The sequence below is a fragment of the Marinomonas sp. ATLA20 genome, from assembly GCF_057180105.1.
Genome location: NZ_JBXUKU010000001.1, coordinates 173,014 through 288,356 on the forward strand (window position 1 = coordinate 173,014; position 115,343 = coordinate 288,356).

General features: G+C 44.3%; 100 protein-coding genes and 1 pseudogene (2 of these 101 only partly in view). 53 read left to right on the forward strand and 48 right to left on the reverse strand.

Features of this window, described 5'->3' with window-relative positions; genetic code table 11:
• The 4 genes in view from AC2A4J_RS00750 to AC2A4J_RS00765 are tightly spaced (at most 44 nt apart) and all read left to right on the forward strand, a layout consistent with a single transcriptional unit that may run on beyond the window.
• Window positions 1-595 carry the 3' portion of a sensor histidine kinase gene (locus AC2A4J_RS00750; protein WP_484174515.1) on the forward strand. The gene continues 476 nt to the left of window position 1, outside the view, so only the last 595 of its 1,071 coding nucleotides appear in the window; the start codon falls outside the window, past its left edge; its stop codon occupies window positions 593-595.
• Window positions 592-1,281, forward strand: coding sequence for a response regulator (locus AC2A4J_RS00755; protein ID WP_255827295.1), 690 nt, complete (start codon window positions 592-594; stop codon window positions 1,279-1,281). Before AC2A4J_RS00750 ends, AC2A4J_RS00755 begins: the two co-directional genes overlap by 4 nt.
• A 44-nt stretch (window positions 1,282-1,325) precedes the next feature.
• Window positions 1,326-1,979: a potassium channel family protein gene (locus AC2A4J_RS00760; protein ID WP_205116598.1), complete on the forward strand. Its 654-nt coding sequence runs from the start codon at window positions 1,326-1,328 to the stop codon at window positions 1,977-1,979.
• A 1-nt stretch (window position 1,980) separates the two neighbouring features.
• Window positions 1,981-3,348, forward strand: a complete 1,368-nt coding sequence (locus tag AC2A4J_RS00765) for a TrkH family potassium uptake protein (protein WP_255827296.1) — start codon at window positions 1,981-1,983, stop codon at window positions 3,346-3,348.
• 73 nt (window positions 3,349-3,421) lie between these two features.
• On the opposite strand, the gene AC2A4J_RS00770 is transcribed toward AC2A4J_RS00765, so the two are convergent.
• Window positions 3,422-4,156, reverse strand: coding sequence for an SDR family oxidoreductase (locus AC2A4J_RS00770; protein WP_484174516.1), 735 nt, complete (start codon window positions 4,154-4,156; stop codon window positions 3,422-3,424).
• A 140-nt stretch (window positions 4,157-4,296) separates the two neighbouring features.
• Between AC2A4J_RS00770 and AC2A4J_RS00775 the strand changes: the two genes are divergently transcribed.
• On the forward strand, window positions 4,297-5,235 hold the full coding sequence (locus AC2A4J_RS00775) for an AraC family transcriptional regulator (protein ID WP_484174517.1): 939 nt from the start codon (window positions 4,297-4,299) through the stop codon (window positions 5,233-5,235).
• A gap of 8 nt (window positions 5,236-5,243) precedes the next feature.
• On the opposite strand, the gene mnmE is transcribed toward AC2A4J_RS00775, so the two are convergent.
• The 4 genes from mnmE to rpmH form a co-directional block, all read right to left on the reverse strand.
• Window positions 5,244-6,623: a tRNA uridine-5-carboxymethylaminomethyl(34) synthesis GTPase MnmE gene (gene mnmE, locus AC2A4J_RS00780; RefSeq protein ID WP_484174518.1), complete on the reverse strand. Its 1,380-nt coding sequence runs from the start codon at window positions 6,621-6,623 to the stop codon at window positions 5,244-5,246.
• 153 nt (window positions 6,624-6,776) lie between these two features.
• Window positions 6,777-8,432: a membrane protein insertase YidC gene (yidC, locus tag AC2A4J_RS00785; RefSeq protein WP_255827299.1), complete on the reverse strand. Its 1,656-nt coding sequence runs from the start codon at window positions 8,430-8,432 to the stop codon at window positions 6,777-6,779.
• A gap of 94 nt (window positions 8,433-8,526) precedes the next feature.
• Window positions 8,527-8,925, reverse strand: a complete 399-nt coding sequence (gene rnpA / locus AC2A4J_RS00790) for a ribonuclease P protein component (protein ID WP_255827300.1) — start codon at window positions 8,923-8,925, stop codon at window positions 8,527-8,529.
• 8 nt (window positions 8,926-8,933) lie between these two features.
• On the reverse strand, window positions 8,934-9,068 hold the full coding sequence (gene rpmH / locus AC2A4J_RS00795) for a 50S ribosomal protein L34 (RefSeq protein WP_084035504.1): 135 nt from the start codon (window positions 9,066-9,068) through the stop codon (window positions 8,934-8,936).
• A gap of 512 nt (window positions 9,069-9,580) precedes the next feature.
• Here rpmH and dnaA point away from each other — a divergent pair.
• The 4 genes from dnaA (at window position 9,581) to gyrB (ending at window position 15,890) form a co-directional block, all read left to right on the forward strand.
• Window positions 9,581-11,131, forward strand: a complete 1,551-nt coding sequence (dnaA, locus tag AC2A4J_RS00800; RefSeq protein WP_255827301.1) for a chromosomal replication initiator protein DnaA — start codon at window positions 9,581-9,583, stop codon at window positions 11,129-11,131.
• Between the two features lie 32 nt (window positions 11,132-11,163).
• A complete protein-coding gene (gene dnaN, locus AC2A4J_RS00805; RefSeq protein WP_114410490.1) occupies window positions 11,164-12,261 on the forward strand; it encodes a DNA polymerase III subunit beta in 1,098 nt (365 codons plus the stop codon).
• 98 nt (window positions 12,262-12,359) lie between these two features.
• Entirely contained in the window at window positions 12,360-13,466 is a 1,107-nt protein-coding gene (gene recF / locus AC2A4J_RS00810) for a DNA replication/repair protein RecF (protein WP_255827302.1), read from the forward strand.
• Entirely contained in the window at window positions 13,467-15,890 is a 2,424-nt protein-coding gene (gene gyrB, locus AC2A4J_RS00815) for a DNA topoisomerase (ATP-hydrolyzing) subunit B (RefSeq protein ID WP_255827303.1), read from the forward strand. It begins immediately after the preceding gene.
• Between the two features lie 82 nt (window positions 15,891-15,972).
• Here gyrB and AC2A4J_RS00820 read toward each other — a convergent pair whose 3' ends face one another.
• Entirely contained in the window at window positions 15,973-16,818 is an 846-nt protein-coding gene (locus AC2A4J_RS00820; RefSeq protein ID WP_484174519.1) for an SDR family oxidoreductase, read from the reverse strand.
• Between the two features lie 83 nt (window positions 16,819-16,901).
• Here AC2A4J_RS00820 and AC2A4J_RS00825 point away from each other — a divergent pair, with 83 nt between their 5' ends.
• Window positions 16,902-17,315: a winged helix-turn-helix transcriptional regulator gene (locus AC2A4J_RS00825; protein WP_484174520.1), complete on the forward strand. Its 414-nt coding sequence runs from the start codon at window positions 16,902-16,904 to the stop codon at window positions 17,313-17,315.
• A 154-nt stretch (window positions 17,316-17,469) separates the two neighbouring features.
• Here AC2A4J_RS00825 and AC2A4J_RS00830 read toward each other — a convergent pair whose 3' ends face one another.
• Window positions 17,470-18,753 carry an NAD(P)/FAD-dependent oxidoreductase gene (locus AC2A4J_RS00830; protein ID WP_484174521.1) on the reverse strand — a complete coding sequence of 428 codons (1,284 nt, stop codon included), beginning with the start codon at window positions 18,751-18,753 and terminating at the stop codon, window positions 17,470-17,472.
• A gap of 115 nt (window positions 18,754-18,868) precedes the next feature.
• On the reverse strand, window positions 18,869-20,359 hold the full coding sequence (locus tag AC2A4J_RS00835) for an aldehyde dehydrogenase (RefSeq protein ID WP_484174522.1): 1,491 nt from the start codon (window positions 20,357-20,359) through the stop codon (window positions 18,869-18,871).
• Window positions 20,360-20,537: 178 nt separating this feature from the next.
• Between AC2A4J_RS00835 and AC2A4J_RS00840 the strand changes: the two genes are divergently transcribed.
• The 4 genes from AC2A4J_RS00840 to AC2A4J_RS00855 all read left to right on the forward strand — a co-directional run bounded on the left by AC2A4J_RS00840 (window position 20,538) and on the right by AC2A4J_RS00855 (window position 25,279).
• A complete protein-coding gene (locus tag AC2A4J_RS00840; protein ID WP_484174523.1) occupies window positions 20,538-21,815 on the forward strand; it encodes an NAD(P)/FAD-dependent oxidoreductase in 1,278 nt (425 codons plus the stop codon).
• Between the two features lie 103 nt (window positions 21,816-21,918).
• A complete protein-coding gene (locus tag AC2A4J_RS00845) occupies window positions 21,919-22,575 on the forward strand; it encodes a TetR/AcrR family transcriptional regulator (protein WP_255827309.1) in 657 nt (218 codons plus the stop codon).
• A gap of 470 nt (window positions 22,576-23,045) precedes the next feature.
• Window positions 23,046-24,380, forward strand: a complete 1,335-nt coding sequence (locus AC2A4J_RS00850) for a glutamine synthetase family protein (RefSeq protein WP_484174524.1) — start codon at window positions 23,046-23,048, stop codon at window positions 24,378-24,380.
• A 194-nt stretch (window positions 24,381-24,574) separates the two neighbouring features.
• On the forward strand, window positions 24,575-25,279 hold the full coding sequence (locus AC2A4J_RS00855; RefSeq protein WP_255827311.1) for a glutamine amidotransferase-related protein: 705 nt from the start codon (window positions 24,575-24,577) through the stop codon (window positions 25,277-25,279).
• A 51-nt stretch (window positions 25,280-25,330) separates the two neighbouring features.
• Here AC2A4J_RS00855 and AC2A4J_RS00860 read toward each other — a convergent pair whose 3' ends face one another.
• The 3 genes from AC2A4J_RS00860 to AC2A4J_RS00870 all read right to left on the reverse strand — a co-directional run bounded on the left by AC2A4J_RS00860 (window position 25,331) and on the right by AC2A4J_RS00870 (window position 29,299).
• Entirely contained in the window at window positions 25,331-26,062 is a 732-nt protein-coding gene (locus AC2A4J_RS00860; protein WP_484174525.1) for a siderophore ferric iron reductase, read from the reverse strand.
• A gap of 33 nt (window positions 26,063-26,095) precedes the next feature.
• Complete coding sequence (locus AC2A4J_RS00865; RefSeq protein ID WP_484174526.1) at window positions 26,096-28,234, reverse strand: TonB-dependent siderophore receptor; 2,139 nt, start codon at window positions 28,232-28,234, stop codon at window positions 26,096-26,098.
• Window positions 28,235-28,381: 147 nt separating this feature from the next.
• The gene (locus tag AC2A4J_RS00870) at window positions 28,382-29,299 is read right to left on the reverse strand and encodes a GyrI-like domain-containing protein (protein WP_484174527.1); all 918 of its coding nucleotides are present in this window, start codon (window positions 29,297-29,299) and stop codon (window positions 28,382-28,384) included.
• Between the two features lie 171 nt (window positions 29,300-29,470).
• Here AC2A4J_RS00870 and AC2A4J_RS00875 point away from each other — a divergent pair, with 171 nt between their 5' ends.
• Window positions 29,471-30,604, forward strand: a complete 1,134-nt coding sequence (locus tag AC2A4J_RS00875; RefSeq protein WP_484174528.1) for an MFS transporter — start codon at window positions 29,471-29,473, stop codon at window positions 30,602-30,604.
• A 73-nt stretch (window positions 30,605-30,677) separates the two neighbouring features.
• Here AC2A4J_RS00875 and gmhB read toward each other — a convergent pair whose 3' ends face one another.
• From gmhB to def, 7 genes are all read right to left on the reverse strand, one after another.
• Complete coding sequence (gene gmhB / locus AC2A4J_RS00880; RefSeq protein ID WP_484174529.1) at window positions 30,678-31,235, reverse strand: D-glycero-beta-D-manno-heptose 1,7-bisphosphate 7-phosphatase; 558 nt, start codon at window positions 31,233-31,235, stop codon at window positions 30,678-30,680.
• 55 nt (window positions 31,236-31,290) lie between these two features.
• Window positions 31,291-31,764, reverse strand: coding sequence for a Cys-tRNA(Pro) deacylase (gene ybaK / locus AC2A4J_RS00885; RefSeq protein WP_255827317.1), 474 nt, complete (start codon window positions 31,762-31,764; stop codon window positions 31,291-31,293).
• A gap of 30 nt (window positions 31,765-31,794) precedes the next feature.
• Complete coding sequence (locus AC2A4J_RS00890) at window positions 31,795-33,243, reverse strand: TrkH family potassium uptake protein (protein WP_255827318.1); 1,449 nt, start codon at window positions 33,241-33,243, stop codon at window positions 31,795-31,797.
• 101 nt (window positions 33,244-33,344) lie between these two features.
• Complete coding sequence (gene trkA, locus AC2A4J_RS00895) at window positions 33,345-34,718, reverse strand: Trk system potassium transporter TrkA (protein WP_255827319.1); 1,374 nt, start codon at window positions 34,716-34,718, stop codon at window positions 33,345-33,347.
• 404 nt (window positions 34,719-35,122) lie between these two features.
• Window positions 35,123-36,514: a 16S rRNA (cytosine(967)-C(5))-methyltransferase RsmB gene (rsmB, locus tag AC2A4J_RS00900; protein ID WP_484174530.1), complete on the reverse strand. Its 1,392-nt coding sequence runs from the start codon at window positions 36,512-36,514 to the stop codon at window positions 35,123-35,125.
• Complete coding sequence (fmt, locus tag AC2A4J_RS00905; RefSeq protein ID WP_484174531.1) at window positions 36,511-37,512, reverse strand: methionyl-tRNA formyltransferase; 1,002 nt, start codon at window positions 37,510-37,512, stop codon at window positions 36,511-36,513. The genes rsmB and fmt overlap by 4 nt, the downstream gene beginning before the upstream one ends.
• A gap of 83 nt (window positions 37,513-37,595) precedes the next feature.
• Window positions 37,596-38,111: a peptide deformylase gene (gene def, locus AC2A4J_RS00910; RefSeq protein WP_255827322.1), complete on the reverse strand. Its 516-nt coding sequence runs from the start codon at window positions 38,109-38,111 to the stop codon at window positions 37,596-37,598.
• A gap of 255 nt (window positions 38,112-38,366) precedes the next feature.
• On the opposite strand from def, the gene dprA reads away from it, so the two are divergent.
• Window positions 38,367-39,647: a DNA-processing protein DprA gene (gene dprA / locus AC2A4J_RS00915; RefSeq protein WP_484174532.1), complete on the forward strand. Its 1,281-nt coding sequence runs from the start codon at window positions 38,367-38,369 to the stop codon at window positions 39,645-39,647.
• A 39-nt stretch (window positions 39,648-39,686) separates the two neighbouring features.
• Here the strand turns inward: dprA and AC2A4J_RS00920 are convergent, their stop codons facing one another.
• On the reverse strand, window positions 39,687-40,103 hold the full coding sequence (locus AC2A4J_RS00920; protein WP_484174533.1) for an RNA-binding S4 domain-containing protein: 417 nt from the start codon (window positions 40,101-40,103) through the stop codon (window positions 39,687-39,689).
• Window positions 40,104-40,147: 44 nt separating this feature from the next.
• Here AC2A4J_RS00920 and cysQ point away from each other — a divergent pair, with 44 nt between their 5' ends.
• Window positions 40,148-40,996, forward strand: coding sequence for a 3'(2'),5'-bisphosphate nucleotidase CysQ (gene cysQ, locus AC2A4J_RS00925; protein WP_484174534.1), 849 nt, complete (start codon window positions 40,148-40,150; stop codon window positions 40,994-40,996).
• A gap of 95 nt (window positions 40,997-41,091) precedes the next feature.
• Here the strand turns inward: cysQ and AC2A4J_RS00930 are convergent, their stop codons facing one another.
• The 3 genes from AC2A4J_RS00930 to AC2A4J_RS00940 are packed head-to-tail and all read right to left on the reverse strand — an operon-like array spanning window position 41,092 to window position 42,461.
• Window positions 41,092-41,673: a DUF4865 family protein gene (locus AC2A4J_RS00930; protein WP_484174535.1), complete on the reverse strand. Its 582-nt coding sequence runs from the start codon at window positions 41,671-41,673 to the stop codon at window positions 41,092-41,094.
• A gap of 18 nt (window positions 41,674-41,691) precedes the next feature.
• Entirely contained in the window at window positions 41,692-42,084 is a 393-nt protein-coding gene (locus tag AC2A4J_RS00935) for a tautomerase family protein (protein WP_484174536.1), read from the reverse strand.
• Window positions 42,084-42,461, reverse strand: a complete 378-nt coding sequence (locus AC2A4J_RS00940; protein WP_484174537.1) for a carboxymuconolactone decarboxylase family protein — start codon at window positions 42,459-42,461, stop codon at window positions 42,084-42,086. The genes AC2A4J_RS00935 and AC2A4J_RS00940 overlap by 1 nt, the downstream gene beginning before the upstream one ends.
• 132 nt (window positions 42,462-42,593) lie before the next feature.
• Here AC2A4J_RS00940 and AC2A4J_RS00945 point away from each other — a divergent pair, with 132 nt between their 5' ends.
• Window positions 42,594-43,472, forward strand: a complete 879-nt coding sequence (locus AC2A4J_RS00945) for a LysR substrate-binding domain-containing protein (protein ID WP_484174538.1) — start codon at window positions 42,594-42,596, stop codon at window positions 43,470-43,472.
• A gap of 3 nt (window positions 43,473-43,475) precedes the next feature.
• On the opposite strand, the gene AC2A4J_RS00950 is transcribed toward AC2A4J_RS00945, so the two are convergent.
• Window positions 43,476-44,051: a TetR/AcrR family transcriptional regulator gene (locus AC2A4J_RS00950; RefSeq protein WP_484174539.1), complete on the reverse strand. Its 576-nt coding sequence runs from the start codon at window positions 44,049-44,051 to the stop codon at window positions 43,476-43,478.
• Window positions 44,052-44,183: 132 nt separating this feature from the next.
• Between AC2A4J_RS00950 and fabF the strand changes: the two genes are divergently transcribed.
• Window positions 44,184-45,452 (forward strand): beta-ketoacyl-ACP synthase II, encoded by a 1,269-nt coding sequence (gene fabF / locus AC2A4J_RS00955; protein WP_484174540.1) that lies wholly within the window; start codon window positions 44,184-44,186, stop codon window positions 45,450-45,452.
• A gap of 94 nt (window positions 45,453-45,546) precedes the next feature.
• On the opposite strand, the gene AC2A4J_RS00960 is transcribed toward fabF, so the two are convergent.
• From AC2A4J_RS00960 to AC2A4J_RS00975, 4 genes are all read right to left on the reverse strand, one after another.
• On the reverse strand, window positions 45,547-46,869 hold the full coding sequence (locus tag AC2A4J_RS00960; RefSeq protein WP_484174541.1) for a TRAP transporter large permease: 1,323 nt from the start codon (window positions 46,867-46,869) through the stop codon (window positions 45,547-45,549).
• On the reverse strand, window positions 46,866-47,372 hold the full coding sequence (locus AC2A4J_RS00965; protein ID WP_484174542.1) for a TRAP transporter small permease subunit: 507 nt from the start codon (window positions 47,370-47,372) through the stop codon (window positions 46,866-46,868). Before AC2A4J_RS00965 ends, AC2A4J_RS00960 begins: the two co-directional genes overlap by 4 nt.
• A 127-nt stretch (window positions 47,373-47,499) precedes the next feature.
• Window positions 47,500-48,525 (reverse strand): TRAP transporter substrate-binding protein, encoded by a 1,026-nt coding sequence (locus AC2A4J_RS00970; RefSeq protein WP_484174543.1) that lies wholly within the window; start codon window positions 48,523-48,525, stop codon window positions 47,500-47,502.
• Between the two features lie 395 nt (window positions 48,526-48,920).
• Window positions 48,921-50,810 carry a methyl-accepting chemotaxis protein gene (locus AC2A4J_RS00975; protein ID WP_484174544.1) on the reverse strand — a complete coding sequence of 630 codons (1,890 nt, stop codon included), beginning with the start codon at window positions 50,808-50,810 and terminating at the stop codon, window positions 48,921-48,923.
• Window positions 50,811-51,158: 348 nt separating this feature from the next.
• Between AC2A4J_RS00975 and AC2A4J_RS00980 the strand changes: the two genes are divergently transcribed.
• Window positions 51,159-52,097 (forward strand): LysR family transcriptional regulator, encoded by a 939-nt coding sequence (locus AC2A4J_RS00980; protein ID WP_484174545.1) that lies wholly within the window; start codon window positions 51,159-51,161, stop codon window positions 52,095-52,097.
• A gap of 3 nt (window positions 52,098-52,100) precedes the next feature.
• Here the strand turns inward: AC2A4J_RS00980 and AC2A4J_RS00985 are convergent, their stop codons facing one another.
• Window positions 52,101-52,826: an FCD domain-containing protein gene (locus tag AC2A4J_RS00985; protein ID WP_255827333.1), complete on the reverse strand. Its 726-nt coding sequence runs from the start codon at window positions 52,824-52,826 to the stop codon at window positions 52,101-52,103.
• A gap of 217 nt (window positions 52,827-53,043) precedes the next feature.
• Between AC2A4J_RS00985 and manD the strand changes: the two genes are divergently transcribed.
• The 5 genes from manD to AC2A4J_RS01010 all read left to right on the forward strand — a co-directional run bounded on the left by manD (window position 53,044) and on the right by AC2A4J_RS01010 (window position 58,197).
• Window positions 53,044-54,255, forward strand: a complete 1,212-nt coding sequence (gene manD, locus AC2A4J_RS00990; protein ID WP_484174546.1) for a D-mannonate dehydratase ManD — start codon at window positions 53,044-53,046, stop codon at window positions 54,253-54,255.
• A gap of 6 nt (window positions 54,256-54,261) precedes the next feature.
• Window positions 54,262-55,284, forward strand: coding sequence for a Zn-dependent oxidoreductase (locus AC2A4J_RS00995; protein WP_484174547.1), 1,023 nt, complete (start codon window positions 54,262-54,264; stop codon window positions 55,282-55,284).
• A 46-nt stretch (window positions 55,285-55,330) separates the two neighbouring features.
• Window positions 55,331-56,287, forward strand: coding sequence for a TRAP transporter substrate-binding protein (locus AC2A4J_RS01000; RefSeq protein WP_484174548.1), 957 nt, complete (start codon window positions 55,331-55,333; stop codon window positions 56,285-56,287).
• Window positions 56,288-56,377: 90 nt separating this feature from the next.
• Window positions 56,378-56,923, forward strand: coding sequence for a TRAP transporter small permease (locus AC2A4J_RS01005; RefSeq protein ID WP_484174549.1), 546 nt, complete (start codon window positions 56,378-56,380; stop codon window positions 56,921-56,923).
• Window positions 56,923-58,197, forward strand: coding sequence for a TRAP transporter large permease (locus tag AC2A4J_RS01010; RefSeq protein ID WP_255827338.1), 1,275 nt, complete (start codon window positions 56,923-56,925; stop codon window positions 58,195-58,197). The genes AC2A4J_RS01005 and AC2A4J_RS01010 overlap by 1 nt, the downstream gene beginning before the upstream one ends.
• Before the next feature lie 45 nt (window positions 58,198-58,242).
• On the opposite strand, the gene AC2A4J_RS01015 is transcribed toward AC2A4J_RS01010, so the two are convergent.
• The 3 genes from AC2A4J_RS01015 to AC2A4J_RS01025 form a co-directional block, all read right to left on the reverse strand.
• A complete protein-coding gene (locus AC2A4J_RS01015; protein WP_484174550.1) occupies window positions 58,243-59,193 on the reverse strand; it encodes a LysR substrate-binding domain-containing protein in 951 nt (316 codons plus the stop codon).
• A 475-nt stretch (window positions 59,194-59,668) separates the two neighbouring features.
• Complete coding sequence (gene gabT, locus AC2A4J_RS01020; protein ID WP_484174551.1) at window positions 59,669-60,946, reverse strand: 4-aminobutyrate--2-oxoglutarate transaminase; 1,278 nt, start codon at window positions 60,944-60,946, stop codon at window positions 59,669-59,671.
• Window positions 60,947-61,044: 98 nt separating this feature from the next.
• Window positions 61,045-62,511: an NAD-dependent succinate-semialdehyde dehydrogenase gene (locus tag AC2A4J_RS01025; RefSeq protein WP_484174552.1), complete on the reverse strand. Its 1,467-nt coding sequence runs from the start codon at window positions 62,509-62,511 to the stop codon at window positions 61,045-61,047.
• A 282-nt stretch (window positions 62,512-62,793) separates the two neighbouring features.
• On the opposite strand from AC2A4J_RS01025, the gene AC2A4J_RS01030 reads away from it, so the two are divergent.
• The 4 genes from AC2A4J_RS01030 to AC2A4J_RS01045 all read left to right on the forward strand — a co-directional run bounded on the left by AC2A4J_RS01030 (window position 62,794) and on the right by AC2A4J_RS01045 (window position 68,916).
• The gene (locus AC2A4J_RS01030) at window positions 62,794-63,690 is read left to right on the forward strand and encodes a Fe(3+) dicitrate ABC transporter substrate-binding protein (protein WP_484174553.1); all 897 of its coding nucleotides are present in this window, start codon (window positions 62,794-62,796) and stop codon (window positions 63,688-63,690) included.
• Window positions 63,691-63,909: 219 nt separating this feature from the next.
• Window positions 63,910-65,952: a TonB-dependent receptor gene (locus tag AC2A4J_RS01035; RefSeq protein ID WP_484174554.1), complete on the forward strand. Its 2,043-nt coding sequence runs from the start codon at window positions 63,910-63,912 to the stop codon at window positions 65,950-65,952.
• A gap of 43 nt (window positions 65,953-65,995) precedes the next feature.
• Window positions 65,996-68,104: a TonB-dependent receptor family protein gene (locus AC2A4J_RS01040; protein ID WP_484174555.1), complete on the forward strand. Its 2,109-nt coding sequence runs from the start codon at window positions 65,996-65,998 to the stop codon at window positions 68,102-68,104.
• Window positions 68,105-68,244: 140 nt separating this feature from the next.
• Window positions 68,245-68,916: a GntR family transcriptional regulator gene (locus tag AC2A4J_RS01045; RefSeq protein WP_255827345.1), complete on the forward strand. Its 672-nt coding sequence runs from the start codon at window positions 68,245-68,247 to the stop codon at window positions 68,914-68,916.
• 21 nt (window positions 68,917-68,937) lie between these two features.
• Here the strand turns inward: AC2A4J_RS01045 and AC2A4J_RS01050 are convergent, their stop codons facing one another.
• The 5 genes from AC2A4J_RS01050 to AC2A4J_RS01070 all read right to left on the reverse strand — a co-directional run bounded on the left by AC2A4J_RS01050 (window position 68,938) and on the right by AC2A4J_RS01070 (window position 74,828).
• Window positions 68,938-69,957 (reverse strand): Ldh family oxidoreductase, encoded by a 1,020-nt coding sequence (locus AC2A4J_RS01050; protein WP_484174556.1) that lies wholly within the window; start codon window positions 69,955-69,957, stop codon window positions 68,938-68,940.
• A 35-nt stretch (window positions 69,958-69,992) separates the two neighbouring features.
• Window positions 69,993-71,240, reverse strand: a complete 1,248-nt coding sequence (locus tag AC2A4J_RS01055) for an NAD(P)/FAD-dependent oxidoreductase (RefSeq protein ID WP_484174557.1) — start codon at window positions 71,238-71,240, stop codon at window positions 69,993-69,995.
• Entirely contained in the window at window positions 71,237-72,187 is a 951-nt protein-coding gene (locus AC2A4J_RS01060; RefSeq protein WP_484174558.1) for a 4-hydroxyproline epimerase, read from the reverse strand. Before AC2A4J_RS01060 ends, AC2A4J_RS01055 begins: the two co-directional genes overlap by 4 nt.
• A gap of 4 nt (window positions 72,188-72,191) precedes the next feature.
• Window positions 72,192-73,166, reverse strand: coding sequence for a dihydrodipicolinate synthase family protein (locus AC2A4J_RS01065; protein ID WP_484174559.1), 975 nt, complete (start codon window positions 73,164-73,166; stop codon window positions 72,192-72,194).
• 165 nt (window positions 73,167-73,331) lie between these two features.
• Window positions 73,332-74,828: a KAP family P-loop NTPase fold protein gene (locus tag AC2A4J_RS01070; RefSeq protein WP_484174560.1), complete on the reverse strand. Its 1,497-nt coding sequence runs from the start codon at window positions 74,826-74,828 to the stop codon at window positions 73,332-73,334.
• 75 nt (window positions 74,829-74,903) lie between these two features.
• Between AC2A4J_RS01070 and AC2A4J_RS01075 the strand changes: the two genes are divergently transcribed.
• The gene (locus AC2A4J_RS01075) at window positions 74,904-75,281 is read left to right on the forward strand and encodes a hypothetical protein (RefSeq protein ID WP_484174561.1); all 378 of its coding nucleotides are present in this window, start codon (window positions 74,904-74,906) and stop codon (window positions 75,279-75,281) included.
• A gap of 94 nt (window positions 75,282-75,375) precedes the next feature.
• Here AC2A4J_RS01075 and lpdA read toward each other — a convergent pair whose 3' ends face one another.
• A complete protein-coding gene (gene lpdA / locus AC2A4J_RS01080) occupies window positions 75,376-76,779 on the reverse strand; it encodes a dihydrolipoyl dehydrogenase (RefSeq protein ID WP_484174562.1) in 1,404 nt (467 codons plus the stop codon).
• 138 nt (window positions 76,780-76,917) lie between these two features.
• On the opposite strand from lpdA, the gene AC2A4J_RS01085 reads away from it, so the two are divergent.
• The 16 genes and pseudogenes from AC2A4J_RS01085 (at window position 76,918) to AC2A4J_RS01160 (ending at window position 94,911) form a co-directional block, all read left to right on the forward strand.
• Window positions 76,918-77,469, forward strand: a complete 552-nt coding sequence (locus tag AC2A4J_RS01085) for a TetR/AcrR family transcriptional regulator (RefSeq protein WP_484174563.1) — start codon at window positions 76,918-76,920, stop codon at window positions 77,467-77,469.
• Window positions 77,470-77,957: 488 nt separating this feature from the next.
• On the forward strand, window positions 77,958-78,395 hold the full coding sequence (locus AC2A4J_RS01090) for a hypothetical protein (RefSeq protein ID WP_484174564.1): 438 nt from the start codon (window positions 77,958-77,960) through the stop codon (window positions 78,393-78,395).
• 11 nt (window positions 78,396-78,406) lie between these two features.
• The gene (locus AC2A4J_RS01095; protein ID WP_484174565.1) at window positions 78,407-78,847 is read left to right on the forward strand and encodes a toxin-activating lysine-acyltransferase; all 441 of its coding nucleotides are present in this window, start codon (window positions 78,407-78,409) and stop codon (window positions 78,845-78,847) included.
• A gap of 135 nt (window positions 78,848-78,982) precedes the next feature.
• Entirely contained in the window at window positions 78,983-79,270 is a 288-nt protein-coding gene (locus tag AC2A4J_RS01100) for a hypothetical protein (protein ID WP_484174566.1), read from the forward strand.
• Between the two features lie 876 nt (window positions 79,271-80,146).
• Complete coding sequence (locus AC2A4J_RS01105) at window positions 80,147-82,402, forward strand: peptidase domain-containing ABC transporter (protein WP_484174567.1); 2,256 nt, start codon at window positions 80,147-80,149, stop codon at window positions 82,400-82,402.
• Complete coding sequence (locus tag AC2A4J_RS01110; protein WP_484174568.1) at window positions 82,392-83,747, forward strand: HlyD family secretion protein; 1,356 nt, start codon at window positions 82,392-82,394, stop codon at window positions 83,745-83,747. Before AC2A4J_RS01105 ends, AC2A4J_RS01110 begins: the two co-directional genes overlap by 11 nt.
• Complete coding sequence (locus AC2A4J_RS01115; RefSeq protein WP_484174569.1) at window positions 83,744-85,156, forward strand: TolC family protein; 1,413 nt, start codon at window positions 83,744-83,746, stop codon at window positions 85,154-85,156. The genes AC2A4J_RS01110 and AC2A4J_RS01115 overlap by 4 nt, the downstream gene beginning before the upstream one ends.
• Before the next feature lie 29 nt (window positions 85,157-85,185).
• Window positions 85,186-86,346, forward strand: coding sequence for a cupin-like domain-containing protein (locus AC2A4J_RS01120; protein WP_484174570.1), 1,161 nt, complete (start codon window positions 85,186-85,188; stop codon window positions 86,344-86,346).
• Complete coding sequence (locus tag AC2A4J_RS01125) at window positions 86,330-87,640, forward strand: M3 family metallopeptidase (protein WP_484174571.1); 1,311 nt, start codon at window positions 86,330-86,332, stop codon at window positions 87,638-87,640. The genes AC2A4J_RS01120 and AC2A4J_RS01125 overlap by 17 nt, the downstream gene beginning before the upstream one ends.
• A 75-nt stretch (window positions 87,641-87,715) precedes the next feature.
• Window positions 87,716-88,789: pseudogene (locus AC2A4J_RS01130) on the forward strand (IS3 family transposase).
• Window positions 88,790-89,043: 254 nt separating this feature from the next.
• Window positions 89,044-89,529 (forward strand): hypothetical protein, encoded by a 486-nt coding sequence (locus tag AC2A4J_RS01135; RefSeq protein ID WP_484174572.1) that lies wholly within the window; start codon window positions 89,044-89,046, stop codon window positions 89,527-89,529.
• 320 nt (window positions 89,530-89,849) lie between these two features.
• Window positions 89,850-90,206 carry a hypothetical protein gene (locus tag AC2A4J_RS01140; RefSeq protein ID WP_484174573.1) on the forward strand — a complete coding sequence of 119 codons (357 nt, stop codon included), beginning with the start codon at window positions 89,850-89,852 and terminating at the stop codon, window positions 90,204-90,206.
• A gap of 676 nt (window positions 90,207-90,882) precedes the next feature.
• Window positions 90,883-91,821 (forward strand): lauroyl-Kdo(2)-lipid IV(A) myristoyltransferase, encoded by a 939-nt coding sequence (gene lpxM, locus AC2A4J_RS01145; RefSeq protein ID WP_484174574.1) that lies wholly within the window; start codon window positions 90,883-90,885, stop codon window positions 91,819-91,821.
• A gap of 106 nt (window positions 91,822-91,927) precedes the next feature.
• Complete coding sequence (gene hemF, locus AC2A4J_RS01150; RefSeq protein ID WP_484174575.1) at window positions 91,928-92,866, forward strand: oxygen-dependent coproporphyrinogen oxidase; 939 nt, start codon at window positions 91,928-91,930, stop codon at window positions 92,864-92,866.
• 43 nt (window positions 92,867-92,909) lie between these two features.
• On the forward strand, window positions 92,910-93,710 hold the full coding sequence (aroE, locus tag AC2A4J_RS01155) for a shikimate dehydrogenase (RefSeq protein WP_484174576.1): 801 nt from the start codon (window positions 92,910-92,912) through the stop codon (window positions 93,708-93,710).
• A 40-nt stretch (window positions 93,711-93,750) separates the two neighbouring features.
• On the forward strand, window positions 93,751-94,911 hold the full coding sequence (locus tag AC2A4J_RS01160) for a GNAT family N-acetyltransferase (RefSeq protein ID WP_484174577.1): 1,161 nt from the start codon (window positions 93,751-93,753) through the stop codon (window positions 94,909-94,911).
• A 30-nt stretch (window positions 94,912-94,941) separates the two neighbouring features.
• On the opposite strand, the gene AC2A4J_RS01165 is transcribed toward AC2A4J_RS01160, so the two are convergent.
• A complete protein-coding gene (locus AC2A4J_RS01165) occupies window positions 94,942-95,919 on the reverse strand; it encodes a helix-turn-helix transcriptional regulator (protein WP_484174578.1) in 978 nt (325 codons plus the stop codon).
• A 178-nt stretch (window positions 95,920-96,097) separates the two neighbouring features.
• Here AC2A4J_RS01165 and AC2A4J_RS01170 point away from each other — a divergent pair, with 178 nt between their 5' ends.
• The gene (locus tag AC2A4J_RS01170) at window positions 96,098-96,757 is read left to right on the forward strand and encodes a glutathione S-transferase family protein (protein ID WP_484174579.1); all 660 of its coding nucleotides are present in this window, start codon (window positions 96,098-96,100) and stop codon (window positions 96,755-96,757) included.
• Window positions 96,758-96,859: 102 nt separating this feature from the next.
• Here the strand turns inward: AC2A4J_RS01170 and hmpA are convergent, their stop codons facing one another.
• Entirely contained in the window at window positions 96,860-98,050 is a 1,191-nt protein-coding gene (hmpA, locus tag AC2A4J_RS01175; RefSeq protein ID WP_484174580.1) for an NO-inducible flavohemoprotein, read from the reverse strand.
• Between the two features lie 206 nt (window positions 98,051-98,256).
• Between hmpA and norR the strand changes: the two genes are divergently transcribed.
• On the forward strand, window positions 98,257-99,852 hold the full coding sequence (norR, locus tag AC2A4J_RS01180; RefSeq protein ID WP_484174581.1) for a nitric oxide reductase transcriptional regulator NorR: 1,596 nt from the start codon (window positions 98,257-98,259) through the stop codon (window positions 99,850-99,852).
• Window positions 99,853-99,931: 79 nt separating this feature from the next.
• Here the strand turns inward: norR and AC2A4J_RS01185 are convergent, their stop codons facing one another.
• Window positions 99,932-100,366 carry a group II truncated hemoglobin gene (locus AC2A4J_RS01185; RefSeq protein ID WP_484174582.1) on the reverse strand — a complete coding sequence of 145 codons (435 nt, stop codon included), beginning with the start codon at window positions 100,364-100,366 and terminating at the stop codon, window positions 99,932-99,934.
• Window positions 100,367-100,582, reverse strand: coding sequence for a hypothetical protein (locus AC2A4J_RS01190; protein WP_255827362.1), 216 nt, complete (start codon window positions 100,580-100,582; stop codon window positions 100,367-100,369).
• Between the two features lie 388 nt (window positions 100,583-100,970).
• Here AC2A4J_RS01190 and AC2A4J_RS01195 point away from each other — a divergent pair, with 388 nt between their 5' ends.
• Window positions 100,971-102,260 (forward strand): MATE family efflux transporter, encoded by a 1,290-nt coding sequence (locus AC2A4J_RS01195; RefSeq protein ID WP_255829334.1) that lies wholly within the window; start codon window positions 100,971-100,973, stop codon window positions 102,258-102,260.
• A gap of 113 nt (window positions 102,261-102,373) precedes the next feature.
• Window positions 102,374-103,234: a shikimate dehydrogenase gene (gene aroE, locus AC2A4J_RS01200; protein ID WP_255827363.1), complete on the forward strand. Its 861-nt coding sequence runs from the start codon at window positions 102,374-102,376 to the stop codon at window positions 103,232-103,234.
• Between the two features lie 26 nt (window positions 103,235-103,260).
• Here aroE (AC2A4J_RS01200) and AC2A4J_RS01205 read toward each other — a convergent pair whose 3' ends face one another.
• On the reverse strand, window positions 103,261-104,037 hold the full coding sequence (locus AC2A4J_RS01205; protein ID WP_255827364.1) for an FCD domain-containing protein: 777 nt from the start codon (window positions 104,035-104,037) through the stop codon (window positions 103,261-103,263).
• Window positions 104,038-104,284: 247 nt separating this feature from the next.
• On the opposite strand from AC2A4J_RS01205, the gene AC2A4J_RS01210 reads away from it, so the two are divergent.
• A complete protein-coding gene (locus AC2A4J_RS01210; protein WP_484174583.1) occupies window positions 104,285-107,191 on the forward strand; it encodes an FAD-binding and (Fe-S)-binding domain-containing protein in 2,907 nt (968 codons plus the stop codon).
• A gap of 149 nt (window positions 107,192-107,340) precedes the next feature.
• On the opposite strand, the gene AC2A4J_RS01215 is transcribed toward AC2A4J_RS01210, so the two are convergent.
• From AC2A4J_RS01215 to AC2A4J_RS01225, 3 genes are all read right to left on the reverse strand, one after another.
• Window positions 107,341-108,786, reverse strand: a complete 1,446-nt coding sequence (locus AC2A4J_RS01215) for a KAP family P-loop NTPase fold protein (RefSeq protein ID WP_484174584.1) — start codon at window positions 108,784-108,786, stop codon at window positions 107,341-107,343.
• Window positions 108,787-108,926: 140 nt separating this feature from the next.
• Window positions 108,927-109,733, reverse strand: a complete 807-nt coding sequence (locus AC2A4J_RS01220) for a TSUP family transporter (RefSeq protein WP_484174585.1) — start codon at window positions 109,731-109,733, stop codon at window positions 108,927-108,929.
• A gap of 83 nt (window positions 109,734-109,816) precedes the next feature.
• The gene (locus AC2A4J_RS01225) at window positions 109,817-110,707 is read right to left on the reverse strand and encodes a LysR family transcriptional regulator (RefSeq protein ID WP_255827367.1); all 891 of its coding nucleotides are present in this window, start codon (window positions 110,705-110,707) and stop codon (window positions 109,817-109,819) included.
• A 149-nt stretch (window positions 110,708-110,856) separates the two neighbouring features.
• On the opposite strand from AC2A4J_RS01225, the gene AC2A4J_RS01230 reads away from it, so the two are divergent.
• The gene (locus AC2A4J_RS01230) at window positions 110,857-111,072 is read left to right on the forward strand and encodes a DUF2798 domain-containing protein (protein ID WP_484174586.1); all 216 of its coding nucleotides are present in this window, start codon (window positions 110,857-110,859) and stop codon (window positions 111,070-111,072) included.
• Between the two features lie 109 nt (window positions 111,073-111,181).
• Here AC2A4J_RS01230 and AC2A4J_RS01235 read toward each other — a convergent pair whose 3' ends face one another.
• The 3 genes from AC2A4J_RS01235 to AC2A4J_RS01245 form a co-directional block, all read right to left on the reverse strand.
• Entirely contained in the window at window positions 111,182-112,588 is a 1,407-nt protein-coding gene (locus AC2A4J_RS01235; RefSeq protein ID WP_255827368.1) for an alanine/glycine:cation symporter family protein, read from the reverse strand.
• A gap of 223 nt (window positions 112,589-112,811) precedes the next feature.
• Window positions 112,812-113,933 (reverse strand): PheS-related mystery ligase SrmL, encoded by a 1,122-nt coding sequence (gene srmL / locus AC2A4J_RS01240; protein ID WP_484174587.1) that lies wholly within the window; start codon window positions 113,931-113,933, stop codon window positions 112,812-112,814.
• Between the two features lie 245 nt (window positions 113,934-114,178).
• The gene (locus AC2A4J_RS01245) at window positions 114,179-114,829 is read right to left on the reverse strand and encodes a pyridoxamine 5'-phosphate oxidase family protein (protein ID WP_484174588.1); all 651 of its coding nucleotides are present in this window, start codon (window positions 114,827-114,829) and stop codon (window positions 114,179-114,181) included.
• A gap of 105 nt (window positions 114,830-114,934) precedes the next feature.
• Between AC2A4J_RS01245 and pdxR the strand changes: the two genes are divergently transcribed.
• Window positions 114,935-115,343, forward strand: the 5' end (the start) of a protein-coding gene (pdxR, locus tag AC2A4J_RS01250) for a MocR-like pyridoxine biosynthesis transcription factor PdxR (protein ID WP_484174589.1). Its footprint extends 1,088 nt past the window's final position; the window shows 409 of its 1,497 coding nt (coding positions 1-409); its start codon is at window positions 114,935-114,937; its stop codon lies off the right edge, out of view.

A 115,343-nucleotide genomic window follows, 5' to 3' on the forward strand; every position in this document is an offset into this window, starting at 1 on the left:
AGAGCTATTAGACAGCGCTACCATCGAAAGCCATCGACTTCATCAATACATTGAAAATCTGCTACAAGCGACAAAACTGCACCATGGCGTTGTGGTTCCACGAATGTCTGAGCAATCTGCTGTTGCCATTATTCATCTTGTTATGGATCGTTTTAGTGAGCAAAAATCTCGTTTAATTCTGCAGTTAGACGATAAGCTGCCGCTGGTTTTTGTGAGTACTTCGCTTATTCAGCAGGCAGTTTTTAACGTTATCGATAATGCATTGCGATATTCACCAATAGATAAAACTGTCATCATTTCTATAAAAACATTAGTTACAGATAACAGACGTTCTCTGGTTGTTATTGATGTACGAGACCAAGGGGTTGGCATTAGTTCAGCCCAGTCTGAGACTGTCTTTGAGTTGTTTTACTCGGTCGACTCTTTCAAGCGAAATGACAGCGGCACAGGCTTAGGTTTGGCGGTATCAAAAGGCATTATTGCGGCTCATCATGGTTCAATTCAATCCGTTCCCGTCGAGCAAGGCTGTTTAATTCGTATCGGCTTGCCTGCGTGCGCTGAGCCGTCGATTAACGAAAAAGGTAGTGCATCATGACCTCTTATAAAATCTTGGTGGTTGATGATGAGTCCCAAATCCATACTTTTATTCGGATTTCATTAGCGGCTGAAGGCTTTGAGTATTTCGGTGCTGAATCCATTAGCGCAGCGAAACAGTCCATTGAGCATAATCCACCGCATTTATTGATATTAGATCTAGGCTTGCCAGACGGCGACGGTATGGATTTGGTCAACTATGTTCGAGCCACCAGCAGTACACCTATTCTCATTTTGACGGCCCGAGATGAAGAAGATGAAAAGATTCGGCTGCTTGAAGCGGGCGCAAATGATTACCTAAGCAAACCCTTCGGCATTCGCGAATTAATTGTCCGAGTGAAAGTTTTATTACGAGATTTAGTGAATACCCACTCACCGGCTGATGTCCTAGAAACAGGTAATATTAAGTTAGAAATCAGCACCAATCAGGCTTGGTTACAGGGTTCTCCTTTAGCGTTAACCAAGAAGGAATTCGCCTTTTTACGCATGTTAATGACCACGCCTGACAAACTGGTTATGCAAGAAGAGTTACTGGCAACAATTTGGGGGGTAACCCATACCCGAGACTCGCACTATTTACGGATTTTAGTCAGTCAGTTGCGTAAAAAACTCAATGATAATGCCAATGATCAGCGTGTTATCAAAACGGAACCAGGTCTAGGTTATCGATTGTTATTCGATCGTTAACTCAGCAAAAAACTCTTAAAAGGCATAAATAAAAGGTAATCAATATGGCGCATTTCACGGTGATTGGTTTAGGGCGTTTTGGTATTGCAGCAAGCATGGAGCTTATTTATTTAGGCCATACGGTTACAGGTGTAGATCGAGATTCGAAAATTGCTGAAAAGTATGTCGATGATTTCACCCAAGTGATGATTTGTGACTCCACCGACGAAAACGCGTTAAAAGAGCTCGACCTAATTAACAGCGACGCTGTGCTGGTGGCCATTGGTGAGGACATGGAATCCAGCCTGTTGTGCATCTTGGCGCTGAAAAAGATTGGTGTGAAAGAAATCTGGGTCAAAGCCAGTAGCCGCGCCCATCATACTATTGTCTCTAAACTTGGCGTGTCACGAATTATTCATCCTGAAGAAGAAATGGGTGTGCGTGTTGCACAGGCACTGAATTACCCAATGGTGAACGATTATTTGTCTATTGGGCATGGTTTATACGTGGTGGAGATTCATATCAAACCACAGCTAAACGGACGTCCTCTTGGGGATGTTTTAGACCCAACAAAAGGCAAAGTCGATGCTGTGATGATTAAACGTGAGCAAGAGACGTTTTTGCACTTAGATAAAGCCTTTGTTCTAAAAGAGAAAGACATCTTGTTGCTGTGTGGCCCTCGCAGTGAACTAAAACATATCGCGCCAAGGTTGGCTTAAGATGGTGAATTGGGACCCAGCGGTTGCCGCCATAGAGCGACATCCAAAAGCGGCGAAAAAAATCATGGCGGCACCACCTTTGATTTTATGTGGTGGTTTTTTATTACTGATTATCATCGGTACCTTGTTGCTTAAATTACCGATTGCCACCACACAACCGATTTCTTGGTTACACAGTGTCTTTACTGCCACGTCTGCAGTTACAGTGACAGGTTTAGTTGTCGAAGACACAGGCACTGCTTTTACTTCGTTTGGGCAAGTCGTGATTGCGCTTTTGATCCAATGCGGCGGTCTCGGCTTAATGACTTTCGCTATTGTCACTCTCGTCGCGCTGGGCGGTCGTATTGGTTTTTTACAGCGCACGGTAGCCATAGAAGCATTTAATCAAACAGACGCCTCTAGCATCGTCTCTACGGCCAAGTCGGTATTGCTGTTTTCCTTGATTGTCGAAGTCATCGGTATGCTAATTCTCGCGCTGCACTGGAGTGATACCTTAGGTTGGAAAACCAGTTTATTCCATGGTTTCTTCTACACCATTAGCGCCTTTAATAATGCTGGTTTTGCGCTCTCCTCAGCGAGTTTAATGCCCTATGTGGCCGATCCTATTGTGAATTTTACCATCAGCGGTTTGTTTATCATTGGGGGGTTGGGCTTTTCCGTATGGATTGATTTGATGAAAAATCGCCGCTGGGCGAGACTTTCGCCCTACAGCAAAATGATGATTACTGGCACCATTGTTATTAACCTTGTGGCCTTGCTGACCATCTATTTTATTGAATACAGCAATCCGAATACTCTGGGTCCATTAAGTGAAACGGGCAAGTGGCTGGCGTCTTGGTTTCAAGCAGTGACACCGCGTACGGCTGGGTTTAATACTCTCGCTATTGAAGAACTAAGAGACGCGACGACGTCACTGATGTTGGTGCTGATGTTCATTGGTGGTGGGTCCTTGAGTACCGCCAGCGGCATCAAGGTCGTAACCTTTATGTTGCTGGTCTTAGCAACCTACGCTTACCTGCGCCGTGATGACGAAGTAAATGTGTTTAAGCGCGAAATTCCTAAGGAAGTGATCAGCAAAGCCCTGGCCTTGAGCATGATTTCTATCGGTGTCACTTGGTTGGCTATATTTGTATTGTTGGTGAGTGAAAAACACGCGCAAATGATCGATGTGGTGTTCGAAGCCGTGTCGGCATTGGGCACTGTTGGCCTTTCTCGTGGCTTGACCGGATCATTGAGTAACACTGGAGAAGGCATCATTATCTTCTTGATGTTCATCGGCCGTCTTGGGCCACTGACGCTCGCTTACTTCCTCGCCAGCCCAAGAAGCAAAAAAGTCCGCTACCCAAAAGTCAAAATGACCGTGGGTTAAAAGGCATTTCCACGCTCTAAGTCCAATAACTTGGAGCGTGGAATACGCTATTTTTTCTATTTACGAAATTCTTTTAGCCCTCGAAACTTCCACCGTATTCTTTTGGAACGAGATCCGTCTCTTCATCGCCCGTCTCTATTAGATTGATGATCATTTGTGCGGACAATGATGGTGGTTGAGCGATCGTTACGGCTCCTGCTTCTTGTTCTCTTGAGGCGCTTAGGCCGGATTTTACTGAGCCATAAAATTCGGTCGCTGTCATGAAGGGATGTATCAAGGATACGGTGATTCCAGCATCCGCTAGTTCAAGCCGGGCCACTTTTGAGATCATGTTAAGGGCTGACTTTGAACTCGTATAAGCCGCCGAACCTGGGTACGTTGCTAAGGTCGCGCCTGAACTCACATTGATGATGCATCCAGCGCTTTGTTTGCGCATCAGGGGGATGACCGCTTGCATCATAATTAGTGGTGCGATCGTGTTTAGATTGAGCTGTTGCTTAAAATCGTCAATGCCGATGTCTTCAATTGCGCCATATAGACCTTGTCCTGCATTGTTGATTAAGACATCGATTCGGCCATATTTCTTTTGTGCTATTTGGACTGCCTTTTGAGCCTCGGCAGAGTTAGTGACGTCGCAGGGTAAGGCTAGAACATCCTCGCCCAGCTCTCTTGCTAAATCGTCGAGCCGATCTTGGCGTCTTGCTAACAATACAGCACGACCGCCAGCTTGAACGACGGCGCGTGCTGTCGCTTCACCAATACCGGATGACGCCCCTGTAATGAGCACGACTGAATTTTTAATTTGCATAGCGTATTTCCTATCTGAAAGACGTGAAGTGGTATTTATAACTGCGTGGTGAAACTGTCGCGTGTCTATTCCAATCTATAAAATGTACATTCCTGCTTAATTTATTGATGCGCCATGTAAGCCATGCTAGAAAGAGTGGTATGAATCATTCCCTTGAAAAACTAAAATCGCTTGTAGAAAAGCGTGCGACATCCTTGCTTACCCAAACTCAGATACCTCGTTTGGACATTCTCAAGGTTTGCCAACCGACCGAGCTTTTTCCTGAAATATATCAACCCCTGATTAGCCTAATCCTGCAAGGTAGCAAAAGAATTGTTATCGGAGATCAAGTCGTCGACTATCGTGCAGGGCAAAGTTTTATTACCTCGGTCGAACTGCCGGTGATTGCAGAAGTGGTCGAATCGAGCCCGGCCGCACCCTATTTGGCTTTGCGCTTATCTCTTGACCGAGCTTTAGTCACGGAGCTTTTGTGCGAGATGGATAGCCCTTTGAGCCTGTCAGAGACGAGAGGTTTTTGCATTGATCAAGTGAGTGAGGATCTTGCTGATGCATGGTTCAGGATGGTCCGCCTTAGCGATCATCCACAAGATATTGACTTAATTGCACCTCTGATCGAACGCGAGATCCTGTATCGAATGTTGCGCGGCCCGCAAGGTGCGGTATTACGACAAATAGCCGGTATCGATGATCGTTTTTTCCAAATTAGGAATGCTATTACATGGATTCGCAAACACTATGCTACGGCATTTCGGGTGGAAGAACTTGCGGCGACAGTGAATATGAGCCCGTCGGCTTTTCATCGACGCTTCAAGGCGACGGTTGGCTTGTCACCTCTTCAGTATCAAAAGCAGATTAGATTATATGAAGCTCGCAGAATGCTCTTCACTGAGCTGGGTGGTGTCACCGCTGTCGCTTTATTGGTTGGTTATGAGAGCCTGTCACAATTTAGCCGAGAGTATTCTCGGCTGTTTGGCGCGCCCCCTGCGCGCGACATCAGAACACTGCGCCAAGATGCACAAGGGGGACTACCACTACCAAGAGAGCTCTATGATCCTGACACCATCACGGGCGAGGTGTGACCATGGTTTTACTTACCAATACAAAACGAGCCAAAGATACGTCCTAGCAGGTCATCGCTGGTAAAAGCACCGGTTATTTCGCTTAATGCTTGCTGGGCTTCTTTGAGATCTTCTGCGAGTAACTCCCCTGCGCCGTAGCCGTGCAGTTGCTCGTAGCCTGCGTCTAAAAAGCGGTTGGCTTTGTTGAGGGCTTCTATGTGACGACGACGAGCGATAAAGCCTCCTTCAGTCGTGCTGTCGAAGCCCATGACGGCTTTTAGGTGTTCAGTTAAGTCGTTAACGCCCTCACCTGTTTTTGCCGATAGAGAGACCACAGAGACGCCTGAGATCATCTCTATGCCAGTACTTTCTTTGGTTAAGTCGACTTTGTTACGCACTAAAGTTAGATGTTTGGTATCACCAAGTTTTTCCATAAATTCTGGCCATATTTCGCTTGGGTCTTTTGAATCAATCGATTGGCTATCGACCATCATAAGAATGCGATCGGCTTTGCTGATTTCGTCCCAGGCGCGCTGAATACCAATGCGCTCTACTTCGTCTGGACTGTCGCGTAAGCCTGCTGTATCGATAATGTGCAGCGGCATGCCATCTAGGTGAATATGTTCACGCAAGACATCACGAGTGGTGCCTTCGATGTTGGTGACAATGGCGGATTCTTTGCCAGATAAGGCGTTTAGCAAGCTGGATTTCCCCGCATTTGGGCGTCCTGCAATCACTACGCTCATGCCCTCGCGGATTAAGGCACCTTGGTTAGCCTCTTTGAGTACTTCGAGTAGCTTGCTTTTGATACCTGCTAGCTCTGTGGCGACTTTGCCGTCACCGATGAAGTCGATTTCTTCTTCTGGAAAATCAATCGCTGCTTCCACGTAAATACGCAGATGAATTAAGGCTTCGACCAGTTCGTCTACGCGTTTTGAAAAAGCACCTTGTAAGGAACGTAGTGCGCATTTTGCGGCTTGTTCTGAGGTGCTGTCGATCAAATCAGCAATGGCTTCCGCTTGGGTTAAGTCCATCTTATCGTTCATGAAAGCGCGTTCGGAAAATTCGCCTGGACGAGCTAAACGTGCCCCAAGAGCGACACAATGGCTTAGCAACATGTCCATAATGACCGGACCACCGTGACCTTGTAGTTCAAAGACGTCTTCGCCAGTAAAGGAGTTTGGCCCTGGGAAATATAAGGCGATACCTTCATCAAGTTGTTCTTGATTCGCTGTTCTGAAGGGGACGTAATGGGCGTAACGTGGTTTAGGCTCAAAGCCCACGATTTGTTGGGCGATAGCAAGGCTTTTCGGGCCAGATAAACGAATGATCCCTACGCCACCTCGGCCAGGCGCAGTGGCTTGTGCGGCAATCGTGTCTTGGTCTGTGGCGTATTGGAAATCGGTCATAATCAAACTCTGTGCGGTAAAAGGAAATAAATTGAGGTTATTACTTTTGTTTGTTAGCCATTGTCCGTTAGCCAGACAAGCATGGCAATCTAAACGTAAAAAAGGCCTCCCAATGGGAAGCCTTTTTTGATCGAAACATGGGCCTTTTTAGTATCAGGCTTCTTTTTCGATGCGTTTTGTAATCACATACTGTTGTAATATGGATAAGGTGTTGTTTGTTACCCAGTATAGAACCAAACCTGCTGGGAACCACAAGAAGAAGATGGAGAATGCCACTGGCATGATCTTCATGATTCGCGCTTGCATTGGATCTGGAGGCGTTGGGTTCAATGATTGCTGAACAAACATACTGATACCCATCAAAATTGGCAGTATGAAGTACGGGTCCATCACGGATAGATCATGAATCCATAGGAAGAATGGCGCGTGGCGCAATTCAACGGATTCCATTAATACCCAGTACAACGAAAGGAAAACTGGCATCTGAACCAAGATAGGCAAACAACCACCCAGAGGGTTAATTTTTTCTTTCTTGTAAAGCGCCATCATTTCTTGCGACATCTTCTGACGGTCATCACCATACTTTTCTTTCAGTTTGGCAATTTCTGGTCCGAATTTACGCATTTTCGCCATTGAACGGTAGCTTGTCGCTGATAACTTGAAGAAAACTGCTTTTACACAGACTACGACCAAGATAATCGCGATCCCCCAGTTAATAACGAAAGATTGGATCAAAGTCAGCAACCAGAATAGCGGCTTAGCCAACCACCACAACCAACCATAATCTACGGTTAGGTCAAGGTTTTCTGCTGTACTTTCAAGGTGGTCTTGAAGTTTTGGACCAACATAAAAAGTCGAGCTCAATGTACCTTGTTTACCCGGTGCAATCTCTACTGGCGTGCCAGTGAATCCAATGATGTTAAAGTCACCATTAGTACGAGCTTGTAAGGTGACTTTTTGACCTTGCTCTGGAATCCAAGCAGATACGAAGTAATGCTGAAGTACAGCAACCCAACCTTTGGTTGTGGTTGTTTTAATTGGCTCTTCTTCCATGTCAGAGAAAGAAACCTTGCTGTATTTGGTTTGCTCATCAGAAATAGCACCACCTAGATAAGGCTGTAGGCCCATGCTAGTTGCTTTGCTTGGATCTGGCGTATTGTCACGCTTGATCTGGGCAAAAAGATTGCCGCGCCAAGTATCTGATGATGTGTTGTCTACGGTGATCAATTGGCGAATACGGTATTTACCTTTCATGAAGCGGAAGGTTTTCGTATATTTCACGCCTTTTGCGTCGGTGTAGTACAGGTTCACATCAAGAGAATCTTCACCATCTGCTAAGGAGTAAGCCGTTTTCTCAGATTGGTAAACTGGGCGACCTTCTGGTGAAGCGTCTGGACCATTTTGACCAACCAAACCACTTTGAGTCACGTAAGTGCGCTCGCTGCCATCTTCTAGGATGACAAATGGATCAGGCTTGCCTAATTCTTTTTTGTATTGAAGAAGAGCGGCTTCAACTAAGTCACCACCAATAGGATTGATCGCAACACGAAGGGTATCGGTTGTTACTTCAATCAATTTCCCCGGTGCGATTTTTGTCACACTTTGCGGAATTTCGGCATTGGCTTCGGTTGTGCTTTGAGTTGCCATAGGCAAATCATCGCTCACTTGAGGTTGTGTCTCTGATTGAGACTGAGAGCTTTGAGCTACGCTTTGAGTGGACTGAGGACCATAATCTTGGCTCCACTGTAAAAACAGTAGGTAGCCACTGATAAAAAGCGCACCCCATAAAAAGTAACGTCTGAAATCCATGGTATTCAACTAATTTGTTTGGTTGGACAATAGGTTCACAGAACCCTTATAAAAATCACGCGCTATTAAACCAGCCTTTGGCAGTTTTTTCAGCCTATTTCTGTCTAGTTTGGTCGCGTTTTTTATTTTGAGCAGGTTTTTGTGCTTTTTTTGCCAACTGAGCCCATGCTTTATCGAGTCGGTTGTGCAAATCGGCGTTTTCCAGTTCTTTAATACCGTGTCGTGCTAAGAAGACTATATCAAGACCAGAAAGAGGGATTTTGTTGTGACGAAAGGAATCACGCACCAAACGTTTGATACGATTCCTGCCTACCGCGCGTTTATCCGTTTTCTTAGACACAATAAGACCCAACCGAGTTTGGTCATCATCTCGTTTTCGTGCCAATAAAAGGAATTCGCCTGCGAAGACTTTGGAGGAAGTGCCATTAAAGACAGATTGATAATCCCCGGCATTCAGAAGTCTGACATGCCGAGGAAAACAATATTCGGTCATCAGCGTACTTATGCGCTTAGAACCTTGCGGCCGCGAGCACGACGACGAGCGACGATTTGACGTCCGCTTTTAGTAGCCATACGAGCACGGAAACCGTGATTACGTTTGCGTTTTAGAACGCTAGGTTGGAAAGTTCTTTTCATCTTAATTCTCTCACTGAATGCAGTGTTTGAGTTTTGAGGGTTAGCGACCGCCAAGCCTCTACATTTGATTGGTCAAATCAGGGCGCGGATTTTAGAGCCTTTCCTCAGTAAATTCAATGCTTAGCGCGGCTTAATTGATAAAAAAATAGCTGCACAATCCATTAAACACTTACACACAGACTTCTACTGAGTTAGTGGATAAAGAATATTTCATTTATAAATATTATCCACAGAGAGGTTTTTATTCCAACTAATGTGTATAAAAAACAAAATGATAGTATCTTACCCACATGTGGATTAAATAAAAATAACCGGATTTTTATATGTGTATAACTATGTGGTTTATGCACAGTAATATTATTTTATCTACTGCTGTGTATAACCTTATATGTTATTAACATTTTTGCTTTTTGGGATAAGTTCGGTTTTTTTCCATTTATATGTGGATAACTTTAAATCCCCGATGTAAAATCCGCTTCTTGTCTGTCACTCAACCAGGGAGTACGTCTACAGTGTCTTTGGAGCATTGGAATCTTTGTCTGCAGCGTTTGCAGAGTGAGTTTTCCACATCTCAGTTCAACACCTGGATTCGTCCATTGCAGGCTGAAATGATGCCGAATGGAGAATTGTGCCTAAGTGCACCAAACCGTTTTGTGTTGGACTGGGTGAGTAACAAATATCAAACGCGCATAAAGGAATTATTATCTGAATTTGCTGGCGATGATCTTGCACCGGCCTTAAAGCTGGCAGTGAAAGCTCAAAATTTTGCCCAAGCTAATCAGATGTCTCCTCCACCTCCTCCGGTCTCAAGTGAACCGGCTATTAATCCTTTAAATAATGAAGTCGCAAGAGAGTCTGGCTATCGTCCGGGTTTTGGCTTAATGGATGACGAAGAAGGCAGCCCGAATGCAGACCTTGAGTTTGAAGCGCCATTAACGTTATCTGGAGCGGGATTACGTGGAGATCTTGAACCTTATGAACAGGGGCAACTGCCGTTAACGGCGCCTAAACGTAAAGTACAAGTTGAAGGTGGTATTAACCACGGCGCGAACCTGAATAATTCTTTTACCTTTGATAACTTCATCGAGGGTAAATCGAACCAGCTGGCACATGCCGCCGCCTTGCAAGTCGCTGAAAATCCAGGCGGAGCTTATAACCCTCTCTTTATATACGGTGGCGTAGGTCTAGGTAAAACTCACTTAATGCAAGCCGTCGGTACGGAAATGATGCGTCACAATCCGAATGCTAAGGTGGTTTACCTGCATTCAGAACGTTTTGTTGCCGACATGGTAAAAGCACTGCAATTGAACGCAATTAACGATTTCAAGCGTTATTACCGTTCAGTGGATGCGTTATTAATTGATGATATCCAATTTTTTGCCGGTAAAGACCGAACACAAGAAGAGTTTTTCCACACCTTTAATGCTCTTTTAGAAGGTGGTCAGCAGATGATTTTGACCTGTGACCGCTATCCAAAAGAAATTCAAGGCTTAGAAGATCGTCTTAAGTCGCGTTTCGGTTGGGGTTTAACCGTTGCGATTGAACCGCCAGAATTAGAAACGCGTGTGGCGATTTTGATGCGTAAAGCGGATGAAAGTGGCATTAAGCTATCTTATGATTCCGCTTTCTTTATTGCGCAGAAAATACGTTCTAACGTTCGTGAATTAGAAGGCGCGTTAAAGCGTGTTATTGCCAACTCGCACTTTACTGGGCGTGCAATTACGCCTGATTTTGTTCGTGAGTCGTTAAAAGACCTTTTGGCCTTGCAAGATAAGCTGGTTAACATTGATAATATCCAGCGAATTGTGGCGGAATATTACAAAATTAAGATTAGTGATCTGTTGTCCAAACGCCGTAGTCGATCTGTTGCTCGTCCTCGCCAAGTGGCGATGTCGTTAGCAAAAGAATTGACCAACCATAGCTTGCCAGAAATTGGCGATGCGTTTGGTGGTCGTGACCATACGACAGCCTTGCACGCGATTCGCAAGATTAAAGAACTGCAAGATACGGATTCGGATATCCGTGAAGACTACAAACAATTGATGCGAATTCTGACCACCTGATGGTCTAAGACTTTGAGTTTACGAGGAAAATAATGAAATTTTCAGTCGTCCGCGAGACACTTCTTAAGCCACTTCAACTAGTGGCAGGCGTTGTAGAGCGCAAACAAACCATGCCTGTCTTGGCCAACGTATTGGTGGAAGTAAAAGACCAAGTACTGACGCTTACCGGTTCTGATTTAGAAGTCGAATTGGTTGGCCATGTGCCATTAGATGAATGCGAAGAAGGCCGTATTACCGTGCCTGCTCGTAAACTAATGGACATTTGTAAAAGTTTACCTGATAGCGCTGTTATTGAGTTTACCTTGGATGACCAAAAAGCGGTCATTCGTTCAGGTCGTTCACGTTTTAGCTTATCTACTTTGCCAGCCGATGAATTTCCGAATATCCAAGATATGCAAGGTGATTTGTCTGTGTCTATCGCGCAAAACAGTGTACGTCGTTTGATCGACCGTACGGGTTTTGCCATGGCGAACCAAGATGTGCGTTATTACCTTAATGGCATGCTGTTAGAAGTGGCTGACGGTCAACTACGCGTAGTAGCAACCGATGGACACCGTTTGGCAACCGCCGTTGAAGACGCCCAAGTAAGTGGTGATCTGACGCAAGTTATCGTACCTCGCAAAGGTGTATTGGAATTAAACCGCTTGCTGAACGATACCGATGAAGTGGTTGAGCTAACCATAGGCACAAACCATATTCGTGCCAAAGTCGCGGATTATGTGTTCACTTCTAAGCTAGTTGATGGCAAATTCCCTGATTATCATCGTGTTATTCCTCGTAACAACGAAAAAATCGTTATTGCTGATCGTTTGGAATTACGTCAAGTATTCCTGCGTGCATCGATTCTTTCTAACGAGAAATACCGTGGCGTGCGTTTGATTCTGTCTAATGGCATGTTGCAAGTCTTTGCTAATAACCCAGAGCAAGAAGAAGCTGAAGAATCCGTATTGGTGCAATACCAAGGCGACAATATGGAAGTGGGCTTCAACGTGGGTTACTTGTTAGACGTACTGGGTGTCGTAGACTCTCAGGAAGTACGTTTATCTTTAAACGACTCAAACAGCAGTGCCTTGATCGAAGAAGCTCAAAGTCACGCAGCACAATACGTTGTGATGCCGATGCGTCTATAATTCTCTTCTAGATGAATAGACCTATCACCCAGCAGGCATTTGAGAAAACCAAACGCCTGCTGGCTTGTCTTCCCTCCCCCTATTAAGGTTTAAGAGTTATGCCGCTGGTGCGTTTGGACATCTCTCATGTTCGCAACCTTTCTAGTGTGCGCTTTGAACCTTCGCCCCAAGTGAATGTGATCGTTGGCAAAAATGGCAGCGGTAAAACCTCTGTTTTAGAAGCCATTCATTTATTATCGTTTGGTCGTTCCTTTCGTAGCCATAAGCACAAAACCTATATTCAGCATGAAAATGAAGCTTGTATCGTCTTTGCACAGCTTTATCAAACGCAAGGTAGCCCGATTCGAGTGGGTCTACAGCGCTATCGTGATGGTCAAATTGACGTTCGTATTCAAGGGCAACGGGCGCAATCGGTAATTGAGCTTGCGGAGCGTCTCCCTGTACAGCTTATTAATCCCGATGCCTTTCGATTATTAGAGGGTTCTCCAAGCATTCGACGTCAATTTATCGACTGGGGAGCGTTTCATTTTGATAAAGACTTCATTCAAGCGTGGCGAGGTTGGCAAAAAGCATTAAAACAGCGGAATACCTTGCTCAGACGTGGTAAAATATCCCTCAGTTTATTGGCGGCATTTGATCAGGAATTGATCCGACTGGGTGAGCAAGTCAATCAATCTCGCAAATCGTATGTGGAAAAGTTAACACCGCATTTTGAGACGGTTTTATCGCAATTAACCACAGAGCTTTCGGTGAATCTTCAGTTCTTTCAGGGCTGGGATGCGCAGAAAAATTTAGCGATGGCTGTGGAAGCAGGACGTGAGCGAGATATTGAATTAGGTTACACGCACACTGGCCCCCAAAGAGCGGATTTACGCGTTAAAACGGCGACGGGTGATGCATTAGACACCCTGTCTCGTGGCCAGCAAAAGCTGGTGGTTTCTGCGTTAAAGATTGCTCAAGGGCAGTTACTGATTGATATGGGTCGCCCTCTGGTATTTTTAGTGGATGATTTGCCAGCAGAGTTGGACGCCAACCACAGACAGAAACTGTGTCAGTTGTTGGAGTCACTAAACAGCCAAATTTTTATTACCAGTGTCGAGCCTGATACAACGGATTTTACGTGGGCCGATACAACAGACGTTCGTCAATTTGCTATGAATAACGGCGAATTGTCTTTATTGAGCAAAGGTTTGCAGGAGAGTTAAATGAGTGAAAATAATTACGAAGCGTCCAGTATCAAGGTGCTCAAAGGGCTAGATGCCGTACGTAAACGCCCAGGAATGTATATCGGCGATACGGACGATGGCACAGGCTTGCACCACATGGTATTTGAAGTCGTGGATAACTCCATTGATGAAGCCCTTGCTGGTCACTGTGACACGATTACCGTCTTGATTCACCCTGATGAATCTATTTCCGTGTCTGATAACGGCCGTGGTATTCCGGTTGATATGCACGAAGAAGAAGGTGTGTCTGCTGCCGAAGTTATCATGACGGTACTTCACGCTGGTGGTAAGTTTGACGATAACTCATATAAAGTTTCTGGTGGTCTTCACGGTGTAGGTGTTTCGGTTGTAAACGCCCTATCTGAAGAACTAACCTTGACGATCCGTAAGAACGGCAAAGTTTACGAGCAACATTACAAGCATGGTGTACCACAAGCCCCTCTTGCTATTGTCGGTGATTCTGACGGCAAGGGAACAACGGTTCATTTCAAACCTTCTGCTGATACTTTTACTAACATCTTGTTTTATTATGACATCTTGGCCAAACGCCTACGTGAATTGTCATTTTTGAACTCTGGTGTTGCTATCAAATTAAAAGACGAGCGTTCTGGTAAAGAAGAATTCTTTAACTACGAAGGCGGATTGCGTTCTTTTGTTGAGCATTTGAATACCAACAAAACGCCAATCAACGATATTTTTCACTTTATTTGCCAACGTGATGACCTAGAAGATGGTATCGCTGTTGAAGTGGCATTGCAGTGGAACGAAGGCTTCCAAGAAAACATCTATTGTTACACCAACAATATTCCTCAGCGCGATGGCGGTACTCACCTTGCGGGTTTCCGTGGTGCGTTAACGCGAACGTTGAACAACTTTATTGAAAAAGAAGGTCTTGCGAAAAAGCAAAAAGTCGCAACGACAGGCGATGACAGCCGCGAAGGTTTGACTGCTATTGTATCGGTAAAAGTACCGGATCCGAAGTTCTCTTCTCAGACCAAAGACAAGCTCGTATCTTCTGAAGTAAAAACGGCCGTAGAACAAGAAATGGCGAAACGTTTTTCTGAGTATTTACTTGAGAAACCTGGTGAAGCCAAAATCATCGTTAATAAAATGATTGATGCGGCTCGTGCGCGTGAAGCTGCACGTCGTGCTCGTGATATGACTCGCCGTAAAGGCGCGTTGGATATCGCAGGCTTGCCGGGTAAATTGGCTGATTGTCAGGAAAAAGACCCTGCGCTTTCTGAAATCTACCTAGTGGAGGGTGACTCTGCAGGTGGCTCGGCAAAACAAGGTCGTGATCGTCGTACACAAGCCATTTTGCCTTTGAAAGGTAAAATCTTGAACGTCGAAAAAGCCCGTTTTGATAAAATGCTGGCGTCTGTTGAAGTCGGCACCCTGATTACTGCATTGGGTTGTGGTATCGGCCGTGACGAATTCAACGCTGACAAATTGCGTTACCACAGCATCGTTATCATGACCGATGCCGACGTGGATGGATCGCACATTCGTACTCTGCTTTTGACCTTCTTCTTCCGTCAAATGCCAGAAATCATCGAACGTGGTCACATCTTCATTGCCCAACCACCCTTGTTTAAAATCAAACGTGGTAAACAAGAGCAATATATCAAAGACGAAGCTGCATTGGATCAACACTTGATCGAAGTGGCGTTAGACGGTGCTCACATGCATGTGAACGCTGATGCTCCGGGCATTCAAGGTGAGCATTTGGCGAAACTAATGCGTGATTTCATCCACATTGAAGCGGATGTAGATCGTTTGTCTCGTGTGTATCCAAAAGATGTAATGGGCAAGCTTCTGTACTGCAAAGCGCTAACGCAAGAAGACTTGACTCAAGAAGCCTCTGTATTGGAATGGGTTGAAGCTATCCGTAGTCAAATGCCACAAGATGCTCGTACTGGCTTCCGTTTTGACTTCTCTGTAGAGAAAGACGACGAACGTAATATCTACTTACCAGTAGTCGACATCATGTCTCATGGTGTGTCTAACCGTTACCGTTTCGAAGGCACCTTCTTCAACTCACCAGAATACAAACGCATTGTTGCTATGTCGGAAACCGTAGCAGAATTGTTTGGTGAAGAGTCCTACATCCAACGTGGTGAACGTCGTGAAACCGTGAAAACCATCAGTGACATGAAGGCATGGTTGATGAAAGAAGCGTCTCGCGGCATGACCATCCAGCGCTACAAAGGTCTGGGTGAGATGAACCCTGAGCAACTTTGGGAAACCACCATGGACCCAGAAGCACGTCGTATGTTGCGCGTTACCATCGACGACGCCGTTGCGGCTGACCAAATGTTCACTACCTTGATGGGTGACGAAGTAGAACCACGTCGTAACTTCATCCAAGACAACGCCTTGAGCGTAGCGAACCTAGACGTTTAAGTCTTAGTTTGACCAACAAAAAAGCGGTTAGAGTGAAAGCTCTAACCGCTTTTTTTATTGCTAGATAAAGATCTTTAAGTACTTACAGCGCCGCTTTGATGCTGTCTTCAATTGGCGTGGTTGGACGGCCAATGAGTGTGGATAGGTCTTTGCTCTCGCTGAATAAGCCACCTTTAGAAGCGCCTGCCTCAGAGTCCGCAAGAATCGCCGCGAAGCCTTCTGGTAAGCCTGCGCCAACCAGAATCTTGGTGTATTCCGCTTCAGGAACATTTTGGTAAGCAACCGTTTTGCCTGTTACTTTGCTGATTGCTGCGGCGTATTCGCTTAGCGTGAAGGCATTATCGCCAGCCAATTCGTATACTTTACCAGCTTGTCCGTCTTTGACTAGTACAGCAGCAGCAGCGGCAGCGAGATCTGCACGGGACGCGGTCGCTAATTTACCGTCTCCAGCACAGCCTACAACGCCGTATTCTAGTGCGGTTTCTAGACCCATTGTGTAGTTTTCTGAATACCAGCCATTGCGAAGTAGCACATGAGGTACGCCTGATTCAGCCAATAATTTCTCTGTCGCTACATGCTCTTCTGCCAAAATGAGTGGTGACGTATCAGCGTTCAAAATACTGGTGTAAGCGATCAAAGAAACCTCAGCTTGTTTGGCAGCATTGATAATGTTGTTGTGCTGAGCGGTACGCTGTCCAACTTCGCTGGAAGAGATCAATAATACTTTTTCAACGCCTTGCATTGCTGCAACAAGAGAATCTTGGTCTGTGTAGTCTGCCTGACGAACTTGAACGCCTTTTTCTGCCAAATCTGCGACTTTTTCTGGACTACGAACAGCTGCAATGATGTTGCTCGCTGCAGTGTTTTCTAATAGTGAATCAATAACAAGACGGCCAAGTTGACCAGATGCGCCAGTAACTAAAATCATAATATTCTCCTTTGAGTTTTGAGTTGATGTAAGTAGAATATATCACTAACAAACTTTTAGTAAGTACGTACAAAAAGGTAAGTATGGAAAATAATTTGCAAGATTCTCAGCATGGTATGTCGCGCTTGTTTGAAAAAGGCGATGTGTTTTCAGACAAATGCCCTTCCCGTGATATTTTGAAGCATGTCACTAGTCGTTGGGGGGTATTGGTACTGTTTGCTTTAAAAAGTGGTCAAACACATCGTTTCAGTGAATTGCGTCGTAAGATTACGGGGGTGAGTGAAAAGATGCTCGCGCAAACCCTTCAAGCATTGGAATCAGATGGCTTTATTTTACGCACTTCGTATCCTGTTGTCCCGCCACATGTGGAATACAGTTTGACAGAATTAGGGTTCGAAGTGTCTGCTCGTGTTGCCAGTTTAGCAGATTGGATCGAAGACAATATCACCGATATTATAGCGGCTCAGTCTTCGCAGAGCGATGCATTAAGTGCCTAAATCATTGCTTTAAACGATCAGCATAAATGGATCTTAGAATTGTTAAGTTTCTATATTTATTGAAATGAAAAGTAAGTGAATACTCGCACTTCTCTACTTAAAATCAAACACACCGCTTTCGAGAGGTGTGTTTGATTGAAGAGATGATAGAAAACTAGATGCCGAGCTTATCGCGTAGATTGTAATACACGGCACCGACAGCTGTGTACGGTACGCGTAGCAATCGACCGCCGGGGAATTGATATTGTGGCATGCTGGCGAAGACATCAAAGCGTTCCATTTCACCATCAATAGCGTCTGATAAAATCTCCCCCATTAAATGCGAGTTGGTCACGCCATGGCCAGAATAGCCTTGTGCATAATAGAGATTATCGCCAATCTTACCCACTTGCGGCATGCGCATCATGGTTAGAAGAAAGTTGCCTGTCCACGCAAAATCGATTTTAGTGTCTTTAAGCATTGGATAGGTTTCTAGCATTTTTGGCACTATGATGGATTCAATCTTACCCGGATCACGAGCACCATAGGTTGTGCCTCCTCCGTAGATAAGACGGCCATCTCCCGACAGGCGGTAGTAATCCAATAAATAGTTACAGTCTTCTACACAGTGATCTGTTGGTAACAGTTGTTTTTGGATTTCTTCTGCTAGCGGTTCGGTTGCGATGACCTGTGTTCCGCATGGCATGGCCTTTTTCTCTATTTCTGGCAATAAACCAAACATATAGGCGTTACCAGCGACGACGATCATATCCGCGATGACGGTGCCTTGTTTGGTGACGACCTTGCCTGATTTACCTTGCTCCAAACGAATTACTTCGGAATCTTCGAATATTTGTCCGCCAAGCTCTTCAAATGCGTTGGCTTGGCCAAGAACTAGGTTCAATGGCTGAATGTGCCCGCCCTTCTTGTCCAGTAAGCCACCAGCATAGCGATCTGAGCCGATATGATCTTGAATAGACGAAGCAGTTAATAGCTCCAATTCGTTATGCCCATGACTCTCCCACAGGGCTTTTTTGGCTTTGAGTTCTTCGAATTGTTTGTTATTGCAAGCGGCAAAAAGGTTACCGTGCTTTAAGTCACAATCAATGTTGTATTTTTTGATGCGGCGACGAATCAGTTCAGAACCGGCAAACGCCATTTTTGCCATTTTATGGCCTATGTCATCGCCATAATTATTGAAGATATAATCAATGTCGCGGTTAAAGCTGTTAACGATTTGGCCACCATTGCGACCAGAAGCGCCAAAGCCGATGCGTGACCCTTCAACCACAATAACGCGCTTGCCTTTTTCCGCTAGGCTTAATGCCGTTGATATGCCAGTAAACCCAGCACCAACGACACAGACATCACAACGATGCTCACCCGTTAGCTGTGGACGAATGGCTTTATCATTTGCAGAGTCTGCGTAGTATGAATTTGCATGTGTAGGGGACGACATATAGAACCTCTCCTATGGCGCGTAGACGCTTTAATCTGCGCACCCACTAGTGTAAAAAGCTGGGCTATTGATGCCCCTGTTCATTTAACGACGTGTTATCCATCTTAGTATTAGCCTATTTCAGGCTGATCCAGGTATTTTTAATCTCGGTATATTTTTCTAGCGCATGCCAAGATTTGTCTCGGCCGTTTCCTGAGGCTTTAACGCCACCAAAGGGTACTGTTGTATCGCCATCGCCCCAAGTATTGACCCATACCATACCGGACTCTAATAGACGACTGACGCGGTGCGCGCGGCCCAAATCATTGGTCCAAATTGCCGCGCCTAAGCCGTATTTGGAATCGTTTGCCAATTCAATGGCTTCGGCTTCGGTATCGAATGTCATGACCGCGAGTACGGGACCAAAAATCTCTTCCTGAACGAATGTCATCGTGTGACTTGCATCGGTAAAAATAGTCGGTTTTGCATAGAACCCCTGGCCTTCTTGGTAATCGGGCACGCCACCTAACGCCAATGTTGCGCCATCAGCAATGGCACTCTCAATAAAGCCGGTCACGGTATCAAGCTGTGCTTTGTCGACCATTGGTCCCATTTTGGTGGCTGGGTCTAATGGATCACCAGGTACGTAGGTTTTGGCAGCGTCGAGTAAGGCGACCATGAAGGCGTCTTTGATACTGTTGTGAACATACAAGCGCGAACATGCGATACAAACTTCCCCTTGGTTGGTGAAGATGGCGGTTGCAGCTCCTTTGGCGGCCGCTTGAATGTCTTTGCAATCTTCAAAGACGATACAAGGGGATTTACCGCCTGCTTCTAGCCAAACGCGTTTCATATTGGATTGACCCGCGTATTGCATTAATAGACCCGCAACACGGCTAGAACCAGTAAACGCCAAGGTGCCTATATCATGATGCAGAGCAAGGGCTTTTCCTGCGGTGTGACCAAAACCTGGGAGGACGTTGAATACGCCATCTGGAACCCCCGCTTGCGTTGCTAACTCGGCAATTCTGAGTGCACTCAAAGGTGATTTCTCAGATGGTTTTAAAATGATGCTATTACCTGCGGCCAATGCTGGTGCAATTTTCCACATCACCATCATTAATGGATAGTTCCACGGGGTAATGATGGCAACAACGCCCAATGGCTCGCGGCTAATTAGGGCTAAATTATCAGGATTCGTTGGTGCTATTTCACCGTACAACTTGTCAATGCATTCTGCTGACCAGCGTAGGCTATCGATCGAATCAGGCACGTCAATACCAACCATTTCCGATATCGACTTACCCATATCTAAGGTATCAGTTAAGGCCAATTCATCTTGGTGTTCTTCTAGCAAATCGGCCCATTTCTGTAGGATACGTTTACGCTTATTGGGCGCCATGTTTGACCAAGCACCGCTTTTAAAGGACGCTTTAGCCGCCGCGGTAGCAAGGTTCACGTCCGCTTCATCACAGCTGGCGACCTTTGCCAGCAAGGACTCGTCCGTAGGATTGATGCAATCAAACCTGTCACCGCTTTGTGCTGGTGTGAAAGCACCATTAATGTAGGCATCGGAATGTAGGCTGATCGTGTTACGAAGGGCTTGCCATTCTTGGTAAGTTTTCATACGTAATTCCTTTCTTTGTCGTCCAACAAAAAATGCTAAAGATATTGCTATGTATCTAAATTAACAGGCTGTGCTCTTTCACACCATATCCCCTCTATCGAATAGTTGCCAGTTGACAGCACATATATAATCGATCAATTATTCGGTTATTGATCTTTTGACTACACAGGAGTATCCATTGACCAAGCATGAACCCTCTTACTACGAGGCGACAGCGAACGGATTAAAAAGCCGTCCGCAGCTCGTGGATGATCACAGTGCTGATATTTGTATCATTGGTGGTGGATTCACCGGCACATCTGCAGCTTTGCATCTTGCCGAGGCGGGTTATAAGGTGATCTTGCTGGAAGCGAATGAAATCGGCTGGGGAGCGTCGGGACGTAATGGCGGTCAAATATGCCAAGGTTATAATATGGGCCATGCTGACCTAGTCGATAAGGTTGGCAAAGAGATCGCTGATTTACTATGGCAAACCTCGGTGGATTCCGTAACCATGGTCAAAGATCTGATTGCGAAATACCAAATTGACTGTGATTTAACGCCGAGTGTATTACATGTGGCTTCGAAAGCACGTCACGCTGACGATATAAAAAAAGCGGTTGAATACAAACGTCAGCAGTTAAATTACGATGGTGTTGATTATCTAGATGCCAGATCTGTGTCCGAAAAATTGGGTACAGACTGCTATTACGGTGGGGAATGGTATAAAGAAGGCGCTCATATTCACCCTCTGAATTTTGTCCTTGGATTGGCTAATGCAGCTGAGTCTCATGGGGCTAAGCTGTACGATAACTCGGCAGTGCTAGAGTATACCGATGGCAAAAAACCTGAGGTGATCACCGCTAAAGGCCGTGTTAAATGTCGCTATTTATTGTTTGCTTGTAATGGTTATATGGGGCATTTAAATGGCCCTGCGGCGCGTAAGATTATGCCGATCAATAACTTCATTATCGCCACTGAACCCTTACCTGATACGGTGACAGAACACATTAATCCAGAGCGTATTGCCGTTGCTGATTCCAAGTTTGTGGTGAACTATTACCGATTATCTCGTGATGGGCGCATGTTATGGGGTGGCGGAGAAAACTATACTCCATCCTTCCCTAAAGACATTGCTGGATTTGTAAAAAAGCACATGGTGGCAACCTATCCAGAATTGTCCAAATACCGCATTGATTATGCTTGGGGAGGCACGCTCGCCATCACGCTTAATCGTATGCCACAGATTACACGTCAACAGGAGAATATCTTTGTGGCGCAGGGGTATTCAGGGCACGGTGTGGCGTTGGCCACTTATGCAGGCGCCATTTTTGCCAAAGCGGTGCAAGGCTCTTTAGAAGAAGTGGACGCATTTGAAAAACTGCCCTCCCGTGATTTTCCTGGTGGCACCTTGTTGCGTTGGCCAGGATTAGTGGCTGGCATGCTGTATTACTCGATGTTGGATCGATTGCCTTAACTTGATGGGTGAGCTTGCATCGCCGAGCCCTGTTTGGGGTGCCATTTATATAATTTAGGCAATCAATTTCTTGTACTCTGTTAAAAGGAAGTCAACTTAAACTATGGCTACTCCACCTTCTCAAATGAAAACCATGCAATCTGTTTCGCCTCGTAGTGAACCTATGCAATCTCGTTCTATTAAACGTGCTAAGCAGATATTAGAGGTGACCAGCGAGCTGTTGGAAACAGTGGGTTTGAACGATCTAAACACGGCGATTATTGCCAAAGAAGTTGGTATTTCGGTTGGGTCTTTGTATCACTACTTCCCAAATAAACACGCGATTCTGTATGCCATGGGAAAATCTTGGCTCGACAGTATTGAAGACGTGCTTGCCGAAATCCAAGAGTGGTCTCTAGAAGACATGACATTAGCTGACTTTATCGATCAGATAGTCGACATTAACTTGCGTACATATCGTCAGCAACGCGCTGTTTTGCGATTGGTACAAGCGATGTTTTCAGTACAGGAGCTGCGTGAGTTAGATGAGCAGCATGATGACATGGTGATTTCTCAAATGGCCAAAATATTTAAACGTATCGGTCTGAAAAAGCACATCCGAGAGCGAGAGCGAATTGCTCGTTTGTATTTGGAAGTGACGCACAGTACGTATTTGGTGGTGGTGAATCAAAATGAACGTCGTGCGTCGAGCACCTTGTCGGATCTAAAGTTGATGCTAACTTGCTTATTGGAGAGACATCTCAACGAAACAACTGCCTGATACTAAGTGCTTTCTAGTTGGCTTTTTTATCGCTCTAAAGCGTCTCAGTAATAGACTTGGTCGTACTCATTGTATTCAAAAGAGTGATGCCATGGCGATCCAGATAATTCTATTAGCAAGTCGACTTATTACTCGGTTTTGCTGTTACCTATCAATGACGCTATCTGGAGCAAAATATCCTTCGACTTTTTTACTCTTTTTGTAGTAAAAATGAAGATATCGCCTGATCAATTCTTCGGACTTATGCCACTTTGCCTGGTTTTGGTGAGTATTCATAAACATGTCGAAATTTATATGTGCCCATTCTGGGTGAGTTACTCGCGGAAATTGTTTGGGTTAAGGTGCTTTATATTGAAAGAATGTAACTTTAATTCTGTCTGTAAAACAAAAAAGTCGAATCAAAGTTCGATTATAAGCAGATTAAAAATGACCTCTTCCACAGTAAGATTCATTTTATAAGAGAATATTCTATGTCGGATATATATGAAGGGAATAACGAGTTTGATCTGTTTATTACAGATTTAAATGGCAACTTGCGTGGTAAGCGCATCCCATCCAGCAGTTTAGAAAGCGTCATGACGCAAGGGGTAAAACTTCCTCAGTCAGTGATTGGATTTGACCACTGGGGGGACGATGTTCTCAATAACGGCATGGTATTCGAAACAGGAGACAGCGACGGTGTTTGTTTTCCTGTCCATTCTCAACCTATTCCTGTGCCGTGGGCCGAATCGGTTCGTGATCAAGTTTTGGCGATGATGTACAACGCTGATGGCACGCCCTTTTACCCAGATCCTCGCCAAATTTTGACGCGTATTGTTAAACACTTCAAAGACCTTGGTTACACACCTGTTGTGGCAACAGAGCTGGAATTTTACCTATTAGATGGCGAAGCAGAAGCCAAGCGTCAGCCTTCTCCTCCTATCATCGTCGAAGGCAACGGCGTGCGTTTGAACAAAACCGATTGCTACTCCATTGAAGAAATGGACGGTCTAGAAGGCTTTTTCGCCGAGGTTCGCAGTGCATGTGAAATACAAGGTATTCCTGCCGATACCATCATTTCCGAATTAGGCCCAGGCCAGTTTGAAATCAATATGAAACACAGCAATGACGCCGTTCAAGCTGCCGATCATGCGATTATGTTTAAACGTTTAGTGAAAGGCGTGGCACGTCATCATGACTTTGGCGCGACGTTTATGGCGAAACCCTATGCAGATAAAAGTGGCAATGGCTTCCATGTGCATTTTAGTTTATTGGATGAACAAGGCAAGAATGTATTCGATAACGGCACCGATGAAGGTTCTGGTTTGTTACAGCAAGCTGTTGCTGGGGTGTTAAAGCATATGTCTAGTTCAATGTTAGTGTTTGCACCGCACATGAATTCTTATCGTCGTTTCCAAAATGGCGCTCATGCTCCAACATTCGCTAGTTGGGGTTATGAAAACCGTACCGTAGCGGTTCGAATTCCGGAAAGCGAAAACATAGCTCGTCGCCTTGAACATCGTGTGGCGGGAGCTGATGCTAACCCGTATTTGGTGTTGTCTGCTGTATTAGGAGCCGCTTTAAATGGCATTGAAGCAAAATTGTCTCCACCTCAAGCGATCGAAGGTGATGCTTACGCGATGTCGGAACGTTTTGAGCCCTTGCCCAATAGATGGGAATTGGCAGCAAAATCCTTTGCCGACAGTACTTTCTTGCGGGATTATTTAGGCGAAGAGTTTGTCCGTGTTTATGGCGCAGTAAAAGAACAAGAACAGCAAAAAATATACAGCCGTATTTCTAACGTCGAATACGAAGCCTATTTGTAGCTATCAGGCTAGCAATCAATAAAAAGACGTCAAAGAAGCGCGATGGACCTTGGTGCTAAGCCTGTCACGTTGTTTTTTTTAATTACCTTGCCTTTAATTACATCGGCAATATTGCCTGGCTGGCTACTTTCATCATGCGTCGTCAAAATCGATTCAAGAAACCATAAACGTTGTGTTACTGAGGTAAGTTATAAATGAAGATAGGAATTCTCGCCGCGGGTATTACGCCTGATGTGTTACGCGATAAGTACCCGACTTACGCAGAAATGTTTGCTCAGCAGATCGCTGTATTAGAGCCGGATTTGTCGTTTGAAATATTTGATGTTCGTTTGGATGAGTTTCCAGAAAGTACTGATTCTTGTGATGCTTGGTTAATTACCGGGTCAAAATCCGATGCTTATGGTGATGATCCATGGATCAGTCGGTTGTGTGAGTTTATTCGGGATGTGGATGCTAAGGGCCAAGTGCTGGTGGGCATCTGTTTTGGTCACCAAGTGATTGCCCGTGCTTTGGGTGGTCGAGTTGCCAAGTTCGATGGCGGCTGGGGTGTCGGTGTACATCATTATAAGATTGTTGAGGAGGATGTGGTGCCTTTGGATCTGCAAGACATTGCGTTTTGTGCCTTCCACCAAGACCAAGTACTGGAAAAACCGGAAAAAATGAAGAGCTTTTTGAGCAGTGACTTTTGCCAGCATGCGGGGTTGATTTATAAAGATCGCATCTTGACGTTCCAAGGCCACCCTGAGTTCTCTAAGGACTACGAAATGGCGTTGATCGACCTCTATGATGGGGCGACGCTGGCTCCGGATGTTGTTCATAAAGCGCGTCAAAGTGTCGAAAGCGAAGCTATACAGAATAAAGCTCTAATGGCTTGGATTGGTAAGTTCTTACAAGGCTAATCTATTCCCTGTGAAGCGCTTTTCCGACAAGCATCATAGTTTGAAAAGCGCCTAGGAGGCCAAATTGGCCTTTTTATTATGCAGCCTAGGGCAATTAGTACAAAGCTCACCGGCATCACGACGGAAGTGTAAACAGCAAGTATGGCGGACAAAAACAGGCGCCTCTGTATCTTGTTGGCTAAGCCCTGCAAGCGGTTTCAATGGTAAATTCATCGCATCTGCCCAGTTTCGAAAATCCTGTTCAAGATCGAATTTTTGCGTTACTGGTAGTAAGTTGCCTATGGCGATCAATGCGCTCATTACCTGATCCGCTAGCAAGCCTTTGTAAAGCGCAGGTCTTCCGCCGAAAGCATTAACATGCGCGTTTTCAAAGGACTGGAAAAGAACCGTTAGCTGTTCACAAATGCTTTTTATCAGAACTTCGTGATTTCCCTCCTGCCATATTCCATCCGGTAAAATATACCCTGAGACCATTTCGCCGTTTTGCTTTTGTTCTAGGTCTTGTAAACGCAGAGGCACCGCTTTGAGCTGATAGACGCAAATCATTGCCAGATAAATCGGCTGCCAACAGACTAATCCCCAAGATCTAATACGCCAATAAGGCGCACCCGTTTCTGGGTGCGCCTTTTGTAATGTGCTATGCAAAATTTGCAGTGCGTATTCCGGTGTTTTGGCGGACACGTTGGTAATGTTTCGCTTCTCGTTAAAGACGCTTTCTTCTCCGTCCAGTACGGCAATATAAGATCTGGCGGCGGTGAAAAGACGGTCTATAAGCCTTTCCATGTTTCTTTACCTCTAAGTTGTGCTATGTGATATCTAGAACGCATAGCGGGCGCTGACTTCGACGGCTCTTTCGTCACCGAACCAGCAGTTAGATTCGTCGTAGCAGCTGTAATAGGTTTTATCGAATACGTTGCTCATGGAAAATCTCACACTGGCGCCCTGCCATTGCTTAGACAGCATCGCCAAGTCGTAACCTATGGATAAATCGACCAAGGTGTAAGACGGTACGGTGTTAGAGTTCGCAGCGTCGAGCTGCATTTGACCAACATAACGAACACCGGCACCGAATGACGCCCCCGCTAATTTTCCTTCGACTGGTTCGTACGTTAGCCAGGAATTGAATTGGCTTTTAGGCACCCAAATCGGTGTGTTCCCTTCTATACCGCTATTGTCTTTGGTGACTTCTACATCTTGCAGCGTATAGGCGGCTTTTAGGGTGACATCGGATGTAAGTGCTTGCTGTAATTCAAGCTCTATACCACGAGAGCGCATTTCACCTACTTGAATTTTGTCGTACGCAGAACCATTCGGATCACGAGTGAGTACCTTGCTTTTGACTATTTCGAACGCCGTTGCACTGGCGGTGATGTTTCGTCTTTTGTATTTCAGACCCGCTTCCCATTGGTCGGCTGTAGAGGTATCAAACGTTTTACCATTTCGGTCTGCGCCTGTGATAGGTTCGAAGCTTTGCGCGTAACTAACAAACGGCGCTATGCCATTATCAAACTCGTATAGAGCGCCAGCTCGGCCACTAAATTGGCTTTGATCGACCTTGGTATTGGTTGTCGCGCCGTATTTTCTGCCCTTTTCTGTTGCTTTGAATTGATCGTAGCGGCCACCAGCAATCAGTACCCATTGATCAAGGCGTATTTGATCTTGCAGATACATGCCTGTTTGTTCTTTGTCGATCGTGAAATCGCTGCTGTAGCCTGACCCTGCAAAGTCTAGGTTATCTCTAATAATCTGCTCGTAATCTGGGTTATATAGATCGATGCTAGGCGCCAAAGCGTCTTCGTAGATCACGTCTGACTTAAGCTTTAGGTAATCTAGACCGACCAAGATATTGTGCTCGGCATTGCCAATGTCAAATAATCCAGAAAATTGGTTGTCTATGTTGATGCCTTCGGATTTTTCGTCTGTGAGATAGGCGCGACGGTTCAAGGTTCTTTCATCGCTGTCTAGCGAAGAAGAATAGGTGTTTTCTTGGTAGGCTTTTGCTGTGGTGAAACGAGCATTTTGTAAAAAGCGCCAAGTATCATTGATGTTGTGATCGAGCTTATAACCAAGCAATAGGACATCTCGATCATAAGTTTCCCAGTTTGCATCACCTGAATAGGCATTAGAAGGCAGCTTGCCATTAATACTGTTATAGACAGTGCCTTTCGATGGCAAAGAGGAATAGACGCCCATTTTGGGGTCTTGTTGGTAATACATATTGAGATTAAGCATGGTGTCATCACTGATTTTCCAATCAATAGAAGGCGCTATCATGATGCGCTCTTCTTCTGAGGTAACGGCTTGCCCATCTTTTTGGCGAAATAGACCCACGACACGATAGTTGAGTTTATCGTTAATGGCGCCAGTGCTATCGATCTGTGTTTCGCGTTTATTGTCGCTGCCTAATGTTAATTCCACACTATATTGGCTGTCTGACTGTGGTGCTTTACTGATGAGATTCACCATGCCGCCAGGAGGCATAGCGCCATATAGAGTTGAAGTTGGGCCTTTGAATACTTCCACTTGTTCTACGGCTGCCATGTCGATTTGTGGCTGTAGGTTCCAATCGTTATAAAGGAGCTGCAATCCGTCATAGTAGGCTTTGTCGTTCTTGAACCCTCGGATATTAAAGAAATCTAATCGTGTTACCGCACCGCCACGCAATTCAGTGTTGATGCCAGAAGCATAGCGAACGGCTTCCGCCACCGTTTCTGTACCTCTTTGTTGTAATGCCTTTTGTTCTATCACTGAAATTGCTTGAGGTGTTTCTTCTGGGTTCAGCTGGGTTTTAGTGGCTGTATTTCTGTACGTCTGTCCTTTCACTACAAGAGTGCTTAATTGATCTTCTAAGCTCGTATCGCTCATTTCTGATGTGTCAGCAGCGTGTGAGTAAGACGAAGCAGAAGCAATGGCTAAAGCAAGTAAAGTGGATTGGAAATGCACAGACGGTTTCATGTTAACTCCAGAAATAGAATAAAACAATATTGATAATGAATCTCATTCTATTTTTGATGGGGATGTAAAACTTAACCTTTTGGTGCATCTTTTTAGTTTGAAGAATAAAAGTCTGAGGAATACATGTCGAATTAGGTAAAATAAACGCTACCTTGGTTTTATTGGAAGCCAGTACTCCATATAGCTCTGGGGACTGTTTGGATCGTAATCTGGCTCGTAAACTTCTAATTCATAGCCTTGCACACCGTAATAATTAGATTCAGGTAGCCAGTGATGAATAAACCATTCAAATGCCTTTTCCACTGCCGTGGCTTTTCCATGTACCGGAATCACCGCGTATTCTTGAAGTGGCACCTTCACCGTATCTAATGTGGTATGAAATGGCTTGGCACCATTAAAAGTGGTTGGGGATGATGCTTTGATTGGTTCTAAGTACCCTGCCCAATACAGCATTTGACCTGGATGTTGGAGATGATCTTGAGTGTCGATTATGCCAATGGGCCGAGCGCCCTTTTTCACTGTTTCGATTTCAGCCATTACTTTGGACCATAGTTGTGGAACTCGCTCGGAAAAATCTGGAGCAGAAGAAAATGGTCCTCGTATCCAATCGTATCTACCTTGGATTTGAAAGTCATCGCGGCTTTCGATACGTATTTGGGTGAAGGTTTTTTCTGTGTCTGTGTGCGTTTTGTGAAGGCTTCTATATTGTAAGGGTGTGCGTAATCCATATCGCTTCCCTCGCTGTCGATAATTCCTTGGGGTACAGTTAAACATCTGCTTAAACGCGCGTGAGAAGCTTATTTCTGAGTCAAATCCACATTGCATGGCAATATCTACATGGCGAATTGTAGAGCACAGTAACAGTTCAGCGGCTTTGCTTAAGCGTAATTCTCTAATGTATTGAGCAACGGTAAGACCAGTTGCCTGACCAAATACCCGTTGAAATTGCCAACGCGACCAGCAGCTTTTTTCGGCTAAGTTCGTGACATGGATCGACTCATCCAGATTTTCGTGGATGTAGTCTAAAACCTTTTCTATACGTGTGAGTCTGTTTTGATATGCCATGGCTACCAGAGTTAAATAATAACCATTATCATCTAATTGGTTTTAAAAGCCAACTTATTCTAAAGCTGTTTGTGATTCCCGTATTCGTGGCTATTAATTAATCAAGTTGCATGATTAAATCCAACTCATCTTATATCGTTCAAAATAATATCAAAAAATGGATGTTGCCCGATGAAGGAATTAGCTCGTACTGCGCTCTATTGCGCCATGTTTGTTGCGGTTGGTGCGGTGGCCGGTGTTCTTGGGCCGAGTTTGATTTACTTGGCGGATTTGATCGATGCCTCGGTAGCTGAAATATCCATAGTGTTTAGTGCCCGAGCAATCGGCAATATTCTTGGCGCTCTATTGGCCGGTCGAATGTTTGATCGCTGGCAGGGTCATCACTATCTGATTCTCATGCTGCTGTTGATGATCGTGGGTTTGCTGTTAGTGCCCTTCTCGACCAGTTTGTCGATGTTGGTGGTATTGTTTTTCTTGCTTGGCGCCACAGAAGTGTCTGCTAACGCTGGTGGCAATATGATGATGCTGTGGCTGCATAAAGATAAAGTGGGCTCATATGTGACCATTTTGCATTTATGCCATAGTACTGGCGCCATGTTAGCTCCATTGATTTTGGTCTTTGCTCAATGGGCGACAGGGCAAACTTATGGTGCTGGTTATTGGATGATCGCTATTTACGCTTTGTTGTTACCTATATTTTTATGGAAACAACCGAGCCCAACTTTCGAAGTCCGAGCCAGTGAAGTGGTTCCTGCAACAAAGCAAAAAGCCACTTTCTTGGCGTTCCTTACAGTCATTTTTTTGTATGTGGGGTTTGAGATTACCATCGCTGGTTGGATCAGTACGTATGCGGTTTTGTCTGGAGAGGATCAAAACACCGCGGCGATTTTAGTAACCTGGTTCTTTGTTAGCTTATCTCTGGGACGTTTATTCTCGGTATTCTTATTGCGATTTATTACCCCAGGACAAGGCATTTACGGTTTGCTGCTAGTGAGTTTAACTGGAAGCCTGATGATGATTTTCTCTGATGTATCGCTGGTGTTGATCGCCTTGTGGTTGGGATTAGGCTGCTCTGCTTTTTTCCCTATGCTGTTTTCCTTTGGCAACAGCATTATGGCACTTAACGGCAAACGTACAGGTTATGTCTTCGTGTGTTGTGGATTGGGTGCGCTGGTGGCTCCGTCTTTAACTGGTCCCATTCTTGAAGCATTTAGCGCCTCAGCGTTTCCCTATCTGTTATTAGCTTTGGTGGTATTAATTACCTTGAGTTGGCAGAGATTGGCTGTAATGACTCGAGGCCGTTAGGCCCATAAAGAAACAACATGTTAGTAAATATTCACTAACATGCTGTTTCTTGGTTGTGAGTTTGTTACTTTGCTTAGCTGTATTTGTGTAACGTCGCTATGGTGAATGCGGCAAGATCAGTATAGACATTGAATGGGAAGTCTATCGTCTTGTACTGCGTCTCACGGCCTTTTCCTGTTAACACCAATACTGGTGAACAACCACGCGCATTTCCTGCCTGAAGGTCTCGTAGAGAGTCTCCAACCATGATTGCTGGGTGCTCTTCAAAAGACAAGCCAAGTTCAGCTTCAATCGCTTCAATCATGCCGCTTTTGGGCTTGCGACAGTTGCAGTCATCATCAGGTCCATGGGGGCAATATTGAATGCCATCTACTTTACCACCCTCAGCTTCGACCAGTGCTATCATTTTATCGTGCATGGCGTTTAGAGTGGCTTCATCATAATAGCCGCGGGCAATACCTGATTGGTTCGTCACCACAAAGACTTTAAAGCCTGCTTTGGAAAGTGCAGCGATGGATTTAATGCTGCCTGGAATGGGTTGCCATTCTTCAACTGATTTCACATAAGCATCTGAGTCTTGGTTAATGACGCCGTCTCGGTCTAACAGAATAATAGGTTTAATTTGCGCCATGGGGAGAAATGCCTTTTTTAATTGAGGTATGTAGTTCGCGGTGTACTCTTTGGTGCTATTTTGTTTCGCCAATCGCTGCGAAGGTGGTATTACGGCAAGCGAGACTAAGATCCTTTGGGGATAGGCCTATTTCCAACCCACGTAGTCCACCGCTGACATAGATTTTTTCAAAGGCTTGGGCGCTTTCATCGATACAAGTGACAAGGCTTTTCTTTTGCCCTATTGGGCTGATGCCACCCACTAAATAACCGGTAAGGCGCTCGGCGTCTTTCACGTCTGCCATATGTAATTTTTTAACGCCCAGTGCATTGGCCGCGCGCTTTAAATTCAAAGTACCTGTTACTGGAACAATAGTAACGAAGGTGTTTTTGTCGTCGGTGACTAACAGTGTTTTGAACACACAAGCGGGATCAAGATTCAGTTTATCTGCCGCCTCTTCACCAAAATTAGAACAATGTGGATCGTGTTCGTATTCGTGAATATTAAACTCAATCTTGCGTTTTTTAAGTTGGTTAATCGCCGGCGTCACTGTCTTAATCCTTCTAACATGTATTACTGTCTATTTTTGCCAAAACATTGGAGTGAACAATACCAACAAGGTAAAGACTTCCAAACGACCCAACAACATAGAAAAACACAGCATCCATTTTGCTGGATCACTGACATTCGTAAAGCTAGAAGCGACGTCGCCTAAGCCCGGACCTAAGTTATTCAATGTTGCTGCAACGGCAGACCAAGCCGTGACTTGATCCAATCCCGTTGCCATTAAGCCAATCATTAGTACCACGTAAACTAGTAAGTAGGCTGAGAAGAAGCCCCACACTGCAGATACCACTCTTTCATTGATGGCCTTGCCGCCCACTTTAACCGGAATAACCGCATTTGGGTGAATCAAACGTTTGATCTCACGCATACCCTGTTTAAGGATTAACAGAATACGTATTACTTTCATGCCACCGCCTGTCGAACTGGCACAGCCACCGACAAACGACGTAACGATCAACAAGAAAGGCAAGAAATGCGGCCAGCTAGCGAAGTCCGATGTGCCAAAGCCGGATGTCGTTGCGATGGAAACACTCTCGAATACCGCATAGCGAATCGATGAACTCCAATCGTAAGTCGATGTCATGGCAAGCACGAGAGTCGACAAAATAACCGTACAGGACAGGATCAATAAAAAGAAACGTGCTTCTGGATCTTTAAAATAATGCCATACGCTTTTATGACGCCAAGCGTAGAAATGCAGAGCGAAATTGAAGGCCGAAACAATCATAAAGAAAGTACAAATCATTTCGATAGCGACACTATTGAAGTAACCGATACTCTCATCATGAGTTGAGAAACCGCCTATCGCGACCGTCGAAAAACTATGGCAAATGGCATCGAATAAGCTCATTCCTGCAATCCAATAACCCAAAGCACAAACGCTGGTTAAGGTCGCATAAATGTACCAAAGCGCTTTTGCGGTTTCGGCAATACGAGGCGTGAGCTTGGTGTCTTTAACTGGACCAGGTGTTTCTGCACGATAAAGCTGCATACCGCCGATCCCCAACATTGGCATAATGGCAACGGCCAATACGATGATACCCATGCCGCCTAACCAAGTAAGCAGCTGTCGATAGAACAATATAGACTGAGGCAAAGCATCAATGCCGATGAGAATAGTGGCCCCTGTGGTGGTGAGTCCTGAAATCGATTCAAACAAGGCATCGGTAAAGCTTAAGTCTGGTGTTTCCGCTAAGAAGAATGGCACCGAACCGAACAAGCCCAATACCGTCCAAAACAGTACTGTCACCAAGAAACCATCGCGAATCTTTAATTCACCGCGTTCATTACGAACAGGGAACCACAGAAGAAAGCCGCCGATTAAGTTTATTCCTAACGCATAAAGAAACGCATTGAGCGCGCCATCAGAATAAATCAAAGAGACAATTATTGGCGGAATCAGCGACACACTGAACACCATAACCAATAATCCGATGACTCTTAAAATAACACTAAAATGCATACATGCTTCCTAGAACCCGACGTATTATCGTGTCGGGCCGTGGTTAAAAATCGGCTGAAGCACAATGATATGCGCTTCTAACTTGGTTGAAAATTGTCTAATTAAAAGAAGGTTAAACCCACTTGGAATAGCTGCTCTACCGCTGGAATTTGTTTCTTGTTAGTCACGAAAATAATGACGTGATCTTCTGCTTGAATAACCAATTCACTGGTGGCAACAATCAAATCGTCCTCACGAACGATTGCTCCAATGGTCGCTCCCTCAGGTAAATTCAAATTGGCAATGCTGCGGCCAACTACTTTCGAAGAACGATAATCGCCATGAGCAACTGCTTCTAATGCTTCCGCAGCCCCTTTGCGCATCGAGTGAACGTTCACCACGTCACCGCGTCGGATATAACTTAGCAGCGAACTGATGGTGGTTTGTTGTGGCGAAATCGCAATGTCGATCATGCCTTCTTGAACAATGTCGACGTACGCAGGGTTATTGATGATGGTCATAACGGTGCGAACGCCAAGTACTTTTGCCAACATAGAAGACATGATGTTGGCTTCGTCATTATTGGTTAAGGCACAGAATACATCGGTCGATTCGATGTTCTCTTCAAGCAGCAATTCCTGCTTAGACGCATCGCCGTTGAGCACTATGGTGTTGTCCAATGTTTCAGACAAATAGCGGCAACGCTCAGGATCCCGTTCGATGATTTTAACGCGGTATTCTTTTTCTAAACTCTGTGCCAAACGTTCACCAATGTTACCGCCGCCAGCGATGATGATACGACGATAAGGAACATCCAAGGGGCGTAACTCACTCATTACATCCAATACGTCTCGTTGCGCGGTCAGAAAGAAGACCTCATCGTTGGCGCGAATCTCAGTGTTGCCATCAGGAGAGATAGACTTACCATCACGATAAATCGCTGCGATACGTGTTTGAATGGAAGGCATGTGTTCTTTCAAAAAGCTGATAGGCTGATCAATCAGTGGACCGCCCTTTTCTGCTTTAACAACCACGAGTTGTACTTTGCCTTCGGCAAACTCCATCACCTGCAAAGCGCCTGGATAACGAATCAAACGACTTAAATGTTTGGTCACTTCTTTTTCTGGGCTGATACGAACATCCATTGGGATGGCTGAATCAACAAAGAGTTCTGGATAATTTGCATAAGCGCTAGAACGAACACGACCGATTTTAGTCGGCGTTTTAAAGAGCGTATGAGCAATCTGACAAGCGATCATATTGGTTTCGTCTTGGTTGCTCACCGCAATTAACATGTCGGCATCGTTGCAACCGGCCTGATCTAATACTGCAGGGTGTGAACCACTGCCCTCAACCGTTTGAATGTCGAGACGATCTTGTAGCTCTCTAAGGCGAGTTAAATCTGTATCAATGACGGTAATATCGTTATCTTCACTTGCTAAGTTTTCTGCAAGCGTGGCGCCAACTTGGCCCGCACCTATAATGATGATTTTCATAGTCTGCCTTAGAGCGTGATGTATTTATGGCTCTTTGTTGAGTGTATTAATTCAAATGTCAAAATTGAGTCGTTGGTCTATCGAGCGTGCATATTTTTTGCTCGAATCAAGTAGAGCAAGTTTACCCACATAAGGACAATTATTTAACTTGAAGTTGATAAATACTCGTAATTATTTTGGATGATCATGTAATCCGATGAAAGCTCTCTTATACGAGTATTGAAATGGCTAACTCAATGCTGAGTCTTTAACGTAGCCTCTTCAAGACTGGTTTGAAAAAAGACCCAACAAACTGTGTTCCATGTGAAACAATTTGCTAGGCCTTTTTATAAAACGACCTATTTTTCAGTCGTTTGCTTGAGGTAATCTGTGCCTACCGTATGATTTTTACTTGCTGACTGCATTCAAGCTTTTTGCAGAAGGCAGTAGTAAAAACCATCATGACCGTCTGCATGTGGAAATAACTGTCGGCCGTGGCTAACAGGGATTCCCCACTCTACCGCCAAGTCGGGTGCTAATGAGTTCAAAGGAACCTCTTTTGCATCGTCTTGTTTGGCGAGAAAATGTTGAATGTGTTGTTCGTTTTCTTCCGGCATCAGTGAGCAAGTTGCGTACAACATGAAGCCGCCAGATTTCAATGTCGTCCAAACCTGATCAAGGATCTCTCGCTGAATGAGAACTAGATCATCAATGTCGGCTGGCTTTCGATTGATCTTAATGTCTGGATTACGACGAATAACGCCTGTCGCAGTACAAGGCACATCGAGTAGAATTTTGTCGAAATGCTCGCCATCCCACCATGCATCAAGGTCGCTTGCATCGGCACAGATCAGATGAGCTGAATAGCCAAGGCGCGCCAAGTTGGATTCTATCTTTTCCATGCGCCAAGGTTCTAGTTCAACGGCAGTGAGTTCCATTGAGCTCAGTCCCGTCGAATTGACTTTTTCTAATAAATGGCCGGTTTTTCCTCCGGGTGCTGCACAAGCGTCCAATACTTTCTCATCGTTTTTGGGCGACAAGATATGGGCTGAAAGCTGTGCTGCTTCATCTTGAACACTAACAAAACCATCATCGAAACCTGGTAGCTCACCAACGCGAACGGCATTTCTTAGGTACAAAGCTGAATCTGAATACTTGCCTTCCTCTGAGTCTATACCCAAATCCGCAAGTTTCTGTTTGTATGTTTCACGTGAAACCAGGCTCTCGTTGACGCGAATACACATAGGTGGATGCGTGTTACTGGCGTCGATAATGTCTTCAAGATGCTCCGACCAATGCTTATTAAAACGCTTCACTAGCCATTTGGGCATATTGAATTCTACGGAAGGCTGAGCTTCAAGAATCTCAACGATCTCGTCTGCTTCTCTTTGATAACGACGAAGCACTGCATTCATCAACTTGGTCGCCCAGTCTTTATTCAATAGACGACAGGCTTCTACTGTTTCATTTACCGCCGCGTGATCTGGCGTGTTCATGTAGGTTAATTGATACAAACCTAAAAGTAAGACGGCATATAAATCTGTGTCCTTTTCTTCAAAAGGATGCGCCAATAAATGCAGTGCGATGCTGTTTAGTCTTGGATACTGACGACATACACCAAAGCATAATTCTTTCAGCATAGGAGTGTGTTCGCTAGCGACGTCAAGTTGATGGCGCGCCAATTGCGTACTAAGCGACCCTTGCTGAAGTAAAATATTGGTTAGGATTTTAACGGCTACTTGGCGAGGGCTTTGTTGTCCCGTACTTGTTCTAGACTGACTTGTGTTGGATGAGAAAGCATTGTCGTATTGGTTCATGCTGTTTGCTCACTCTTGTTTTCAGTTTGATTAACACCAAGGCGTTGACCAATTTCTAAAGCGGCTTTGTGTTTACCATTTAAGGCGTCTTGTACTTTCATGCGCTTGCCGCCTGCAAATTGGATCTCAGTAATTAAAATAGAACCTTGCCCTGTTGCGACGATAACGCCCTCTTTGCTCACTACCAAAATATCACCAGGCGAGGCTTCATCGTTCACGCTGGCAATATGCGCTGCATGGATTTTCATCACTCCTGCAAGGCTGTTTGTATAGGCGACAGGCCAAGGAGACAAGCCACGAACCTGACGCTCGATCAATTCTGCTGAAGAGGCCCAGTTCACCTCGCCTTCTTGCTTGGTTAATTTGGCGGCGTAGCAAGTAAGGCTTTCGTCTTGTTGTTCTGGAACCAATGTGCCAGCTTTCAGTTTCTCTAGTGCTTCAATCAATGCGCTACCACCCAGAACCGCTAAGCGATCATGCAGTGTTGCAGACGTGTCTGTCGGCTTAATATCGCACTGTGATTTTAACAACATGTCGCCAGTGTCCAAACCCACATCCATTTGCATAATGGTGATGCCGGTTTCACTGTCGCCTGCAATTAGAGAACGATGGATAGGAGCCGCACCACGCCAGCGAGGCAACAAAGAAGCATGAACATTGATGCAACCAAGCTTGGGCGTATCTAAGACAACTTTCGGGAGAATGATGCCATAAGCCGCGACAATCATAATATCTGCATCTAACGCAGCAAGCTGTGCCTTGTCTTCTTCTAGCTTGAAATTTAGCGGTTGATAAACGGGAATATCGTTGGCAATGGCTAGCTGTTTCACTGGGCTTTGAACCAGTTTCTGACCGCGCCCTGCCGGGCGATCTGGCTGAGTATAAACGCCGACGATGTCATATTGGTTGTCTGCTTTAGAGTCTAAGACTGCTTGCAAGCTAGCTGCTGCGAATTCTGGTGTGCCCGCAAAAACGATACGAAGTGGTGAGGTTGGCATAAAGGTTCCTTAACAAAAAATCAGGCCAAAGCCTGATTTTATAATACGAGTATCAATGTTCTTTAGGCTAAAAGAACGTTCTTTTAGCCTTGCTTAAGAGCCAGCTTGTGAGCTTTTTCGAGCTTGCTCTTAATGCGATTGCGTTTTAGAGGCGTCAAATAATCGACCATAAGTTTGCCATCTAGGTGATCAATCTCATGTTGAACACAAACTGCAAGAAGCTCGTCGACATCCATAGTGAAGGGTTCACCGTTGCGGTCTAATGCTTTCACTCGTACTTTAGCAGCACGATAAATGTGTTCGTAAAAGCCTGGTACAGACAAACAACCTTCTTGGAATTCATTTGGCTCGTCGTCTAAAATTTCGAATTCTGGGTTAATAAAAACGATCGGCTCGTTACGTTCTTCAGAAAAATCCATTACGACAAGACGATGATGATAATCCACTTGTGTCGCAGCCAAGCCCAAACCGTTCTCGTCATACATGGTATCAAGCATGTCATCGATTTGAGTTTGCAGCTCATCAGTGAACTCGGTAATTGGCTTCGCAATTTTGCGTAAGCGTTTGTCTGGGTATTCAAGTACAGTTAAAACAGCCATGATCTTTTCCAACGATGTGTCTTTGTTCATGAGTGGAGACACTCTCTCCTACTCTTTTCATTACGTCTATTGTAACGCAAGTCTGGCCGTTGAGCAGTCTTCTCATGGCGGTTTTTTGGCCAATATGATTGAATAGCCTCCATAGCCAAAGACTATTCGCTCTTGGCTTTGTATTTTAAGTACTCTTATTTTGTTTTTTAAGTAAACGTACGGGCAAGGAATGCCCATGTTTAATTCGGAAGGAAGCCGTTTATCATGTCTACTTTTAACGCCACAGGTTTGTCTAAAACCGATTGGTTATGCTTAAGTTTCTTATCGGGAATCGGTCCATCCCGACTCTCACGTCTTTATACTTACCTTAGTCAACTCGATCATCCTACATCAACAGAGGGCACTGAAACCTTATCCTTGTTTAGTGGCGATAACTCATCCGAAACTATTTCTTATGAATTATTGACCGCCTTAAAGTGGCCAGACATTACTGCGCGTCAGGCCATGGAGTATTTTTCCAATGGCACTCTGACCAAGGAGCAAGAAAGCAAACGAGATGAATCGTTAGCATGGATGGAAGACGCCAATCATCATTTGGTGTTGCAAGAAGATGAGCTCTATCCCAAAGCCTTAAAAGAAATCACCGTAGCGCCAGCCTTTCTTTACGTGGAGGGCAATCCTGACGGGTTGGCGTTACCGAAAATTGGTATTGTCGGCGCGCGTAAGTGCTCGCGCTATGGAAGAGACGCCACCTTTCAGTTTGCAGAGCAATTATCCGCTCGTGGTATTTGTGTGGTCAGTGGTGGTGCCATGGGAATTGATACCGCTGCCCATCAAGGTGCTCTATACAACAAGACAACACCCACTATTGCCGTTATGGGCACGGGCTTATTTCATCGCTATCCACATCATAATCGAGAGATGTTTGAAGAAATCCTAGAGCAAGACGGCGTATTAATAAGTGAATACCCACTATCAACCAGTCCCAGACCTCACCTATTTCCACCGCGTAATCGAATCATCAGCGGTTTGAGTATGGGCGTGTTGGTGTCTGAAGCGTCCGTCAAAAGTGGCTCCTTGATCAGCGCCAGTTATGCCATCCAACAAAACCGGGAAGTGTTTGCTTTGCCCGGACGTTTGACTGATCCAAAATCAGAGGGTTGTCATCAACTACTTCGGCAAGGCGCTACTTTGGTTCGTCATGTGGATGATATTCTGGCTGAGTGCTCAGAGCTGCCCTCTGCTCCTCTAACCAAGAGATTAACGACGACCAAGAATAATAAAAAGCGATCATCTGAAAACACAAACCAAGCAATAGAAAGCGTTTCTATTTTAGCGTCGAATCCGTTTCGAGATCTGCCAGAATCAACTTCTGATAACGCCAAAGTGGTAATTGTCATTATGGAGCAAGAAGCACAACCAATGGATTTTGATGCCTTGATTCGGCAAAGCAAAATGGACGCGGGATTGATGATGCAGGTCTTAATGGAATTAGAATTGTATGGTTGTGTGGAGAATCGAGAAGGTCTTTATTGCCGTTGTTGATACAACAGGTGGTATCAGACCTTCTCGTTTTTAAAGCAATTACATATCGCTAAAAATATTTTTCTTGAGCTGCTTAATATCACGACGCTCTTTTTTATTCGGCTTGTGGTCGGACATAATTCGGCCACCAAAAGATTTGTTTTCGAGAGCACGTTTCTCACGTTTTGCAATCGACTCTGGCGTTTCCTCATAAAGCAATTGTGCTTCTGGTGCGCCACGACGTTGGCCGCTAATATCTTTGATTTCGACAACCTTTTCGTCCCAGCCAAGGCGAATACCAATTAAGGCGCCAATTTCCACATTACGGCTGGCTTTGCCCTTACTGCCGTTATAAGTCACCTTGCCACCGTCGATGGCTTCCTTACAAAGTGAGCGAGTTTTATAAAAACGTGCGGCCCAAAGCCACTTATCTAAACGAACGGCTTGTGGTGCCGACTGCTTTTCTGGTTTACTCATAAAGAATGCGTTGACCCTATTCTGTTGTCATATTTGAGGCTGTTATGCAGGACGTTAGTAGACACCCAATTTTCCAAGCTCTTCAAAAAATAATACACGATGCCGCCGATGTGATCATGGATATTTATCAACGTGCCGATTTGGGGATCGAGCAAAAGCTGGACGACAGTCCAGTGACCGCTGCCGATCTCGCTGCGCACAAAGTGATTCTAGCAGGTTTGCAAGCACTTACACCTGATATTCCGGTTTTGTCGGAAGAAGGCGTGGTGGCGTTTGAAGAGCGTTCTAAATGGCCCATGTTGTGGATCGTCGATCCGCTCGATGGCACCAAAGAATTTATCAAGCGTAACGGCGAATTCAGTATCAACATCGCCTTGGTTGAAAATGGCGCGCCCATTATTGGTGTGGTGTATTTACCAACTACAACCGAAGGCTATTTTGGCGTGACCAAAGCGTGGCAAGATTTACCCGTTGGTGCGTTTAAATGGCAAGGGGATGAATACGAAAGCATCAACGTCCGAGAACCGCGCGAGCCTATCATTGCCATGACCAGTCGCAGCCACGGCCCTGCTCTTCCAGCCTCGCTGAAAAACAAGTTAAAACTGACTTACGAACAGGTGCGAGAATTACCTAAAGGTAGCTCAATTAAAGGCTGTCGGATTGCGGAAGGAATTGCCGATTTGCATCTGCGTCGTGGCCCAACGAGCGAATGGGATACCGCTGCTCAGCAAGCCATCATCGAAGCCGCTGGCGGAATGCTCGTCACCCCGGATGGAAAGCCGTTTCGTTACAACCAAAGAGAAACCCTACTTAATGGTCACTTCTTTGTTTCGGGTGCTGAGCTCGCCCCGTATGTGATGAACTGGTATCTAGAAAACGAGGAAGAAGAGTAAGCACTACTCTTCTTGTTCTTCTCTTTCTTGCTTTGCCTTATCTGATTGTTTCACGTGAAAAAAACATTAGAAATGCCAAGAGTTTGAAAATGAACTCATTGCGCCAAATAGCCAATGTGAAACCAATCGCTTGATAAGACACCTGCCACTTTCTTTGTCTCTACCGTTATTGAAGTCCAAAATGTCCAGCGTGTCAGTAACCATTGCTCTGGATCTAGACTACTGATATAGGCTACGAGTTTGTTATCTGTGGTGGTTAAAGCATGCATATCTAACGACTTTTCCTGCTCAATAATATCGGCAATCTTTGAGTCACTAGATATATGGATGACTTCTTTTTTAAGGTATTTCGCACTTGTTAGGCTTGCTTCATTTGAATAAATAATTGGGATTCCATAACTTATTCTGGGCCGTCCAAAATCTTGTTCTAGCTGCTGGTACCCTGGATTTGCTAGAAAAGAGATCATGCCTTCATTGCTTTCCCAAAGATAAAAAGGCGCGTACTGATTTTCTTTAGGAGCGCCGAGTTCTTTATCGTCCTTAATTGAATACAAGTAACCTTTAAAGATAAGGTGAGGAAAACCATTTAATTTATGGCCACTTTCTGCAATTCGTTTACGGATGATTTGCATATCGTAATTGGCCGGTAAAGTGAAACTGTATTGCATTACAATCATTGTTACTCTCCTTTCAAGTCAAGGTAAGGTCGCCATTGCGCCATTGCTAAATGACCATTCTTCAGTTTGGTTGGTTGAAATAATGACCATAAGGTCTGCTGGATTAAGTCCGACAGAGTTTTGTAGTTTTGTTGATAACGTTTGATAAAAAAATTCTTTGGTTTTTGTGTCTCTAGGTTTACCCGCTGTAATTTCAAATAATAACCAGTCCTTACTTCGAGCTTGGTTTACCGGACAAGCGTAATCTTGGTCATAAACACGTTGCTCATCGGTCAGGCGGTTTATTATTTGAAAGCAGTCTTTTTGAGGTACTAAAAACGATTCAGTTAACGCCTCGTGAAGTGATTGAGAGACTTTCTTCACGTAGCCATCAGGCTTGTCTGCTGAAATATAAATGTGTGTGAGTGGCATTACTTTCCCTCCTCTGCCTGTTTCTGCTGTTCTGTTGCAAGATATTTTTTTAAGCTTGCAAGTCCTGTCGCTGCACAAGGCCAGCCTGCATAAAAGGCTAAATGTGTTATGGCTTCTGCAAGCTCTTCCACACTCAAACCATTCTCAATGGCTTTTTGCAGATGAAACGCTTGCTGCTCTGTTCGATACAAAGCGGTTAATGTTGCAACTGTAATTAGGCTTCGTTCTCTCGGGCTGAGTTGTGGCCTTTGCCAGACTTGATCGAATAAAACCTCGTCTGTTATCAAGGCAAAGAAAGGTGCTATCTCTCCAAATGCTTTTTCTGCTTCTGTCGAACTTGTTTTTTCTATATTGGGATTTAATGCAGTGTTGTTCATGCTGTCTCCTTTCAATGAATTCGTTAATAAGTTGGCGTTGAAATGAGAGTAAAATGTTTTATTGGTTTAAAAAATCAAAATATATGGTATATATAGTCCTGAAAAACAGGACAATTATGTTGGGAAATATTGATGCGTAAAGTGACGTTAGATTTAGAAGCGCTACGAAGTTTTGTCTTAGGCGTGGAGTTGGGAAACTTTGCCGAAGCTGCTGAGCGTTTAAATCGTTCGACGTCTGCCGTCAGCGCTCACTTAAAGAAATTAGAAATGCAGCTTGAGCAACCTATCCTTAAACGTTCTGGACGAAGCTTGGTGTTGCTTCCTGCTGGCGAGGAACTGCTTTCTTACGCTAAACGCTTGCTGGCTTTGAATGATGATGCTGTGATGGCGCTACGACGACCTAAGGTATCGGGGATTGTTCGCATCGGATTGCAAGAAGACTTTGGCGAACGATTCTTGACCGATACGCTAGCGCAATTTAATCGGACGAATCCTGAGGTTGTTTTGGATGTTCAAGTCTCTCGTAACAGAAATTTGATGGAAAGATTTCAGCAAGGAAAGCTAGATTTGGTTTTATGCTGGAATAATACCGAAAGTGTTGTTACGAATACTGAAGTCATCGGGCAATTTCCAATGCAATGGATTGGTGTTCCAGAGACTTTTATCGATCAGCAGCTGCCATTGTCACTGGTATTATTTGAGAGTCCTTGTCTACTTCGCGAGGCAACACTAAAAGCGTTAGATGAGTCAGAAATTCCTTGGCGGGTTGCTATGTCTAGTCATAGTTTGTCGGGTGTTTGGTCTGCAACAGAAGCGGGCTTGGGGATCACGGTTCGTACACCTGCTGGCCGTCCTGACTCATTGGCCGTTCTAGAAAAAGAATGGTTACCACGATTACCCAATTTGGCTCTTTGCCTGATACAAGCCGACGGATTGAATGCCGCAGCGCAGAACTTAAAAGAAACCATGCTCGATGAGCTTAAACAAAACTTTCCTGATTGGGTTTATTAATGTCTAACCGCTGTTAAGTCGATTGACGATGCGTTCTTGGGCGCGTTTTAAGAAGTCGTTTTGCAGTGGTTGCGCAAAAGAGCGTGCAATGGCGACGGTTCCCACTAATGAAACCACTGTCTCTTCCGCTAGTGATTCGGCTTCTTTGTTGCCGCGTTTTTTTAGGATTTCAGTAAGACGTTCGACTAGGCTATCAAAACACGCTTGGTAGGCTTGGCGAACTTTCTCTTCTTTGTGAGCGGCGTCTGTGACTAAAAACTCCAATGGCGATGGGTGTTCTTTGTCATTTCGTCCCCAGCTAAGGTAGCGAGTCACTAGTGCCTTGATATGGGTTTCTTTTCCTTCGGTCTGTTTGTCGTCCCTCGCCCAAAAAGCGTTGGAGGTAGCGAATTGCATGGCCGCTTCATATAAGCTGCTCTTACCAGAAAAATGCGCATAGAACGCACCGTGCGTCATGTTGGCTTTTTTCATAATTTGATTCAGCGTGACGCGATCAAAGCCATGGGAGCAAAATAGTTTTGCTGCCGCTTGTAATATTCGTTGTCTAGTTTGTTCTTTGTGTCTTGGCGTGTAAGACATAGTTAACTAAACCTCCTCGTTGACTGACACTTTCTTCGATTATAAATCGGATTCTAAATATTATCTTGATCATATATAGACTCACTCTAGCATGGTGACTTTCTTTCTGCTGAAACTTAAGAGGGTTATCTCATGTCGCTTAAAGAACGAATTGTTATTACTGGTATGGGTTTGGTGTCACCGCTGGGTTTAGGCGTGGCTTCGGTTTGGGATAGGTTGATTCGCGGTGAATCTGGTATTCGCTCATTACCAACGACTTTATCGGAAGGGCTAAATACGCACATTGCGGGGCAAGTTCCTAGCCAGACAGAGCAAGAAAATGGTTTGAACGAGTCTGACTATTTGTCCCCTAAGGATCGAAAACGCGTTGATCTATTTACCTTATTTGCTCTTGCTGCTGCCGAAGAAGCCTTAACACAGGCCAACTGGCGACCAATGACTGCTGAAGACCAGGAAGCCACCGCTACCATCATTGCAACGGGGATTGGCGGTTTGCCAACCATTACTCAAGCGCACACGACATTAATAGAGCAAGGTGCACGACGTTTGTCGCCATTTACGGTTCCTGCCTTTCTTGCCAATCTTGCGGCGGGTAACGTTTCGATTAAATATGGATTCAAAGGACCAATAGGTACGCCAGTAACAGCGTGTGCCGCGGGCGTGCAAGCGATTGGTGATGCTATGCGTCTGTTGCGTACGGGTGAAGCCAAAGTGGCTCTGGCGGGCGGTACGGAAGCCTGTATTGATCCTCTGTCTTTGGCTGGCTTTGGTGCCTTGAAGGCGCTTTCTACGAGAAATGAGGATCCTGAAAAAGCGTCTCGCCCTTTTGATAAAGATCGTGAAGGCTTTGTCATGGGGGAAGGTGCCGGCCTTGTTGTGCTCGAAACGCTTGAGCATGCTTTGGCTCGCGGTGCCACTCCATTGGCGGAGATCGTTGGCTATGGCACCAGTGGTGATGCGTATCATCTGACATCAGGTCCAGAAAGTGGCGAAGGCGCTGCTCGCGCTATGCAAACGGCTCTGACTATGGCGGGCATTTCAGCTGATCAAATTGGCTACGTGAATGCGCATGCTACGTCAACGCCTGTGGGTGATCGTGGAGAGATTAACGCCTTGCGTAGAGTGTTTGGCGAGAAGGTGACAGAGGTAGCGATTTCATCGACGAAATCCGCAACAGGCCATTTGCTGGGTGCTGCCGGCGGCGTAGAAACGATTTTCAGTGCTCAAGCCTTGATATCTGGTATCTTGCCTCCGACGCTAAACCTTGAAAATCCAGAAGACACCATGGCCGATTTGGATCTTATCCCATTGGTTTCACGTGAAAAAAATGTCGAGTACGTGCTGTGTAATGGCTTTGGTTTTGGTGGCGTAAACGCAGCGATTATTTTGAAGCGTTACTAATCTATAGAGCAATTTATCGAGTAAATTGAAACAAAAAAGGCGACTCAATTTGTAAGAGTCGCCTTTTTAATATCACTGTTCTTGAGTATTGGTTTTAGCCATCCATTAGTTGGCTAGGTAACCACGTGACTAATTCTGGGAACATCATCACGACGATAAGAACCAAAAGCTTAAGCAGTACAAATGGCGTAATGGACTTGTAGATATCCAACATGGTGATGCCTGGAGGCGCGATGCCTTTTAGGTAGAACAAAGCAAAACCATAAGGCGGTGTTTGTACGGCGATCTCAATATTTAGAATCATCAAGATACCAAACCAAATCGGATCATAACCAAGGGATACAGCAATCGGTGTGAAGATAGGCGCACACATTAGAACGATGATGAATTCATCGATAATGAAGCCCAGCAACAGCATGATCAATTGGAACAGCATGATGACGACGATCGGTGGCAAGCCCAAATCTTGGGTGAAGCCGGCTACCATGCTTTGTACGCCCATTAGCAAATGGAAGTTACTGAACACCGATGCCCCAACGATAATCCACATTGCGACCGTGACAAGCAATGCTGCTTGCATGCCGGCTTTTTGAACCATACGTGGTTTGAATCGTTTAAAGAAAATCGCCAAAATAATCGCGCCAACGACCCCGATGGCACCGGATTCTGTTGGCGTCGCAATACCCATGATAATACTGCCCAAAACCGCGACAATCAGTAGCAAAGCTAGCAAGCCATCACGAGCGGTTAGGAACTTCTCTTTTGGTGTTGGCTGCACTTCTGGCACGACATCCATAGGTGCGCGTTGAGGGTTCAACTTACAAGAAATCACCACGTAAGCGATCAGCAACACAACGGTGATAAGCGCTGGAATTAAAGCGCCAATAAACATGCGCCCTACTGAGTTCTGTGTCGACGATGCAAACATGATCATGGGGATGCTAGGTGGAATCAAAATACCTAAACCACCACCGGCCATAATGACACCAAGCGCTAAGCGTTTATCATAGCCACGTTCCAACATTGGTCGCAGAGCAATACTGCCAGACGTCATGATGCCCGCACCGATAATGCCAACCATGGCACCGATCATAGAGCACACCACGATAACGCTGATGGCCAATGAACCGCGTACACGACCAATTAGCATTTGGCTGGCGTTAAACATGGCATCGCCAATGCCGGAGCGAGTAAGCAGTTGTCCCATGTAAATATACAAGGGGATGGCCAGCAGGATAAAACTAAAATGAGTGGACTCAAGCGTAGTGGGAATAACGTTAAAAAGCGCATCCCCCCACGTCATATAACCTATGCCCATGGCGATACCGCCAAGGGCTAAACCAACGGGTGCTCCCAAGGCAAACGACGCTATGATGCAGGCGAACAAAATGCCTGTTAATAATTCAATACTAATCATGGTGCCGTTTCCTCTTGCTCTGTTTGTGCTTCTGGCAATAAGGGTTTGCCAGTAATCGCTTGATGTAAGGAATCAATCCAGTCGCTGGAAAGTTGCAAAATTAGCAGCACGCTAGCGATTGCCATCATTAGCCAGTAATGATGCATATGAGGAGCCCATTCACTTTGGCGTCGGTAATTAAACTCGAGCGCTTCTTCAAACTTACCTATGCTCATTTTGCAGACGATGACCATGAAGAACATGGCGAGAGCGAATGAAAATAGGTTAAATATGCTTTTGGTTCGAGCAGAGACTTTGTTGTAAAGGATATCGACATTGATGTGGGCGCGTTGTTGTTGGGCATAAGCACCGCCTAGAGCCGCAATGTAACCAAAGATAAATAACGACGTGTCGTAAGCCCAAATGGTCGGACTGTCTAAGATGTAACGAGAGAAAACCTCGAATGCAACGACAAATGCTAATACTGGCATTAAATAGGAAACGGAGTTTCCAATGAAAGCCACCAATGCGTGGACTCCTAGACAATAGCGTCTAATCGCAGTCATTATCATTGTTTTGTACCTGTTAGGATGGATCGGAAAACCAAAACGGCCTTCTTGGAGAAGGCCGTATTAGTCAGTGCTAAGTCAATTATTTCTGTTCTTTGCGTAGAACGTCAATTAACTCTTTGCTGTATTTGTCTGCCGCTGCGTACTCATCCCAAAGTTTCGCACCCGCATCTTTCCATGCTGCTTTGTCTGCAGCACTTGGCTCAGGGCTCCACTGTAGACCTTTTGCTTCCATGTCAGCAACCGCTTCAGATTCCCAAAGTTTAGACTTGGTCATTTGCTCTTGAGCGTGAACCGTTGTCGCCGCTTTAACAATGGCTTTCAAGTCTGCTGGAAGTTTGTTCCAAGCGCTTTGGTTAACGATGATAGGTAACACTTGTGCGCCCGCTAGTGGAAGTGGGTACATGTATTTCGCTACTTCAACGTGGTTACCATCGCGGTGGTCGATCATGTTAGAGCCAATAGAACCATCGATTACACCAGTAGATAGCGAGGTGTAAATTTCAGACCAAGCAAGCGATACCGGAGAAGCGCCTAGGTTACGTAGGAACTTACCGTATGCGCCAGGTGCACGGATTTTCAAACCTTGGAAGTCTTCAACAGAATTGATTGGTTTCTTAGTAATAACGTAAACCGCTGGCTGAATGTAAGGGTCAAGCCAAACTAGACCTTGAGCACCGTACGCTTCTTTAAGAATAGGAGCCCAGCCTTTTTCTTGGAACAAGGTGGTTAGCTCGCCAACGTCACTGGTGCCGCCAGGTAAACCGATTTCAACCAAACCTGCTGGCAGCTCGCCCGCGTTCAAAGATTGGAAGGTTGCGCCCATTGTGATTAGGCCCGTTTTTACGGCACCAAAAATACCAGATGCACCCACGCCTTCACCGTCATAAAGAACCTGTACCTTGATGCGGCCGTCAGACATAGTCTCAATGTTTTTTGCTAAATCTTCATACACAGCGCCGAATGCAGAACCACGGCTGTATAGGTTAGCGAAGCGCCAGTTATAATCTGCAGCGTTAGCAGAAGAAGCGACAGCGCCTAATCCAAGAGCTACCGCTAGAGAGCTTACAACCAATCGTTTTTTTACTTTTAGTATCGTCTTAATCATTGAGCTACCTCGAGTGCAAAAGTGCATAAAAAAGTCACGCCTTGAATGTTGTGACGCCTTGTACTCGATACTTTCAAAAAGGCCGCCACCATTAAAGCGCGTAAAATCTATCTAAAGTTTTGTCACTATCAAACAATTAAAAAAGTGAAAAGCCTTTTAAAATCAGTTAACTAAAGGACAGGTCCGCACAAAAAACGCTCATAACGCACCAAATTCGTGCAAGCAATAGGTGAATAGAGTGCAACATTATAGTGAATAATATTGATCTATCGTGTTGAAAACGTGCATGTTTTTTACTTTTTCTTAATCTCGATTTGAATAGGACTTTCAACAACAAAAGCGCCCCAAAGTGGGGCGCATTGTTTCTAGATTATTTAAGCAGGTCTTTAAAATCGCTAAGTGATGTCGAAACCTTGTATCTGTTTGGCTAATTCGTTTGTTTGATGGTGAACATTTTTATTGGCCATTTGGATAGATTGCGTTGCCGCGTGGTTGTCTTTGATATCGTGAGCAATGATGTCCATGTCTTGCGCCATTTGTGCTGTCGTCAATGCAACCTCTTTAATAGCTTGAGTAATCTCCTGCGTATGGTTCATTGCTTCCAGAGTGTTTTGCTCGACTCTATGGATCGTCATGACAGCGTTTTTGCCTTGTTCTTTGCTGCGACCAACTTTCTGTAGGCTAAGCGTCATAGCATCAATGACTGCTTGTGTTTCCTTCTGAATATTTTCGACTTTCTCTGTAATACTTCCCGATGCTTTTACTGTTTGCTCTGACAGTGTTTTAACTTCGTCTGCCACAACAGCAAAGCCACGGCCAGCCTCTCCGGCACGAGCTGCTTCTATTGCGGCGTTGAGAGCCAATAGACTCGTCTGCTCTGCGACACCGACGATGAGTTCAATAACCACATCAATTTCTTTAGATAGCGCACCAAGACGATCAACTCGTTCGTTGGTATCTTGAATGGTTTGTGCCACATCGCTAATGCTGGTCATGGCATCACGCATGGCAGTCACACCGCTGGTTGCTGATTCATAAGCGACATTGGCAGCGCTCTGCACGTTCTGCGTCATCGATTGCACTGTATCTGCGGTCGCGGATATTTCTTCTGTAGAAGTGGCTAACGTATTGCTTCGATCACGAATTCGCTCACTGCCGCTGACAATGGTTTGAATACCGCTGTCCAACTCATCAGCCGTGAGCACCAGCTTCTCGTTGCTGCTTATCAAATGGCCAATTAATAAGCGCAAGCTGTCGGACATTTGGTTTGAAGCAATGAAGAGTTGCTGAAACTCATCTGGATTGCCTGAACCTTGGTTCTGTTTACGGGAACCAAGTTTGCCTTGCGCGACTTCTTTTAATATTGCTAACACCGCTGTTAGGTTGCGGCTTAAAGAGCGAATCACCGTCGACAAAATAAGACCAATAACGAGAGCAAGTAATAGACAAGCGATTACCAAAGAACTCCGCGCTTGCTCGGCGGTTTCTATTGAACGTATTTGCGCCTTAGCCAGTAAGGTGTTTTGCAGGTAGTTGGCGCTCTCGTCCATAGCTTGCGTGTATTGATTGCTTAATGATGTGAGTTCATATTGTTGCTCTTGTAAGGCAATGGATAAAGCAATAACGGGGGCCAAGGCATCTTCATAGGTTTGAATCATTGGGCCGAATACATCGCTAAACCCTATGTTATCAACGTTACTCTTAAGCGTATGAATTGCGGATTGTAAATCGGCTTGGTGTGCCGCATCACTGTAAGCTAGGAAGTCTTTCTCTCTCGCCCTCACTTCTTTAAAACTGGCTGCAAAACTTGCTAATGATTTGAGTTGTTCCGCCAAGTCTTGTGCTGATTGATTTAAGCGACCCAGCGCGCCAGTGTCGCCACTTAATCCAAGAGTCGTTAAGTTTTGCAGATTACTTTCAAGCGCGGATAGATAATTAGGCTGTAAAGCTTGGCTGTTCTCTAAGAGAGCTCTGCCTTCGGTATCGAGTAAATCCGCTCTGATACTAAAGCCAGCGGAAGTGTCTTTTTTAATGCTCGCTAATGTTGTGCTGATAGCGTCGACATTACTGGGAGAGAGGGTGGACATTTCGCGTTCAAACTTGAGTAAAGCAATTTCAACGTCTTTGACTTCGCTGGTCAGTCGACTTAGTTCGGTGGCATCGTCAGAGGCTCCGGACATTTGCGACAAGTTATAGATAGAATAAGCCCCAAACCCCGCGTAACCAATACAGACCAAAACAACAATAGCAATCAGCTTCTGACGAACGGATAACGCGATAGACATATAACCTCCTCTACACCCCTTTCTGAAAAGAAGGGCAAGCAATCAAAACAACAAAAAAGGCCTGTTTATCCAGTAAGACAAACAGGCCAAAATAACGTGCTGGAAGAACGAAATGAAAGGCCAGTATTTCATTTAAGAGCGTAGCCAAGTCATTTCAGGGTATAACCAAGCGGATACGAATCATCCTGAATGCACAAAACGCGATTATGAAAACATTTTGCTGTGGTAGCCGACGTCTCTAACCTTAAAGAAGCAGAAAGGGGGATGAAAGTAGCTTAAATCAATGTAAAGTTAGAGAATCAACGAACTAAATTGCGATGATTAGGCTAGTACACGTGGGGAGAGGCGATGAGCGTTAAAAATTATTCACTGGGACAGGTCGGTGATTATGAGATCAAACAGTTAAAAGTCTTTAAAACCGTCGTCGATTGCGGTGGATTTTCGGCGGCTGAAACCTCTCTTAATATTGGTCGATCAACCATCAGCCTACATATCTCCAATTTAGAAGCGCGCCTGAATCTTGTTTTGTGTAAGCGTGGGCGTGGTGGATTCTCTCTCACGGAAGAAGGCGTCATCATTTATAAAATGACCGAGAACTTACTCGAATCATTAGATGCGTTTCGAACGACAGTCAATAACCTAAACGCCAGCTTGACGGGAAAGCTTCGCCTCGCGCTTTCTGACAAAGTGAGCCTAGATCCGCGTAGTCACTTTCCAGAATTGATTCAACGCTTTTCCACGGACGCGCCAGAAGTATCGATCACTACTAACGTGTCTTCGATGTCGAACATTGAGCGCATGATTTTGAATGATGAGGCTGATATCGGATTTATTCCTTATCATCGCAAATTGGACGGGCTAAGTTACGTACATTTATATAGCGATGATTGTTATTTGTATTGCGGCAAGGATCACCCGTTGGCGACTATGTCCATTGAAGAGCAGGACGAACAGGTGAACAAATTCCCTGCCACTCATGCGGGATTAAAGCCGCACGAGGCGATCAGTGATCAAATATCTGGGATGAACCTGACAGCGATTTCTTACTTCTACGACAGCCGGTTAGCCTTAATTCTCTCTGGTCGATACATTGGCTTCTTACCTGAACGCTATGCGGAGCCCTACGTCGAATCTGGAAAAATACTTGCTGTCGCGCCAGAAAATCGCTCTTACACTTTAGGCGTCGCCGTGATTTGCAAGAAAACCACCCAACCTAATAAACCCCGTGAATTGTTCCTAAAAGTGTTACATCAGACGGTTGAGGAGCTTATTTCTGCGCCGTATTAGAGGTTAGTCGTGCGGTTGAGCAAAAAGATAACCATCAAAATCTGGCGCTTCCGTATCTGAGAGCTTAAACAAGGTTTGTTTAACGTTCTCTAAATGCTGCCACATGGCTTGCCTTGCACCCTCTGCATTTCGTTTACGCAGCTGAACGAGTACTTTTTTGTGATCGTCTAACCATTGATCATGATACGACGTGTCTTGTATGCGAGCATGAAGCTTTTTCCACATCGGATTACCATCGCGCATATCCCATAAGCGTGTGGCTGTATCCAGCAGCACCGTGTTCTGAGTTGCTTGAGCGATAGACAAATGAAAGTCTCTGTCTGCGTTATTGGCATTTTCGACGACTTCTAATTCCGCACTTTCGATATCTAGAATATCTTGCAGCTTTTGTAGGTCTTGTTTAGTGATAACAGGCGCCGCGCAAGCGGCGATTGAGCTTTCAATCTCTTGGCGGGCTTGTAATAACTCAAATGGACCGACATCCGATACCTGAATAATGGGCTGTAAAGAAGCGAGGCTATTTTTCAAATAACTGCCTGAGCCTTTTCTAACTTCGATCAGCTCTTCAATCTCCAACATGATGAAGGCTTCTCTTACCAAGGTTCTGCTGACGCCAAATAATTCTGCGTAAACACGTTCCGTAGGTAACTTATCACCAATCTTCATTGTGGATTTTGCAATTTCTTGCTTAATGCTTTCGCCAATTTCTCTGTAGAGTCGTTCTGCCATAGGAGGATTCTTAGTTACTTTAATTGCCATTAATCTGGTATGCCATTTTCACGTAAGACACACTTAAAGTCGATATTTTAATCAATCCGACAGATATAAATTACAATTTGGTATGCCAATTTTGCTGTTTTTACTTGTTAGACGCGAAATTTTCAGCTATTTTGAGAAAATAATAGGTATTTGGCATACCAAAAAAAATAATTAGGTATCGTAGTTTATGAAAATTCGATCAGCAAAAGTAATAGTGACCTGTCCTGGTCGCAACCTAGTCACATTAAAAATAGAAACAGACGAAGGTGTTTATGGCATTGGCGATGCGACGCTTAATGGTCGTGAAAAGTCTGTTGTTTCTTACCTTGAAGACCACGTTATCCCTACCCTAATTGGCAAAGACCCACAGCGAATAGAAGACATTTGGCAGTACTTGTACCGTGGTGCTTATTGGCGTCGAGGTCCAGTTGGTATGACGGCGATTGCCGCTGTTGATGTTGCTTTGTGGGATATTAAAGCCAAACTCGCTGGTATGCCTTTGTACCAATTACTTGGCGGAAAAAGCCGTGAAAAAGTGATGGTTTATGGTCATGCCACTGGATTAGATATTGATTCCTGCCTAGAAGAAGTTCGCAAGCATGTTGAACTAGGCTACAAAGCGGTTCGAGTGCAATGTGGCATACCAGGCATACCAACGACCTACGGTGTTTCTAAAGAAGCGGGCAAACCTTATGAGCCTGCAGACTCTGCTCTACCTTCTGAGAATGTTTGGTCGACGGAAAAGTACCTTAATCATGTACCTGAGCTATTTGCTGCTGTTCGCAAAGAGTTCGGTGAAGACTTGCATATACTGCACGATGTACATCATCGCCTTACACCAATCCAAGCTGCGCGTTTAGGTAAAGAAGTTGAGAAATTTCACTTATTTTGGCTAGAAGATTGTACGCCTGTTGAAAATCAGTCTTCTTATGAATTAATTCGCAAACATACGACAACGCCGCTTGCGATTGGCGAAGTCTTCAATAGCTTGTCTGATTGCCAAGAGTTGATTCAAAACCAGCTCATCGACTATATCCGAGCGACAATTACCCATGCTGGTGGCATAACGAATGTACGGCGCATTGCCGATTTCGCGTCTATCTTTCATGTTAAAACGGGTTTCCATGGTGCGACGGACCTTTCCCCTATTTGTATGGGCGCAGCATTGCACTTTGATACCTGGGTGCCGAACTTTGGCATTCAAGAACACATGCCGCATACCAAGGAAACGGATCTTGTGTTCCCTCATGCGTATGAGTTTAACGATGGCTTCTTCACGCCGGGTGACGTACCTGGCCATGGTGTCGACATTGATGAAGAGCTTGCGGCGAAATATCCCTATAAACCTGCTTATCTTCCGGTTAATCGCCTTGAAGATGGCACCTTGTGGAATTGGTAGAAAATTATGAAAGCGTTTCAAGTAGCAAATGTAAATGACTATGCCTTGATCGATACCAAACAGCCTGTTGCTGAAGCGGGTGAAGTATTGATTAAAACCGCCTTTGCCGGAATTTGTGGCTCTGATCTTCACATCATTCATGGGCAAAACCCTTTCGTGCAATTTCCTCGCATTACAGGGCATGAGTTTTCAGGTGTTGTAGCAGCCGTTGGTGAAGGCGTCACGCACGTTAATGTTGGCGATAAAGTCTGTGTTGATCCTGTTATTAGTTGTGGCGAATGTTATGCCTGCCGTGCAGGACGCTTTAACGTCTGTGCGAATCTACAAGTGTTTGGTGTACACCGTAATGGCGGCTTTGGCGAATTCACCAGCGCGCCTGCAAGCAACGTTTTAGTGCTTCCTGACAATGTCACGCTTGAGCAAGCAGCCTTAGTTGAGCCTTATTCCATTGCCACCAATGTTTTATCTCGCATGGAACCTATCCCTGGCGACACCTTGTTGGTGTATGGCGCGGGAGTCATTGGATTGACTATCGTGCAAGTGGCGAAAGCCATGGGCATCGAACGCATCATTGTTACTGATATTGTTGATGAGCGCTTAGAAACAGCCAAAGCGCTTGGGGCAACGGACGTGATCAATAGTCGGGTAAATAAAGTTGAAGACTGTATCCAAGAATGGACTAATGGCGAAGGTGTACCTTTGATTGCCGATGCCGCTTGTATTCCTGCTCTTTTACCTGAAATTTTACGTATCGCCTGCCCTGCTGGACGTGTTGGTTTGTTAGGCTTTACCTCTACGCCAAGCGATCTTGCGCAAATTGAAGTGATTAAGAAAGAGCTGACAATAGTGGGTTCTCGCCTTAATAACCGCCGTTTTCCTCAAGTGCTTGAAATGATTTCGTCAGGCCGTTTGGATCCTTTGGCTTTAATCAGTCATCGAATCGCTTTAAACGACATTGGCGATGGTATTCAGTTAATGGAAAACCACCCAGAACTTACTCGTAAAGTGCTTGTTGAGATGAGTAAGTAATTGATAAACCAATAATATAAATCTAAAAATAAAAACGGAGTTCCCCATGATTAAACCAATGTTAAAAGTCGCCGTTATGTCTTCAATTTTGTTGACTGGCTTAGCTCAGGCAGCTGATGTTACTTTGAAGTTTGGCTACCCAGCGAATGAAGAGAATATTTGGCACAAAGCCGCTTTGAAATTCAAAGAAGTAGCCGAAACAAAATCGAATGGCCGTATCGACGTGAAGCTTTACCCTAATGAACAATTAGGCAAAGAAATGGATGTGATCAACAGCATTCAGCTTGGTACAGCGGATATGACCATCACGGGTGAATCGCTACAAAACTGGGCACCAAAAGCGGCACTGATGGCGGTTCCTTATGCCTTTACTAGCTCTGAACAGCTGCAAAAAGCCGTTAATGGTGAAGTTGGTAAAGAAATTACGGATCAAATTACTGAGCGTACTGGGCTAAAGCCTATTGCGTGGTTTGAGCGCGGACCTCGTCACTTAACCTCTAACCGTAAAATTCAATCCCCTAGTGATCTAGATGGCTTGAAATTACGTGTTCCTAACGTGCCTCTGTTTGTAAAAACGTGGCAGACGCTAGGCGCTAAACCAATCCCTATGGCATTTAGTGAGGTGTTCACAGCCCTTCAACAGAATACGATTGATGGACAGGAAAATCCGCTTAGCTTGATTAATAGCGCGAGTTTCTACGAAGTTCAGAAATATGTGAACTTGACTGGTCATGTGCGTAGTTGGATTTATGTGGTGATTGGTCAAAGCAAACTAAACAGCATGCCTGCTGATTTACGCGCCATTGTTTTGGATGCTGGTAAACAAATGCAGTCTTATGAGCATGGCATGTTTGCCGCGGATGAAGCGCAATTGCGTTCTACTCTAGAAGCTCGTGGAATGGAGTTTGTGCAACCTGATCTTCAAGCATTCAAGGCCGCAGCACAAAAAGCAGTACAAGAAGCTTTGACGCCTGAACAGCTTGAGCTTTATAACAAGATCTAAATCTCTAGTAACAGATCCAGATCTACATCCGTTTAAGACGCCTATTTTCGCTTCTAACAGCGAAAATAGGCCACTTTGGAGATAAGTGCGATGAGTATCTCATCTCAAACTAATAACCCAAGAGACTTTGTGAGCAAGCTGGAAGCAAGTATCCAATGGTTGCTACGCATCGTTAATTGGGTCTTTTCAGTGTTGGCGGTATCGGCCTTATTGGCGATTGCTGCCGTGGTTATTTTGCAAGTCGTCTCACGCTTCTTGTTACCTAGCTCTCCTATTTGGACAGAGGAACTGTCTCGATATTTGTTTATTTATCTTGTCGTGATGGGTTCTGGATTGGTGATCAGTCATAACCGTCATGTACGCCTAGAGTTGTTTCAAGGCGCTTTGAATCGATTTTGGACAAAGTTTTATCAGATTTTCTGTCACCTTTTGGCTGGTAGTTTTGCGATTTATATCCTGCCTTATGCCATCAAATACGCTCAAATAGGTCGCTGGCAGACCTCTCCTGCTTTAGAAGTTCCTATGTACTGGGCATTCTTATCAGTGACTTTTTTCTTCGCGTTAACGGCATTTTATAGCTTTATGAGTGTGCTGCTTGTTCTGCTCGAACGTGATGACCAAGGGGTAGCTTCATAATGGAAGTCATTTTACTGTTTCTCGTATTCTTTTTATTGCTGTTCGTGGGCGTGCCAATCGTTTTTTGCTTGGGCATTGCATCGCTAACGTATTTAACTATGGCGGGGATTCCGTTAACCATCGTGCCTCAGCGCCTATATGCCGGTATGGATTCCTTTGTCTTGCTGTGTATTCCTGGCTTTATTCTGGCCGGTAATTTAATGAACGTCGGTAATATTACGGATTACATTATTCGGTTCAGTAATGCCTTGTTAGGCCATATTCGTGGCGGCCTTGGACTGGCTAATGTTGGCGGCTCGATGATCTTTGGTGGTATTTCCGGTACGGCCGTCGCTGATACGGCGAGTATTGGTGCCGTGATGATTCCCGGTATGGCAAGAAGTGGTTACGACAAACCCTTTGCTGCAGCGGTAACGGCTGCTTCATCGACGATTGGGCCTATTATTCCACCTAGTGTTCCCATGATTATTGTGGGGTCATTAAGCGGTATTTCTGTTGGTAAAATGTTTTTAGCGGGTGTCGTCCCCGGTATCATGTTGGGTTTAGCGATGATGGTAACGGCGTATATTATTGCCGTGAAGCGTCAATACCCACGTGAGAAGCGTGCCACATTAAAAGAAATTTATATTGTTGGTAAAGGTGCGTTTTGGGCACTGTTGATGACCTTTATTATCCTATACGGGATTATTGGTGGACTCTTTACGCCAACTGAAGCCTCTATTATGGCCAGCCTTTATGCCTTTGTTGTCGGCATGTTTGTCTATAAAGGCCTGACTTGGAAGAATCTTCCCAAGCTCTTAGTGGATACGGTTTTAAGCTCTACCAGCTTGCTGTTATTGGTTGGGATGGCAAACTTATTTGGCTGGATTCTTACCAGCGAGCAAATCCCACAGATGCTGGCGAGTGCTATTTTTAGCATCAGTGAGAACCCATTGGTGGTGATTTTAATCATCAACATCGTGTTATTGGTTGTTGGTGGGTTCATGGAAACCATCGCGGCATTGATTATCCTCTTCCCTACTTTGCTAAAAGTGGCTGAAGGCATTGGTATGGATCCAATTCACTTTGGTGTGATGGCGGTGCTTAATCTGATTATTGGCTTAACAACGCCTCCTGTAGGGGTGTGTTTGTTTGTTGCGGCGGGAATCAGCGAGCTACCAATGACGGCTGTCGTAAGAGCCATCTGGCCATTCTTACTCTGTAACCTTGTCGTCCTTCTACTGGTTTCTTACGTCCCTGCAATTTCACTTTGGTTACCTTCTTTTTTAGGCTAACTTTGGCCTGTTAAGGCGCTTCTGGTCCTCTGGAAGCGCCTTTTTTTATGGCCATGGCAGTGGCTGGTGAGGTTCTATTTTCGTTGCTCGATTATTCTGCCCGAGACTTTCTTCTTTCATCCACTCTACAAAGGCTTCAATTCGAGCTCTTCTTGGCGAGTTTTTGGCGTAGTAAGCGTAAAACTCGATCTTTTCATTCAATGCTTTTGGGTAGGCTTGGACGAGCGTTCCCTTATCAAGTTCTTCTTGAACCATAAACTTCGGACATAAAAAGACGCCATGTCCGGCCTTTACTGCGCTAATTCCCATATACCAAGAGTTTACTTCTGCCCAAAGAATACTTTTGCTGCGAATGGGGCAAATCGCCTGTTCTTCAAACCAAGTACGCCATTGATAGACGGCATCGTCCACTTGAATCATCCAGCACTTTAATAAGTCGGTCGGTTGAAATAAGCCAATTCTTTTAGCTAGTGATGGGGAGCAAACGGGAATAATGTCAGACGATATGAGCGTTCGCTTCACTGTGTCATCTCTGTCACCAATCCAATGCTGACTATCATCAATGCCTAGGTCTATATTGCCATTGTGTATGTCCCTGCTCTCGTCAGATGAGAATAGTTTTACTGTGATGTCTTTTTGACGATCCGAGAAGCGCCACAACTTTGGCATTAACCATAAAGACACAAAGCTTTGTAACCCTGAAACCAGTAATGTTCCCTCAACAGGTTCCAGTTTGACGCTATCTAGTCCTTTGCTAATAAAATCAAACCCTTGGGTCAGGTGGGCGGCGAGTTCAGCCCCTTGGCTAGTGAGCCGCATGTCTCGTCCAGAGCGATAAAACAGCGGAACCCCCAGATATTCTTCTAACAAACGAATTTGCTGACTCACTGCGGCCTGTGATACGTGCAACTGCTGTGCCGCCTTGGTGTAACTCAAGGTTTGGCTTGCTACCGAAAAGTAATGTGCTGCTTTGAGGTGAGTAACACGATTGCTCATAAGCGAGTATCCAAAATAGAATCCATAAGTTTTTCTAATATTATATGTAAGAATATAGCATTCGTTTTTAACTCTTTTTGGCGACACAATAAAGTCCTTATCGACAGGAGGTGTGAATATGTGGACGTTATTGTTGTGGTTGAATCAGAAAGCTGTAGCAAGCTATATATGGATAAAGAGTAGATATGAAGTGCAAAAAGCCAAACGAATAGCGAGAAAGCAAATGATGCTCGCGAGTCATCTCCCCGCTTATTTGCGTCGAGATATGGGACTTCCGCCCTACACAGAGCATCGTGATACGCGATCCAAAGATTCTCGGTAATCTCTCAGGTTTTCTAATGAGAGTGGATTTCGCATAGGAAATGTATTGATGTAAAAAGCCGGCATAAAAAAGCCACTGTGTTACCACGGTGGCTTGCAGCAAGAATCATTCTTGCAAGGGGTAGTTGATGCTTTTTACCTTAGAAAGGTTAAATCAAACAAGCTCTTTAAAGCAGCGTTTAAAGATTTCCATGCCTTCGTCGATGATGTCCATCTCGATGGTCAAAGCAGGTAAGAAGCGAATAACGTTGCCGCGAATACCGCAAGAAAGTAGAACTAGACCATTTTCCGCGGCTTTTGCAGATAGCTTTTTAGCAAGTTCAGGGTAAGGTTTGTTCACATCGCCATCATGAACAAACTCCACTGCGATCATCGCGCCGGCATTACGTACTTCGCCAATGACCTGTGGGTATTCAGCTTGCATCGCATTTAAGTGTTCAACGAAGTGAGCGCCTACTTGTACTGCGCGGTCACACAGCTTCTCTTCTTCGATCACGTCGAATACCGCAAGGCCCGCCGCACAACCTACTGGAGAACCACCGTAAGTGCCGCCTAAGCCGCCAGGAATCGGTGCGTCCATAATGTCAGCTTTACCAACGACCGCTGCGATAGGGAAACCGCCAGCAATGCCTTTAGCCGCTGTCATAAGATCCGCTTCAATGCCTGCTTGTTCGTGGCAGAACATAGTGCCAGTGCGCGCGAAGCCTGCTTGGATCTCATCAAGAATCAATAGAATGCCGTGATCGTCACATAGCTTACGTAGTTTCTGTAGGAAGCTTGCAGACGCTATATAGAAACCACCCTCGCCTTGTACTGGCTCGATGATGATTGCAGCAACGCGAGAAGGTTCAATGTCGCAAGTGAAGCGCATTTGAAGGTCAGCAAGTGCTTGCTCTTCGGTAATGCCCAAGTAATCATTTGGGTAAGGGATATGGAAAATATCGCTTGGGAAAGGGCCAAAGCCAATTTTGTAAGGGTTTACTTTACCTGTCAGACCCATGGTCATGTTCGTACGACCGTGGAAGCCACCGTTGAAAGCGATAATGCCCGGACGGCCTGTATAGGCACGAGCGATTTTGACACAGTTTTCTACGGCTTCGGCACCCGTTGTAACGAAGATAGATTTTTTCGGAGTGTTGCCTGGTGCCGCTGCGTTTAGCTTCTCAGCCAATGCTACCGCTGATTCGTATGGACTAACCATCACACAAGTGTGAGTGAAGCGCTCAAGTTGTGCTTGAACCGCTGCCTTTACTTTTGGATGGTTATGGCCTGTGTTGACCACGGCGATTCCGGCACCAAAATCGATGTGACGCTTGCCTTCCACGTCCCAGATTTCAGCATTTAAAGCACGGTCAACGTAAACTGGCGCCATGTTGCCTTGCCCACGAGCAATAGCACTTTCTTTGCGTTTTTGTAGATCTGCATTGTTCATATTGTCTTTCACCTTTTAGAGCAAGCTCTATGTACATGAAGCGGCGATAACACCGCCTAAAATAGTTAACGATAAGAGTGGTTGAGTAAGGTAAAGCCTTACGCCAAGCCGCCCATGCACAAGTATTTGATTTCAACGTATTCGTCGATGCCGTACTGAGAACCTTCACGGCCACTGCCTGACTCTTTTACACCGCCGAATGGCGCGACTTCACTGGAAATAATGCCTTCGTTGATGCCCACCATGCCGTATTCCAAGGCTTCAGATACACGCCAGATACGAGCGATATTTTGGGAATAGAAGTAAGATGCCAAGCCAAATGGGGTATTGTTTGCCATGGCAACGGCTTCGTCTTCGGTTTTAAACTGAAACAATGGCGCAACTGGACCAAAAATTTCGTTAGAGAAAATGTCCATCTCTTCCGTTACACCTGTCAAAATAGTTGGCTCAAAGAACTGCGCGCCAGCGGCTGTGGCTTTTGAACCACCGATTAGCGCTTTCGCACCTTTTGCTATCGCATCACCAACAAGCTGTTCTACTTTACTGATCGCAGCTGGGTTAATCAGAGGGCCAATATTGACGCCTTCAGCAAAACCATCGCCAGTTTTAAACGTTGCAACACGTTTGGCTAGTTTCTCTGCGAAGGCATCGTACACACCTTCTTGTACCAAGATGCGGTTTGCACAAACACAGGTTTGACCGGCGTTACGATATTTAGAAGCGATCGCGCCTTCGACTGCAGCGTCTAGGTCTGCATCATCAAATACGATGAAAGGTGCGTTGCCGCCTAATTCCATCGATGTACGTTTCACCGTTTGCGCGCACTGAGAAAGCAACAATTTACCGACTGGTGTAGAACCAGTGAAAGACAACTTACGCACCGTTGGGTGGCCTGTTAATACGCCGCCAATGGCTTTTGCGTCTTTACCAACCACCACGTTCAAAACGCCCGCTGGGATACCTGCCTGATGCGCTAATTCTGCTAATGCCAAGGCGCATAAAGGCGTTTCGTCAGAAGGTTTAATAACAATCGCACAGCCCGCAGCAAGTGCAGGGCCCGCTTTACGAGTGATCATGGCGATTGGGAAGTTCCAAGGCGTAATGGCTGCGACAACACCAATCGGTTGTTTGATGGTCAAAATACGCTTGTCTTTGGCGAAGGTTGGAATCACATCGCCGTTCAGGCGACGAGCTTCGTCAGCAAACCAATCAATAAAAGACGCGCCATAACCGACTTCGCCCTTCGCTTCCGCAAATGGTTTGCCTTGTTCCAAGGTCATCAAGGTCGCTAAATCGTCTTGGTTGTCTAAAATTAGCTGGTTCCAACGACGTAATAAGGTTGCACGCTCTTTCGCCGTGCGGCCCTGCCATTCTTTCTGTGCTTTTTCGGCTGCTTCAACAGCAAGTGTGGTTTCTTCAGCGCCTAAATCCGCAACATCGATAATATGATCACCGTTGGCTGGATTGGTAATAGCGAAGGTCTTGCCAGATTTGGCAGCTACCCATTCGCCACCAATGTACGAGTGACTTTTGAGTAGAGAAGGCTGAGATAGTATTGCTGTCATAAAACACTCCAGACTATATTGCGGAGGATGGTGAGTGCGCGTCACAGTGCCGCACTGTCAATGTTTATCGATAGTAGGCAATGGCCAGAGTTTGAAAAATGAGAAGCTATCAATTCAATGTTTGATGTCTTTCAAACATTAGGCGCTAGGGGATAGAAAGTTTACAGAGGAAGAATAGATAAAGCCTTTGAGAGCGGTAAAAAAGAGCTAACCAAAAAAACGAAATTGATAGTCATTCTCTTTTGAAATATCATGCCCGTATCTAAAAAAAGAGCTTTAACTATGTTGTACCGTCACCTGATTATCTGCGTCACCTCACTTGTTATGTCATTGGCCGCTTGGGCATACCCAAGCATTCAAGATGAAAATGGTACTTTTACTCTAGCGTCTGAACCTAAACGTATCGTTGTTTTAGAGTTGTCCTTTGTCGATGCGCTTGCGGTTGTTGGTATCTCTTCTGTTGGTATCGCCGACGATAACAACCCGAATATCCTACTGCCTGAGGTGAAAGCTAAGCTAAGACCATGGACGTCATTAGGCATGCGTTCGCAACCAAACATGGAAAATATCGCTGATTTACACCCAGACCTTATTATTGCGGATTTTGAACGCCATGCTGCAGCCTACGATAGTTTGTCCCGCATTGCCCCAACATTGTTGCTGAAAAGCCGAGGTGAAACCTATGAAGAAAACCTAGAAGCGGCGGCGAAAATTGGCATTATTGTGAATAAAAACACACAAATGCAGCAAAGAATTCAGCAGCACAGAGCAACGATGGCGAAATATAGAAAAACCTTGGAACAAAAGGAAAACCTAGGGAGTGTTCAGTTTGCTATCGTAAGCTCACGTGGCATGTGGTTACACGGCCCTAATTCTTACGCTGGTAGTGTGTTAACGGCACTAGGTTTTCCCAGCCCGATCAAAAACCAATTAGACACGCCCTATATTCCAGCAAGTTTGGAGTTTTTGTTGCAGGTGAATCCTGACTGGCTTTTGATAGGAACTTATGGCGATAAAACGGTATTGGATGACTGGCGCAGTGTGCCTTTATTTCAGTTGTTGTCCGCGGTTAAGAAGCAGCAAGCCATCAAAGTTTCGCCAGAGCTATGGTCTTTGAACCGCGGCATGATGGCCGCAGAAGGGATAGCGAAAGACCTTGATAGAATCCTCTCTCCTTAAGAAATAGAAGCTATAAACTAACTGCCTCTCAACTAGCCTCTTTTTCTTAACCTTATGTCATCCATGGGCATCTCTTCATATTTCCCTGATTCGACTCTCGTTTTTTGAAGCCTGTTGCACAAAATGCAACGCGTCATTTCCGATTGTAAATATAAATGATATGTGTTCTCATTCTCAAAATGTTTCATCCTCTTGTCCTAATGCTGTGGAAATTTCAAAATGAGAATAAAAAATTTTCTTCTAACGCCTTTGGCGCTTGCTGTGTCTTTAGCGTCTTTTTCTTCCTTTGCGGAGGAAGTAAAAACGAATAATGGAGATCCTGATAAAGTGATCTCTCTAACGGTTGAAGGCTACAAGGGCTATGCTCAGGAGTTACCCACTTCTGGCAGTAAATCTGATGCTGAATGGTTGGATGTTCCACAATCTGTATCTGTTGTGACCGATACAGAAATAAAGGATCGAGGGGCTGTAAAGCTGGTGGACGCTCTGGATGGCGTCGCAGGTGTCAACAATACATTGGGTGAAGGTAGCCGTGACCAATTTGTAATTCGTGGCTTTGATGCAATTCGTGATATTTATCGTGATGGATTAAGAGACGATGGCAATTTGCAGTCTTATCGCAGCTTGGCAAACGTAGAACAAGTTGAAATAGTCAAAGGCCCTGCTGGCGCTTTGTATGGAAGAGGATCCGCTGGCGGTATTATTAACCTAGTGACAAAGCGTGCAAATGGCGATGAATTTACGCGTTTATCTACCAGCTACGGCAGTAACGATAAGCTCAAAGGCTCAATCGATACATCGGCTAAATTAACTGACACTATTAATGGTCGTTTGAATGTGGAAGTGCGTCGTGCAAACTCTTTTGTCGATCATGTGGAGTCAGACGATTATTTTATTGCTCCGACATTTCAATTTCAGCCATCGGATGATCATACGGTCAATCTAGATATTGAAATAATGCACCAAAACTTGGTGCCTTATCGTGGTGTACCGTCTAAGGATGGGAAGCCTGTTGATGTGCCTCGCAGCACCTTTTTTGGCAGTAAAAACGATTTTCAAGAATCAGACAGTATTCGAGTCGCTATAGATGACGAATTGCAGTTTGGTCCTGATATCACATGGAATAACCGTGTTGCTTTTACAAGGGTGACTTTGGAACAGCAAGGTACTCGCCAAACGACAGCAGCGGTCACGGGCGCTAATACAGTGGCTCAAACCGTGAATGATTTTGGCTATGACCCACGTACTACAGTGACGCTGCAGTCAGAATTAAAATGGGATGTGGGCAATCAGCAAATATTGTTTGGTGCTGATTACAATCAAATAGACATTGATTTGAACCTAAGAAGCCAAGCTCTTCCTGCAAAAAGTATTGATAACCCTATTGCTGATAATGTTACGAGTCCTGGTTTTCCTGCCTTTCGAGAAAATACGACTAAAACTGTAGGTTTGTATATTCAAGATATTATTACATTGGGTGATTGGTCATTCTCCGGGAATGTTCGTCAAGATCACATGGAACTGGATCAAAAAATCATTTCAACCGGTTTAGAGTCGACAAATAACGATGATAAAACCAGTTACCGTATAGGAGCTGCTTATCGCCTTACGGACAATATGTCGGCCTATACCACTTTTGCTAAATCTTGGCAGCTGCCGTATGGCGGTAGTTTTATAAACCCCACGCTTGCCGAATTCTACTCTACGAAATTAAAAGAAGTCGGTGTTAAAGCCTACTTGCTTGATGACGCCCTAATGTTGAACGCGGCCGTGTTCCAGATAGATCAAGAGCAACCTCAAACTGACACAAATGGCTTTATTGTAAACAAAAGCCAAGAACGTCACCGAGGGCTTGAACTTGAAGCTCGTGGACAATTAACGAAGCAATTAAGCGCAACGGCTAGTTACACCTACCTAGATGCAGAAGATCGAGATACAGGTAAAAAACCAAACGATGTGTCTGATCAACTCATTTCCCTTGGTACGACTTATCAACTCAACGATGCGTGGCGCTTTGGTGGCAGCGTGAAATACGTGGGAGATCGCTACGCTGGCAATAACGAAGCTGTTGACCTAGGCGACTACACCACAGTGAACGCCATGGCGTCATATCAAACCGGTAAACATCGAGTGCAATTTAATGCTTACAACATTTTTGATGAAAAGTATTACCTAGGTTCAACTGATGGCACCTCCGGTATCAACTCAATTGGCTACGGTTCTCCAGCAGAATTCATGGTCAGCTACAGCTACGAACTTTGATCGCCAAGTCTTATTATTTTGTTGTTAAGGAAGAACTTGCTCTATGTCTATTCAAGAAAAATGTTCAGTAAGCACCACTGTATTCCGCTATTCCATTTTGGCCTGCTCTATGATGTTTGGCTTATCTGCTCAAGCCGCCAGCGAAGCGACAGAGCTAAAAGCACTCACTGTTAACGCAAGCGTAATTGGTGAATCGAAAGAATCAGATGTCAAAGAATACGCAGGTAGTCGAACCGTTATTTCTGCTGAACAGATGACCAAAACCGCGGCTAAGTCCATTGATGATGCTTTGCAACAAGTGCCAGGTGTAAAAGTACAAGATGAAACGGGAACGGGTGTATTACCAAACGTTTCTGTTCGAGGTTTGAGTGCAAGCCGTAGTGGACAAGCGCAGTTTCTAATGGATGGGGTGCCGTTAACACTCGCACCTTATGGTCACACAGGACAGTCTGTTTTCCCTGCGACCTTGTCATCTTTAGAACGTATCGATGTGGTTCGCGGTGGTGCTGCGGTTCAATATGGCCCAAATAACGTTGGCGGTGTGATCAACTTGGTGACTAAGCCAATTCCTAAGGATTGGGAGTCACAGATCAGCAATCGAATCACTGGATTTGAACACAGTAGCAATACATTGAATAACTTGTATTTGCGCACGGGCGGCTGGGTAAACGATGACTTTGCTATACAGATTGAAGCCAATACTCAAAATGGTGACAGTTCTCGTGATCACTCAGATACCGATATCCAGAATTTCCAAATTAAAACCGATTGGTTGATCAGTGACTCTCAAGAGCTACAAGCCTTTGTGCAGCGTTATGATGCCGATACCGAAATGCCCGGAGCGCTATCGCCACAAGCTTATAAAGTAGACAGAACGCAGTCTCAGCGAACTAATGATAATTATGAAGCCAGCGCAACTCGTTGGCATCTGAAGTTCTTACAAGACTTGGACTGGGGAAATGCCGCGCAATTCGAGGTGTTGACTTTTGGTCATCGTGATACTCGTAACTTTGTTTGGGGGTTCAATGGAACCTCTGGTATTGCTTGGTCTGATCCACGATTTGCTTCCACAGACATCCGTAACTCGCCTCGTGAGTTTAATGTATTTGGTGTGGAGCCTAAATTGTCGGTGGCATTTGGCTCATCTGAGAGCGTGACGCAAAACCTTATTGTGGGTATGCGTTATGTGAACGAAGACATAGATTATCAATTACGTCAGACCTCTATTTCGACAGGAGCGGTAACGGTGCCACGTGATTGGAAACTGGATACGGATGCGGTTGCCGTTTATGTGAGTGATGAAATTGGTCTGATGAATAACCGCTTGAAAGTAACACCTGGGTTGCGGTTTGAATCTGTTCATATGAATTATCAAGACATAGGCAAAAATGAACTGCGAAGCAACCAGATTAACGAAGCTTTGCCAGGGTTGAACGTTGCATACAATTTGACGAACGATTGGGTGTCTTACGCCAATGCACAGAAATCGCTGCGTGCACCGCAGATTTCTTCTATTCGTGGTGATGGTAACAAAGATGGCGAATTGTCATGGAATTATGAAGTGGGCGCTCGATATACCCATGGAAGAAATTCTTTTAACGCCGCGTTATATCGCATTGACTACAAGGATCAGTTGCAATGGATTGCCGCCGATCAAACCTTTGAAAACGCAGGAAAAACGCTCCATCAAGGTGTTGAATTATCTGGACGCTATGGTCCAGAATCCTTGCCTGACTTGAGTTTAGGGCTGGCTTATACTTACTTAGATGCCACTTATGAAGAAGGCGAAAACAAAGGTAATAATCTTGTTGATGCTTCTAAGCATCAGATTTCTTGGGATGCGAGTTATAACCTAGCAGGTTACCAATCTACGGTGTCTGGTTACTACTACAGTGATGCTTTCTCGGATTCGGATAACACCACAGAGGAAAACGCGAGTGGCTCCTTAGGTAAAATACCTTCCTACACGGTGTGGAATCTAAATGTAAGCAAAGATCTTTATGAACAAGGTAATACTAAGTTGAGTATTGATGTGGCGGTAAACAACGTATTTGACAAGGAATACTACTTCCGCGGCGTTGATACCAGCCCTGTAGGTCGTTACCCAGCCTTGGGTCGTACCTACAGCGTGACAGGCAACCTTACGTTTTAATCGTATCGAGCAGTCTTAAATGACGCAATTAATACGCTAATAAAGCGCTGCTAACCTCACGTTAGCGGCGCTTTTGCGTATAATAAGCCAATATCCCACACTGTTGATTCCGAAGATTCAGCTCGCGAAGGAGTAGTAGATTGGCGCAAAAAAGAGCGGTTGTTCGTCAGAGCTTACCCGATGTTATTACGGCGGATTTACGTCAGCGAATCTTGTCTGGCGACCTTGCTGAAGGTGAGTTGATTCGTCAGGAATTATTAGCAGAAGAATACGATGTATCGCGTATGCCGATTCGTGAGGCCTTAAAGCGTCTTGATGCTGAAGGGCTAGTGGTTTTTCAGAATAATCGTGGCGCGACTGTGACTCAGCATTCTCTGGAAGAAATTGCTGAAATTTTTGATGTGCGTATTTTACTGGAAGTCGATTTGTTTCAGCGAGCGATTCCAAACATGACAGCGCAACAGGTGGTTGAGTGCGAGGTATTGCTAGAAGCCATGGATGCTTCCTATCAAGCGGGTAACGTCGCCGAATGGGGACCACTTAATGGACAGTATCACGCTAAACTGTATGAAGCGGCCGGCCGTCATTTAACGGAAGCGTTATTAGTTCGAGTGACTTTGCAGGCTAACCGTTATGTCAGCATGCACATTGATAAGCAAAATAAACGTGAAAGCGCCAGCCATGATCATCATGAGTTATTGGACTTAGCACGCCAAGGTGATGTGCTTGGGGCGACAGAGCAACTTCGTCGTCATCTGGTCAACACCAAAAACCAAGTAATAGAATTCGTTAAACAAACTAGGGCTCAGTAACCGTACTTTGCCCTATTCTGCTCATCCTTTCTTTAGCTTTAACAAGTCCTCGTAAAGCGCCCGTGGAATCTCCAGCTCGTTACGTTCTAGATTGAACATTTGAGCTGCTTGGCGTCGTTGTGATGGAAGACGTGCTCCTTGGTCAATCACATCGGCAAACAGTCGCTCTGCGCGATCATTGTTGTCAACGGCACGGCCGCCGCTGAGCATATTAGGGTCAAACGCAAGAATGATTTCACCGTGATACGGCGCTTCTGGCTTACCGCCTGCGACTTCCATACTTTCTTTGCTGGTTAGATCATCGATCAGTGGCCCCGCCATTAATTCAATCATCAAGGATAACGCAGAGCCTTTGTGCCCGCCGAAAGTCAGCATAGCGCCATTCATGGCGGCTTCTGCGTCTGTCGTTGGATTGCCTTCACTGTCTATCGCCACGCCTTCTGGAAGCTGTTTTCCAGCGCGTCGGTACAGCTCAATTTCACCGCGAGCGAATTGGCTGGTGGCAAAATCAAAGGTAAATGGCGCTTTACCATGTCGTGGCCAACTGAAAGCAAAAGGATTGGTGCCTAGCAAGCCCCGTTTGCCGCCAGCAGGGGCGACCCATGCATGGCTTGGCAACATGGCCATGCCTGCAAGGCCTGCCGCCGACAGCATTTCAACTTCTGGCCACAGCGCTGAAAAATGAAAGCAACGATTTATCGCTAGAGCGGCGACGCCATTCTTCTTCGCCTTTTCTATTAATAAAGGCATTGCTGCCTTCATCGCCAGCAGCGAAACGGCATCGTTAGCATCGGCGCGAACAACAGCGGGACCCACATCGCTAATAGTTGGCTCGGCGGTGCCACTGGCACGACCAGATCGAATGCTTTCAACACACATAAACAATCGATACAAACCATGGGAATGGCAATCACCAAGCTGGTTGGTGTAAATAATGTCAGTAATCGCACTGGCGTGTTCTGCATTAAAGCCATTACTGGTGAGCACAGATTCACTGAGTTCACGTACTTGGTTTAAGCTAAGAGTAATGTTGTCGCTCATGTTATCTCCCAAGATTCAATGAAATGCGTCTAAAATCACTTAAAACGCAGAACTGAATAGGCTTCAAGCGGAATACTTGAAGGCTGATGATGTATCAGCTCTGCGACCAATTCTGCAGTGCCTGCGGATTGCGTTAAGCCTAAATGACCATGTCCGAATGCATAAATCACCCGCTTAGATTGGCTGGAGTAACTGATGACTGGCAAGCTGTCTGGCATAGAGGGCCGAAAGCCCATCCATTGTTTGCCATTTTCAATATTCAGATCCGGTAAAAACTGAGCGGCTTTATTGAGCAAGGTTTCGGAGCGCTTAAAGTTTGGCGCTAAAGACAAGCCACCTAATTCGACGGCGCCGCCAACCCGTATGCCACCGCCCGCCTTGGTGACCACAAAACCATGATTGCTAAAAGTGATGTGGGTTTTTAAATCAAATGCACCAGCAGGCAAGGTTGTGTTGTACCCTCGCTCGGTATCCAGTGGCAAACTGTCACCAATAGACTGGGCTAAAGCTTTTGACCAAGCGCCTGCTGCCAGTACGATTTGGCTGGCTTCATAATCTGCCGAATCGCATTTCAATCTGACAGAATCCCCTTTTAAATCAATAGCGTGAACCTCTGAAATGGCAATTTTACCACCTAGTTTTTCAAACTCATTGGCCAAATGATCTGTCCAAATTTTAGGGTCGACGACATTTTTCCATTCTGGTGTAAACGCGGCATGGGTAAATCTCGGATGAATGCCTGGCTGAATTTTGGCAATGGCCTCTGGATTGAGTAGTAATTCATAAACCACGCCGTGTTCTTGGCGAGTTTGCCAACCGGCAAGGCTGGCGTTGAACTCATCTTGGCCTTCGTATAGTTGTAACTGCCCTTCGCGACGAATCATGGCTTCGCCATTAACTGCATCGATTTGACGCTCCAGCGCAGCTTTTGAAAAATCCATTAAACTGGATTGTGCCGCCAAAGCGGCCTGGTATTTGTCTTTCCAGCTGGCTCGCCAAAAACGCAGCATCCAAGGCAGTATTTTTAACGCATATGCAGGACGCAACGACAATGGGCCAAGTGGGTCGATCAACCATTTTGGCGCTTTGCGCATAATGCCAGGCGTGGCGAGAGGAATCACATCGGCAAAGGCAAAGGCACCTGCATTGCCCGAAGACGTTTCAGCTGCGACGCCTTTACTGTCTAACACAAGGACTTGTTTGCCTTGCTGCTGCAGTTTAAGCGCCGTACTTATTCCAATGATGCCTGCACCAATGACGATGACATCGTGTTGATCTTTCATAGGGACACGCCGTGGCGAAGCGGATCCGCAGTGTTTGTCATCATCTTGGCCTCTCTGGTGACAAACGCTTGCCCAGTGATTGACGGCACGATAGCGCCAGCAGGCGCGTTGGCGGATGTGGAAAACTGATAGCTCAATGTATAGCCGCTGCCGATGGTGCTTTCTTGGTAGATTTCTTCGCCAGGAGCGAGGCGCTGATCCGCTGCTAAACAGGATAAGCGAGCTGAACTGCCTGTGCCACAAGGCGAGCGGTCATAAGCATCGTCTGGGCACAAAACGAAATTACGACTGTGTCCTTTGTCTGTTAGTGCAGGTCCATAGAAAACAATGTGATCGATAATGCCACCGTTTTCTCCTTCAATACCATTGGCATAAATGTTTTCTCGTACCTTGATACCAACATCGGTCAGTGTTCGAATGTTACTGGGTAAGACGGGCGTTGGGCTGTCATCAACAATAAAGAACCAATTGCCACCGTAAGCAATATCACCGACAACCGTACCGACGCCTTCTACATTCAGAGTAACGCCTTTTTTGAAGCGGTAACTGTCGATGTTTTGCACCGTAACAGTATTGCTGTCAGTCAAAGTAACTTCGACTATCCCCACAGGCGTTTCTATCTTGTGGGTGCCCACTCCTATCTTGCCGATGTGAGCGAGGGTCGCCGCAAGACCAATGGTGCCGTGACCGCACATGCCAATTACCGCTGCAGCATCAAAGTAAATCACTCCAGTCACACACTCAGGATTTGTTGGCTCGACCAATAATGCGCCAACCATGGCTTCTTGCCCGTAGGGTTCCACCACTAATGAGCGATAGAAGTCTTTATGTTCTGTCGCAAGGCGTTTGGCTCGTTCAGCTAAAGGCCCAGATCCAAGATCAGGGCCACCTTCTAATACGACGCGGGTTGGTTCGCCTTCCGTATGGCTATCGACAACAACTATCATTGTGTTACCTGCATTCTGTAATCACTCCACCTTGTTTAGACCAATCGGCAAACCACGCCTTGAACAAGGCATATTGTTGTTCGCAGTAATGGCGTTGGGCATCGTTCAATTCGTCCGTTTCATTGAAATGTAAGCGGTATTCCTCTTCCCCATTCAACACCAACAAATATTTGAAGAAAAGCACTAATTCTGGCCCTTCATCAAAGCTAGCTAATACGCTAAAGGCTTCTTCTAATTCTTTTGCTCGTACTCGCGCTTCGGCGTTGCCGGCGGCCGCTTTGCGTGACAAATTCGCCAGCAAAAGTACCTCTTTTGGTAATGCTGTGCCTATGCCTGTGATCGCACCGACTGCGCCACAATTGACGAAGCCATGGAAAACCGCGGTATCGACGCCAACCATGAGTAACACACTGTCGTCTTGTGAAGTGATGTTTTCTGCCGCATAGCGCAGGGCTTCTTTACTGCCAAACTCTTTAAAGCCCACCAGATTTTTGTGTTCCGCTCGCAGCGTGAAAAACAAATCCGCTCGGGTTTCAAAACCATACACAGGGCTATTGTAGATAATGGCGGGTATAGAAGGGGCAGCGGAGAGAATCGCCTTGAAATGATTCTTCTGTGCGGCAATGACGGAACCGCGAGACAACACACGAGGAATCACCATCAGGCCAGCCGCACCGACTTTCTCGGCGTGCGCCGCCAACGCCACCGCCGACTTGGTATTAATCGCCCCTGTGCCCACCACCACAGGAATGCCTGCTTCGACCAAGCGCTCCACGCCTTCCATGCGTTCTGCATCGGTCAGCAAAGGCCAATCCCCCATGGAACCGCAATAGACCACCGCGGACATCCCCGCCGCCATCATTTCCTTGCCCTTCTTCACCAAGTTACCGAAATCGGGCGTACGATCGGCCTTACATGGCGTCATCAACGCCGGCATGATGCCATTGAACACACTTACATCAAACACGTCCTTGCTCATAATTCGCTACCTTTTCAAAGAGATTGAAGGATTTTAATGACCGAAATCAAAAATGGATTTTGTATCCAAAATATACCCAGTGCAAAAAGTAGTCAATTTTATTTGGCGTTAATTAATAGTCTTTAAGTAAATGGATGATGTGGGCTAGAAAACAAATAACTAAGATTAGCCCTCTTCGAAGTTCGTGGAAGCTCTTCTAATTAGATCTATCATTTCATCTGATGTGCATATGCTGCTAATACCTAATTTTTGATTTTTTCTAACCACTCCAAATTCATGTTTACAGTCAATGCTCTTGATAAAAACATTCAATATCAAAGGGTTTCTTTTCGCGCGTGGCTCTTTAAAAATAGGCCAATTATCGACTTGCTCAGAGACAATGCTATTTTTTTGGAATTGATTGAAGTTATTTATAGTATTTTCCAAAAAACCTGACATTTTCTGAGATTGAACTGCAGGTTGTAGAGAGTCAAGTGCATAATTAGCATTTGATGAGTGTTTATAAGAAAGCGAAATTGCCAATCTTCCGCTGGTTTCTGAATCACTGTAGAGGTTATCGCCAAAAACAGCTGCTAGAAGTAAGTATATACAAAACTGATACTTAAGGACTTCTGGATCAATAAGTAACCCTTCTGTTATAGCTATTAAGTGTTTAAGCTTCCTCAAGTTTAGGTTGTGTTTGTTGAGCTCACAGAAGATACAAAACGCATCCTGAAGTTGATCCGATTGATTAATTTGAGGGAAGCTTTTCAGCTCACTAAAATCCAGATTTTCAAACGCTTTTTCGGCTTTTATAAACTCCAGTAAATCTGGTTCAGGTAGTACCATCCTTTGGTTAAAAAAGCGACTTAAGTACTCTCGTGAATCAAAATTTTGACCATAAACAGCCTTGATTGAATGTTCGAGCTGTTCAGTATCGGTGGATAGTACAAAGATTAAGTTTGGAATATCGAATAGGTGTTTAACTGTTTCCAGCATTTCTATGGCGTAAGTTGGACGGCATCGATCTAATTCATCGACAAAAATATAAGTCTTTTCTTTTTTCTCATCTAGAGCATTGTTGACTATATTTAAAAGGTTTCTAATTTCTGTTTTGAACTCTCGAGAAAAGTTTTTGTGGCGCTGATGTTGTCCTATTACTTCAATACCAAAGTCGCCCAGCTTACTGTTTAGATCTTCCGAATTAATTTCTTTTAAAGAATCTAGGGTCTTCTCTACAACATCAATGAGCTCTTTGCTAGTATCTTTTTCCCAAACCCATTTAGAGAGAACACCCTTTAAAATGGTTGGAGCAACAGCTTTAGTAAGCTCAACAACATAACGTCCAATTTTCTTTTCGACCTCCGTAAAATCTTCCCTTGGGTCTTGTTCTTTAACCTGTTCCAGTATTTCTGCTACAAGAATAGATAATGGATCATTAAGATAATCTGATTCCCATGCATCAATCTTAATTGCAATATAACTTTGTTCTTTAAGAAGCTTTTGCCACTCTTCAACAAAGTAGGTTTTTCCTGTTCCCCATCCGCCATTGAGGTTCGCAACAAATGCATGTTGGTCTGTGTCTCTGGTGTCGAGATAGGTAGTAAAGCGTTGGGCAAGGCGCTTACGTTTTCCGTTTGAGGCACAGTTTTGAAAAGGTTGTTTTGTCTGCTGAGTTGTCATAGAAAGTCCTTTTAAAGTTGTCTTTACAGTAACAGATTACGAGAAGTACAAGGAATCTATAAGATAGAAAGAATTATGTTATTTAGTTGGAGAGTTTACTTGCCCTATTTCGATCAGTTTATGCGGCAGTGGAAAGCCTATTTAACGCAGCAACTTTCCTTATCGGGTTTGAGTTATCTTGTCTCAGACGCTGGTGATGCTAAGGATATTAAGACGAATTCACTGGCGTATTTTGCTTGGTTGAGGACGCACTCCATCGAGCTTGTTGGGATTGATGAAGCAAGGGATAACGTGGCGTGGGTTATGTTGGAAAAGCAGCTAAAAGCCTTTGCGGAAAAAGCCGAAAAAGGCACGTTCGATCTGGTTTCTAAACTGCACCTAGAAGAAAGCCAAATCCAGATTGTTCTGAATTTTAATTATGATGACGAGCAACATATCGTGTATGTCAGCTGATCTTTGTCGTTTATCGTTTTTTTGCCCTCTATCACCTTAAACAAACCAAGAGGCGTTGGTTTGTTTAAGGTGAATATCAATCAAAATAAGACTATTACGCTCTTTTCGCTTTCTTGTTCGGCAAGTCTGTAATCGTCCCGGCGCCAAGTTCTGCTGCCAAGCCGACGGTTTCGTGTAGGCTTGGGTGGGCGTGGATGGTTAAGGCTATGTCTTCCAGTGTGGCACCGAACTCGATGGCAAGCGTCAGTTCACCGAGCAATTCCCCAGCATGAGCACCAGCAATACCTGCTCCTAAGACGCGGTCTGTTGTTTCGTCATAAATGAGTTTGGTTTTGCCTTGGGTGATACCGGAGGCAATGGCGCGTCCACTGGCACTCCATGGAAATACGGCGGTTTTAACCGAAATATCCTGCTTTTTCGCTTCTGTTTCGGTTAAACCAACCCAAGCAACTTCAGGAAAAGTGTAAGCAATCGATGGAATAGCGAGAGGCAAGAAGTCGACTTTATGGCCTGCAACAACTTCGGCGGCGGTATGGCCTTGGTGTGAAGCTTTATGCGCCAGCATCGGGCCATGAGTGACATCGCCAATGGCGTAGATATTGGGTACAGATGTTTGGCACTTATCATCAGTCAATACAAAACCACGCTCGTCTAATTTCACGCCTATGTCAGCCATACCGGCCGTTTTACCATTAGGCGAGCGGCCAACGGCAACCAGTACTGCATCGACAGTGAGCTGGCGTTCGCCATCTTTGTCCTTCAAGGTAACGTTTAACGCTTCTGGTGTGGCTTCTATATCGGTTACCTGGGTTTTGGTTAAAAAGCTCATGCGATTTTTGTTGGCTTGCTCGAACACACGCACTAGATCTTTGTCTGCGCCCGTCATGATTTGTTCGCCAAGTTCTGCGACGGTAATTTTCGCGCCAAGTGATTGGTAAACAGTGGCCATTTCCAAACCAATAATACCGCCACCAAGCACGAGCAAATGTTCTGGAATACGTTCAAGTTGCAGTGCGCTGGTGGAGTCTAAAATACGTGGATCGTCATATGGCACAAATGGCAATTTTATCGCGTGTGAGCCGACAGCGATGATGGCGTTTTTGAATGGTACTTTTTCTTCTGAACCGTCTTTTGAGACTGTAATAGAGTTTGTAGAGTCAAACCTGCCTTCACCATAAAAAACCGTGACTTTTCGCCCCTTAGCCATCAGTGCAAGGTTGCTGGTTAGAGTGTCTACGGTGGATTGTCTGTGGTGTCGAATCGCTTCAAGGTCGACAGTCGGTTTAGAAAACTGCACACCATGGGACGGTTCTTCGGCTATCAGTATTTTGCCTGCCACATGCAACAAGGCCTTGGATGGAATACAGCCAACGTTTAGGCAAACGCCACCCAAAGTCGCGTAGCGCTCTATCATGGCGACGTTTAAACCCAAATCTGCTGCTCGAAACGCCGCTGCATACCCGCCAGGACCACTGCCCAACACTACTAAATCGTACATTATATTCTTCTCCTCCGGCTGTTTGATGAGGTAGGAAAATATTCTACCTATCACTAGATAGGTAGAATATAGCTTGAGTATTCAAGTAGGGTCAATAAAATACCTATCACTAGATAGATAAATAAATGAGATAAGTAAATGACGACGGATAAAAACGATACCAAAACGAAAATTATGGACACGGCCGAAGGCTTTATAGTGCAAGGTGGCTATAACGCGTTTAGCTTCCGAGACATCGCTGACGCGGTGGGGATTAAAAGTGCGAGTGTTCACTATCACTATCCGACCAAAGCCGACTTGGTCTCTGCCGTGATGACTCGGTATACCGAATCGTTCTCTATACAATTACCCGACCCAACAGACGAAAACTTAGATCCAAAAATTATGATCAATGGATTCATCAATGGCTTTAAAGCCAAGATAGTTGATCAGCGTGACATGAGCTTGTGTACTATGTTGACGGCTGACAAACATTGTTTGCCAGAAGAAGTTCGCACCGCTCTTGCTAATTTTTATAACGTAAAGATTGAATGGTTAACACTGGTATTTATGAAATTAGAATCTATTCAGAAGGACAAAGCGAAAGTACGAGGCATTCAATTCTTGGCTACACTTCATGGTGCTTCTGTATTGGTACAGGCGACGAATCAAACAGAATTTTATGAACAAGCTGTCTCGGTGTGGCGATGAGAAATTCTTATTAAACTTGTTCGTAATAGATTATTGAATGATATATAAAATCATTTCTGTTTTTTCTCATAAAGCATTGACATTCAAAATGTCATTGGATAAATTTAAGTTATTAAGTTCAACTTAATAACTGTTCTAGGATAGACAGTCGCACTAAAATGGATTTTATAAGTAAATTACTTCTTATTGTATACTCCCATTTCTTCATCCTAGTTATAAGATATAAATTTTCATATGGAATGATTTTTATGTTTTTAGGCATAAAAGCACACAAGTGAATTCGCCTTTATCATTGATAAAATAGCTATCAGGTGGTCGTGTTTATCAAAAAATATTTTCAAATATTGATAACACGAAAAAAGCTTTTATGTCATAGGGTGTATTGCTTAAAATAATAAATATTAGAAAGCGAACTATTCAAGAATAGTAAAAAAAGATTTTTAAGTAGAATATGGATTTTCTAGTAATTAAAATTAAAGGATGAATAGATGAAACGGAATGTATTTCCATCTAACTTGCCTATTTTCGATAAACCAGATGAAATGACGTTTTGGCAGTCTATGGGAATAGCTTCTGCAATCATCAGCTGTCATAGTATTTTTTCCTCTTCATCCGTGGATGATGTTTTTTCAAGTTTCCGCTCTGCGTTAGAGCGGCAACAAGCTATTATTTTATTCAATGAAGAAAAGCGCCCTGTTGCTTTTGCAACTTATTTTTTATCCGAAAATATTGACAAATACTATGACGGTAATAATCAGCTAAACATAGAAAATGGCAGTTTACTATTTGAGTATATTGTTTCACCTTTCTCTTGCCCTTTACATTTTTATCGATTTTTAAAGCAACATCTTGAAACATTAAGCATCGATTCTAATAAGGCATACCTTCTTAAAAAATCAGAAAACAGTCTTCGTAAAATTTGGTAGAGCAGTGTTATATGAAAATGGATTTTGAAACCTCTCTCGGTATGTGTATGTGGTTATTATCTCAATCGGAATACCATAAAAAGTGGAACTTAATGACTTTTGACACTGAAATCACCGCTGCTGTTTTGCATGGGCAGTGCAAAATTTACTTTGATGAAGAAGGTAACCCTGTTGGACTAGCGACATGGGCTTGGATAGATGAAGAGAGAAAACAACGTCTTTTTAGAAATGAAGCTCCCTTATCGTTTAGCGAATGGAACTGTGGAGGTCAATTAATGTTTAATGATTATATTGCCCCTTGGGGACATGCTAGGGCTATCTTAAAGGATTTGCGGACCCACGTATTCCCCAATGAAACGGCTTTTAGTATTGGTCGCCATCCAGATGGCAGTATTCGTAAAATTTATCAGTGGAAAGGCAAAAACGTAACCGACAAGGTCGTTACCGCTTAGCCATGTCATAGAGTTAGTTGTGCAGTCAATGGGCGCTAAAGAATTCAGAGGGAGTAATAGCTCCCTCCGAATATCAACTGGAATGGTTCCGGTTGATCCTCAAACTTAAATTAGCAAAATTAAGGAAACATAAGTATGTCACGTATCTACAAAAAATCCAATTTCGCAGGAACTAACGCATCAACAGGCATCGCATTTGGCGGTGGCGGTGGCGGTGGCGGTGGCGGTGGCGGTTCATGGACCACTCCGAATGCAGAATCAGGGCAAAGTTGTATTAATGAAGTCGTAGAGCAAGCTGGTATAGGTGCTATGGGAGGAGCTCTTGGTGGGGGTGCCACTGCTCTTGGTGGAGCTGTACTGGGTGGGTTGAATGCGATTGCTAATTCGGCTGAGTGTGCACCTGTCCGTAATAGCAAGAACTAAACTTAGTCCTTACTTCACACCTCTTTAATAGAGGTGTGAATTATTATAAATTGAGGTTTAATATGATTAAGACTACTTTTTTCTATTTATTTTATATGGTTCCTGCTGCATTTTTATCGCCTTTTATCTCTAATATTATTGGAGTACCTTGGACCTCATTTTCTTTTGGTTTGGGTCTTGTTTTATGGGTTAAAGTGTTGAAGATAACTAATTTAATATAAGGATAGGAAAAAATTCAATTTCAAGAGGGTGATTGTTTTAATAAAGTTTAGTGTAAAATTGGATCTAATTTATTATTTTTTTGTTGTCTCTAGCGTAGTGGGATTCTGAATAAAATATTTCTTTATCTATAGCTTTTAATGATAGCAAGGTTGATGTTGATATCAGTGGCAAAGGGGCAATGTCATTAAGTTAAGCCAAGAGCGGAAGCCAGTCTCCATGATTTAAGACAAATTCACAAGGAAGCTGATCTGAACGAGACATGAAATAAACGACGGTATGATGGCTATTTGACTAAATAGGCAAGACTTCTATAAAAAATTATAACTCTAGGTTATAAATAATAACTAAATCGAACGTCGAGTCTATAATGATAGTGGGGTTATTTTTAGTGGGTCTAATATAAGGCTACTTGATTTAAACGTCTCATATCGCACGGTGTAAATACACCGTGCACTTTAATGAGGAAGTGTAATGCATCTTGTTATTAGTTGCTCGCTTATTCTATTTTTTTATTTCTTCGATATATTGTAAGTTATTAAAGAAATAGAAGTGTTTTGAATTTATAGCATCAGATTTTATGAGTTATCTGGCTATCATTTTGATAGTTTTTATTAGGAACACGAGTGGAAAAACTAAAAATAAGTTGATTTAAATATGACGTTTCCAGTAAAGCTAAAAGAAAATTGTTTAAATCAATTGAATCAGGTTTCATACGAAGTTGATTCGAGCTCTCTGTTGGGGTTGTCTCTTAGTACTAAGATTTCTGATAGGCATATTGCAATTTCCATTGTTATTAATGCACTTAAGCAATGTGATGATGTCCATTTTCATATCGATGATTTAGATAAGTTATTGGAACTTGACCTTTCACCCTCCATGAAAATTATGGTCGTATCGAATGATGGCGATTCATTTCTGTTGAGGAGAGAGCAGGATGATCAATATATATTAACTGAATATTTTAATGTAAATGAAGAGATTTTTCGTCATCAAGCCTCTTTAGATGAGCTTATCAAGGAGTTCGATTTAGTTGATCAAGCTTTTTATATTCAGCCGCCTGTTAAACCAAAAAATATGTTCAGCAATGGAACGATGGATACTAATACAGTGGATGTAAATTACACGTTCAAGCACTTTTTCGCTCATAAACCCACCATTCTAAGTATTATTGGTGCGGCAGTGTTTATGGCTTTATTAGGTGTAGCAACACCATTAGGGTTTCAAACGTTCGCAGACAAAATCTTACCTTATTCAGCCACAGGCTCTTTATATGTGGTGGTGATTTTATTGTTGCTGGCTGGTGTGGCATCCAGTGTGTTTCAGTGCTATCACGATTTTCAAGAAAATGTGTTGTTCGCGAAATATCAAAATGGCTTAGGCAAAGAAGTGTTTCGTCGTTTATTGGCGATGGATGTGCCGTATTTTGATCGTAATAAAGTAGGTGATCTAACCAAGCTGGTTGATCAAGTAGAAGAAGCCTCCAACTTTTTGGTACGTCAGGCGTTGTCATCTGTGGTGTCGGTAATTTCACTGATCGTCGTTCTGCCTGTGTTGTTTATGTATAGCGCTCAGTTGACGGGGATTGTTTTAGGCATAGGTATATTGATGGCCGCCACGGTTGCAGTGGCATTAAAGCCCATTCGTAAGCGAGTGATGCAGGCTTATGGGTACGATGCAGGGTTTCAGTCCACTTTAATTGAAACCCTAAAAGGCATGAAAACCATTAAGTCACTAGCCAATGAGTCACATTTTCGAAATCGAGCCAATATTGCTTTAGAGACCAATTTGTATGGCAGCTTTAATGTGGCGCGCCTTTCCAATGTAGTGCGTGCGTTGGTGTCGTTTCAAAGTCAGTTAATTACCATAGTGGTGATTTTCTTTGGTGCTCAGGCCGTGTTTGCTAATCAGCTGACTATCGGCCAGTTGATTGCGTTTAATATGCTCGCAGGTAATGTTGTGAATCCATTGGTGTCGCTGGTGATGACGGCTAGCGGTTGGGAAAACTTTAAGCTTGCCAATCAGAAATTAAATGAGCTTGTGCCACCAACGGCCCCCGTGATGCAGCTGGATGCGAAAGATGTGGACCTAAGTGGCGATATTGAATTTGAGAATGTTTGGTTCCGCTACCCCAGTGAAGACACGTCTTTGGAAGATGATGGTTATGTGCTTAAGGGCGTTAGTTTGACGGTAAAAAAAGGCGAAATCCTAGGCGTAGTTGGCAGCAGTGGCTCAGGCAAGTCGACTTTAGCTAGCTTACTAATGGGCTTTTATCGCCCTAGCAAAGGCAAAATTAAGATCAACGGATATGATATCAGTCTACTGCCAGAAAATGTGTTGCGTTCCCACATCTCTTCGGTGCAGCAGACTAGCTTTTTGTTTACTACGTCGGTGATGGAAAATGTCCATTTAGGCCGTTTAAACTCTAATTTGGAAGATATACAAGAGGCGTTAAAAGGCTCGGGTGCAGACAGCTTTGTCGATGAAATGCCACAAAAGTTTCTCACTCAGTTATCAGAGGATGGTGGCAATCTATCTGGAGGGCAGCGGCAACGAATTGCTATCGCCCGAGCTTTGGTGCGTCAGTCGAATATATTGTTGTTTGATGAAGCCACTAGTGCCTTAGACAATCAAACAGAAGAACGGATAAAAGACACCATATACCAAGCCTGCCAGGACAAGACGGGCCTTATTATCGCCCATCGTTTGAATACATTGTCTTATTGCGATCGGTTGGTGGTGATGAATCAAGGCGAGGTCGAGGCCATTGGTAGCCACCATGAGTTGCTAGTGGGTGAGAATAGCTACCGCACTATGTGGGCTTCGCTGTCTCGTGGTGATAATGACGGAACTGCACCATTACTTTTGAATCAAGATGTCATCACGGAAGAAGGGCAGGAAAGTGCAATATAGTTTTAAAGAGATTCATGCGCTTAATATTTTAAGTGATGACCCTATATACAGTAAGCACTTTAATACCCCACCAGATCTAAAAGTTATGGTTTGTATTATTTTTGCGTGCTTTACGGCCTCTATTATCGGTGCGATTTTGTTTAAGGTAGACAAGATAGTCCCCGCGCAGGGCGTTATTGATACTAAAGCGGAATTGTTTGAGGTGCGTAATTCTACAGCGGGTTTTATTGAACACATGCTGGTTAGAGAAGGCGATACCGTCTCTAAGGATCAGCTCTTGGTGCAGTTTGATGCGGAATTAATGGATCTTCAAATTGACCAATCTAAACAGCAACTGGCAAACCTTTCCCGTAACTTATGGACCGATTTTTACCAAATTGAAGCGCTTATTGACCCTACTACGAGCCAGAACTTAATCGATTCATTAAATGATGTTGATAATCCTATTAAGCGTTTAGGGTATCAGGATTATTTGTCTAAGCCCTTTTTTGAGGCCAGAGAGGTTAATTCTCAAGCGCAGAAAAGTCTGACTGAACAATGGCAATCTGCTAAAAAACAATACGAAAATCTTGAATTGCGAATTGTTTTACAAGATCAAGAACTAAAGCGCGTTTCACAACTTTATAGAGACCAGATAGAAAGCAAAGCGACATTAGACCAAACCAAAGCTGATATGTTGGCTTTGGAGTCTCAGCTTGAGTCTATTGATGAAACGATGTTGTCTTTAGCCTCTGCACGTGAAAAGTTAGAAAAGGAACAGCAGCAAACAGAAAGTTCTTATATATTGGATCGATTAGTTCGCATTCATGATCAGTTAGATTCCTATCATACAACAGCGTTCCAGCTAACTAGCTTAGAGCGATCAAAAAAAGATTTGAGTATTACATCCCCCATTGCAGGCACAATAGATTCTTTAGTGATACAAGGGGATCACGAGCGTATTTCTGAGGCCACTACTCTGCTTTCCATCCGTCCTTCTTTTGAAGAAAAAGATTTAGAAATCGATATCGAAATCCCTGCAAGTTATGCCATATGGGTGGAACCCGGAATGGTGTTTCGTGCGAGTTCGTTAGGTAATAACCCAGAGGACCATGGGTACATTATGGGTGAAATCACCTTTATTGCTGCGTCTACCCAAAAAAGCGATAAAACCGCAGAAAGGGTGTATCGGATGAAAGGAAAGATTACAGAAGTCACCGCCCTTAGGCCTGATGCAAAGGAAACGCTATTACGGCCGGGTAGTGTATTGAGTGTGGAAGTAAGAGCCGGTGAACGCAGGCTCATCAATTATATATTCGACCCATTTACCAAATATCTTCGTACTGCATTGAGTGAGCCGTCATGAGTGTGAAGTTTTCTTTTACTGCTTTTTTATTAGGTGGTTTTGGGGTTTTATTTTCAGGAGTGCTAGGAGCTCAGAGTTTATCGCTTAAAAGCTATCTTGACCTTCAAATGCAGGACAATTTTTCTGTTTGGCAACGGGAAGCTCAGTTAAAAGCTCAGCAATTGGCGTTAGAGGTAGGTGAAGAATATTGGAAACCTGATATTACATTAGTATCTGGGTGGCAAGAAAGGCGTAATGATACGAGCAGTACTATCACAAAATACGACCAATGGAAGGCAGGTATTGAAGCAAGATGGACATCTGATATCGGTACTAGTGTTACGTTGGAAACCACTTATCTGGATGGTGAGGGTCTAGGATCTAATGTTTTGGCAGAACGCCAATCATCTAGCGAAATTAAGACGACCATTTCCCAGCCATTATTAAAGAATAATACACCTGAGTTTCAAAGGTTAACGAAGTATCTTGCCGAAAATGAATGGCGGCAATTTGAAAACGATCTTCGACTTTCTCAATTAGAGGTGAGGCGAGACAGTTTATCGTATTTTATTGATTTTCAAACAGCATATGAAAATTTTCTGATCCAGAAAGAGCTATTAACGAGTCTTGAAAGAACCGCTTTTCTTGTTGAACGTATGGCTGTATCAGAAAAGGCAACGCCTCATGAAGTGGCTTTGGTGAAAGCAGAAGTAGAAGAGCAAAAGGTGAATCTCGAAAGTGCTGCTGTGGAGGTTGAGCTATCGCAAAAAGAGGCGTTACAGGCACTAAAAATAGATTATGATATTGACCTTAAACCATTTAGCTCTTTAGTTGAGTTATCTCAAAATATGGAAATTATGACCCGAGAAAATATCACACAAGATGAAACATCACATCCTGAATATATTGCAGCGGAACTTTCCCTTCAATCCTCTGAATTTTCTTACCGCCAAGAAGAAAATACACTAAGACCAGACTTAGATGTCTTTTATCAATATAAGCATAACTCGTATGAAATATCCCCAAACAATGAAGATAGCGTATATGGATTACGATTTTCTTACCTATTAACAAATAAAATTGTACAGCAGAAGAAAGAAGCATTAAGTGCCACTGTCGATGTGAATGTTTTAGAGCGAGCTCGAATAGCTAAGCAACTTTCTATTCTTACTCATTCTCAGAGGCAACGTGCATTATATTTAGACAAAAAAACTCAAGTGTTGAAGATGCAAGTAGAGCTAGCTAAACGGGGACTAGAGCAGCAGCGTAAACGTTTTCAGGTGGGAAGGGCTAGTTATTATTCACTAGAAAGTATTCAACAGGACGTTATCGATAAACAGGTGGATTGGTTAGCTGCGTTAAAGTCACTAGCATTATCATTGAATCAGCTGAGTTACTACACTCAGTCTGATATTAGGTCTGTCTTGTAGTATTTTAATTTATATCAAGGAGCGAAATAATGAGTATACAATTGTTTAACACTAATAAGGATATTTTTGTTTCTTTACCTCCTACTGTTGGGCAATTTGCCAAAGAATTAGAAAGTGGCTTTGAAAATCCAGAAAAACTTATAGGGTCATGTCAGTATGAATTTGAGGATGGAGTAATAACACACACTATTTCAGTCTGTTTTGATAAAAGTGGCCTGAATATTTCTGACAAACCTCTTGTGAGTTGTGATGCTCAAATAAAAATGCCTTTATCTGTTGCAGAAAAAATTGTTCAAGACATTGAGAATGTGGATTATCGTGATCCTGACATTATTGGTGAAATGACCATGACAGGTAATTTGAACATTGTGAATCACCTTGCAAAGGCATTAGTTAAACCATCCCAAAGAACAAAATACATATTAGAAGATTCAACGCATAATATTAGAGAAGCATATAAAGCGGATACCGTTATTTATCTTGATGACCCGACTGAAATGGACATTCTTGAAACAATAGAAAAAAAACAGCCTTTTATTATTCGTAATGCCCCCGTTGGTGTAGATCATCCAGAATGGACATTAGACAGCTTAAAACAGAAGTTTGAGGGGATTCCTCTAAGGGTTAGGTCTGCAACAGAAAAAGAAACAGTGGGTGAGTTTGTTGACCGTATGAGAGTTAGCCAAGGGCAAAAAACAGAGGATATTATAGAGGGACATACTAAAGTATATACAGAAGGTTGTGCGTTACCATGGCAAATGATAGCTGATTTTTTACCACATTACTTTACTGAGCATGATTACACACCACCACAAATATGGCTTGGCTCTGTTCCCGTTAATGTAGCGGCAAGTAGCTTGCATCGAGATCCATTAGATGGTTTTTTATACCAAATAATGGGGCGAAAAAAAGTGGTTCTTTTTTCACCTGATCAAGCTTCCAATCTATACCCAATGAAAGCTTATAACAATTATCAACCATGCTGGGTTAAGTTAGAAGAGCCAAATGAAGACTGTTTTCCATTGTTTAAGAATACGAAAAGAATAGAAGTTATCCTTAATCCTGGCGAAATTTTAGTGCAACCTGCAGGTTGGTTTCATGCTGTATATTGTCTCGATTCACCAACATTCTCCGTTAGCTACTTTCTTAATTTTCCTGTTGGTGTTGATATCAATGACTACTCTGCTTAAAAGATGTTGGCGTTATGAATCACTAGGCTTTACAAGGTTAGATAGAGTGGAGTTTTCACTATTGCTAACAGAGCTGAATAGTAAAGTGGAGTCTTTTTGTCATGCGTTATCTTATGATCTTCAAATAACCGCTTATGAAGAAATGGATCTTTTTTATGATCGAATTGAAAGTTTTCTATCATTGATAAAAATAGAATCTTCAGAAAAGGAGTTGGATCATTATGAGAATGAGCTATCGAGAGTCATTGAGAGTTTATCTGAAAAGATGGATGTTTTTTTTGAAGTGCTTGAACAGTCAGAATTCAATATATTGCCATTCTGGTGCCAAATAATAGTCGATAAAAATGATGTTAAACCATATGAATTTGCTACATTGCCTATTAGTAAAAATGGGAGACATGTCAAACCACTAAAAAAAATTATTTCACAATTCTCAGACCTTGATCAAGGTCTGTTGTTTGAAAAAATAGGATGCCGTCCTGACTTTTTTGAAGTGAACCGATATAAAAATGAGTGCTGTATTGTATCGAGAGAATATTTTTCGTCTCTTTCAAAAGAGCCTATCAGTTTGTTTGAATTTCGTCAGTTAGAGCGGAAAGCATGGGCTAATATTGAACTAACCTTTGATGATGCTATTGATTGCATCTCAAAGGCATTTTCTAAATTATGCTTAAGCTTTTCTCATAAGGTAAATACCGCTGTTGCTGAAGGGCGTGTTCGGTTAATTGAAGATGTAAATAGCAGTATGTTTTGTATTGATACCCCTTGTGGGTCTTATATTCAAACCTATTTTGATGGTTCCGTAGAATCTCTTACATTATTAGCTCATGAGTTTGGTCACTTAGTTCATCAAGAAAGCGTAAGAGAGAAATACCTATTAAAGCAGTCCATTTGCCCTAAATTATCAGAAGCTGTCGCTATAGCCTTTGAGAATATTGTTGTAGAGCACTTAATGAATGATCGAGACTGCGCAGACATATTTCAAAAGTGGAGATCTAAACAAAAAATTGAATGGTTCCAGCGACATTGGATGCTGTCTTATTTTGAGAGAGGTCTTTATCGTTTAGATCACATCAAAAATGAAAGCGTATGCTCACTTTGGATGGATGTTAATAGGGAGTTCTATCCAGATAACATTATCTTTGATGAGTCTCATTCAATTGCTTGGAAAGACATTCCTCATCTAATTCAGACCCCATTTTATTTAACTGTGTACCCAGTTGCCTATCTTTATGCTGAGGAGCTATTACTTAATCCGAAGACATTGATAGATAAGTCTTCAGCTTTGTTCTAGGGCGGTAATCCCCCCCGAAAAATAACAGCAGCCAAAAGTAGAATTTTCTCGTAATCTAAACGCAGGAGGTTTTGCATGAAAAAATCTCGTTACACTGATAGTCAAATCATGGCTATTTTAAAACAAGCCGAAGCGGTACACCAGTTCCTGAACTCTGCCGAGAACACGGTATGAGTGCCGCATCTTTTTATAAATGGCGAGCTAAGTACGGTGGTATGGATGCGTCATTGATGGCTCGGATGAAAGAGCTTGAAGATGAGAATCGTCGCCTTAAAAAGATGTACGCCGAAGAGCGCCTTAAAGCAGAAGTGATTCAGGAAGCCATGGCAAAGAAGTGGTAAAGCCGTCTCAACGACGTGAGATGGCACAGCATGCTGTTGCTAGCCGCCCAATGAGTGTTCGTTTAGCGTGTGTGGCGTTTTCCATCAGTGAAACCTGTTATCGCTATCAGGGAAAATTCAATGATGAAAACTCGTACATAGCGAACTTACTTATTGATCTTACAGAAGAGCAATCTGACTGGGGATTTGGTTTGTGTTTTTCTTATCTGAGGCATGTGAAAGGCCATGGTTGGAATCATAAACGTGTTTATCGAATATATTGTGAATTGGCACTGAATCTGCGCATTCGTCCAAGACGACGCCTAAACCGCAATATACCAGAGCCCTTAAAGGAGCCAACTAGACCAAACCAAGTCTGGTCAATCGATTTTATGCATGATCAACTTGTCGATGGACGAAAGTATCGTTTGTTCAATGTGATTGATGATTTTAAGCGTGAAGGGCTGGCTATGGAGGCGGGCTTTTCACTACCGTCACTACGAGTTATCAGGACGTTAGAGCAACTCTTAGAGTGGCGCGAGAAACCGTTAATTATTCGTTGTGATAATGGCCCTGAGTTCATCAGCCATGATTTTGTTAACTGGGCTAAGCATCATAATATTCGTATTGATTATATTCAGCCTGTAACCCGCAACAAAATGCTTATATAGAGCGTTACAATCGAACAGCAAGATATGGCTGGGTAAGCAAACATTTTTTTGAAACGCTAGAAGAAGTCGAAAACTATACAACAAAGTGGTTATGGTTTTACAATCATGAAAGGCCACACACAGCCAATGGAGGTAAACCACCTCTCATGGCAGCTTAACTTCTACTTTTAAATGCAGTTAAAAAAGGGAGGACTACCATAAGGCATACCTTCTTAAAAATCAGAAAACAGTCTTCGTAAAATTTGGTAGAGCGGTATTGTATGAAAATGGATTTTGAAACCTCACTAGGTATGTGTATGTGGCTAATATCTCAGTCGGGCTATCATCGCAACTGTGATACTGGTGAATATGCTAAATAGAATTTAGTACTAGGGAAGGTGCTATAACCTTCCCTTTTAGGAGGGGTTATGAAGTGTTTTTTTCTGTTTTTTTTATATCGTTCTCCATTTTTTCCTTTGCTGAAAATAAATTTTTGTTAGAGGGTGAAGGCTGGGACTGGGTTATAAATTTTGGTGGAGATCTTAAGTATAACAAGGATGATAATATGTTATATGTGGATGATAATAATTATATGATAGTTTCTCAGGAATATTCTAGATTAAGTGAGGATGAGTTTTTAGAAAAGGCTTTCTATGAGATGTCTATAGAGGTTGATGGTTTTGGGTCGGATATTGAATTAAAAAAGAATATATCAGATTTTAATATCAATGAATTTTATTTCAAGATAATGAGGGTGTCGTTTATTTTTAAAATAAAAAATGGGGAATACCTTAATAATAGAAAGATGTATGTTGTTTTATCAAGTATGAATGGTGTTTTTACATATTTTTATATTGTTTCTTATGATGATAGCTTGGAAAAGTTTACTGATGTTATTAATAATTCTCATCCTATATAAAAAGTGACTTTAGAAATGAGTTTTGGTGTTATTTATTCTGTTCTTAAAGATAACTGTCTTTTTCTTATAGATTATTGTTTGATGAAAAAAATATAATCATATAGGTTTATCTTTATATACTAAAATAAGTAATGATCATATCCATACTGGATATGGTTATTAAGTACTTGTTGGAAAATATTGATAGATAAGTCTTCAGCTTTGTTATAGGACGTATCTACTTTCTCGAATATTGGTCGAGGTCAAATAACAATGTAAGTGGTAACGGGATTAAGTGAAATATAATTATATAAAATCAAATAAATTAGTTTGGTGGTGAGATGGATTTTTTTGATAATTTTATTAAATATGTATATGTAGACCCTTTTTCAAAAAACAATTGGAAGTTAAGGCTTGTAAGTGTTTTTCTTATGATTTTGTGGATGGTTTCTTATTTCTTTATGAGTTTATCGACTGTTTTTTATTTGCTTTTTTCAGGTTGGGTTTTTGGATCTTTTGGCTTAATGGCCAAAGTTTTTGATAAGAAAAAGCACATTAAAAAGGTTGATGATAATTTTTGGTTAATAAAATTTTGTAACAGATTTTTTCAGTCTTTCTATTTTTTATTCTCCCTAATTGTTCTTTTTGAAGTTATAAGAATTTTAATAGATATCTATGAGGGTAGTCAGTATAGATAATTATACAACTGTTGTAGTTGTAAAATGTGCTGCCTGTAAGGCTGGTAAAACCGAAGTCATCTAAAATTTTTATTAGCGCCACTATTACAAGTGGCATTCTCTTAGGGGGAAATGTGGAAGCATTACTTATGGAGTATTGCTTTATCCCGCCAATTATTATTCTTTTAAAAAGTTTTTAATATTAAATAGGTATTTAAAATGGAATGTATATAGTAAATTAAATAAAGTCTAATGTTTTTATATTATTGATCTGGTGATCAAATGCGTCATAAATTCTATTGATAAAGCCTTATAGAATCAGGATTTTGATTAATTCTATTTAGGTTAAAAGCCCACCGGGTTAGAGTAGTATGGATTTTTTTATATTTTGTTGTAATAGAGTGATGGGTTTTCTCACATATCCTTATTATTGCTTCTTTATTTCGGCTTGAAAGCAACAGAGTTGGCCGATATAAAGTCTAGGATAAGTGACTTGGAAAACAAGTAAAGTATCGCCCCCTTCAACACTCTACAGCGTGTCAATTTTAGTGTAGGGCACAAATCAGCCTGATTTTTTAATCATGCTCTGTCGGATTGGCGCTGTCGATATCAGTAAAACCATGTGAGATATCAATTTCAGGCATTGACTGATTCAGGTATCATAAAGCTTTCATACTTTATGCAAAAAGTTTCCTTAATGAGTTCAGCAGAAAAGCATTTATACAACCCCACTTTTCAGTGGCGATTTCTTCACCCTCGTTTCTGGTTAACGTGGCTTGGTGTATTTTGCTCGCTGTTAATTGCCTTTTTACCTCTGCGCTTGCGAGACAATTTGGCCAGTTGGATTGCGCGTCGATTGCTGCACACAAAAAGTGGTGCGTTAAAAAGAGCACGTATTAATTTAGAACAATGCTTTCCCGATAAGTCTCTTGAAGAGCGCGAAGACATATTAAAAAGAAGTTTTCAAACCGCGGCGCAATTCTTCATTGCGTACGGTGAGCTGATTGTCCGCAGTAAACGGTATTGTGAAAACCGCTGTATCATGTCTGGGCAAGAGCATTTGCTCCCTCTTTTGGAAAGTGATCAAAATGTGATTGCTTTGGTCCCGCATTGTTGGGCCATTGATTACGCGGGCGTGATGTTGACGGCAAAAGGTCATAAGACTGTTGCCATGATTCGTATTCAGAAAAACCCAATATTGAATTGGCTGATTCATTTACAACGCATCCGCTACGGGGCGCGTGTATATTGTCGCAGTGCGGGAATTAAGCCGTTTATGTCTTCGATCAAAGAGGGATATTTAGGGTATTACTTACCAGATGAAGATTTGGGTGCCCAGCACTCGGTGTTCACGCCCTTTTTTGCTTCAAACAAAGCAACCATGAAGGGCCTAGGGAAATTGGCAAGGCTCAGTAATGCGAAGGTAGTGCCTATGCTACCCGCTTACAATGCCGAAACGGGCCGATACGAACTGTTTATCTCCCCTCCTTTGGAAAACTTCCCAAGTGGGGATGAAGCAACCGATGCCTTGATTATGAATCAAGCGCTTGAGGCGATGATATCTAAACACCCAGAACAATACATGTGGATTTTGAATTTGCTGCGTACCCGCCCTGATGGTACTCGTCTTTATTAGTGAGATGCTCACGAAAACTGTTTATTAAGTGATAAACTACGGCCTAAATGATTAGGCCGTTTTTATTTGTATTTGTTTTCAAAGCCATGACCAGATGGAGTATTTCATGTCAGCAAGCTCACCCGCTACGGTTACCCCGCTCGATGTTCAAGCCGTAAAAGACTACCTCCTATCTCTACAAGACCATATTTGCTCGACTCTTGAGAGCGTTGAACCCAGCGCTCGTTTTAAAGAAGACGCTTGGGACAGACCTAACGGCGGTGGTGGACGTACTCGTGTTATCGCCGGTGGTGAGGTGATTGAAAAAGGCGGAGTGAACTTCTCCCATGTGATGGGAGACAACTTACCACCCTCGGCGACAGCGGATCGTCCTGAATTAGCGGGTGGCCGTTTTGAAGCCATGGGTGTGTCTTTGGTGATTCATCCGAACAATCCTATGGCACCTACTTCACATGCCAACGTGCGTTTATTTATCGTCTATAAAGACGGTATGGCGCCAGTATGGTGGTTTGGTGGCGGTTTTGATCTGACACCTTATTATGGCTTCGATGAAGACTGTATCCATTGGCATCAAGCGTCTTACGATGCGGTGGAGCCTTTCGGTGAAGGCTATTACTCTCGCTTCAAAAAATGGTGTGATGAGTACTTCTATTTGAAACATCGAGGAGAACCCCGTGGTATTGGTGGTTTGTTCTATGATGACTTTAACGAAGGCAGTTTCGAGCATTGTTTTGGTATGATGAAATCAGTAGGCAACGCCTATACGGAAGCTTACCTGCCGATTCTAAAGCGTCGAAAAGATTTGCCATTCACAGAGAAACAGCGAGATTTCCAACTGCATCGTCGTGGTCGCTATGTGGAGTTTAATTTGGTGTTTGACCGCGGCACACACTTTGGTTTGCAAAGCGGCTTGGGGCGTACCGAATCCATTCTGATGTCCTTGCCCCCAGAAGTTCGCTGGACTTACGAGTATCAAGTCGAACCGAACAGTGAAGAAGCAAAATTAACTGATTATTACCTAACCTCAAAAGATTGGTTGGCTTAGAGCTAACTGCTTACTAATAGAAGAACAATGAAGAGGATACGTTGTGGATCAATATGCTGTTGTTGGAAACCCGATTGCTCACAGTAAATCACCGAGCATACACGCGCACTTTGCTGAACTAACAAAACAAGAATTGGCCTATTCGACCTTGCTTGGTGATGAAGTAGAGTTCGAAAACCAAGTCCGAGAGTTTTTTGAGAAAGACGGCAAAGGCTTGAATGTCACAGTGCCTTTTAAAGAGCGCGCTTATGCCATGTGCGACATTTTAAGCCAACGAGCCAAACAAGCTGGAGCGGTGAATACCTTGCTCATGGGTAAAAATGGTGACCTTTTCGGCGACAATACCGATGGAATTGGTATGGTTCGTGACATTGTTAACAACCACGGACAAAGTTTAACCGACAAACGCATTCTTATTTTGGGTGCAGGCGGCGCGGTGCGTGGTGTGCTTGAACCTATTTTGTCTGAGAATCCAGAATCTGTCACCATCGCGAACCGCACCCTTGAAAAAGCTCAGGCTTTAGCGGATCAATTCGATTGCCTCGCCTCGTCTTTTGAAGCGCTAGAAGGCCCTTTCGACATCATCATTAATGGCACATCAGCGAGCTTGTCTGGTAGTTTACCGCCATTAAAAGACGAGCTAGTGAATGAGCAAACTTGGTGTTATGACATGATGTATGGCAAGGAGCGTACTGTGTTTTTGCAGTGGGCACACGAGCGTGGGGCCGAAGGGGCCGATGGTCTAGGTATGCTGGTGGGACAAGCCGCAGAAGCGTTCTATTTGTGGCGACAAGTTCGACCTGAAACCGCCAGCTTAGTCGAGACTATGCGCGAACAGATGTAAAGCGAGCAGTATTGGCAAACCAGAGAAAAAGGAAAGCAGTATGAAAGCGCAATGGTTCAGTTCAGTTGATCAAATAGGTGAAGCCAAATGGCAAGAGGCTATTGGAGAAACGCGATATCCGTTTGCACAATTTGCTTTTCATCATGCGTTAGAGCAAAGCAAAAGCATCGGTGATGGAACTGGCTGGTATCCTGAATATTTGCTGGTAATGGATGACGATGACAGCCCACTGGCCATCGCCCCAACCTATTTAAAAACCCACTCGCAGGGTGAATTTGTCTTTGATTGGTCCTGGGCCGATGCCTACCAACGCTACGGCATGCGTTACTTTCCCAAACGCATTTGGGCGATCCCTTTTTCCCCAGTAACGGGTTTACGTATCTTCTCTCACCTAGACCCCAAAGGGGATGATGCTGAGTTTTCCCATCTGTACCCAGCCCTTGCCGAACTGATGACCCAAGCCAACCAAGAACGAGCATTTTCAAGCTGGCATCTGTTATTTCCCAAACCTGAACACGCGGATTTGTTTCGTCATAATAAAGAACTGCTGCACCGAACTTCCTGTCAGTTTCATTGGTTTAACCGCGGCTACCAAGACATGGAAGATTACTTCTCTCACTTCTCTAGCCGTAAACGCAAAACCGCCCGCAAAGAACGAGAAAAAGTCGCCAAAGCCGGCATTACAATGACGCGAACTATAGGAAACGATTTAACTTCGGCAGACATCGATTTCTTTTACCTGTGCTATCAATCTACCTACGCCAAACGTGGACAGCAAGGTTATTTGACTCGCGAATTTTTCGCACAGTTAGCTGAAACCATGGGCGAGCAGATTCTCTTAGTTCAAGCCTATAAAAACGACGAGCCTATCGCCGCTTCTTGGTGTTTCTTCGACGATCATTCTTTATATGGCCGCTATTGGGGCTGTATGGAAGAAGTCGATTGCTTGCACTTTGAGGCCTGCTATTACCAAGGCATCGAGTTTTGCCTAGAAAAAGGGTTACAGCATTTTGATCCTGGTACCCAAGGGGAACACAAAATCGCCCGTGGTTTTGAACCTGTGTTTAGTCACAGCATCCACTACATCGCCCACGAAGGCTTCCGCGAAGCCATTGGCAACTTCTGCGAGGAAGAAGCGCAAGCCGTGCGTGAGTACCATCAAGATACCCATACGCTTTTGCCGTTTAAGCAGGAAAGCTGATTACTGCCAATGGCTCGGGAGGAAATTTGCTTAATTTGGAGAATCATTTCTCTGATATAGCACTGCCAAGGACGACACCAGACCTTCCATTGCTATGCGTAGTTCTGGTGGGCCAATGACTTCTAGTTCGGCACCAAAGCGCAAGAGTTCCGCGCAGCCGTGTACCGATTCTCCCACTGGAAATTTGGCTCGGTGCCAGCCTGAATCATCCATTGGCTCAATCGTCGCTTGTCTCACCGCATATGAAGAACTCACGTATTCCATGATCTTAACACCCAACGCGGTTAAACGTACTTCGGCGATAATTGGAAATTGAAGCGCTTCCATACGGCGTAAACTATCCTGCCAAAACGCGGCTAAATTAAAGTCTTTAGGCCGCTCGAATGTCTCATCCAGTAAGGTCAGTGATTCAATACGAGATACGCGATACGTTCGAACGTCTGTATCGACCTTCGCCATCAAATACCACTGTCCACCTTTTAAAACGATGCCTAGAGGTTGGGTCTGACGTTGTATTTCGCCTTTCCAACTCTGATAGCGCATGGTAATAAGCTGTTGCTCCAATACGGCAGTCATCAATGTTGGCAAGTAGGTGACTTGTTCATCGTCAGAAAACCAATTTGGCGCATCCAGCAAAAATCGGCTCTGTAAGCGGTCGGATTCATAGCGCATGTCTTCCGGTAAGGCGGCTTTTAATTTCAATTGCGCGTCAGCAAGAGTTGCTTGCAGCCCCATTTTTTGAGCTGGACCGGACAACCCCGTCAGAAACAGTGTTTCGGCTTCCTTCGCGGAAAGTCCATTCAGTCGGGTCCGATAACCATGTAACAGCCGGTAGCCGCCTTGCACTCCTTGCTCGCTATAAACGGGCACACCAATAGCGCTAAGTGCCTCGATATCTCGATAAACCGTGCGAATCGACGTTTCACAGGCGTCAGCCAATGTACGAGCAGTCACCCTTTCATGGGTCTGTAACATCATAAGAAGTTTCAGTATTCGACTGGCCCGCATGGGGTTCTCCTTTGGTTGTACTAAGTAGTCGAGCTATGCATTTTGCTAAGTGATAACACCACGCGAGTTTTATTTTGCCAGTATAAAAGAAATACCTGACATCAGATGGCAGGTTTAATCGCTAATATTGCCCATGTAGTAAGCATTATTTCCCCAACACATTTTTGAGGCAACTGACATGAGTAATATCCACGACAACACAGCTCGAAACAATGGCACCATCACCTTGTATCATGCTCCACAAACCAGAGGCACTGGCGTTTTGGTTTTGCTAGAAGAATTAGGTGTGCCCTATGAGATGAAAGTGCTGAATTTTAAAGCAGGAGAAAACCAGCAGCCGGAATTTTTGGCTATTAATCCTTTGGGTAAATTCCCAACCCTTGTTCACAATGGCACTGTAGTCACCGAACAAGTCGCTTGTTATCTATATTTGGCTGATCTTTTCTCTGAAAAAGGTTTGGCACCTGCTTTAAATGACCCAAAACGTGGTGCTTATTTGCGCTGGATGGCCTACCAAGGCAGCAGCTTTGAACCCGCTTTGATCGACAAAGCCTTTAATCGATCTCCTGTTGAAGCGTCTCAATTAGCTTATGGTAGTTTTGATAAAATGCTGAAAACACTGTTCGACCAAATAGCCAAAGGTCCTTATTTATTAGGAGAACAACTTTATGCGGTAGATATTCTGTGGGGTATCAGTTTGAAATGGTGTCGTATGTTTGGACTAATCACCACCAACCCTGTGGTGGATGCTTATATTGAACGCGTCATCTCACGTCCAGCGTTTATTAAAGCTGAACAACAAGACCAAGCACTGCTGCTTGCCCAGGAAAGTGAGTAACCCCCTCCCAACCTCCCCCTTAGCAGGGGAAGGAGCCAGTCTTGCTGTATTAACTCCCTCCCTTTTTGTTTTTCAAAGGGAGAGTTAGGGAGGAGTTAAAGATCACACCTCTTGGTGCGGGCCAAACAATTCGTAATTAATGCGGTCTGCTTCTACCCCAAGGGTTAACAATTGCTGTTTGACGAACATCATAAAGCCTACTGGCCCGCACAAGTAAAACTCGCCATTTGTCAGCGGTAAGCTGTCTTTGATGGCATCGAGTTGCATCATGCCGTTTAGTACACCTTCCTCTTCGCTGTCGGTTTGCTCATACCAAGTGTGAACAGACAAGTTTAGCTGGTCTTTAAGGCTGTCTACGTGCTCCTTGAAGGAATGCTGACCTTGGTGAGCACAAGCGTGTAAATAGCTTACAGGGTGGCTGTATTGCTGCTTAGCGAGTGTATTTAGCATGGCTTGCATTGGTGTTAAGCCGACACCACCAGAAATCAATACCACTGGTGTTTGCTTGTCTTGGAAAACGAAGTCTCCAGCGGGTGGCATGGCTTCAATTTCGTCGCCAACGTTTAGATGATCGTGTAGATAGCTCGACATCACGCCAGCAATGTCACCGGCTCCTTCGCGTTTCACGCTGATGCGATAGCTTTTGCCATTGGGCGTTGTGGATAGAGAGTATTGACGTATCTCATCGAACTCATTGCCTTTTGGATGTAACTTAACGCCCAAGTATTGGCCGGGCTGATAATCGATTACGGCCCCGCCATCGACTGGCTCAAACACGAAACTAGTCACTAAATCAGATTCTGGTGTTTTAGATGCCACGCGGAAACGACGGAAGTCTTTCCAGCCGCCTTGTTGCGCCGCGCGTTCAGCATAAAGGTCGCCTTCTACCTTGATAAAAATACCCGCTAGTTGTGTGTAAGCTGCTGCCCAAGCTTCTTCTACGTCTTTGGTGAACGCTTCTGGTGCCAGTTCACGCAAGGTTTCAATCAGGTGATGACCAACGATGTCGTATTGATTTGGTTGGATGTTAAAACTGGTGTGCTTATGAGCGATACGCATCACGGCGCTGGTTAGCACTTCTAGATTATCGATGTGTGTAGCGTACGCCGCGATGGCATTGAACAAAGCCGCCGGTTGGCCACCGGTTCTTTGATGCGTCATGTTGAACACATCTTTTAGTTCTGGGTTATGAGAAAACATGCGTTGATAAAAATGCTCTGTAATCGCTGTGCCTGCAGAAGCAAGAAGCGGGATAGTGGCTTTTACTGTGTCTATGTGTTGTTGAGATAACATTTTTGTATCCTTTTAAGTGGATGATTAAAGTCTTGTTATCTTTTCTATAGCGAAGCCCGTGCCAACTAAAAAATAGTTATTTAAATCAGTTGTTTAGATTTTTAACATTAATATAAGAGTCAATAAGACTCGCAAATTAAAAAGTCCATATGATATGTTTGAGTCAAATTGACACGAACCGTAATTCACCTTATGAGTCGACCACCATGAATCAGGTTTCAAATAACGCCTTACTGAGTTTTGCCCTTGATCTTGCTAGTGCGGTGACACAGCCCAATCGTTTTGAACAATTGGTTTACGCGGTGCGGGCTACGATTAACTGCGATGCTGTTGTTTTGTTGTCTCATAGCCATGGTGTGTTGACGCCGCTTGCCCAGCGAGGGTTGTCGGATGACATGATGGGACGCCGATTTATTATTGATGAACATCCTCGTTTAAAAGCCATTAGTAGCGACCATTATCCGGTACGTTTTCCTGCTGACTCGCCTCTCCCCGATCCTTACGATGGCATGGTATTAGGTCATGATGAGAATTTACCTGTGCACTCTTGCATGGGCGTTCCGCTGTATTTGGAAGGGAAGTTAATCGGCGTTGTCACCTTAGACAGTATCCAGCCGGGCGTTTTTGATGATATTGACGCACGTGCGTTAGAAATCATCGGCACCATGGCGGCGATGACGTTAAATACCGCCATCTTGATGGAACAATTAGAAAACCAGTCGCAACATGCTCAGAACGTATTAAAAGTAATGGGTGAACAAAGCCATGAAATGATTGGACAAAGTAAGGCCATGCAAGACCTCAAACAGTCTATTAACTTGGTCGCAGCATCGGACTTTTCCATCTTGATCGAAGGCGAAACGGGCGTTGGCAAAGAGCTTGTCGCACGAGCCCTGCATGAGCATTCTTCCCGTTCCGACGCGCCCATGGTGTATGTAAATTGCGCTGCGATACCGCACCATCTTATTGAAAGTGAGTTGTTTGGGCATGTGAAAGGCGCCTTTACTGGAGCGGATCGAGATCGCGACGGTAAGTTTTTATTGGCCGATGGTGGAACCTTGTTGCTCGATGAAATTGGTGAACTGCCGCTAGAAGTACAGGGTACTTTGCTTCGTGTTATCCAAAACCAAGAAATCCAAGCGGTTGGCAAAGATCAAATCCGCAAAGTAAACGTACGTATCATTGCTGCAACCAACCGACATTTAGAGACTGAAGTGGCAGAGCATCGTTTTCGTGCTGATTTGTTTCATCGTCTTAGTGTGTTTCCTATTCAAGTTCCTGCGCTGCGTGATAGACAAGGCGACATTGCTTTATTGGCCGGCTTCTTTGCAGAGCGATTCCGCCGTAAATTGGGTCTGCAACAACTCACCTTGTCTGCGTCGGCAATCGATTTATTAGACGCTTATCACTGGCCCGGAAATGTGCGCGAACTGGAACATGTTATTTCTCGTGCTGCGCTATTTTCTAAAGCAGAGAGTTCAAAGTCAGAAAGCGCAAAAGCCGATAATCCAACGGGTATTACCGTTATCACTTCGGCTCATTTAACAGGGTTACAAATTGATAATAGTGCTAAAGAAAAGATACAGAAAAATGAACTGGAACCGCCGCGCTTAGAAAAACACAAACCAATCGATTTGCGTTTAGAAACAGAAACTTATCAACGAAATCTAATCCGTAAAGCGCTAGAAGAAAATCAAGGAAATTGGACCAAAGCCGCTCAGCAGCTATCTATGGACCGCGCCAACCTAGCGCGCTTGGCGAAACGCTTAGGCATCTTCGTCGCCAAAGAAATTCGCTCTTAATCGTAAAGCGTTTCAGAAGCGCAATGACATTCCACTGAGGGAGGCGACAGTTTCGAAGAGGAATGTCATTGTGTTTCGTTTAAACTGATTCGCTGTGCCTAGCCGTACTCACCTGACGAATGCGTTCCGCGGGAAACTCGAGTTTAGGCAGCAAATACGCTTTCAAATCTTCTGGATAACCCAATTCATCGAGAGCGGCTGCCATGCAGTTTAACCACATGGCTTTTTCTTTTTCGGTGACGATTAAGTGTGCATGGGCTTGAGGTAAGCTGATTGGGCCATATTTTTTCGAGAATAACTTCTCGCCGCCCATCCAACCGGATAAAAAAGACACCAATTTATCGATGGTTAGCTCAATATTGCTAGGATGCATATCAAAAAGCGGACGAAACTCTGGCGTGCTCTCCATGATGCGATAGAAGGTTTCAACCAAATTTTGCAGTCCCGTTAAGCCGCCCACGGCTTGTAAGGTAGCATCGCCTTCACCATACGTTGGAGGGTTAGAGTTTGTCATTTATTCGGCGTCTTTCTTATTATTGTTTGGCTGGTTTTGTTCTTTTTTGGCGGCTTTTTCTTGGTCCATTTTTATCGAATTTCGATAACCGCCTAATGCTGCCAACGCACCAATGATGAAGCTCATATAAAGCGGAATTTGAAACAGCATAGTGATACTGATGAAGACGCACCCGACAGCTAAACCTTCGATAAATGGCTTGAGTTTCTTGGGCATAAAAGTTCTCCGAGAGATAAAAAATAAACGCGAGTCTAGCAAATTTCCGTGACGATGTGAGCATGATTGTGGAAAAAAGCATCACTTATCCAATATTAGAAAGATTGAATTTTATCGAATGTATGAGGTTTCTTTTTGTGGGTAAGTAGGTGCTAAACGAGAACCATACCTGATAATCGCGCTTTTTTGACCAATTATTGCACAAAGTCACGAAGAACTGCCCTGAATTGTGAATAACTGCTATTATTTTCCACAGATCAGCGCCTTGCTGTTTTTCTATTCTGATTGATTTTTATCCACAAGAGAGACCCGTGTGTCAAAGTTATCCCCCAGTTCTATTTTTTGCTCGTATCGTGCAAATGCTGTATTGAATCAAAAAATTTGGCGCATGGCGTGGCCACCAATGGTGTCGAACATTACCACTCCTCTACTGGGCTTGGTGGATACGGCGGTGGTTGGGCATTTAGGCACGGCAACACACCTTGCCGCTGTGGCGATTGGTGCGAGCATTTTTAGCTTTCTATTTTGGGCATTTGGCTTCTTGCGCATGGGCTCAACCGGATTGACTGCACAAGCTCTGGGACAAGGCGACGAACGACGCGTTCGTGAATTGCTTTTGCAATCGATTTTGATGGGCGTTTTTATCGGGCTCATGCTGATTCTATTCCGAGGGCCCTTGATCGATTTGGCGATTACCTTGATGGAGCCCAGCGAGGAAGTCGAACCTTGGGCACGGTTGTATTGTGAAGCGCGGATTTTCAGTGCGCCGGCTGTGTTAGCGGGTTATGCCTTAATGGGTTGGTTCTTTGGCGTGCAGTATTCCAAAGGGCCGCTGTGGATGTTGTTAGTGATCAATGTCGCTAACATGATTCTCGATTATGTCGCCGTTTATGGCTTGGGCATGGCGAGTGACGGCGTGGCGTGGGCAACTGTGTTTGCGCATTATATTGGCGTAACGGTCGCTGGCGTATTGGCTTGGCATAAGTTAAAAGGCTTTTCCGGTCATGTGCCGTTAAGCGTTTTAGCAAAATGGCGCGAATACATGGCGTTAGTGAAAGTGAATCGATATTTGTTTGTGCGGACCATTCTCTTGTTATTAGTGATGTTATTTTTTACCGCACAAGGCGCGCGCCAAGGGGATTCTATTCTTGCCGCCAACGCGGTTTTGCTGACATTTTTGATGATTATCTCTAACGCCTTGGATGGCTTTGCTTTCTCGGTGGAAGCCTTGTGTGGCGAATATTATGGCCGCAAAGACAAAACGAATTTTAAGAAGGTTATTCAGCTCTCTACCTATTGGGCGCTGTTCGCCGCTTGTATTTTGATGCTGATATTTTGGCTTTTTGGTAATCAAATCATCGCCTTACTAACCAACGTACAAACCGTGCGAGACGACGCGGCTCTGTACCTACCTTGGTTGATATTTTTCCCTCTGTTGGGTATTTGGTCCTTTATGTTGGATGGCATTTTCATTGGCACAACCAGCGTAAAGCAAATGCAAAACACCATGATCATTTGTGTCGTCGGCGTGTTTTTCCCTGTGTGGTTTATCAGCCAAGATCTTGGTAATCATGGCTTATGGCTCAGCCAAGCCATGTTGTTTATCGCCAGGGCCATCACTTTGTATTGGTGTTATCTGCAGAATATGAAGAAAGGGGTTTGGTTCGCTAATCCTTAAAACTCATTACTTCGTACGCCTCTGTTAACAATTGAAATTTTTATGGCGACTGGGTTTGCTACCATGCGGTGAAGTGTTCTTTTTACAGCCACCAAACATGGAGAAAATTCAGTATGTCGAAGAATTTCTTAAGTGAGTTAACCGGTTCTTTTGCCACGCCAGCATTAGAAAACCCCACAGGCGTGATGATGGAAGCCGCGTATCGAAATTTGGGTTTGGATTGGCGTTATATCAATTGTGAAATTCAGCCCGAGGACCTTAAAAACGCCGTATTAGGTGCGAAAGCCATGAATTGGTGCGGTTTTAATTGTTCTATTCCTCATAAAGTGTCCGTTATTGATTACCTTGATGAGTTAGGCGAGTCAGCTCGTATCATTGGTGCGGTGAATACTGTGGTGAACCGTGATGGCAAGCTAGTTGGTGAAAATACTGATGGCCGTGGTTTTGTAGAATCTGTGAAATCTAGCTTAGAGCTGACCAACAAACGTGTGGTTTTGTTCGGTGCTGGTGGTGCGGCACGAGCCGTGGCGGTGGAACTGGCCCTAGCTGGCGTAGCACACATAACTATTGTGAATCGCAACCAAGAGCGCGGCGAAGAGCTTGCCCAACTGGTTACCGATAACACGTCGGCTGGTGCGGAATATCATGCTTGGACAAAGCAATATCAGATTCCTGCCGAGACGGATTTGGTGATCAATGTGACTTCTATTGGTTTGTTCCCGAATGTGGACGAAGAGCTTGATATAGATACAGACTCAATTAAAGCAAATATGGTAGTTGCAGATGGAATTTTCAATCCACCGCAAACACGATTGATCCAAACTGCTGAATCCAAGGGCTGTACGACAGTAAATGGCTTGGGCATGCTCGTTCAGCAAGGCGCAATTGCTTTTGAATATTGGACGGGAAAAGCCCCTTCAATTGACGTTATGAAAGCCGCATTGAGCGATGCTTTGGACATTGCAGAAACATAATACTCACTGGAATCCCCAAAGGTTGTTTACAGCGGATTCTGGTGCTCGTTTCTGCGTAGCGAGCGCTGGATCCGCGTTTCTTCTTGGCGCATTTTCAGTAAGTTATCTTCCACGAAAACCAAATGCGTATGCGCCGCCGTGCGAGCTTCTTCGGCGTCGCCAGCCATGATGGCTTGATAAAGGTTGGTGTGTTGTTCCATTACGCGCTGACGAGCGGCTTGCTTCTCAAATAGATTCCTAAGGTTACTCGAAATACTTTTCGCCAACATGGCATGCAGGCTGCGAAGTGTGTGCAGCAACACCACATTGTGCGCCGCTTCCGCAATGATCATGTGAAATTCCACGTCTAACTTGGCTTCCAAGGCGAAAGCTTTGTTTTGGTTGGCTTCTATCAGCTGATTAAAACAGTGTGTCAGCTTGGTTTTGTCTGCATCGGTACTGCGCAACGCCGCGTAGTAAGCTGCAAGACTTTCTAGCGCATCGCGAAATTCCAATTGGTCGTATAAAAACTCATCGTGGGAACTGATCAAATCTTGCAACGGATCTGCAAAGGAAGTTCCTAGCTGCTCGGAAACGTACGTTCCGCCGCCATGACGACTGAATAACACGCCGCGAGCGATCAGCTTTTGAATGGCTTCCCGCAACGAGGGTCGAGACACTTCAAAGCGTGCGGCTAATTCCCTTTCTGGTGGCAGTTTTTGTCCAGCGGTAAAGCTGCCTTCTAAAATCATGCTTTCGAGTTCTTTCATGATGATATCGGAGATTTTAGGCTGCTTAACGCGACCAAACTGATTGGATTCCATAGCTTTTCCTAAAAATGTCTTCTTTAACGGTGGTTTTCTTAATTGCTGTGCATAAGTTAAAAAGTGGTAAAACCAATTAATCTTGCTGCTAAAATTCACGAAATATCTACTAAACTATCAGTTGACAAAGTTTATCTGACTTCTTACTGTGCCTTATATTTAAAAGGTAAATTGGTATTACCAATTTGTCTAGCGTTAATTTTTAGTATGAATAATAAAAAACAGGCGACTCGCCGTGGGACTTCTGATGAACACAGCCACAACTGATAAAGACTCAATTGCTGATAAAACCGCTCAATATCGCGATGTGTATTTTGCTTTGAAAGACGCGAAAAGCGGCGCGATTGATGAATCTCGGTTGATTCGTGATCCACTGCGTACCTTGGCGTACGGCACGGATGCGAGTTTTTATCGGCTGGTTCCGCAATTGGTGGTACGAGTTGATAATGAAGCGGAAGTGCAATTGGTGCTGAAAGAAGCCAGAAAGCGCAATTTGCCAGTGACATTTCGAGCGGCAGGAACGAGTTTATCTGGGCAAGCGGTAACTGATTCTATCTTGATACAATTGTCTGATCATTGGAAAGGTCATCGAGTACATGAACATGGTCACAGCATTTCGCTTCAGCCTGGCATAATTGGCGCGCGAGCAAACCAACTGCTTGCGCCCTTCCAGCGTAAAATTGGCCCTGACCCTGCATCTATAAATGCTTGTATGATTGGTGGTATCGCTGCCAACAACGCTAGCGGCATGTGTTGTGGCACAGCGCAGAATAGCTATCACACCATAAAAAGCGCAAGACTGATTTTTGCCGATGGCTCTTTGTTAGATACCGCGGACGAGGCCAGTCGTTTGGCGTTTGGCAATCGCAACGCTGACTTGCTCGATACGCTCAATCGTTTGTCTAAAAGCGTGCAAGGCAATCCAGAATTAGCCGAAAAAATCAGACACAAATATCGTCTAAAAAACACCACGGGATACAGTTTAAACAGCTTAACCGATTACCAAGATCCGTTTGATATATTGCTGCATTTGATGATTGGCTCCGAAGGCACCTTGGGTTTTATCAGTGAAGTGACCTATGAAACCGTGCTTGATCATCCAATAAAAGCGGCAGCGATGATCTTTTTTGACGATATGGAAATCACCTGTCGAGCGGTGACGGCGTTAAAAAGTTCACCTGTGTCTGCCGTGGAATTGATAGATCGCGCGGGCCTGCGAGCCGTAGAGGGCAAACCGGGCATGCCGGAAATATTGTCGTCTTTAGGTTCACAGGCGGCCGGTTTATTGGTTGACGTACGCGCGGCTGATGCCGACGAATTAGAAGCCAATTTAGCCTTAGTGAAACAAGCATTAAGTGGCCAAGAAACACTGAATCCTATTGAATTTACTCAAGACAAAGTCATCTACGATTCCTATTGGAAGATTCGCAAGGGCTTGTTCCCTGCCGTTGGTGCGGTGCGACCAGTTGGTACTACTGTCATCATTGAAGACGTCGCCTTCCCTGTCGAACAGCTTGCGGAAGGTGTTTTGGAGCTACAAGGCGTGTTTCAAAAACATGGTTACCGTGAAGCGATTTTGTTTGGTCATGCATTAGAAGGCAATTTGCACTTTGTTTTTACCCAAGGTTTTGATGATCCGGAGGAAGTGACACGCTACGAGCAGTTAATGGATGAAGTCGCGCAATTAGTTGCAGTGAAATACCAAGGCTCGCTAAAAGCAGAACATGGCACGGGCCGTAACATGGCGCCTTATGTGGAATTGGAATGGGGCAAAGAAGCTTATGACATCATGTGGGAAATCAAACGCGCCTTTGACCCGCAAGGCTTGCTGAACCCAGATGTGATTTTATCCCACAATGCCAACTTGCATGTGCAGAACCTCAAGCCTTTGCCAAAGGCAAACGACAAGGTAGATACCTGCATTGAGTGTGGTTTCTGCGAATCCTCTTGTCCGTCCAAATCCATTACCTTAACGCCGCGTCAGCGCATTGTGATTTGGCGTGAGATTCAGCGATTAACCGCAATGGGTACAGATCCGAAACGCTTAGCAGAGCTGAAAAAAGAGTATGATTATCAAGGGGTTGATACCTGCGCTGGCTGTGGCTTGTGTTCGATGCAGTGTCCCGTTGGCATCAATACCGGCGATTTAACCCGTGAATTACGCCATGATCGTCACCCAGACAGCAAAGTCGGTTATTGGATTGCTGATCATTTTGAAGGCGTGACCAAAACAGCCAAAGTCGGCCTCAACCTTGCCAGCGGCACGCGTCGTATTATTGGCGATTCAGGTATGACGGCCATCACCTCGGTAATGAATAAAGTTTCCCAAGGCGCTGTACCGAAGTGGCATAAACAAATGCCCAGCCCAGCGTCCTCTTTGAAGTCTATTCCTGTTATTCAATGTAATGATATTCAAAGTAATGAGATGCAAGCGGATGACAGGCAGAAAGAAGTGATTTACTTCCCTAGCTGCGCGACTCGCGTCTTGGGCGCAGGGCCGAATGCCGAAGATAAACGCTCCGTCATGGCGGTGATGTTCTCTGTATTGAAAAAAGCAGGCTACAAAGTCACTGTACCCAAAGACATCGATAGCCAATGCTGTGGCATGGCATTTCAATCCAAAGGGCAATTCGACGCTGCCAACCAAAAAGCCAACGATCTCAATAATTTACTACTCGAAGCCAGCGATAACGGACGAACCCCTATCGTCTGCGATGTCAGCCCTTGCTTGCTACGAATGCAAGAAAGCCTTGATCCTTGTTTAAAACTGCACGAGCAAGTTGGATTTGTATCGACCCATGTCATGCAAAATCTCACGGTGAAGGAAAAACTCAGCAAAATCGCCCTGCATGTGACTTGTAGCACAACCCGCATGGGGCTCGCTGACAGCTTCGTACAGCTTGCTCATCAACTGGCTGACGAAGTGGTGATTCCGCCAGACATTACCTGCTGTGGCTTTGCTGGCGACAAAGGCTTCTCCACTCCAGAGCTCAACGCCAGCGCCTTGAAAACCCTAGCCAAAGCGGTAGAAGACTGCGAAGTGGGTTACTCCAACAGCCGCACCTGCGAGATTGGCTTATCGGAACACAGCGGCATCGAGTATCAATCCATCGTTTATCTTGTAGATCAATTGTCTGAGTCCTCAACTGCCTAGTTAGCCGCTCAGCTGCACGCTTATCAAGAGGACGTTAACCGGTAAATCCGCAACAAAAACCAACGCCTCGTTACGGCGCTAAAGCGAGAACATCCACTCGGCGTTGGTCTTTGTTGCTCTTATAATTGTTATGTTTCAATTGAACTTTATTAATCTTCGATACCTATTCTTATGCTATTAACGGTATCTAGAATTTTTTGAGGCTTCACACAATATGCATATTGCGAACTTAGTCGACTCAGTTTTGCTAATCTATTATTTAGCAAAGGGTTGGCGATAGAAAAGGGCGTGTTTGAATTATCAAAAGCAGGATTATTGAATTTGTAATGTATAGATTTTGATGCGGATGAGAGTCCTTGGTTTAAATAGCTTATGATGTCTAAAAATTGGTTTGGACCTAAATTAAAATCTTCCACTTTTTTACTATATTTTCCATAAGCTAGCTTAGCTCTATTGATAGGGGGTTCAGGCTCTGTTAATCCGCCGTACAAAGCGTCACCAAATATGATGCCAATTAAATCAAATATTGGAAAAATTACTTCTTTGAAGTCTTGAGAGCTGAGCACAACATCAAGTTGAGTGCATATCTGTTTTAATCGTCTTAGAGATAGACTCTTCTTATTAAGTTTACAAATCAAATAGATGGCTTCGCGAAGCTCATCCGTAGTTTGAATCGAAGGGAAAGTATTAAGCTCCCCAACTTTTATGTCATTAAACATGTTATGTGCAATCATGAATTGATGAAAGTCAGGCTCAGGGAGAATGAAGCGTTGTTCGAAAAATCGACTGAGATACTCATGAGAGTCAAAGTCATGGCCGTAGACGGCTTTGATGGAGTGCTGTAACTGGTTGGTATCTGTAGACAAAACAAAGATGAAGTCTGGAATATCAAATAAGTGTTTTACCGTCTCTAGCATTTCGATGGCGTAGGTTGGGCGGCAGCGATCTAGTTCATCAATGAAGATGAAGACTTGTTTGTTAGGATTGTCTTCAAGGGCGAAGTCGACAAGTTCGCGTGCTTGTTCTTTGAAGTCTTGGGTGAATTGCTTATGTCGTTTGTGTTGACTGGCAACTTCCAATCCTAAATCGCCCATATTCAAGTCGTCTTTTACAGCACTGTGATTAGTGACGGAGCCTGTGGCAGAAGCAATTAGGTCGAGTATTTCGCTTGTTGCCGCTTCTCCAAGAAGGTGTTTACCTACAACTTTTGACCCGATTGGCAGCATGCTTTTGCCCATATTAAATATGGCGCTGGCGACGTTTCTTTCCGCATTACGAAATCTTGCATCGTGGTTCTTGATGTTTGATTTGATCTGCTCAAGCAGTTCGGCAATGATGATGGCGAGCGGATCATTTAGATAATCCGATTCCCACGCATCTATTTTGATGGCTATGTGGCCTTTGTCTTCGACAAGTTTTTTCCACTCTGTAACAAAGTAAGTCTTCCCTGTTCCCCACGCACCGTTGAGGTTCACAACATAGGCATTGTCTTTTGTGTTACGACTTTTTAGGTATTGAGTAAAACGCTCTGCGAGTTCTTTTCGCTTATTCCCCGTCGCGCAATTGGCAAAGGCTTTTGTATCTGTGTCGCTCATAGGGCATTCCTTTGTTAAATCAATCTAACAGTAGTCTATATCACAAAACCAACACTTAGCTGTCACTAGATCAACATCTCGCGGATGTTTGCGCTTTAGCGCCGGAGCGAGAGTTGATCTGGTAACAGCGTTACTGCGGACTAGAGCATGAACGTCGAGTACAAGCCAAACCCACAGACGATGAGCAGCGCCCAGCCTACGAATTGGAAGAAGACGGGTGTTTCAGCTTTTTGAATGCGGTTGTGGAGCTTTTGTCCGAAGACGTGACCTATCAAGGCGCAAGGCAGTAACCAAAGTTGGTGAATGAGCTGTAGGTCGATGCCAGCGATGAGGAAGGACACCATTTTGATCATCACCAGAATGAACCAGAGTACGAACAAGGTATCACGCAGTTGGTGGCGTGGGACCTTGGTGGCGAAGACGGAGACGATGAGCGGTGCGCCGATTAAGGAGGTGCCGCTAACGTAACCGCCAAGCATGAGGAAAATGGTGTCGAGGAATTTGTTGTTGGTATAAAACGGCTTATTCAATATGTAAGACACGGCAAAAACGGCGACGATGACAAAAATCACGCCTGTCACTATGTTGCCCGGTAAGGTTAATAAGCCAAATACACCGATCAATTTCGGCACTATCATGATGCCGAGGGCTTTTTTTAAATAACCCCAAGCGATGTTGCCCTGTGCTTCTTGTGGTGCTTCACCGCGCTCAGCTGCGAGCTTGGCTTGTTGTTTTGTCGCTCTTGATCCTTGCCATGCAATCCAGCTGGAAAACACCAGAAGGTGGATGGAAATGATCGGTATAAATAACAAAGGATCGTTTTTTACTAACAATAGGAAAGGCAAAGCGAGTACGGCGCCGCCAAATCCTAAGCCACTGCGGACAAAGCCGCTCCATATAAAAATGGCGCCGATTAAGGCGTATTGCCACCAGAGTAAGTGTTCCATGTTGATCCTTGTTTAGAGCGGGTCTGTCGTTATTCGAATGATAGTGTAACCAAAGTTGTCTTTTTAAACTCTTGCTTTTTAGGCTAAGGGCTTGAGTGAAACCATGTTTGCTGCTCGAGAAACTGAGTTAATTCGTCGCGCAATAATTTGGCTCTGGCTGATAAGCTACGTCGATAAGGCCAGACAAGAAAAATCTCTCGATTTTGACCACGCCATTCAGGTAAAACTCGAACCAGTTCGCCCGTTTCAAGGGCATTCATCACCATACTCATGGGCATTAAGGCAATGCCTGCACCCGCTTTAGCAAGATTTAGGGTGATGGTCATATCGTTACTAAGGTGTCGGTGTTCTTTGTTGAGTGGATGAAGATCTCCTTGCTGATTCATCAGTAGCCAGTCAGAAAAAATATGCGATGCAATGCTCGGCGCTTGCTGTAAGTCTTCTATCGTTTTAGGGAGTAAGAAGGAGGCTTTTGGTGAAGCAACTAAGATTGGAACAATGTGGCCTAGTTTCTTCTGAATCAATGATGAGCTGGGTTGATTGCCTGAACGTAGAGCAATGTCAGCTCGAGTGTCTCTGATGTCTTGAAGGGAATTGCTAAGCTCGATATTTAATTCGATATTGGGATGTCTCTGAACAAAATCTTGCCAAAATGCATCCAATGGCCCACTGCCTAAATTCACCGGTGCGAGCACTTTGAGGTCGCCTATTAGACTGTTAAGCGTTTGATCTAAATTAGAAATACGCTGGTCTAATGCATCGATAAACTCGGCGCATTCTTCGTAGTAACTTTCTCCTACCGGCGTGAGCTTGAGGCCTTTGGTAGAACGATGTAGTAACTCACAGCCAAGTTTTTGCTCAAGAGCGCTGATACGGCGAGATACGGTGGCGATAGTCATATCAAGATGCTGGGCAGCAGCTGTCAGACTATGTTTATTGGCGGCAGTGATAAAAATCTTTAGGTCATCAAGCATTTTGCATTTTCGTAAATTTGATTTTAAAAAATCAGTATATTTACAAATATTGTTGTTTGCTAGTATGAACTAAGAGTTTGAGTCGTTTACTTACTTTTCGTCTGGGGCACTCTATTTAGAGAAGGCGATAAGTTAATCAGGAGAGAAAAATGAAACATAGAATACTGTTTGCCATCTTAATGTCGTTTACTTTGTCATTGGTGATGTCAGCGTGGATTACCTTTTTGAATATTGGCGCTAGAGCTGATTTTGTTGAATTATGGATGCATTCTTGGGTGCTCGCTTGGCCAGCTGCTGGCATTATTTCTTTTATTGCTGGGCCGTTTTTGCATGGTTTAGCGCATAAATTAGCGGCTAAAATCTAGTATTCAAGATAAGGCTTCCTTAAGTATAGAGTCAGAAACGAAAAACCCGCTTGGTCAGCGGGTTTTTTGTGTTTGAAACAAGGCTAAGCCTGTACTACATAAGTAGAACTTATTTGCTTGGTTTTTCATCCCAAACGGTTAAGTCGATATCATCACGAATTTCTGGGTAGTCTTCTGAATTGAATACTGGTGTATGTGTTTTCAATTGATTGAAATAGTCTTTGGTCAATTTCACGACTAAACCAGATAGCATCATGATGGCAATTAGGTTGATAGTTGCCATTAGACCCATAGCCGCATCAGCCGCATTGAATACCATAGCGACGCTTTCGTAAGCACCCCAAGGGATCATGGCTAGCGCCAAAACTCGTAGAATGAAAATGCCTGGTTTGTTTGCCCATTTTAGGTAAGTTAGCGCGTTTTCTGCGTAGCTGTAGTTACCAATGATGGACGTAAAGGCAAAGAAGAAGATAGCGACGGCGACAAAGTACTGACCTGCGCTGCCCACATGATGCGTCAAAGCGGTTTGCGTTAAGTTAATCCCTGTTTCACCATTACCCAAAGCACCAGATAGCAAGATCATTAATGCAGTGGCAGTACAGATCAAAATGGTATCGATGAATACACCTAAAGACTGCACCATACCCTGTGATGCTGGGTGATGAGGATTTGGTGTCGCTACGGCTGCGATATTTGGCGCAGAACCCATACCCGCTTCATTAGAGAACAAACCACGTTTAACCCCGTTAAGCATCGCACCTAATACACCACCAGCGGCTTGTTCGATACCAAACGCGCTTTTGAAGATTAATGCAAAGGCTGCAGGCACGTCGTTTATGTTGCTGAAAATCACATATAAAGCGAGCAATAGGTACAATACCGCCATGAATGGCACAACGATTTCAGCAAAACGAGCGATTTTCTTGATGCCACCAAAGATAACAATCGCGGCCAGAGCCATAATCACTAAGCCTGTTACACCTGTGTCTACACCGAATGCGCCTTTCATTGCTCCAGCAATCGAGTTAGCTTGCACCGCGTTGAAGACCAAACCGAAAGCCAAGATAAGCGCGAGTGAGAAAACAGCGCCAGCCCAAGGAGCTTTTAATCCTTTGCTGATGTAAAACGCTGGGCCGCCTCGCAGCTGACCATTTTGGTCGCGTACTTTATAAAGCTGGGCAAGGGAGCTTTCCGCGTAAGCGGTCGCCATGCCTATGAGGGCAACAACCCACATCCAAAAAATGGCACCTGGGCCACCTAAAAACAAAGCAACAGCAACGCCTGTCATGTTGCCTGTTCCCACACGAGACGCAAGGCTGGTACAAAGCGCTTGGAAAGGCGAAATGCCGCCGCGATCTGATTGTGGTGCTTTTAGAACAGTACGAATGAATTCTGGAAACCGACGGATCTGAATAAAACCTAGACGCAAGGTGAAATACACACCAACTGCTAGTAGCCCGTAGATGAGGATATAGCCCCAGAAAATAGTGTTTAAAAAGTCTATGATGGCTGCCATGTAGGCCTCTCCCGTTATTCGATAATATCGATTGTTTTATTGTTCGTGGGTTGAATATTGGAAAGATTTTTTTGATAAAAAGACCTTTCCAAGAAACGCGCGGAGTCGTAAAAAAGTGTGCAAGGGTAGCGATTTTATGGAAAACCGCAAGAAAAAAACCACTTCCATGCACATAAAAAGTGCATAAAAGTGGTTGGGGGGTTGTAGGTGTTTGCCGTTTGAATTAGTTTGCTAAGTAGTTATGTCCTTGATTTAGCGATAAATAAATTTCATTTCTCAGTTTGTTAGCGAGACGAGTTGGTACGCTTTTGGTTGGATGACGCAAACTAATGCGTAACAGTAAATTGACGTGTGAAGGCGTCATTCCTAGCCTTTCTACCGCTGATTTTGGTAACTGTTGGTATTGTGTTCGAGATAAAAGTTTAAGCTCTTCTAGCCAATGGGCTTGTTCTCCTAAGGCGATACGAACTTGATCGCCGATAATGTCCATATCGCAATTTTGGTCCACCACAATCGAAATATCTCGCTCGGCTTTGGGTTGTCGCGAGACGGGCCTCCAAGGGGATAAATCGAGCATTTGTTGCTCAATCCGTGGATCTGGATCTCGAAGCAATCGAATGTCGGGAATGCCTTTGCGCAGCATCAGTATTCTATCCAATCCTAACCCAATGGCGACGCCTGTATAGTCATTGCCTGGCCAACCATTTCTGGTTAATAAGTCTGGATCTATATTGCCGCACTCGCCTACTTCAATAAGACCTTGATCTTCCACAGCGTCTAGCTGAATGCCATTCATGGTGTAAGGGTGCGGCGATTTGGATTGTTGTACGACATGATTCGGTAACAAGGTTTTCATCAGCGCTGAAATGGATTCTTTCAATATCTGATTGTCTTCTGCTTGATGTTTTGGCAATACAATCCAGATGTCCAATTGATGAGGTTCTGCGCAATGCCAGCGATCAATGCAGTCGCGACGATAAACCAATCCGTGACTGATTATCCCTATAGACTCCGGTCGCAGACTTTGCCAACTCTTTAACCAGGTTGGCACAGTACTGGATGTTTGCGTGCGTAGCATTAAGCTATTTGAAATATAGCGGCTGTAGCGAGCGTCTCTTGATGCACCATCGGTCGGATAACCGAGGGCGTCGTAGTTTTCGTAGACCGGCACGATAGGATTGGCATTTACACGTTGTAAGTAACAAGGCCAAAGTGATGAGACTGCGGTTTCAGCTTCGCTAATGAGTTGCTGCATGGCGTGTATGCCGTGGTAAGGGTTGCTCAGGTCGCGAAGAGACAGTGCGTGAAGTAATTGCTCGTGGGTTAGATAGTTGTGCGTAGACATAATAAAGCTCCATAAATCCAAGATAAAAAATTCAATGCAATCTTTTTGGATTCCTCCGAGTCAGGACTCGGAGAGAGCTTGTCTTTGAAAGGTTATTTCAGAAAGAGCAAAGCCGCCGTGTCCAGTTTAGGGACTCGGAGGCTGATAAATCGATGTGATCGTGCAATAAGATACGTCATGCTTTTGATACTAGCAGGCTCGATTAGGAGGGACAAGATCCTTTGATGTAGATCTTTTCCCTGAGGTTAAAAAGCATCGGGAGCCTTGGGCGCTGGATAGTGCGCCGTTTGACTCGGGTCTTGCTCAATCGTGCCCCACTCTCTTTTTAAGGGAACAACACCTGCCCACACTGGCCAGTCGTTATCGGCTGGATCATCGACAGGAGGCTCAGCTCGGAATTTGACCGAGGCTTCGTCTATTTTGATACGCACGACTCCCGTCGCTTTGATCTCTTGCTCGTTGACGGGGCGCAATGTGTCCCAGCGCCCAGGGCTAACTTTTTCTAAGAAAAGTTTGAATTGGCGCACTTTTTCTTCTTTATCCTCAATGAGTTCTGGCACGCCAAATAAGGTCACAGAGCGATAATTCACCGAATGGTGCATGGCGGAACGAGCCAAAACCAAGCCATCTAATAAGCTCACGTTAATGCAGACCTTTTCAGGTTCATCGATTGGGCCTTTCACATTGCGCGCTTTAGAGTGTGCGTGCCAGTAGAAGTAGTCGCCTTCGCGCCAATGGCTGGTAGGTGTCACAAAGACTTGGCCATCTTTGGTTTGTCCGACGTGACACATTAGCGCTGCATCAATAATGTCTAGCGCTAGGTCTTTATCATAAGAGGCTCTGTTCGGCCCTCTTTTTACTTTGCTTAATGCCGTTTCTTCTAGCGACTGACTCATGCATTCTCTCCTTGTGTCTCAATGGGTGATTGGCTATAACAAGACTTTAGAGAAAACTGGCTTTTATAAAAATAGCCAGAATTAAGATAAAAAAGCAGGCCAGATATGAAGCACGGCATAGGCAGTTTACGTTTTTCACTTGATGACGAAGGCGCTCCTTATTACCAACAGTTGATTGAGCAAATCCAGCAAGGCATTGTTTCGGGAGCGTTATCTGTGGGTGACAAATTACCCTCCTCGCGTTTGCTAGCTGGCTCGTTGGGCGTTTCTCGAAGTACAACCTCACGGGCTTATGATCAGCTAATCGCAGAAGGTATTTTAACCAGCGAAGAAAAGCGTGGTGTGTTTGTTGCGGCTTTACCCATGGTGAACCATCGCACGACGTCATCTCACCCTATCTCTGCATCTACTCATAAAACGCCACTGACATGGGCATTTGATGCGGGGGCTGATGTGTCTGTCTTTCCTACCAAGGAATGGGCTGCGAGTATGCGACGTAGTTGGTTAAAGCCGG

Excerpts from the sequence above, each read along its gene's own strand:
- AC2A4J_RS01025 (WP_484174552.1), bottom strand. The coding sequence starts at position 62,511 with ATGACAGCAATACTATCTCAGCCTTCTCTACTCAAAAGTCACTCGTAC.
- AC2A4J_RS00875 (WP_484174528.1), top strand. The coding sequence starts at position 29,471 with ATGAAGGAATTAGCTCGTACTGCGCTCTATTGCGCCATGTTTGTTGCG.
- dprA (WP_484174532.1), top strand. The coding sequence starts at position 38,367 with ATGTCTACTTTTAACGCCACAGGTTTGTCTAAAACCGATTGGTTATGC.
- mnmE (WP_484174518.1), bottom strand. The coding sequence starts at position 6,623 with ATGACCGATTTCCAATACGCCACAGACCAAGACACGATTGCCGCACAA.
- AC2A4J_RS01245 (WP_484174588.1), bottom strand. The coding sequence starts at position 114,829 with ATGAGTCAGTCGCTAGAAGAAACGGCATTAAGCAAAGTAAAAAGAGGG.
- AC2A4J_RS01225 (WP_255827367.1), bottom strand. The coding sequence starts at position 110,707 with ATGCTTGATGACCTAAAGATTTTTATCACTGCCGCCAATAAACATAGT.
- fabF (WP_484174540.1), top strand. The coding sequence starts at position 44,184 with ATGTCGCTTAAAGAACGAATTGTTATTACTGGTATGGGTTTGGTGTCA.
- AC2A4J_RS00980 (WP_484174545.1), top strand. The coding sequence starts at position 51,159 with ATGAGCGTTAAAAATTATTCACTGGGACAGGTCGGTGATTATGAGATC.
- AC2A4J_RS00820 (WP_484174519.1), bottom strand. The coding sequence starts at position 16,818 with ATGATTTTAGTTACTGGCGCATCTGGTCAACTTGGCCGTCTTGTTATT.
- AC2A4J_RS01095 (WP_484174565.1), top strand. The coding sequence starts at position 78,407 with ATGAAAATGGATTTTGAAACCTCTCTCGGTATGTGTATGTGGTTATTA.
- AC2A4J_RS01125 (WP_484174571.1), top strand. The coding sequence starts at position 86,330 with ATGACTACTCTGCTTAAAAGATGTTGGCGTTATGAATCACTAGGCTTT.
- AC2A4J_RS01140 (WP_484174573.1), top strand. The coding sequence starts at position 89,850 with ATGGATTTTTTTGATAATTTTATTAAATATGTATATGTAGACCCTTTT.
- gyrB (WP_255827303.1), top strand. The coding sequence starts at position 13,467 with ATGAGTGAAAATAATTACGAAGCGTCCAGTATCAAGGTGCTCAAAGGG.
- AC2A4J_RS01075 (WP_484174561.1), top strand. The coding sequence starts at position 74,904 with ATGTTATTTAGTTGGAGAGTTTACTTGCCCTATTTCGATCAGTTTATG.
- aroE (WP_255827363.1), top strand. The coding sequence starts at position 102,374 with ATGTCGAAGAATTTCTTAAGTGAGTTAACCGGTTCTTTTGCCACGCCA.
- AC2A4J_RS01120 (WP_484174570.1), top strand. The coding sequence starts at position 85,186 with ATGAGTATACAATTGTTTAACACTAATAAGGATATTTTTGTTTCTTTA.
- AC2A4J_RS01105 (WP_484174567.1), top strand. The coding sequence starts at position 80,147 with ATGACGTTTCCAGTAAAGCTAAAAGAAAATTGTTTAAATCAATTGAAT.
- AC2A4J_RS01115 (WP_484174569.1), top strand. The coding sequence starts at position 83,744 with ATGAGTGTGAAGTTTTCTTTTACTGCTTTTTTATTAGGTGGTTTTGGG.
- AC2A4J_RS00830 (WP_484174521.1), bottom strand. The coding sequence starts at position 18,753 with ATGTCGTCCCCTACACATGCAAATTCATACTACGCAGACTCTGCAAAT.
- AC2A4J_RS01190 (WP_255827362.1), bottom strand. The coding sequence starts at position 100,582 with ATGCCCAAGAAACTCAAGCCATTTATCGAAGGTTTAGCTGTCGGGTGC.
- AC2A4J_RS00985 (WP_255827333.1), bottom strand. The coding sequence starts at position 52,826 with ATGGCAGAACGACTCTACAGAGAAATTGGCGAAAGCATTAAGCAAGAA.
- AC2A4J_RS00760 (WP_205116598.1), top strand. The coding sequence starts at position 1,326 with ATGGCGCATTTCACGGTGATTGGTTTAGGGCGTTTTGGTATTGCAGCA.
- AC2A4J_RS01205 (WP_255827364.1), bottom strand. The coding sequence starts at position 104,037 with ATGGAATCCAATCAGTTTGGTCGCGTTAAGCAGCCTAAAATCTCCGAT.
- AC2A4J_RS01070 (WP_484174560.1), bottom strand. The coding sequence starts at position 74,828 with ATGACAACTCAGCAGACAAAACAACCTTTTCAAAACTGTGCCTCAAAC.
- AC2A4J_RS00960 (WP_484174541.1), bottom strand. The coding sequence starts at position 46,869 with ATGATTAGTATTGAATTATTAACAGGCATTTTGTTCGCCTGCATCATA.
- AC2A4J_RS00835 (WP_484174522.1), bottom strand. The coding sequence starts at position 20,359 with ATGAAAACTTACCAAGAATGGCAAGCCCTTCGTAACACGATCAGCCTA.
- AC2A4J_RS00970 (WP_484174543.1), bottom strand. The coding sequence starts at position 48,525 with ATGATTAAGACGATACTAAAAGTAAAAAAACGATTGGTTGTAAGCTCT.
- dnaN (WP_114410490.1), top strand. The coding sequence starts at position 11,164 with ATGAAATTTTCAGTCGTCCGCGAGACACTTCTTAAGCCACTTCAACTA.
- def (WP_255827322.1), bottom strand. The coding sequence starts at position 38,111 with ATGGCTGTTTTAACTGTACTTGAATACCCAGACAAACGCTTACGCAAA.
- AC2A4J_RS00945 (WP_484174538.1), top strand. The coding sequence starts at position 42,594 with ATGCGTAAAGTGACGTTAGATTTAGAAGCGCTACGAAGTTTTGTCTTA.
- AC2A4J_RS00770 (WP_484174516.1), bottom strand. The coding sequence starts at position 4,156 with ATGCAAATTAAAAATTCAGTCGTGCTCATTACAGGGGCGTCATCCGGT.
- hmpA (WP_484174580.1), bottom strand. The coding sequence starts at position 98,050 with ATGTTATCTCAACAACACATAGACACAGTAAAAGCCACTATCCCGCTT.
- AC2A4J_RS00850 (WP_484174524.1), top strand. The coding sequence starts at position 23,046 with ATGTCGGATATATATGAAGGGAATAACGAGTTTGATCTGTTTATTACA.
- AC2A4J_RS00755 (WP_255827295.1), top strand. The coding sequence starts at position 592 with ATGACCTCTTATAAAATCTTGGTGGTTGATGATGAGTCCCAAATCCAT.
- rnpA (WP_255827300.1), bottom strand. The coding sequence starts at position 8,925 with ATGACCGAATATTGTTTTCCTCGGCATGTCAGACTTCTGAATGCCGGG.
- AC2A4J_RS01010 (WP_255827338.1), top strand. The coding sequence starts at position 56,923 with ATGGAAGTCATTTTACTGTTTCTCGTATTCTTTTTATTGCTGTTCGTG.
- AC2A4J_RS01050 (WP_484174556.1), bottom strand. The coding sequence starts at position 69,957 with ATGAGCGACAACATTACTCTTAGCTTAAACCAAGTACGTGAACTCAGT.
- recF (WP_255827302.1), top strand. The coding sequence starts at position 12,360 with ATGCCGCTGGTGCGTTTGGACATCTCTCATGTTCGCAACCTTTCTAGT.
- gabT (WP_484174551.1), bottom strand. The coding sequence starts at position 60,946 with ATGAACAATGCAGATCTACAAAAACGCAAAGAAAGTGCTATTGCTCGT.
- AC2A4J_RS01210 (WP_484174583.1), top strand. The coding sequence starts at position 104,285 with ATGAACACAGCCACAACTGATAAAGACTCAATTGCTGATAAAACCGCT.
- AC2A4J_RS01030 (WP_484174553.1), top strand. The coding sequence starts at position 62,794 with ATGTTGTACCGTCACCTGATTATCTGCGTCACCTCACTTGTTATGTCA.
- AC2A4J_RS01055 (WP_484174557.1), bottom strand. The coding sequence starts at position 71,240 with ATGAAAGATCAACACGATGTCATCGTCATTGGTGCAGGCATCATTGGA.
- gmhB (WP_484174529.1), bottom strand. The coding sequence starts at position 31,235 with ATGGCGCAAATTAAACCTATTATTCTGTTAGACCGAGACGGCGTCATT.
- AC2A4J_RS01220 (WP_484174585.1), bottom strand. The coding sequence starts at position 109,733 with ATGGAACACTTACTCTGGTGGCAATACGCCTTAATCGGCGCCATTTTT.
- fmt (WP_484174531.1), bottom strand. The coding sequence starts at position 37,512 with ATGCCAACCTCACCACTTCGTATCGTTTTTGCGGGCACACCAGAATTC.
- AC2A4J_RS01185 (WP_484174582.1), bottom strand. The coding sequence starts at position 100,366 with ATGACAAACTCTAACCCTCCAACGTATGGTGAAGGCGATGCTACCTTA.
- AC2A4J_RS00995 (WP_484174547.1), top strand. The coding sequence starts at position 54,262 with ATGAAAGCGTTTCAAGTAGCAAATGTAAATGACTATGCCTTGATCGAT.
- AC2A4J_RS00890 (WP_255827318.1), bottom strand. The coding sequence starts at position 33,243 with ATGCATTTTAGTGTTATTTTAAGAGTCATCGGATTATTGGTTATGGTG.
- AC2A4J_RS00765 (WP_255827296.1), top strand. The coding sequence starts at position 1,981 with ATGGTGAATTGGGACCCAGCGGTTGCCGCCATAGAGCGACATCCAAAA.
- hemF (WP_484174575.1), top strand. The coding sequence starts at position 91,928 with ATGTCAGCAAGCTCACCCGCTACGGTTACCCCGCTCGATGTTCAAGCC.
- AC2A4J_RS00975 (WP_484174544.1), bottom strand. The coding sequence starts at position 50,810 with ATGTCTATCGCGTTATCCGTTCGTCAGAAGCTGATTGCTATTGTTGTT.
- AC2A4J_RS01005 (WP_484174549.1), top strand. The coding sequence starts at position 56,378 with ATGAGTATCTCATCTCAAACTAATAACCCAAGAGACTTTGTGAGCAAG.
- lpxM (WP_484174574.1), top strand. The coding sequence starts at position 90,883 with ATGAGTTCAGCAGAAAAGCATTTATACAACCCCACTTTTCAGTGGCGA.
- cysQ (WP_484174534.1), top strand. The coding sequence starts at position 40,148 with ATGCAGGACGTTAGTAGACACCCAATTTTCCAAGCTCTTCAAAAAATA.
- AC2A4J_RS01060 (WP_484174558.1), bottom strand. The coding sequence starts at position 72,187 with ATGATAGTTGTTGTCGATAGCCATACGGAAGGCGAACCAACCCGCGTC.
- AC2A4J_RS01195 (WP_255829334.1), top strand. The coding sequence starts at position 100,971 with ATGGCGTGGCCACCAATGGTGTCGAACATTACCACTCCTCTACTGGGC.
- AC2A4J_RS01215 (WP_484174584.1), bottom strand. The coding sequence starts at position 108,786 with ATGAGCGACACAGATACAAAAGCCTTTGCCAATTGCGCGACGGGGAAT.
- lpdA (WP_484174562.1), bottom strand. The coding sequence starts at position 76,779 with ATGTACGATTTAGTAGTGTTGGGCAGTGGTCCTGGCGGGTATGCAGCG.
- AC2A4J_RS01165 (WP_484174578.1), bottom strand. The coding sequence starts at position 95,919 with ATGCGGGCCAGTCGAATACTGAAACTTCTTATGATGTTACAGACCCAT.
- norR (WP_484174581.1), top strand. The coding sequence starts at position 98,257 with ATGAATCAGGTTTCAAATAACGCCTTACTGAGTTTTGCCCTTGATCTT.
- AC2A4J_RS01000 (WP_484174548.1), top strand. The coding sequence starts at position 55,331 with ATGATTAAACCAATGTTAAAAGTCGCCGTTATGTCTTCAATTTTGTTG.
- AC2A4J_RS01100 (WP_484174566.1), top strand. The coding sequence starts at position 78,983 with ATGTCACGTATCTACAAAAAATCCAATTTCGCAGGAACTAACGCATCA.
- AC2A4J_RS01170 (WP_484174579.1), top strand. The coding sequence starts at position 96,098 with ATGAGTAATATCCACGACAACACAGCTCGAAACAATGGCACCATCACC.
- rpmH (WP_084035504.1), bottom strand. The coding sequence starts at position 9,068 with ATGAAAAGAACTTTCCAACCTAGCGTTCTAAAACGCAAACGTAATCAC.
- srmL (WP_484174587.1), bottom strand. The coding sequence starts at position 113,933 with ATGTCTACGCACAACTATCTAACCCACGAGCAATTACTTCACGCACTG.
- AC2A4J_RS00870 (WP_484174527.1), bottom strand. The coding sequence starts at position 29,299 with ATGGCATATCAAAACAGACTCACACGTATAGAAAAGGTTTTAGACTAC.
- AC2A4J_RS01230 (WP_484174586.1), top strand. The coding sequence starts at position 110,857 with ATGAAACATAGAATACTGTTTGCCATCTTAATGTCGTTTACTTTGTCA.
- AC2A4J_RS01035 (WP_484174554.1), top strand. The coding sequence starts at position 63,910 with ATGAGAATAAAAAATTTTCTTCTAACGCCTTTGGCGCTTGCTGTGTCT.
- AC2A4J_RS00940 (WP_484174537.1), bottom strand. The coding sequence starts at position 42,461 with ATGAACAACACTGCATTAAATCCCAATATAGAAAAAACAAGTTCGACA.
- AC2A4J_RS00930 (WP_484174535.1), bottom strand. The coding sequence starts at position 41,673 with ATGATTGTAATGCAATACAGTTTCACTTTACCGGCCAATTACGATATG.
- AC2A4J_RS01065 (WP_484174559.1), bottom strand. The coding sequence starts at position 73,166 with ATGAGCAAGGACGTGTTTGATGTAAGTGTGTTCAATGGCATCATGCCG.
- AC2A4J_RS01090 (WP_484174564.1), top strand. The coding sequence starts at position 77,958 with ATGAAACGGAATGTATTTCCATCTAACTTGCCTATTTTCGATAAACCA.
- AC2A4J_RS00920 (WP_484174533.1), bottom strand. The coding sequence starts at position 40,103 with ATGAGTAAACCAGAAAAGCAGTCGGCACCACAAGCCGTTCGTTTAGAT.
- AC2A4J_RS01040 (WP_484174555.1), top strand. The coding sequence starts at position 65,996 with ATGTCTATTCAAGAAAAATGTTCAGTAAGCACCACTGTATTCCGCTAT.
- AC2A4J_RS00855 (WP_255827311.1), top strand. The coding sequence starts at position 24,575 with ATGAAGATAGGAATTCTCGCCGCGGGTATTACGCCTGATGTGTTACGC.
- AC2A4J_RS00950 (WP_484174539.1), bottom strand. The coding sequence starts at position 44,051 with ATGTCTTACACGCCAAGACACAAAGAACAAACTAGACAACGAATATTA.
- yidC (WP_255827299.1), bottom strand. The coding sequence starts at position 8,432 with ATGGATTTCAGACGTTACTTTTTATGGGGTGCGCTTTTTATCAGTGGC.
- trkA (WP_255827319.1), bottom strand. The coding sequence starts at position 34,718 with ATGAAAATCATCATTATAGGTGCGGGCCAAGTTGGCGCCACGCTTGCA.
- AC2A4J_RS00775 (WP_484174517.1), top strand. The coding sequence starts at position 4,297 with ATGAATCATTCCCTTGAAAAACTAAAATCGCTTGTAGAAAAGCGTGCG.
- AC2A4J_RS01085 (WP_484174563.1), top strand. The coding sequence starts at position 76,918 with ATGACGACGGATAAAAACGATACCAAAACGAAAATTATGGACACGGCC.
- AC2A4J_RS00860 (WP_484174525.1), bottom strand. The coding sequence starts at position 26,062 with ATGGAAAGGCTTATAGACCGTCTTTTCACCGCCGCCAGATCTTATATT.
- AC2A4J_RS01160 (WP_484174577.1), top strand. The coding sequence starts at position 93,751 with ATGAAAGCGCAATGGTTCAGTTCAGTTGATCAAATAGGTGAAGCCAAA.
- AC2A4J_RS00935 (WP_484174536.1), bottom strand. The coding sequence starts at position 42,084 with ATGCCACTCACACACATTTATATTTCAGCAGACAAGCCTGATGGCTAC.
- manD (WP_484174546.1), top strand. The coding sequence starts at position 53,044 with ATGAAAATTCGATCAGCAAAAGTAATAGTGACCTGTCCTGGTCGCAAC.
- AC2A4J_RS00845 (WP_255827309.1), top strand. The coding sequence starts at position 21,919 with ATGGCTACTCCACCTTCTCAAATGAAAACCATGCAATCTGTTTCGCCT.
- rsmB (WP_484174530.1), bottom strand. The coding sequence starts at position 36,514 with ATGAACCAATACGACAATGCTTTCTCATCCAACACAAGTCAGTCTAGA.
- AC2A4J_RS01235 (WP_255827368.1), bottom strand. The coding sequence starts at position 112,588 with ATGGCAGCCATCATAGACTTTTTAAACACTATTTTCTGGGGCTATATC.
- AC2A4J_RS00825 (WP_484174520.1), top strand. The coding sequence starts at position 16,902 with ATGGAAAATAATTTGCAAGATTCTCAGCATGGTATGTCGCGCTTGTTT.
- AC2A4J_RS01015 (WP_484174550.1), bottom strand. The coding sequence starts at position 59,193 with ATGAGCAATCGTGTTACTCACCTCAAAGCAGCACATTACTTTTCGGTA.
- AC2A4J_RS00865 (WP_484174526.1), bottom strand. The coding sequence starts at position 28,234 with ATGAAACCGTCTGTGCATTTCCAATCCACTTTACTTGCTTTAGCCATT.